The sequence below is a fragment of the Pseudomonas sp. JAI120 genome (assembly GCF_014207255.1).
Classification (GTDB): Bacteria; Pseudomonadota; Gammaproteobacteria; order Pseudomonadales; family Pseudomonadaceae; genus Aquipseudomonas.
This window is the reverse complement of the sequence record NZ_JACHCZ010000006.1, coordinates 229,944-345,286: the sequence shown is the minus strand read 5'-3', so window position 1 is coordinate 345,286 and position 115,343 is coordinate 229,944. Positions and strand designations below refer to the sequence as shown.

At 54.7% G+C, this 115,343-nt stretch carries 99 protein-coding genes and 8 pseudogenes (2 of these 107 cut by a window edge); 54 read left to right on the top strand and 53 right to left on the bottom strand.

Annotated elements, in window-relative coordinates:
* Both HDC32_RS27380 and HDC32_RS27375 read left to right on the top strand, forming a co-directional pair.
* Window positions 1-859, top strand: partial view of an acyl-CoA dehydrogenase family protein gene (locus HDC32_RS27380; RefSeq protein WP_184746240.1) — the 3' portion only. Its footprint begins 329 nt before the window's first position; only the last 859 of its 1,188 coding nucleotides appear in the window; the start codon falls outside the window, past its left edge; it ends in the stop codon at window positions 857-859.
* 13 nt (window positions 860-872) lie between these two features.
* On the top strand, window positions 873-1,976 hold the full coding sequence (locus HDC32_RS27375; RefSeq protein ID WP_184746239.1) for a sigma-54-dependent Fis family transcriptional regulator: 1,104 nt from the start codon (window positions 873-875) through the stop codon (window positions 1,974-1,976).
* On the opposite strand, the gene HDC32_RS27370 is transcribed toward HDC32_RS27375, so the two are convergent.
* Complete coding sequence (locus HDC32_RS27370; RefSeq protein WP_184746238.1) at window positions 1,965-2,330, bottom strand: antibiotic biosynthesis monooxygenase; 366 nt, start codon at window positions 2,328-2,330, stop codon at window positions 1,965-1,967. The genes HDC32_RS27375 and HDC32_RS27370 overlap by 12 nt on opposite strands.
* A gap of 99 nt (window positions 2,331-2,429) precedes the next feature.
* On the opposite strand from HDC32_RS27370, the gene soxR reads away from it, so the two are divergent.
* The 10 genes from soxR (at window position 2,430) to HDC32_RS27320 (ending at window position 9,758) form a co-directional block, all read left to right on the top strand.
* The gene (gene soxR, locus HDC32_RS27365; protein ID WP_131699201.1) at window positions 2,430-2,870 is read left to right on the top strand and encodes a redox-sensitive transcriptional activator SoxR; all 441 of its coding nucleotides are present in this window, start codon (window positions 2,430-2,432) and stop codon (window positions 2,868-2,870) included.
* 91 nt (window positions 2,871-2,961) lie between these two features.
* Window positions 2,962-3,420 (top strand): VOC family protein, encoded by a 459-nt coding sequence (locus HDC32_RS27360; protein ID WP_184746237.1) that lies wholly within the window; start codon window positions 2,962-2,964, stop codon window positions 3,418-3,420.
* Window positions 3,421-3,640: 220 nt separating this feature from the next.
* Entirely contained in the window at window positions 3,641-4,843 is a 1,203-nt protein-coding gene (locus HDC32_RS27355; RefSeq protein WP_167656916.1) for a PepSY domain-containing protein, read from the top strand.
* Window positions 4,840-5,379, top strand: a complete 540-nt coding sequence (locus HDC32_RS27350; protein WP_184746236.1) for a thiamine pyrophosphate-binding protein — start codon at window positions 4,840-4,842, stop codon at window positions 5,377-5,379. The genes HDC32_RS27355 and HDC32_RS27350 overlap by 4 nt, the downstream gene beginning before the upstream one ends.
* Window positions 5,376-5,699 (top strand): hypothetical protein, encoded by a 324-nt coding sequence (locus HDC32_RS27345; protein ID WP_131699197.1) that lies wholly within the window; start codon window positions 5,376-5,378, stop codon window positions 5,697-5,699. The genes HDC32_RS27350 and HDC32_RS27345 overlap by 4 nt, the downstream gene beginning before the upstream one ends.
* Window positions 5,696-6,256 (top strand): DUF6162 family protein, encoded by a 561-nt coding sequence (locus tag HDC32_RS27340; protein ID WP_184746235.1) that lies wholly within the window; start codon window positions 5,696-5,698, stop codon window positions 6,254-6,256. Before HDC32_RS27345 ends, HDC32_RS27340 begins: the two co-directional genes overlap by 4 nt.
* Window positions 6,257-6,275: 19 nt before the next feature.
* Entirely contained in the window at window positions 6,276-7,196 is a 921-nt protein-coding gene (locus tag HDC32_RS27335) for a metal ABC transporter substrate-binding protein (protein ID WP_065924535.1), read from the top strand.
* Entirely contained in the window at window positions 7,193-7,939 is a 747-nt protein-coding gene (locus HDC32_RS27330; protein WP_184746234.1) for a metal ABC transporter ATP-binding protein, read from the top strand. Before HDC32_RS27335 ends, HDC32_RS27330 begins: the two co-directional genes overlap by 4 nt.
* Entirely contained in the window at window positions 7,936-8,835 is a 900-nt protein-coding gene (locus tag HDC32_RS27325; RefSeq protein ID WP_131699194.1) for a metal ABC transporter permease, read from the top strand. Before HDC32_RS27330 ends, HDC32_RS27325 begins: the two co-directional genes overlap by 4 nt.
* Complete coding sequence (locus HDC32_RS27320) at window positions 8,835-9,758, top strand: metal ABC transporter solute-binding protein, Zn/Mn family (RefSeq protein WP_184746233.1); 924 nt, start codon at window positions 8,835-8,837, stop codon at window positions 9,756-9,758. Before HDC32_RS27325 ends, HDC32_RS27320 begins: the two co-directional genes overlap by 1 nt.
* A 15-nt stretch (window positions 9,759-9,773) precedes the next feature.
* On the opposite strand, the gene HDC32_RS27315 is transcribed toward HDC32_RS27320, so the two are convergent.
* Window positions 9,774-10,487: a UTRA domain-containing protein gene (locus tag HDC32_RS27315; protein WP_145338800.1), complete on the bottom strand. Its 714-nt coding sequence runs from the start codon at window positions 10,485-10,487 to the stop codon at window positions 9,774-9,776.
* 347 nt (window positions 10,488-10,834) lie between these two features.
* Between HDC32_RS27315 and HDC32_RS27310 the strand changes: the two genes are divergently transcribed.
* The 6 genes from HDC32_RS27310 (at window position 10,835) to HDC32_RS27285 (ending at window position 16,144) form a co-directional block, all read left to right on the top strand.
* Entirely contained in the window at window positions 10,835-11,911 is a 1,077-nt protein-coding gene (locus tag HDC32_RS27310) for an ABC transporter substrate-binding protein (protein WP_131699191.1), read from the top strand.
* Window positions 11,912-12,038: 127 nt separating this feature from the next.
* Window positions 12,039-12,845 carry an alkaline phosphatase family protein gene (locus HDC32_RS27305; RefSeq protein WP_184746231.1) on the top strand — a complete coding sequence of 269 codons (807 nt, stop codon included), beginning with the start codon at window positions 12,039-12,041 and terminating at the stop codon, window positions 12,843-12,845.
* The gene (locus tag HDC32_RS27300; RefSeq protein WP_145338799.1) at window positions 12,842-13,687 is read left to right on the top strand and encodes an ABC transporter permease subunit; all 846 of its coding nucleotides are present in this window, start codon (window positions 12,842-12,844) and stop codon (window positions 13,685-13,687) included. Before HDC32_RS27305 ends, HDC32_RS27300 begins: the two co-directional genes overlap by 4 nt.
* Window positions 13,674-14,474 carry an ABC transporter permease gene (locus HDC32_RS27295; RefSeq protein WP_131699188.1) on the top strand — a complete coding sequence of 267 codons (801 nt, stop codon included), beginning with the start codon at window positions 13,674-13,676 and terminating at the stop codon, window positions 14,472-14,474. Before HDC32_RS27300 ends, HDC32_RS27295 begins: the two co-directional genes overlap by 14 nt.
* Window positions 14,471-15,460 (top strand): ABC transporter ATP-binding protein, encoded by a 990-nt coding sequence (locus tag HDC32_RS27290; RefSeq protein WP_131699187.1) that lies wholly within the window; start codon window positions 14,471-14,473, stop codon window positions 15,458-15,460. Before HDC32_RS27295 ends, HDC32_RS27290 begins: the two co-directional genes overlap by 4 nt.
* A 30-nt stretch (window positions 15,461-15,490) precedes the next feature.
* Window positions 15,491-16,144 (top strand): HAD family phosphatase, encoded by a 654-nt coding sequence (locus tag HDC32_RS27285; RefSeq protein ID WP_145338798.1) that lies wholly within the window; start codon window positions 15,491-15,493, stop codon window positions 16,142-16,144.
* 81 nt (window positions 16,145-16,225) lie between these two features.
* Here HDC32_RS27285 and HDC32_RS27280 read toward each other — a convergent pair whose 3' ends face one another.
* Complete coding sequence (locus HDC32_RS27280; RefSeq protein ID WP_184746229.1) at window positions 16,226-17,188, bottom strand: zinc-binding dehydrogenase; 963 nt, start codon at window positions 17,186-17,188, stop codon at window positions 16,226-16,228.
* A gap of 138 nt (window positions 17,189-17,326) precedes the next feature.
* Here HDC32_RS27280 and HDC32_RS27275 point away from each other — a divergent pair, with 138 nt between their 5' ends.
* Together HDC32_RS27275 and HDC32_RS27270 are read left to right on the top strand one after the other, a co-directional pair.
* Window positions 17,327-19,408, top strand: coding sequence for a carboxy terminal-processing peptidase (locus HDC32_RS27275; RefSeq protein ID WP_184746227.1), 2,082 nt, complete (start codon window positions 17,327-17,329; stop codon window positions 19,406-19,408).
* A gap of 118 nt (window positions 19,409-19,526) precedes the next feature.
* Window positions 19,527-21,296, top strand: a complete 1,770-nt coding sequence (locus tag HDC32_RS27270; RefSeq protein WP_145338796.1) for a bifunctional diguanylate cyclase/phosphodiesterase — start codon at window positions 19,527-19,529, stop codon at window positions 21,294-21,296.
* Here HDC32_RS27270 and HDC32_RS27265 read toward each other — a convergent pair.
* From HDC32_RS27265 to HDC32_RS27250, 4 genes are all read right to left on the bottom strand, one after another.
* Entirely contained in the window at window positions 21,293-21,664 is a 372-nt protein-coding gene (locus HDC32_RS27265; RefSeq protein WP_005786715.1) for a hypothetical protein, read from the bottom strand. The two genes, HDC32_RS27270 and HDC32_RS27265, sit on opposite strands and share 4 nt — an antisense overlap.
* The gene (locus HDC32_RS27260; protein ID WP_131699182.1) at window positions 21,661-21,999 is read right to left on the bottom strand and encodes a helix-turn-helix transcriptional regulator; all 339 of its coding nucleotides are present in this window, start codon (window positions 21,997-21,999) and stop codon (window positions 21,661-21,663) included. The genes HDC32_RS27265 and HDC32_RS27260 overlap by 4 nt, the downstream gene beginning before the upstream one ends.
* 93 nt (window positions 22,000-22,092) lie before the next feature.
* The gene (locus tag HDC32_RS27255) at window positions 22,093-22,551 is read right to left on the bottom strand and encodes a YkvA family protein (protein WP_184746225.1); all 459 of its coding nucleotides are present in this window, start codon (window positions 22,549-22,551) and stop codon (window positions 22,093-22,095) included.
* A 312-nt stretch (window positions 22,552-22,863) separates the two neighbouring features.
* Window positions 22,864-23,595 (bottom strand): FKBP-type peptidyl-prolyl cis-trans isomerase, encoded by a 732-nt coding sequence (locus HDC32_RS27250; protein ID WP_131699180.1) that lies wholly within the window; start codon window positions 23,593-23,595, stop codon window positions 22,864-22,866.
* Between the two features lie 258 nt (window positions 23,596-23,853).
* On the opposite strand from HDC32_RS27250, the gene HDC32_RS27245 reads away from it, so the two are divergent.
* Window positions 23,854-25,662: a di-heme-cytochrome C peroxidase gene (locus HDC32_RS27245; protein ID WP_184746223.1), complete on the top strand. Its 1,809-nt coding sequence runs from the start codon at window positions 23,854-23,856 to the stop codon at window positions 25,660-25,662.
* On the top strand, window positions 25,659-26,825 hold the full coding sequence (locus HDC32_RS27240) for a catalase family protein (protein ID WP_184746221.1): 1,167 nt from the start codon (window positions 25,659-25,661) through the stop codon (window positions 26,823-26,825). The genes HDC32_RS27245 and HDC32_RS27240 overlap by 4 nt, the downstream gene beginning before the upstream one ends.
* A 266-nt stretch (window positions 26,826-27,091) precedes the next feature.
* Here HDC32_RS27240 and HDC32_RS27235 read toward each other — a convergent pair whose 3' ends face one another.
* The 3 genes from HDC32_RS27235 to HDC32_RS27225 all read right to left on the bottom strand — a co-directional run bounded on the left by HDC32_RS27235 (window position 27,092) and on the right by HDC32_RS27225 (window position 30,889).
* Entirely contained in the window at window positions 27,092-28,459 is a 1,368-nt protein-coding gene (locus tag HDC32_RS27235; protein ID WP_184746219.1) for a glutamine synthetase family protein, read from the bottom strand.
* Between the two features lie 69 nt (window positions 28,460-28,528).
* On the bottom strand, window positions 28,529-29,929 hold the full coding sequence (locus HDC32_RS27230; protein WP_131699177.1) for an aspartate aminotransferase family protein: 1,401 nt from the start codon (window positions 29,927-29,929) through the stop codon (window positions 28,529-28,531).
* Between the two features lie 168 nt (window positions 29,930-30,097).
* Complete coding sequence (locus HDC32_RS27225) at window positions 30,098-30,889, bottom strand: SDR family NAD(P)-dependent oxidoreductase (protein WP_184746217.1); 792 nt, start codon at window positions 30,887-30,889, stop codon at window positions 30,098-30,100.
* 97 nt (window positions 30,890-30,986) lie between these two features.
* Between HDC32_RS27225 and HDC32_RS27220 the strand changes: the two genes are divergently transcribed.
* On the top strand, window positions 30,987-31,892 hold the full coding sequence (locus HDC32_RS27220) for a LysR family transcriptional regulator (protein ID WP_131699175.1): 906 nt from the start codon (window positions 30,987-30,989) through the stop codon (window positions 31,890-31,892).
* A gap of 20 nt (window positions 31,893-31,912) precedes the next feature.
* Here the strand turns inward: HDC32_RS27220 and HDC32_RS27215 are convergent, their stop codons facing one another.
* Window positions 31,913-32,803: a LysR family transcriptional regulator gene (locus HDC32_RS27215; protein WP_131699174.1), complete on the bottom strand. Its 891-nt coding sequence runs from the start codon at window positions 32,801-32,803 to the stop codon at window positions 31,913-31,915.
* A 165-nt stretch (window positions 32,804-32,968) separates the two neighbouring features.
* Between HDC32_RS27215 and HDC32_RS27210 the strand changes: the two genes are divergently transcribed.
* The 8 genes and pseudogenes from HDC32_RS27210 to HDC32_RS32590 all read left to right on the top strand — a co-directional run bounded on the left by HDC32_RS27210 (window position 32,969) and on the right by HDC32_RS32590 (window position 42,996).
* Window positions 32,969-34,051, top strand: a complete 1,083-nt coding sequence (locus HDC32_RS27210; RefSeq protein WP_131699173.1) for a 4-oxalomesaconate tautomerase — start codon at window positions 32,969-32,971, stop codon at window positions 34,049-34,051.
* 44 nt (window positions 34,052-34,095) lie between these two features.
* Window positions 34,096-35,409 carry a dicarboxylate/amino acid:cation symporter gene (locus HDC32_RS27205; RefSeq protein ID WP_131699172.1) on the top strand — a complete coding sequence of 438 codons (1,314 nt, stop codon included), beginning with the start codon at window positions 34,096-34,098 and terminating at the stop codon, window positions 35,407-35,409.
* A gap of 128 nt (window positions 35,410-35,537) precedes the next feature.
* Complete coding sequence (locus tag HDC32_RS27200) at window positions 35,538-36,842, top strand: CitMHS family transporter (protein ID WP_131699171.1); 1,305 nt, start codon at window positions 35,538-35,540, stop codon at window positions 36,840-36,842.
* A gap of 91 nt (window positions 36,843-36,933) precedes the next feature.
* A complete protein-coding gene (locus HDC32_RS27195; protein WP_131699170.1) occupies window positions 36,934-38,187 on the top strand; it encodes an OprD family porin in 1,254 nt (417 codons plus the stop codon).
* A gap of 59 nt (window positions 38,188-38,246) precedes the next feature.
* Window positions 38,247-39,059, top strand: a pseudogene (locus HDC32_RS32605) (cache domain-containing protein); the annotation flags it as partial.
* Between the two features lie 36 nt (window positions 39,060-39,095).
* Entirely contained in the window at window positions 39,096-39,917 is an 822-nt protein-coding gene (locus HDC32_RS32600; RefSeq protein WP_405046407.1) for a methyl-accepting chemotaxis protein, read from the top strand.
* 901 nt (window positions 39,918-40,818) lie between these two features.
* A pseudogene (locus HDC32_RS32595) lies at window positions 40,819-42,138 on the top strand (HAMP domain-containing protein); the annotation flags it as partial.
* Window positions 42,139-42,240: 102 nt separating this feature from the next.
* The gene (locus HDC32_RS32590; protein ID WP_409438557.1) at window positions 42,241-42,996 is read left to right on the top strand and encodes a methyl-accepting chemotaxis protein; all 756 of its coding nucleotides are present in this window, start codon (window positions 42,241-42,243) and stop codon (window positions 42,994-42,996) included.
* Between the two features lie 75 nt (window positions 42,997-43,071).
* Here HDC32_RS32590 and HDC32_RS27180 read toward each other — a convergent pair whose 3' ends face one another.
* From HDC32_RS27180 to paaF, 16 genes are all read right to left on the bottom strand, one after another.
* Window positions 43,072-43,212, bottom strand: coding sequence for a transposase (locus tag HDC32_RS27180; protein ID WP_184746209.1), 141 nt, complete (start codon window positions 43,210-43,212; stop codon window positions 43,072-43,074).
* A gap of 847 nt (window positions 43,213-44,059) precedes the next feature.
* The gene (locus HDC32_RS27175) at window positions 44,060-45,484 is read right to left on the bottom strand and encodes an NAD(P)/FAD-dependent oxidoreductase (RefSeq protein WP_184746207.1); all 1,425 of its coding nucleotides are present in this window, start codon (window positions 45,482-45,484) and stop codon (window positions 44,060-44,062) included.
* 32 nt (window positions 45,485-45,516) lie between these two features.
* Complete coding sequence (locus tag HDC32_RS27170) at window positions 45,517-45,972, bottom strand: nuclear transport factor 2 family protein (RefSeq protein ID WP_184746205.1); 456 nt, start codon at window positions 45,970-45,972, stop codon at window positions 45,517-45,519.
* A gap of 143 nt (window positions 45,973-46,115) precedes the next feature.
* Complete coding sequence (locus HDC32_RS27165) at window positions 46,116-47,444, bottom strand: hypothetical protein (protein WP_184746203.1); 1,329 nt, start codon at window positions 47,442-47,444, stop codon at window positions 46,116-46,118.
* 182 nt (window positions 47,445-47,626) lie between these two features.
* The gene (gene paaZ / locus HDC32_RS27160; protein ID WP_184746202.1) at window positions 47,627-49,681 is read right to left on the bottom strand and encodes a phenylacetic acid degradation bifunctional protein PaaZ; all 2,055 of its coding nucleotides are present in this window, start codon (window positions 49,679-49,681) and stop codon (window positions 47,627-47,629) included.
* Window positions 49,682-49,720: 39 nt separating this feature from the next.
* Window positions 49,721-50,800: a 1,2-phenylacetyl-CoA epoxidase subunit PaaE gene (gene paaE, locus HDC32_RS27155; protein ID WP_184746200.1), complete on the bottom strand. Its 1,080-nt coding sequence runs from the start codon at window positions 50,798-50,800 to the stop codon at window positions 49,721-49,723.
* A 24-nt stretch (window positions 50,801-50,824) separates the two neighbouring features.
* Window positions 50,825-51,358: a 1,2-phenylacetyl-CoA epoxidase subunit PaaD gene (gene paaD / locus HDC32_RS27150; RefSeq protein WP_184746198.1), complete on the bottom strand. Its 534-nt coding sequence runs from the start codon at window positions 51,356-51,358 to the stop codon at window positions 50,825-50,827.
* Window positions 51,345-52,106 (bottom strand): 1,2-phenylacetyl-CoA epoxidase subunit PaaC, encoded by a 762-nt coding sequence (gene paaC, locus HDC32_RS27145; RefSeq protein ID WP_184746196.1) that lies wholly within the window; start codon window positions 52,104-52,106, stop codon window positions 51,345-51,347. The genes paaD and paaC overlap by 14 nt, the downstream gene beginning before the upstream one ends.
* A gap of 9 nt (window positions 52,107-52,115) precedes the next feature.
* Entirely contained in the window at window positions 52,116-52,397 is a 282-nt protein-coding gene (gene paaB, locus HDC32_RS27140) for a 1,2-phenylacetyl-CoA epoxidase subunit PaaB (RefSeq protein ID WP_184746194.1), read from the bottom strand.
* Between the two features lie 20 nt (window positions 52,398-52,417).
* A complete protein-coding gene (gene paaA, locus HDC32_RS27135) occupies window positions 52,418-53,410 on the bottom strand; it encodes a 1,2-phenylacetyl-CoA epoxidase subunit PaaA (protein WP_184746192.1) in 993 nt (330 codons plus the stop codon).
* 128 nt (window positions 53,411-53,538) lie between these two features.
* Window positions 53,539-54,855 carry a phenylacetate--CoA ligase PaaK gene (gene paaK / locus HDC32_RS27130; protein WP_184746190.1) on the bottom strand — a complete coding sequence of 439 codons (1,317 nt, stop codon included), beginning with the start codon at window positions 54,853-54,855 and terminating at the stop codon, window positions 53,539-53,541.
* A 51-nt stretch (window positions 54,856-54,906) separates the two neighbouring features.
* Window positions 54,907-56,127: a 3-oxoadipyl-CoA thiolase gene (pcaF, locus tag HDC32_RS27125; protein ID WP_184746188.1), complete on the bottom strand. Its 1,221-nt coding sequence runs from the start codon at window positions 56,125-56,127 to the stop codon at window positions 54,907-54,909.
* Window positions 56,120-56,569 (bottom strand): hydroxyphenylacetyl-CoA thioesterase PaaI, encoded by a 450-nt coding sequence (gene paaI / locus HDC32_RS27120; protein ID WP_184746186.1) that lies wholly within the window; start codon window positions 56,567-56,569, stop codon window positions 56,120-56,122. The genes pcaF and paaI overlap by 8 nt, the downstream gene beginning before the upstream one ends.
* On the bottom strand, window positions 56,559-58,082 hold the full coding sequence (gene paaH, locus HDC32_RS27115; protein ID WP_184746184.1) for a 3-hydroxyacyl-CoA dehydrogenase PaaH: 1,524 nt from the start codon (window positions 58,080-58,082) through the stop codon (window positions 56,559-56,561). The genes paaI and paaH overlap by 11 nt, the downstream gene beginning before the upstream one ends.
* A 1-nt stretch (window position 58,083) precedes the next feature.
* Entirely contained in the window at window positions 58,084-58,875 is a 792-nt protein-coding gene (paaG, locus tag HDC32_RS27110) for a 2-(1,2-epoxy-1,2-dihydrophenyl)acetyl-CoA isomerase PaaG (RefSeq protein WP_184746182.1), read from the bottom strand.
* A gap of 21 nt (window positions 58,876-58,896) precedes the next feature.
* Window positions 58,897-59,670 carry a 2,3-dehydroadipyl-CoA hydratase PaaF gene (paaF, locus tag HDC32_RS27105; RefSeq protein WP_184746180.1) on the bottom strand — a complete coding sequence of 258 codons (774 nt, stop codon included), beginning with the start codon at window positions 59,668-59,670 and terminating at the stop codon, window positions 58,897-58,899.
* 371 nt (window positions 59,671-60,041) lie between these two features.
* Here paaF and paaY point away from each other — a divergent pair, with 371 nt between their 5' ends.
* From paaY to feaR, 3 genes are read left to right on the top strand one after another with little or no spacing between them, the layout of a single operon-like run.
* A complete protein-coding gene (gene paaY / locus HDC32_RS27100; protein ID WP_184746178.1) occupies window positions 60,042-60,641 on the top strand; it encodes a phenylacetic acid degradation protein PaaY in 600 nt (199 codons plus the stop codon).
* 56 nt (window positions 60,642-60,697) lie between these two features.
* A complete protein-coding gene (gene paaX, locus HDC32_RS27095) occupies window positions 60,698-61,627 on the top strand; it encodes a phenylacetic acid degradation operon negative regulatory protein PaaX (RefSeq protein ID WP_184746176.1) in 930 nt (309 codons plus the stop codon).
* Between the two features lie 50 nt (window positions 61,628-61,677).
* On the top strand, window positions 61,678-62,595 hold the full coding sequence (gene feaR / locus HDC32_RS27090) for a transcriptional regulator FeaR (RefSeq protein ID WP_184746175.1): 918 nt from the start codon (window positions 61,678-61,680) through the stop codon (window positions 62,593-62,595).
* Between the two features lie 77 nt (window positions 62,596-62,672).
* Here the strand turns inward: feaR and HDC32_RS27085 are convergent, their stop codons facing one another.
* Window positions 62,673-64,172: an aldehyde dehydrogenase family protein gene (locus tag HDC32_RS27085; protein ID WP_184746174.1), complete on the bottom strand. Its 1,500-nt coding sequence runs from the start codon at window positions 64,170-64,172 to the stop codon at window positions 62,673-62,675.
* Between the two features lie 179 nt (window positions 64,173-64,351).
* Between HDC32_RS27085 and HDC32_RS32585 the strand changes: the two are divergent.
* Window positions 64,352-65,761, top strand: a pseudogene (locus tag HDC32_RS32585) (HAMP domain-containing protein); the annotation flags it as partial.
* A 102-nt stretch (window positions 65,762-65,863) separates the two neighbouring features.
* On the top strand, window positions 65,864-66,619 hold the full coding sequence (locus HDC32_RS32580) for a methyl-accepting chemotaxis protein (protein ID WP_409438496.1): 756 nt from the start codon (window positions 65,864-65,866) through the stop codon (window positions 66,617-66,619).
* A 557-nt stretch (window positions 66,620-67,176) separates the two neighbouring features.
* Here the strand turns inward: HDC32_RS32580 and HDC32_RS27075 are convergent.
* A protein-coding gene (locus HDC32_RS27075) for an IS5 family transposase (RefSeq protein ID WP_085986890.1) occupies window positions 67,177-68,030 on the bottom strand; the annotation gives its coding sequence in 2 pieces (ribosomal slippage) (window positions 67,177-67,682 and window positions 67,682-68,030; 855 coding nt in all).
* 126 nt (window positions 68,031-68,156) lie between these two features.
* Here HDC32_RS27075 and HDC32_RS27070 point away from each other — a divergent pair.
* From HDC32_RS27070 to HDC32_RS27060, 3 genes are read left to right on the top strand one after another with little or no spacing between them, the layout of a single operon-like run.
* Window positions 68,157-68,834 carry a response regulator gene (locus HDC32_RS27070; protein WP_184746173.1) on the top strand — a complete coding sequence of 226 codons (678 nt, stop codon included), beginning with the start codon at window positions 68,157-68,159 and terminating at the stop codon, window positions 68,832-68,834.
* Window positions 68,834-70,222 (top strand): HAMP domain-containing sensor histidine kinase, encoded by a 1,389-nt coding sequence (locus HDC32_RS27065; RefSeq protein ID WP_184746172.1) that lies wholly within the window; start codon window positions 68,834-68,836, stop codon window positions 70,220-70,222. Before HDC32_RS27070 ends, HDC32_RS27065 begins: the two co-directional genes overlap by 1 nt.
* Window positions 70,223-70,281: 59 nt before the next feature.
* Complete coding sequence (locus tag HDC32_RS27060; protein WP_206665934.1) at window positions 70,282-70,719, top strand: hypothetical protein; 438 nt, start codon at window positions 70,282-70,284, stop codon at window positions 70,717-70,719.
* 442 nt (window positions 70,720-71,161) lie between these two features.
* Here the strand turns inward: HDC32_RS27060 and HDC32_RS27055 are convergent.
* The 6 genes and pseudogenes from HDC32_RS27055 to HDC32_RS27030 form a co-directional block, all read right to left on the bottom strand.
* Window positions 71,162-71,355: pseudogene (locus HDC32_RS27055) on the bottom strand (transposase); the annotation flags it as partial.
* Between the two features lie 32 nt (window positions 71,356-71,387).
* Window positions 71,388-71,735 carry a hypothetical protein gene (locus tag HDC32_RS27050; protein ID WP_184746171.1) on the bottom strand — a complete coding sequence of 116 codons (348 nt, stop codon included), beginning with the start codon at window positions 71,733-71,735 and terminating at the stop codon, window positions 71,388-71,390.
* Window positions 71,736-73,110: 1,375 nt separating this feature from the next.
* Window positions 73,111-74,403 (bottom strand): aspartate aminotransferase family protein, encoded by a 1,293-nt coding sequence (locus tag HDC32_RS27045; protein WP_184746170.1) that lies wholly within the window; start codon window positions 74,401-74,403, stop codon window positions 73,111-73,113.
* 149 nt (window positions 74,404-74,552) lie between these two features.
* Complete coding sequence (locus HDC32_RS27040) at window positions 74,553-74,936, bottom strand: VOC family protein (protein ID WP_184746169.1); 384 nt, start codon at window positions 74,934-74,936, stop codon at window positions 74,553-74,555.
* Between the two features lie 30 nt (window positions 74,937-74,966).
* Window positions 74,967-76,076: an S-(hydroxymethyl)glutathione dehydrogenase/class III alcohol dehydrogenase gene (locus tag HDC32_RS27035; protein ID WP_184746252.1), complete on the bottom strand. Its 1,110-nt coding sequence runs from the start codon at window positions 76,074-76,076 to the stop codon at window positions 74,967-74,969.
* A gap of 112 nt (window positions 76,077-76,188) precedes the next feature.
* Window positions 76,189-77,631 (bottom strand): APC family permease, encoded by a 1,443-nt coding sequence (locus HDC32_RS27030; RefSeq protein ID WP_184746168.1) that lies wholly within the window; start codon window positions 77,629-77,631, stop codon window positions 76,189-76,191.
* A gap of 851 nt (window positions 77,632-78,482) precedes the next feature.
* Between HDC32_RS27030 and HDC32_RS27025 the strand changes: the two genes are divergently transcribed.
* Window positions 78,483-79,175 carry a response regulator transcription factor gene (locus tag HDC32_RS27025; RefSeq protein ID WP_184746167.1) on the top strand — a complete coding sequence of 231 codons (693 nt, stop codon included), beginning with the start codon at window positions 78,483-78,485 and terminating at the stop codon, window positions 79,173-79,175.
* On the opposite strand, the gene HDC32_RS27020 is transcribed toward HDC32_RS27025, so the two are convergent.
* From HDC32_RS27020 to HDC32_RS26955, 13 genes and pseudogenes are all read right to left on the bottom strand, one after another.
* Window positions 79,169-79,870 (bottom strand): histidine phosphatase family protein, encoded by a 702-nt coding sequence (locus HDC32_RS27020; protein WP_184746166.1) that lies wholly within the window; start codon window positions 79,868-79,870, stop codon window positions 79,169-79,171. The two genes, HDC32_RS27025 and HDC32_RS27020, sit on opposite strands and share 7 nt — an antisense overlap.
* 67 nt (window positions 79,871-79,937) lie before the next feature.
* Window positions 79,938-80,882 carry a phosphotransferase family protein gene (locus HDC32_RS27015; RefSeq protein WP_184746164.1) on the bottom strand — a complete coding sequence of 315 codons (945 nt, stop codon included), beginning with the start codon at window positions 80,880-80,882 and terminating at the stop codon, window positions 79,938-79,940.
* Between the two features lie 2 nt (window positions 80,883-80,884).
* A complete protein-coding gene (solA, locus tag HDC32_RS27010) occupies window positions 80,885-82,018 on the bottom strand; it encodes an N-methyl-L-tryptophan oxidase (protein WP_184746163.1) in 1,134 nt (377 codons plus the stop codon).
* Window positions 82,019-82,728: 710 nt separating this feature from the next.
* Window positions 82,729-83,361, bottom strand: a pseudogene (locus HDC32_RS27000) (DDE-type integrase/transposase/recombinase); the annotation flags it as partial.
* A 167-nt stretch (window positions 83,362-83,528) separates the two neighbouring features.
* Complete coding sequence (locus HDC32_RS26995; protein ID WP_184746161.1) at window positions 83,529-85,370, bottom strand: DUF1302 domain-containing protein; 1,842 nt, start codon at window positions 85,368-85,370, stop codon at window positions 83,529-83,531.
* A 232-nt stretch (window positions 85,371-85,602) separates the two neighbouring features.
* Entirely contained in the window at window positions 85,603-86,769 is a 1,167-nt protein-coding gene (locus tag HDC32_RS26990) for a CaiB/BaiF CoA-transferase family protein (RefSeq protein ID WP_184746159.1), read from the bottom strand.
* 375 nt (window positions 86,770-87,144) lie between these two features.
* Window positions 87,145-87,648, bottom strand: a complete 504-nt coding sequence (locus tag HDC32_RS26985) for a MaoC/PaaZ C-terminal domain-containing protein (RefSeq protein WP_256663588.1) — start codon at window positions 87,646-87,648, stop codon at window positions 87,145-87,147.
* The gene (locus HDC32_RS26980) at window positions 87,648-88,223 is read right to left on the bottom strand and encodes a MaoC family dehydratase N-terminal domain-containing protein (RefSeq protein ID WP_184746157.1); all 576 of its coding nucleotides are present in this window, start codon (window positions 88,221-88,223) and stop codon (window positions 87,648-87,650) included. Before HDC32_RS26980 ends, HDC32_RS26985 begins: the two co-directional genes overlap by 1 nt.
* A gap of 125 nt (window positions 88,224-88,348) precedes the next feature.
* Complete coding sequence (locus HDC32_RS26975) at window positions 88,349-89,296, bottom strand: PDR/VanB family oxidoreductase (RefSeq protein ID WP_184746250.1); 948 nt, start codon at window positions 89,294-89,296, stop codon at window positions 88,349-88,351.
* Between the two features lie 70 nt (window positions 89,297-89,366).
* A complete protein-coding gene (locus HDC32_RS26970) occupies window positions 89,367-90,662 on the bottom strand; it encodes a cytochrome P450 (protein ID WP_184746156.1) in 1,296 nt (431 codons plus the stop codon).
* A 111-nt stretch (window positions 90,663-90,773) separates the two neighbouring features.
* Complete coding sequence (locus HDC32_RS26965) at window positions 90,774-92,171, bottom strand: aldehyde dehydrogenase family protein (protein ID WP_218571049.1); 1,398 nt, start codon at window positions 92,169-92,171, stop codon at window positions 90,774-90,776.
* 88 nt (window positions 92,172-92,259) lie between these two features.
* Window positions 92,260-93,414, bottom strand: coding sequence for an NAD(P)-dependent alcohol dehydrogenase (locus HDC32_RS26960; RefSeq protein WP_260403752.1), 1,155 nt, complete (start codon window positions 93,412-93,414; stop codon window positions 92,260-92,262).
* A gap of 359 nt (window positions 93,415-93,773) precedes the next feature.
* Window positions 93,774-96,455 carry a LuxR C-terminal-related transcriptional regulator gene (locus tag HDC32_RS26955; protein WP_184746154.1) on the bottom strand — a complete coding sequence of 894 codons (2,682 nt, stop codon included), beginning with the start codon at window positions 96,453-96,455 and terminating at the stop codon, window positions 93,774-93,776.
* A gap of 195 nt (window positions 96,456-96,650) precedes the next feature.
* Here HDC32_RS26955 and HDC32_RS26950 point away from each other — a divergent pair, with 195 nt between their 5' ends.
* From HDC32_RS26950 to HDC32_RS26910, 9 genes are all read left to right on the top strand, one after another.
* The gene (locus HDC32_RS26950) at window positions 96,651-97,844 is read left to right on the top strand and encodes an acyl-CoA dehydrogenase family protein (RefSeq protein WP_184746152.1); all 1,194 of its coding nucleotides are present in this window, start codon (window positions 96,651-96,653) and stop codon (window positions 97,842-97,844) included.
* Window positions 97,844-98,626, top strand: a complete 783-nt coding sequence (locus HDC32_RS26945) for an SDR family NAD(P)-dependent oxidoreductase (RefSeq protein ID WP_145338205.1) — start codon at window positions 97,844-97,846, stop codon at window positions 98,624-98,626. Before HDC32_RS26950 ends, HDC32_RS26945 begins: the two co-directional genes overlap by 1 nt.
* 8 nt (window positions 98,627-98,634) lie before the next feature.
* Entirely contained in the window at window positions 98,635-99,651 is a 1,017-nt protein-coding gene (locus HDC32_RS26940; RefSeq protein WP_184746150.1) for a phosphotransferase family protein, read from the top strand.
* Window positions 99,651-100,025, top strand: a complete 375-nt coding sequence (locus HDC32_RS26935; protein WP_184746148.1) for a DUF6285 domain-containing protein — start codon at window positions 99,651-99,653, stop codon at window positions 100,023-100,025. Before HDC32_RS26940 ends, HDC32_RS26935 begins: the two co-directional genes overlap by 1 nt.
* Window positions 100,026-100,245: 220 nt before the next feature.
* Window positions 100,246-101,754, top strand: coding sequence for an acetyl-CoA acetyltransferase (locus HDC32_RS26930; protein ID WP_145338202.1), 1,509 nt, complete (start codon window positions 100,246-100,248; stop codon window positions 101,752-101,754).
* Entirely contained in the window at window positions 101,751-102,551 is an 801-nt protein-coding gene (locus tag HDC32_RS26925) for an enoyl-CoA hydratase-related protein (RefSeq protein WP_145338201.1), read from the top strand. Before HDC32_RS26930 ends, HDC32_RS26925 begins: the two co-directional genes overlap by 4 nt.
* Before the next feature lie 71 nt (window positions 102,552-102,622).
* Entirely contained in the window at window positions 102,623-103,828 is a 1,206-nt protein-coding gene (locus tag HDC32_RS26920; protein ID WP_184746146.1) for an acetyl-CoA C-acetyltransferase, read from the top strand.
* Between the two features lie 9 nt (window positions 103,829-103,837).
* Window positions 103,838-106,021 carry a 3-hydroxyacyl-CoA dehydrogenase NAD-binding domain-containing protein gene (locus HDC32_RS26915; RefSeq protein ID WP_145338199.1) on the top strand — a complete coding sequence of 728 codons (2,184 nt, stop codon included), beginning with the start codon at window positions 103,838-103,840 and terminating at the stop codon, window positions 106,019-106,021.
* Between the two features lie 45 nt (window positions 106,022-106,066).
* Window positions 106,067-107,710 (top strand): fatty acid--CoA ligase, encoded by a 1,644-nt coding sequence (locus HDC32_RS26910; RefSeq protein WP_184746144.1) that lies wholly within the window; start codon window positions 106,067-106,069, stop codon window positions 107,708-107,710.
* Here HDC32_RS26910 and HDC32_RS26905 read toward each other — a convergent pair.
* From HDC32_RS26905 to HDC32_RS26895, 3 genes and pseudogenes are all read right to left on the bottom strand, one after another.
* Window positions 107,707-108,542: pseudogene (locus tag HDC32_RS26905) on the bottom strand (IS5 family transposase). The gene HDC32_RS26910 and the pseudogene HDC32_RS26905 sit on opposite strands and share 4 nt — an antisense overlap.
* A gap of 62 nt (window positions 108,543-108,604) precedes the next feature.
* Window positions 108,605-108,994 (bottom strand): annotated as a pseudogene (locus HDC32_RS26900) (oxygenase MpaB family protein); the annotation flags it as partial.
* A gap of 73 nt (window positions 108,995-109,067) precedes the next feature.
* Window positions 109,068-109,490, bottom strand: coding sequence for an ester cyclase (locus tag HDC32_RS26895; RefSeq protein WP_184746142.1), 423 nt, complete (start codon window positions 109,488-109,490; stop codon window positions 109,068-109,070).
* Window positions 109,491-109,622: 132 nt separating this feature from the next.
* On the opposite strand from HDC32_RS26895, the gene HDC32_RS26890 reads away from it, so the two are divergent.
* Together HDC32_RS26890 and HDC32_RS26885 are read left to right on the top strand one after the other, a co-directional pair.
* Window positions 109,623-110,516 carry a LysR family transcriptional regulator gene (locus HDC32_RS26890; RefSeq protein ID WP_184746140.1) on the top strand — a complete coding sequence of 298 codons (894 nt, stop codon included), beginning with the start codon at window positions 109,623-109,625 and terminating at the stop codon, window positions 110,514-110,516.
* 303 nt (window positions 110,517-110,819) lie between these two features.
* Window positions 110,820-111,008, top strand: a pseudogene (locus HDC32_RS26885) (IS5/IS1182 family transposase); the annotation flags it as partial.
* Window positions 111,009-111,455: 447 nt separating this feature from the next.
* Here the strand turns inward: HDC32_RS26885 and HDC32_RS26880 are convergent.
* Window positions 111,456-112,352, bottom strand: a complete 897-nt coding sequence (locus HDC32_RS26880) for a LysR family transcriptional regulator (protein WP_184746138.1) — start codon at window positions 112,350-112,352, stop codon at window positions 111,456-111,458.
* Between the two features lie 105 nt (window positions 112,353-112,457).
* Between HDC32_RS26880 and HDC32_RS26875 the strand changes: the two genes are divergently transcribed.
* Window positions 112,458-113,234 (top strand): class I SAM-dependent methyltransferase, encoded by a 777-nt coding sequence (locus tag HDC32_RS26875; protein WP_184746136.1) that lies wholly within the window; start codon window positions 112,458-112,460, stop codon window positions 113,232-113,234.
* Between the two features lie 222 nt (window positions 113,235-113,456).
* Here the strand turns inward: HDC32_RS26875 and HDC32_RS26870 are convergent, their stop codons facing one another.
* Window positions 113,457-114,176 (bottom strand): SDR family oxidoreductase, encoded by a 720-nt coding sequence (locus HDC32_RS26870; protein WP_184746134.1) that lies wholly within the window; start codon window positions 114,174-114,176, stop codon window positions 113,457-113,459.
* A 486-nt stretch (window positions 114,177-114,662) separates the two neighbouring features.
* Here HDC32_RS26870 and HDC32_RS26865 point away from each other — a divergent pair, with 486 nt between their 5' ends.
* The gene (locus HDC32_RS26865) at window positions 114,663-114,878 is read left to right on the top strand and encodes a hypothetical protein (RefSeq protein WP_058426048.1); all 216 of its coding nucleotides are present in this window, start codon (window positions 114,663-114,665) and stop codon (window positions 114,876-114,878) included.
* 201 nt (window positions 114,879-115,079) lie between these two features.
* Window positions 115,080-115,343, top strand: partial view of a type II toxin-antitoxin system ParD family antitoxin gene (locus HDC32_RS26860; RefSeq protein ID WP_145338191.1) — the 5' portion only. 27 nt of this gene lie beyond the right edge of the window; 264 of the gene's 291 nt are visible here — the first part of the coding sequence; its start codon is at window positions 115,080-115,082; its stop codon lies off the right edge, out of view.

Here is a 115,343-nt window from a genome sequence, read left to right as displayed (position 1 = left end):
ACAGACCGCGCGCAAAAACTGGTTCTGGGGCAACGCCCTCAACCCATTGGACACACGCACGGTGGTCAAGGACTTCGGCGGCTGGCGTGAGTTCTCCGGCAAAAAGAGCTTCTGCTCCGGCGCCAGCGACTCGGAAATGCTGATTGCCTCGGCGGTGGATGAAAGCGCCGGCGGCAAGCTGCTGATCGCCGCCATCCCCAGCGGACGCAGTGGCATCACCCTGCACAACGACTGGAACAACATCGGCCAACGCCAGACCGACAGCGGTAGCGCCAGCTTCGAACGGGTGCGCGTCGAGGAGTCGGAATTGCTGCTCGACCCGGGCCCGCTGAGCACGCCTTTTGCCTGCCTGCGCCCGCTGATCGCCCAGTTGACCTTCACCCATATGTTCCTCGGCATCGCCGAAGGTGCATTTGAAGAAGCACGCAACTACACGCTCACCGAGACCCGTTCCTGGCACAAGTCCTCGACCGAAGACGTGCGCCAGGACCCTTACGTGTTGCATCACTACGGCGAATTCTGGGTGGCGCTGGAAGGCGTGCGTCTATTGGTGGAGCGTGCCGCCGAATTGCTCGACCACGCCTGGGCCAAAGGCCCCCACCTCAGCGAACACGAACGCGGCCAACTGGCGATTGCCATTGCGACCGCCAAGGTCGCCGCCACCCGCCAAGGCCTGGACCTGTGCAGCCGCCTGTTTGAAGTCACCGGCGCACGCTCCACCCACGCTTCACTGCGTCTGGACCGCCATTGGCGCAACCTGCGCACACAAACCCTGCACGACCCGGTCGACTACAAACTCCACGAACTGGGGGACTGGGCGTTGAACCAATCCCTGCCGATTCCGACGTTCTACTCATAAAAAAGAGGTGCCCATGCAGCTTCTAACCTTACCGCCCTCGCCCGCCCTCGCGACGTCGATCCGCGCCACGGCCCAGGTCTTCGAAGACCCGAAATCCAAGGCGCTGCTCGACCACATCCAGCAAGTGGCGCCCAGCGAAGCCAGCGTGCTGATCATCGGCGAGACCGGAACCGGTAAAGAGCTGGTGGCGCGCCATATCCACAACCTCAGCGCGCGGCGCAACCGGCCGTTCGTAGCGGTGAACTGCGGCGCGTTCTCTGAATCCCTGGTGGAAGCCGAGCTGTTCGGCCATGAAAAAGGCGCGTTTACCGGCGCCCTGAGTGCCAAGGCCGGCTGGTTCGAAGAGGCAGATGGTGGCACCTTGTTCCTCGATGAAATCGGCGATTTGCCGATGCCCATCCAGGTCAAGTTGCTGCGGGTGCTGCAGGAGCGTGAAGTGGTGCGCCTGGGTTCGCGTAAGAGCATTGCGATCGATGTGCGCGTACTGGCCGCCACCAACGTACAACTGGAAAAGGCCATCAACGCCGGACATTTTCGCGAAGACCTCTACTACCGCCTCGACGTCGTCAGCCTCGAGCTCAGCCCGCTGCGCGAGCGCCCCGGCGATATCCTGCCGCTGACCCGGCATTTTATCGAAGCCTACAGCCAGCGCCTGGGCTACGGCCCGATCACCATCAGCCGCGAAGCCGAACACAAGCTAAAGAGCTACAGCTGGCCGGGCAATATCCGCGAGCTGGAAAACGTGATTCACCACACCCTGCTGATCTGCCGTAACGGCGTGATCGAACGCGACGACCTGCGCCTGTCGAACATGCGCATCGAGCGCCAGGACGACAGCCAGCACGGCCCCGACAACAGCGCTGAGGCCTTGCTGGAGCGCGCGTTTCAAAAGCTCTTCGAAGAACAGGCCGGCGCCCTGCACGAAAAGGTCGAAGATGCGCTATTGCGCGCCGCCTACCGCTTCAGCCATTACAACCAGGTGCACACCGCCAACCTGCTGGGGCTGAGCCGCAACGTCACCCGCACGCGCCTGATCAAGATCGGCGAGTTGGCGGTAAACAAGCGCCGCCCCGGGGAAAATGTGCAAGGCGAACGGATGCTGCATCTATCCATTTAGCCGGCAGTGCAACGCGTTGTCATGGCTGCGCTCGAAACTGCGCAGCACCTGGAACGAACCGAAGGTCACGGCCGTGGCCTGGTGCGCGCGAATCAGCGTCCAGAAATCTTCCTCGCCATGCTCAAAGCACTGGAACGCCGCTTCACCGTCCTCGCGGGAACGCCACTGCAGGTAATTGAGCACCCGCCGCCCGTCTTCGCTGACCTGCACACTCGCATTGATAAAACCGCCATGGCCCTGGGCCAGGCGCTCGCTTTGGGTGGACAAGGCGGCTACCAGCGCCACTTGTTGCTGGGGTTCGATGTGAAATTCGATCAACTGAGTGAAGCTGCGATTCTTCTCAGATACCCGCATGAAAACTCCCCTTTCTCTGTAGGCAGAATCTTGCGATTCAATGTCACGCAGGGTAAAACCTCTAGTTAAGTCAAGGTCAAGCGCTTAATCGGAGTTTTCATGATTACCAAGGAACTCACCGTGGGCCAACTGGCAGCCCGCAGCGGCGTGGCCGTCACGGCCCTGCACTTCTATGAAAACAAGGGGCTGATCAAGAGTCATCGCACTGCCGGCAATCAACGGCGCTATCCCCGGGATGTACTGCGCCGGGTGGTGGTGATCAAGATCGCCCAGCGCCTGGGAATTCCGTTGGCGACGATTGGCGAGGCCTTGCAGACGCTGCCGAATGGACGCACGCCCAACGCTCAAGACTGGGAGCGATTGTCCGCGCGGTGGCGGGAAGACCTGGATGAGCGCATCAATAAGCTGATGCTGCTGCGCGACAAGCTCAATGGCTGCATTGGTTGCGGGTGCCTGTCGATGGACGCGTGCCCGCTGCGTAACCAGGACGACCAGCTCGCTGAGCGCGGGCCGGGGGCTCAGTTGCTGGAACCCAGTTGAGCATCCCCTGGTCGGGACCGACAGAGCCCTTGATTGGCGTGGCCTATAGTGAAAAGGCCGGTTCACCACCACCCCAGTCAAGGAGAACGATATGAGCGTTAAACCTATTCCGGAGGGTTATCACAGCGTCACGCCCTATATGGGCATCGACAAAGCCTCAGAGGCTATCGAGTTTTACAAAAAAGCCTTCGGCGCCACCCAGATCATGCGCCTGGACATGCCCGATGGCAGGGTTGGCCATGCCGAGCTGCGCATTGGTGATTCGGCGATCATGCTGGGCACGCCCTGCGATCAGATGTCCCTGGACAATCCGACTGAAAGCACGAGTGTGGCCTTGCATCTGTATGTGAACGACGTGGACGCGCAGTTCAAACAAGCCGTCGCAGCCGGCGCCAGCGTGGTGTCCGAACCAGAGGACCGCTTCTATGGCGATCGCTCGGGCAGCGTGAAGGATCCCTACGGTCACCTCTGGTACCTCGCCACCCGCAAGGAAGACCTCAGCGAAGAACAGATCCGTCAACGCGCCATGGAGATGTTCCAGCAAGACTGAGCATCGGGGCCGGTTCGCCGGCTCCTCCCCACCTCATGATCAACCCCTGCACGCCTTAAACCCACTGAATGTGAACCTGAAACATTTTCTTTCATATCGGCCTTGGGGATTTCTCATTCTCATCCGTCTTAATTTAGATACAGCCCGTCGCGTCAGCAAAAGCTACGACTGGCCTTTTTCGGGCCTCTTTCGCCCCCCTCTGATCAAGACCCTCATTCACATGTCCAAGAAGTCACGCTCAAAACTCTGGTTTCTCGTACATAGCTGGCTGGCCTTGCCCATCTGGTTCTTTGTACTGATCGTCTGCGTCACCGGCACCCTGGCGGTGGTCAGCCAGGAAATCGTGTGGCTGGCCAACCCGGACATCCGTGCGAGCAAGCCGTCGGATGATGCCGAGCCGCTGAGCTACGACCAGGTGATCAGCGCCATCAAGCGGGCCGAACCCCAGGTAATCGTGCAGTCTCTCAGTCGTCCGGACGAATCGCACTTTGCCCTGAGTGTCGACCTCAGCTACCCCGACGGTCGCTCGGTAGAGGTCTACGTCAACCCGTACACCGGGGCGATCCAGGGCATCAGCCCATCGTTCGACTTCCGTCAGTTCACCCGCGCCCTGCATGGTTGGTGGCTGGTGCCGTTTACCAATGGCTTCAGCTGGGGCTGGTACCTGGTGTCGCTGCTCGGTTTGCCGTTACTGGCCTCACTGGTCACCGGGCTGGTGGTGTACAAGCGCTTCTGGAAAGGCTTTTTCAAGCCGACCCTGCGTATCCGCCACGGCGCGCGAATTTTCTGGGGCGACTTCCACCGTCTGAGCGGTATCTGGTCGATCTGGTTTATTGCGGTGATTTCCATCACCGGCACCTGGTTCCTGATCCAGGCAATCCTGGGTGACAACCAGATCTCTATCTCCAGCGAGCCCATCGTCCCGGTGATCGCCCGTGAAAAAGTCCCAACCTCAGCCCCAGGCGTGCCGGCACCGATGATTCCCGTGGATGAGGCGATCGCGATCGCCACCCAACGTATCCCGGGGCTGGAGGCGAGTTTCGTGAGCCTGCCGCTCAATGCCTACAGCCACCTGCAAATCGGCGGGCGAGGCTGGTACCCGCTGATGTTCCAGACCGCGCAGATCAACCCGTATGACGGTGAAATCGCCTCGTCGCACCTGCTGTCCGACCGCACCAAGCTGGAGTTCGTCACCGAATCCATGCGGCCCCTGCACACCGGCGACTTCGGTGGCCTCTGGATCAAGCTGATCTGGGCGTTCTTCGGCCTCGTGCTGAGCATGATGGTCCTGAGCGGCTTGCTGATCTGGACCAAACGCACTGCCCTGGCCACCCTCAACGCTCTCAAGCGCGAAGCCAAGACGCAACGTGCGCCGGCGTCCATCCCGGCCATGCAGGCTGAAACCTCGGAGGCCAACTCATGAGCAAGTCCGCTAACGCTACCCCGCCTTCACCGTTGCGGTCCTTTTGGCTGAAATGGCGTTTCCACATCAATGTCCTGTTGTTGCTGGTACCGCTGGGCTTCATGCCCAAATACTTCGCCGATGCCGCGCTGTTTCGCGGTGATACCGGCATCGGCGAGCGTGTGGCCGGCGATGTGCAGGTCGGACCCTGGAGCCTCACGCTGGCCGAATTCCGCAATGAAGGCCCGCGCCCCGACCCGGCCGGCCCGATGAAGTTCTTCAATGCCGCCCTGTGTGACACCTGCGCCGACCAGGTCAAGGCCACGTACCTGCGCATCGGCAAACCGCGCAGCCTGCGTGCCGCCGGGGTGATTTTCTTCGGCACCCCGTACCGCATGGGTGCCGGCCTGCCCGTGCCGGAACGCACCCCCGTCGACGCCGAACTGTGGGTCACCATGGAAGGCTGGGACGGCACCATGCACCAGGGTTCCATCCCGTTGAGCCAGGCCTCGCCTGCCACCATTGCCTGGCTGAACAAGCAAGGAGTTAAACCATGACGTTCAAGCGCCTGTCCCGCGCCGCGCTGTTGCTGTGCGCCGGTTTCAGTACCACAGCCTTTGCCCACAACCCGATGTGCGAATGCAAGGAAATCCCCGGCGAGCAGATCCAGTGCAAAGGCGGTTTCTCCGACGGCAGCGGCGCCCCCGGCGTGACCCTGGATGTGATCGGCTACGACGAAACCATCCTGGTGCCCGGCAAGCTCGGCCAGGACTCCACACTGACCTTCAAAAAGCCCGCGTCCGAGTTCTACGTGCTGTTTGATGCCGGCCCCGGTCACGTGGTGGAAATCGACCAAGCGGATATCCAGGCTCAATGAGTACCACACAGGTTGTACGCCCCGCCGGTGCCGGCCACGAGACCCTCTACGTGCTGCTGCTGTGCCTGATCATCCTGGCGGTGGCGGGAACGGTGGTGGCGCTGCAAGGTGAAACCCAGGAGGTCGCGGCGGTGCCCAGTCATCAACTGGACGCCCGCCGCGACCTGAGCGCCGCCGAACAAGGCATCTACGCCGACCTGCGGGTAACGCTGGATGAAATCCACGTGCTGCAGCAAGAGCAAAGCGCCCTGCCCACCCCCGAGCAACTGGCCGCAGAAGGCTTTGCGCCGTTTGCCCACGACGCCAGTTCGGTCAGTCGTGGCGACCACCGCTGGCAGTTGCTGGCGAATTCGGCCTATCTGGGACTGAGCCAGGCACCGACCACCAGTGGCTCGCTGCTCATGCGCGTGCAAGGTGACGAGCCGGACATCTGGCTCAACCGCAGCAAAGACCTGGCCACCCCCGCCGACCTCACTGACCAGGCGCTGATCGCAGCCGGCTGGCAGCAGGTGATCGCGCAATTCGATGCCGGCGTCACCCGCCAGCACCGCCACTGAACGAGAAGACCGATTGCCCATGTCTATTTCATCTCCCCTGTTGCGCGTATTTCTGGTTGGCCTGTTCAGCCTGATACTCGCTCCCCTCGCGAATGCCGAGGCGGCCAAACGCCTGCGTATCGGTATCACCCTGCACCCGTATTACAGCTACGTGGCCAATATCGTCGGCGACAAGGCAGAAGTGGTGCCGCTGATCCCGGCCGGCTTCAACCCCCACGCCTACGAGCCACGCGCCGAAGACATCAAGCGCATCGGCACCCTGGATGTGATCGTGCTCAACGGCGTCGGCCATGACGACTTCGCCGACCGCATGATCGCCACCAGCGAGCGCCCGGACATCCCGGTGATCGAAGCCAACGCCAATGTGCCGCTGCTGGCGGCTACCGGCAACGCCGCGCGTGGTGCCGGCAAGGTGGTCAACCCGCACACGTTCCTGTCGATCAGTGCGTCGATTGCCCAGGTCAACAACATCGCCCGGGAACTGGGCAAGCTCGACCCGGACAACGCCAAGACCTACACCCAGAACGCCCGCGCCTATGGCAAACGCCTGCGGCAGATGCGTGCCGATGCCCTGGCCAAGTTGACCGGCGCGCCCAACCCGGACCTGCGCGTCGCCACCGTGCACGCGGCCTACGATTACCTGCTGCGCGAGTTCGGCCTGGAAGTCACGGCCGTGGTCGAGCCGGCCCACGGTATCGAGCCGAGCCCCAGCCAGTTGAAGAAAACCATCGATGAACTGCGCGCCCTGGACGTGAAGGTGATCTTCTCGGAGATGGATTTCCCGTCCACTTACGTCGACACCATCCAGCGCGAATCCGGGGTCAAGCTGTACCCGCTGTCACATATTTCCTACGGCGAATACAGCGCTGAAAAATACGAAGTGGAAATGACCGGCAACCTCAACACCGTGGTGCGGGCGATTCAGGAGTCGGGGGCATGACCGCAGCGGAACAACTTAACGTCGCCTGCGTCGGTCCGACCCTCGACTTCGACAAGGTGTCCCTGACCCTGGGCCGCACCGTGATCCTCGACGGCGTGAGCTTCCAGGTGCAGCCGGGCAGTATTCATGCGCTGGTGGGCCCCAACGGCGGCGGTAAGAGCTCGCTGATAAAGACCCTGCTGGGACAAACGCCGCACCAGGGTCGGTTAAGCCTGCAGTGGCCGTCCACGCCCGGCACCATCGGTTATGTGCCCCAGGCGCTGGAGTTCGACCGTGGTTTGCCGATGACCGTCGACGATTTCATGGCCGCCATGTGCCAGCGCCGTCCGGCGTTTCTGGGGTTGTCCAAACAGTACGCCGCCGCGATTGGCGAGGCGCTGGAACGGGTCGGCATGCAGGACAAGCGCAAGCGCCGCATGGGCGCACTGTCTGGCGGCGAGCGCCAGCGCGTGTTGTTGGCCCAGGGGTTGATTCCCGCGCCGCAACTGCTGGTCCTCGATGAACCGATGTCGGCCCTCGATGAGGCCGGCATCCAGGTGTTCGAACGCTTGCTCAGTAACTGGCGCCTGGCCGGGATCACTGTGCTATGGATCGAGCACGACCTGGAAGCCGTGGGCCGCCTGGCCGACCGCGTCACCGGCCTGAACCGCCGCCTGCTGTTCGACGCCACGCCGAAAGAGGCGCTGACGCCGGACCGCTTGCTGACACTGTTCTCTACCCATCCTCGGAGCACGGCGCAATGAGTTATGAAGCGTTTCGCCTGATGGTCCAGGGCTGGGCATCGTCCGGTTACCTGCCGGAAGCGTTGGCCTATGGTTTTGTCGTCAACGCCCTGCTCGCCGGCCTGCTGATCGGCCCGGTGCTGGGCGGCCTGGGCACGCTGGTGGTGGTCAAGCGCTTTGCGTTTTTCTCCGAAGCGGTCGGTCATGCCGCGCTGACCGGCGTGGCCGTGGGCATTCTGCTGGGCGAGCCCTACACCGGCCCCTATGGCAGCCTGTTCGGTTACTGCCTTTTGTTCGGCATCCTGCTCAACTACCTGCGCAACCGCACCGGCCTGGCGCCAGACACCTTGATCGGCGTGTTCCTGTCGGTGTCCCTGGCACTGGGCGCCAGCCTGCTGCTGATCCTGGCGGGCAAGATCAACGTGCACATCCTCGAAAACGTGCTGTTCGGTTCGGTGCTGACGGTCAACGGCAACGACTTGCTGGTACTGGCGATTGTCGGCGCCCTGGTGATGGCGCTGGCGCTGCCGCTGTACAACCGCATCATGCTCGCCAGCTTCAACCCGCAATTGGCGGCGGTGCGTGGCGTGGCGGTGAAGACCCTGGACTACCTGTTCGTGATCCTGGTGACGCTGATCACCGTGGCGGCAGTCAAGGTCATTGGCGCCATCCTGGTGGGCGCGCTGCTGGTGATTCCGGCCGCGGCGGCACGCTTGCTGAGCCAGTCGCTCAAAGGCTTCTTCTGGATCTCGGTGGTGATCGCCACCGTCAGCACCCTGTGCGGGATCCTGTTGCCGATCATCTTCGACCTGCCCATCCCCTCCGGTGCCGCGATCATCCTGATGGCCGGTATCGCCTTTGCCTTTGCCGCCATCGCGCGCGGCACCGTGCCCAGCCTTAAAGGGAACCTTGGATAATGCGCTCCGTTCTTCAGCCTCTGGCCCTGGCCATCGCTTGCTTGATCACCACGCCACTGATGGCGGCCGACGTGGGCAAACCTGCTGCTCACGCGGCCAAACCGGTCAAAGTCCTGGCCTCGCTGCCGATCACCTACGGCTTGGCCGAGGTGTTGCTCAAGGGCTCCGACGTGCAGCTTGAGCGCGCGGCCCCCGCCAACCTGCCGGGCTCGCGACAGGTGTCGTACTTCACCGGCCGTGGCGCGCCGGCACTGAACACACTGGCCCAGGACGCCGACGCCGCCATCGGCCTGCGCTCGCTGTGGGCCGATGACCCGCTCTACCCCGTGGCACGGCGCAGCAATATCGGCATTGTCGAAATCGATGCCGCACGCCCCGTGGATGGCGGCTTGCCGGGGATCGCCGTGCAACCTGGCGTCACCGACGGCTTGAACAGCCAGCCGTGGCAATCGAGCAACAACCTGGGGCGCATGGCCGATGTCCTGGCCGCCGACCTGAGCCGCCTGGCCCCCGGCGCCAAGGCGAAGATCGACGCCAACCTGGCCGCCCTCAAGCAACGCCTGCTCAAGCTCAGCGCCGACAGCGAGGCGCGACTGGCCAAGGCGGACAACCTGAGTGTGGTCAGTTTGAGCGATCACTTTGCGTATCTAATCAGCAGTTTGAATCTGGAACTGCTCAGCACCGATGCCCGGCCCGACGCCGATTGGACGCCTGGGGCATTACAGAAACTCAGTGCAGCGCTGAAGGACAACGACGTGGCCGTAGTGCTGCATCATCGCCAGCCGAGTGACGCAGTGAAAGCCGCTATCACGGCAGGCGGCTCAACGCTGCTGGTGTTGAACGTAGACGGCGCGGACCCGGTATCGGAGCTGGAGGGCAATGTGGATCAGGTGATCAAGGAACTCACGGTGCACTCACTGTAGGAGCGAGCACCCCGATCACACCACATCGACGCCAACATGAATCGCATCATGCCGCCAGAATTCCAGGTCGCAGTCGATCAACCGCTGGTGCTGGTCGTAATTGACCCGGGCGATCCGCAAGCCCGGGCTGCCCACCGACATGCGCAATGCGGCCGCAGCCTCCACCGGCAATGAGGTCGGCACGATCTCGAAGCGCACCCGCCCGTAGTGCAAGTCGTACTTGCGCGCATACAACTCGGTCATCGACTGATTCAGGTCGCACTCAAGAATCCCCGGGAAATACTGCGGGTTCAGGTAGTGCTCCACGTATAACACCAGCCGCCCGTCAATCCGCCGCCCCCGGCAGATCTGGATCACGCGGGACAACGCTGGCAACTGCAGCCACGCACACACCGCCGCCGAGGCCGGTTGCAGCCGCGCACTGATGACTTCGGTGGACGCCACCCGCCCCTGGTCGTTGACCATGGCGTGAAAGTGACTGCGCTGCATCAGGTTGTAGGCCAGCCGAGGCGGCGAGACAAACCAGCCACGACGCTCCTCGCGATAAATCTGCCCTTGAGCCTCCAGTTGTAACAAGGCTTCCCGCACCGTAATTCGAGTGGTACCAAACAACTCGCTGAGCTTGCGCTCGGCGGGCAGCTTGCTTGCGGGCGGCAACAGGCCGTGGTCGATCTGCTCTTGCAGCGCCAGGCCAATGGATGTCACCGCCTTGATTGCCTCATCACGCATCAACGTTACCTATCTGGACTAGACCAGCACTGTTCAGGTGCACAAACCGCTGCATAAATGGGCTTGCACGACTGCCTGCCAGCCTAGGCACTCCTGATGACCGACAGATGACAGTCCCTGTCCCGTCCCTGCACCACACCCTGCAATACGCCGGCCAAGTCCAGTCCCTGCGGGCATTTGAGCATGGTCTACGCTAAGTCTGCGCCGAACGACATCAAGGCTTTAAAAACGACATCGACATGAAACTGTCATCCATCGCGTCTAGATTGGCTCAGGTATTGCTCTGACCTAGACCAACAACACCGTAGAAAACACCGCCGCGTTGAAAACGCCCAAAGGAGCTTCGGATGAAACAGCTTTTCCTGGCATCACTGTTAGGCTCGACCATTGCCATGTGCACCGCCGCCATGGCCGCTGATACCGATTTAAAAACTCTGGAAGCCGCCGCGAAAGCGGAAGGTGCCGTCAACAGCGTCGGCATGCCCGATGACTGGGCCAACTGGAAAGGCACGTGGGAAGACCTGGCCAAGACCTACGGCCTCAAGCACATCGACACCGACATGAGCTCGGCCCAGGAAATCGCCAAGTTCAAAGCCGAAAAAGACAACGCCAGCGCTGACATCGGCGACGTAGGCGCCGCCTTCGGCCCGATCGCGGTGAAGCAGGAAGTCACCCAGCCGTATAAACCTTCTACCTGGGCTTCGGTGCCGGATTGGGCGAAAGACAAGGACGGTCACTGGGCCCTGGCCTACACCGGCACCATCGCGTTCATCGTCAACAAGAAGCTGCTGCACGGCTCCGAAGTCCCTACCAGCTGGGCTGACCTGCAAACCGGCAAATACAAAGTCTCGGTGGGTGACGTGAGCACTGCGGCCCAGGCCTCCAACGCCGTACTCGCCGCCGCCATCGCCAATAAAGGCGATGAAAAGAACATCGCCCCCGGCCTGCAATTCTTCACCAAGATCGCCCAGCAAGGTCGCCTCGGCCTGTCCAACCCGACCATCGCCACCATGGAAAAAGGCGAAGTCGAAGTGGGGATCGTCTGGGACTTCAACGGCCTGAGCTACAAAGCCAAGATGGCCAACCCGGATGACTACGTGGTGTTGATCCCATCGGACGGCTCGGTGAAATCCGGCTACACCACCATCATCAACAAATACGCCAAGCACCCGAACGCCGCCAAGCTGACCCGCGAATACATCTTCAGCGACGCCGGCCAACTCAACCTGGCGCGTGGCAACGCACGTCCGATCCGTGCTGAAACCGACCTGAAACTGCCGGCCGACATTGCCAAGAACCTGATCCCGGGCGAGCAATACACCAAGGCCAACCCGCAGCCGATCAAGGATGCCGATGCCTGGGAAGCGACGTCCAAAAAGCTGCCTCAGCTGTGGAACGAGCAGGTCATCGTAGAGATGAAGTAAGGGTTTATCCCACATTGGAGCTCCAGTGGAGATCCAATGTGGGAGGGGGCTTGCCCCCTCCCACATTTTTGACCCCGTTCCTCCAGAGGAATTGAGCCAAGTCAATCATTGCGGAGCGTCGCCCCCCATGAAGCACCCAGTCATCCTTGTCGTGCTCGACGGCCTGAACTTCGAGGTTGCCCGGCACACAATGGGGCACTTGCAGGCCTATGTCGGCGCAGGACGCGCAGCCCTCTACACGCTGGAATGTGAACTGCCCGCCCTGTCCCGCCCGCTGTATGAATGCATCCTCACCGGTGTGCCACCGATCCACAGCGGTATCGTGCACAACCAGGTCTCGCGCCTGTCCAACCAGCGCAGCATTTTCCATTACGCCACCGACGCGGGTCTTACCACTGCCGCGGCGGCTTACCATTGGGTCAGCGAGTTGTATAACCGCACGCCCTTTCTCGCCGCAAGGGATCGTCATACCGACGACAAGGCGCTGGCGATCCAGCACGGGCATTTCTACTGGAATGACCACTACCCGGATTCCCACCTGTTCGCCGACGCCGAAAGCCTGCGGCTCAAGCACGCGCCGGACTTTATGGTGGTGCACCCGATGAACATCGACGACGCCGGCCACAAGCACGGCCTCGACACACCGCAGTACCGCAACAGTGCACGCTCGGCCGACATCATCCTGGCCGACTACCTGCAAACCTGGCTCGATGCCGGTTACCAGGTGCTGGTGACCGCCGACCACGGCATGAACAACGACCGCTCCCACAACGGCCTGCTGCCGGAAGAACGGGAAGTGCCGCTGTTCGTCCTCGGCGATGCCTTCAGCCTGGACGCCGGGGCCACACCGAAACAGACCGACCTGTGCGGCACCGTCTGCGAACTGCTGGGCGTACCCCACGACAAACCTGTGTGCCGGGAGTTACTGAAGTGAGTTCAATATCCCGCGGCAAATGGCTGGCCCTGCTGTGCCTGGTGCCTTTCGCGCTGTTTTTTATCGTGTTCGAGATTGCCCCGCTGGTATGGGTGCTGATCAATAGTCTGCAAACCGAAGAAACCGGGTGGGGCGTGGACAACTTCACGCGCATCTTCAGTTCGAAGTTCTACCTGCAGGCCATCCAGTTCAGCCTGGAGATCAGCTTCTACTCGAGCATCTTCGGCATCATCATCGCCACGCTGGGCAGTTACTCCCTCCGCCGGGTGGATTCGCCGCTGCGCAACTTCGTCACCGCCTTCGCCAACATGACCAGCAACTTTGCCGGCGTGCCCCTGGCCTTCGCGTTCATCATTTTGCTGGGGTTCAACGGCAGCATCACCATCATGCTCAAGCAAGCCGGGATCATTCAGGACTTCAACCTGTACTCCAAGACCGGCTTGATCATCCTCTATACCTACTTCCAGATTCCGCTCGGCGTGCTGCTGCTCTATCCGGCCTTTGACGCACTGCGCGAAGACTGGCGTGAGTCGGCGGCCCTGCTCGGCGCCAATGGCTGGCAGTTCTGGCGACATATCGGCTTGCCGGTGCTCACCCCGGCGCTACTGGGCACGTTCGTGATCCTGCTGGCCAATGCCCTGGGTGCCTACGCGACGGTCTACGCCTTGACCACCGGTAACTTCAACGTGCTGCCGATTCGTATCGCCGGCCTGGTGTCGGGGGATGTATCCCTCGATCCGAACATGGCCAGCGCCCTGGCCGTGGTGCTGGTGGCGCTGATGACCGTGGTCACCGTGGTCCATCAACTGCTGCTCAAGAGGAGCTACCATGTCTCGCGCTGAAGCCGGCCCGGCCTCCCTTTACCACCGCGTGGTGGTGTACCTGTTGTTCGCGATCCTGGTGCTGCCGCTGATCGGCACCTTTGTCTACTCCATTGCCAGCAGTTGGTCGGCGACCATTCTGCCGGCTGGCTTCACGGTGAAATGGTATGTGCAACTGTGGAGCGACCCACGCTTCCTGATGGCCTTCGGGCAATCCTTGCTGGTGTGCGTGGGTGCGCTGATCCTGTCGGTGGTGTTGATCCTGCCGCTGCTGTTCGTGGTGCATTACCACTTTCCCAAGCTCGACGCCTTGATGAACATCCTGATCCTGCTGCCGTTTGCGGTGCCGCCGGTGGTGTCGTCGGTGGGCCTCCTGCAGCTGTACGGTTCCGGGCCGTTGGCGATGGTGGGCACGCCGTGGATCCTGATCGGCTGCTACTTCACCGTGGCGCTGCCGTTCATGTACCGGGCGATCACCAACAACCTGCAAGCCATCAACCTGCGCGACCTGATGGACGCCTCGCAACTGCTTGGCGCCAGCACCTGGCAAGCCGCGATCTTCGTGGTGCTGCCCAACCTGCGCAAAGGCCTGATGGTGGCGCTGCTGCTGTCGTTCTCGTTCCTGTTCGGTGAGTTCGTGTTCGCCAATATCCTCGTGGGCACTCGCTACGAAACCCTGCAGGTGTACCTGAACAACATGCGCAACAGCAGCGGCCACTTCACCAGCGCCGTCGTGATTTCCTATTTCTTCTTTGTGCTGGTGCTGACCTGGGCCGCCAATATCTTGAACAAGGACAAAAGCCAATGAGCTTCGTCAGCGTCCAACACCTGCAAAAAAGCTACGCCGGCACCCCGGTGTTCAGTGACATCAACTGCGAAGTCGCCAAGGGCGAGTTCGTCACCCTGCTCGGCCCATCCGGTTGTGGCAAGTCCACCCTGCTGCGCTGCATCGCCGGCCTGACGTCAGTGGACAGTGGGAAAATCCTGCTGGACGGCCAGGACATCGTTCCGCTGAGTCCGCAAAAACGCAACATCGGCATGGTGTTCCAGAGCTACGCGCTGTTCCCCAACATGACTGTGGAACAGAACGTCGCCTTCGGCCTGCGCATGCAAAAGGTCAACGCCGATGACAGCCACAAGCGCGTGCAGGAAGTGCTGCAACTGGTGGAACTCAAGGACCTGGCCGGCCGCTACCCGCACCAGATGTCCGGTGGCCAGTGCCAACGTGTGGCCCTGGCCCGCTCACTGGTCACTCGCCCGCGCCTGTTGCTGCTGGATGAACCGTTGTCGGCGCTGGATGCACGGATTCGCAAGCACCTGCGCGAACAGATCCGCCAGATCCAGCGCGAACTGGGGTTGACCACGATCTTCGTAACCCATGACCAGGAAGAAGCCCTGACCATGTCGGACCGGATCTTCCTGATGAACCAGGGCAAGATCGTGCAAAGCGGCGATGCAGAGACCCTCTACACCGCACCGGTGGATGTATTCGCTGCCGGTTTTATCGGCAACTACAACCTGCTGGACGCCGACAAGGCCAGCCAACTGCTGCAACGCCCGATCAGCGGGCGCATCGCGATTCGCCCGGAGGCCATCGAACTGAGCCACAACGGCGAACTCGACGCGCTGGTGCGCAGCCACAGCCTGCTGGGCAACGTGATTCGCTACCGCATCGAAGCCCGTGGCGTGGAATTGGTGGTGGACGTGCTCAACCGCTCGGCGGACGATCTGCACCCGGACGGCCAGCGCCTGGCACTTTCCATCGACCCCAGTGCGCTGTGTGAAGTAGCCTGAGCAGCAGTGAATTTTGAGAGAGCGTAACGGATGGCATTGGTAATTTTTGATTTGGACGACACCCTGATCCATGGCGACTGCGCCACCCTCTGGAGCGAACAGATGGGTCGCCTGGGCTGGGTCGACCCGGAGTCGTTCATGCGTAGGAACAACGAGCTGATGGACGCCTACAGCCGGGGCGAACTGGCCATGGAAGACTTCATGGACTTCAGCCTGGAGCCGATGATCGGCCGCACCCCGGAGGAAATCGACCACTTGGTGGAGCCCTGGGTCGAGGATGTGATTGAGCCGCTGATCTACAGCGACGCCACCAGGACCATCGCCCGCCACCGCGCGAACGGCGACCGGATCCTGGTGATCTCCGCATCGGGGACTCACCTGGTGAAACCGATCGCCGCGCGCATCGGTATCGATGAAGTGCTGGGAATTGAGCTGGAGATCAGTCATGGCGTGTACAGCGGCCGTACCGTGGGTGTACTCACCTACCGCGAAGGCAAGATCACACGCTTGCTGGAATGGTTGGAGCAGGAAGGCGAGACGCTGGACGGCGCGTACTTCTATTCGGATTCGCGCAATGACTTGCCGTTGCTGTTGAAGGTGGATCACCCGCAGGTGGTGAACCCGGATCCGGTGCTTCGCGAGCATGCCGAGAAGGCCGGCTGGCCAATCCACCACTGGGTCTGACACCGCCTATCCAGACTTGAAATCCAATCAAATGTGGGTGGGGGTTGCCCCCTCCCACATCGACCCTATTCCAATCCGGGATCAGGTGAGGCTTTCGTCAATTACCAACACCAGCTTCCCGGCAATCTGATTGGTCGCCAACTCGGCAAACGCCGCCTCGGCATCATTGATCGGGAACGTCTTGGCCAATTGCGGGCTCAGACGCCCTTCGGCAAACAACGGCCATACATGCTGGCTCAGGTCGCTGAACAGGTCGGCCTTGAACTGATCGTCACGGCTGCGCAGGGTCGAGCCCAACAACTGAATACGCTTGCCCAGCACCTGGGCCAGGTCCAACTGCGCCTCGCGGCCGCCCATCAAGCCAATCAATACCCAGCGACCGTCCAGCGCCAGCAGCTTGAGGTCCAGCGCGGCGTAGTCGCCGCCGACCGGATCGAGGATCACATCGAATGGCCCGAAATCCCGCAGCCCTTCGATACCGTCAGTACGTACTACGCCGCCCTGGGCGCCCAAGTCTTCACAGTAGGCCAGGCGCTGCGCCGAGCCGACACTGACCCAGCACGGGCTGCCAAATGTTTTACACAACTGGATCGCCGCCGAGCCCACGCCACTGGCACCGGCATGCAGCAACACCTTCTCACCGGGCTTGAGGCCCGCCAACTGGAACAGATTGAGCCACGCCGTGCTGTACACCTCAGGCAACGCCGCCGCTTCGACCAGCGACACACCTTCCGGTACCGGCAACACGTGCCGTGCATCCACCACCACTTCTTCGGCCATGCCGCCACCGGCCAGCAGCGCACAGACGCGATCGCCCACTTGCCAGGACGCGCCTGCGCCCACTTCACTGATTACCCCGGAGCACTCAAGGCCGAGCACAGGGCTGGCGCCAGGCGGTGGCGGATAGAGCCCGGCACGCTGCAATAAATCGGCACGATTAAGGCCAGCAGCTGCCACGCGAATGCGCACCTGGCCTACATCACATGTAGGACTTGGTTCGTCCAACCACTCCACATGACCTTCAACGCCTTGCAATGCTTTCACAGTGCCTCCATAGTGAGTCTGGACTGAGCCCGTAGCAGTAGCGTCGGGCTTTTTGCATTATGCGACCGGCCCCTATGGAACCGGCAACTTCAAAGACGGCCTAATATGCGTTATCAATTGCCCCCGCGTCGAATCAGCATGAAGCATCTGTTCCCCAGCACCGCCCTCGCTCTTTTCATTGGTATCGGCTTCGCGTCGATGTCGACCAATACGTTCGCAGCCAACAGCTGGGACAACCTTCAGCCGGACCGCGATGAGGTGATTGCCAGCCTTAACGTCGTCGAGTTGCTCAAGCGTCATCACTACAGCAAGCCGCCGTTGGACGACGCGCGCTCGGTGATCATCTACGACAGCTACCTCAAGCTGCTGGATCCGTCGCGCAGCTACTTCCTGGCCAGCGATATCGCTGAGTTCGACAAGTGGAAGACCCAGTTCGACGACTTCCTCAAGAGCGGCGACCTGCAGCCCGGCTTCACCATCTACAAGCGCTACCTGGATCGCGTCAAAGCGCGTCTGGACTTCGCCTTGGCTGAGCTGAACAAGGGCGTCGACAAACTCGATTTCACCCAGAAGGAAACCCTTCTGGTGGATCGCAAAGACGCGCCTTGGCTGACCAGCACCGCCGCCCTCGACGACCTGTGGCGCAAACGCGTCAAGGACGAAGTGCTGCGCCTGAAGATCGCCGGCAAAGAGCCCAAGGCCATCCAGGAGTTGTTGACCAAGCGCTACAAGAATCAGCTGGCGCGTCTGGACCAGACCCGTGCCGAAGATATCTTCCAGGCCTACATCAACACCTTCGCGATGTCCTACGATCCGCACACCAATTATCTGTCGCCAGATAACGCGGAAAACTTCGATATCAACATGAGTCTGTCGCTGGAAGGCATCGGTGCCGTCCTGCAAAGCGATAACGACCAAGTGAAGATCGTGCGTCTGGTGCCGGCCGGTCCGGCAGACAAGACCAAGCAGGTTGCGCCTGCCGACAAGATCATCGGTGTGGCCCAGGCCGACAAAGAGATGGTCGATGTGGTCGGCTGGCGCCTGGACGAAGTGGTCAAGCTGATCCGTGGGCCGAAAGGCAGCGTGGTGCGCCTGGAAGTGATTCCGCACACCAATGCCCCGAACGACCAGACCAGCAAGATCGTGTCCATCACCCGTGAAGCGGTGAAGCTCGAAGACCAGGCGGTGCAAAAGAAAGTCCTCAACCTCAAGCAGGATGGTAAGGACTACAAGCTGGGCGTGATTGAAATCCCGGCCTTCTACCTGGACTTCAAGGCCTTCCGTGCCGGCGACCCGGACTACAAGTCCACCACCCGCGACGTGAAGAAAATCCTTACCGAGTTGCAGAAGGAAAAAGTCGACGGCGTGGTCATCGACCTGCGCAACAACGGCGGCGGTTCCCTGCAGGAAGCCACCGAGCTGACCAGCCTGTTTATCGACAAGGGTCCGACCGTGTTGGTACGCAATGCTGACGGCCGTGTCGACGTGCTCGAAGACGAGAACCCGGGCGCCTTCTACAAAGGCCCGATGGCGTTGCTGGTCAACCGCCTGTCAGCCTCGGCTTCGGAGATTTTCGCTGGCGCCATGCAGGACTATCACCGCGCGTTGATCATCGGCGGCCAGACCTTCGGCAAAGGCACCGTGCAGACCATCCAGCCGCTGAACCATGGCGAGCTCAAGCTGACGCTGGCCAAGTTCTACCGGGTTTCCGGGCAGAGCACCCAGCATCAGGGCGTCCTGCCGGACATCGATTTTCCGTCGATCATCGACACCAAGGAAATCGGCGAAAGCGCTCTGCCGGAAGCCATGCCGTGGGACACCATCCGCCCTGCGATCAAGCCGGCCTCGGACCCGTTCAAGCCGTTCCTGGCGCAATTGAAGGCTGATCACGATACCCGCTCCGCCAAGGATGCCGAGTTTGTGTTCATCCGCGACAAGCTGGCCCTGGCCAAGAAGCTGATGGAAGAAAAAACCGTCAGCCTCAATGAAGTGGACCGTCGTGCACAGCACTCCGACATCGAAAACAAGCAACTCGTATTGGAAAACATCCGCCGCAAGGCTAAGGGTGAAGAACCACTCAAGGAGCTGAAGAAAGAAGACGAAGATGCGCTGCCGACCGAGGCGGATAAAACCAAGCCGGAAGACGACGCTTACCTGGCCGAGAGCGGCCGGATCCTGCTGGACTACCTGAAAATCTCCAAACAGGTGGCCAAGCAGTAAATGGTGGCGATTTAACGTGATCGCTCCTCGGAGTGTCATCATATAGACATCATTCTGTCGTGAAATGAAGGACCGCAGGCGTAACGCCTGCGGTCCTTTTTTTTCGATCGAGATCGCCATGACTATGACCGAACAGCTGAGTGCATTGGGCTCTATCCTGGCTCAAGGCAGTTTGCACAGCCTGTTCCAACCGATCATCTGCCTGTCAGAACGGCGCATCCTTGGCTACGAAGCCCTCAGCCGCGGCCCGTCGAACAGCCCGCTGCACTCGCCCATCGCCCTGTTCTCGGTGGCGCGCCACGCCGGGCGCCTCAGCGAACTGGAAATGACCTGCCGCGAAAGCGCATGCCGACGCTTCAGCGAGCAAAAGCTGCCGGGCAAGCTGTTCCTGAATGTATCGCCGGAATCCTTGATGGACACGGCTCACCAGCCGGGGCGCACGCTGCAATTGCTACGCGACTTCGGGATTCCACCCAGCCAAGTGGTGATCGAGCTCACCGAGCAAACACCCACCGACGATTTCGACCTGCTGCAAACCGCCCTGCACCATTACCGTGATATGGGCTTCGCCATCGCGCTTGATGACCTGGGCGCCGGCTATTCCAGCCTGCGACTGTGGTCGGAACTGCGCCCGGATTACGTGAAGATCGACCGGCACTTTATCGACGGCATCCATCAGGATGCGCTCAAGCGTGAGTTTGTCGGCTCCATCCTGCAAATCGCCAGGGCCTCACGGGCCCAGGTGATTGCCGAGGGCATCGAATTGCCGGAAGAGCTGGCGGTATTGACCGAAATGGGCGTCGACCTGGTCCAGGGTTACCTGCTCTGCCGTCCACAGGAGCAACCGCCACAGGAAGCGCGCCAGATGCTGCCCAAGCCCGATCAGGCCAACGTGGCGCTCAACGAAGAAGCCGGCGACCTCAGCGCCCTGATCAACGAGCAACCGGCGGTCGATCAGGACACCGCGACCGCTCAGGTGTTGGAGGCGTTCCGCCGCCAGGCCAACCTTAACTCCCTGGCGGTTCTGGATGGACGCGGCCACCCGGTGGGTATCGTGCACCGGCATTCGCTGTCGGATGCGCTGCTCAAGCCGTTTGCCACCGACCTGTTTGCGCGCAAGCCCATCAGCCGGCTGATGAGTACGGATTTTCTGGCGGTGGAGTTGAGCCAGTCGCTGCAACAGGTCAGCCGCCTGCTGACCAGCCGCGCACGGCAACGCATCGAAGAAGACTTCATCATCACACTCAATGGCGACTACCTGGGCCTGGGCCGGGTGATCGATGTACTCAAACTGATCACCGAACTGAAAATCCAGCAGGCGCGCTATGCCAATCCCCTGACCCTGCTGCCTGGCAACGTGCCGATCCAGCAGTGCCTGACGCGACTGTTACAACAACAGCGGGAATCGGTGATCTGCTACGTGGATATCGACAGCTTCAAGCCATTCAACGACATCTACGGCTACGGACGTGGGGATGAGGTGTTGCTGTGCCTGGCGCAGTGCCTTAACGACCGGGTCGACCCCAGCCGCGACTTTGTCGGGCATATCGGTGGCGATGACTTTTTGCTGGTATTGGGGCCACAGGATTGGCGCAAGCGGCTCAACCAACTGCTGGACGATTTCCACACCCAGTGCCGGCGCTTCTACCGCGCCGAACACCTCGACGCCGGCCGCTTCGTGGCACTGAACCGCCAGGGCGTACGCCAGGAGTTTGCGTTGCTGTCACTGTCGATTGGGGTGGTGCATTTGTATCCACAGGCCTGTGGACAACTCGATGCCAGCCAGTTGGCGGAACTGGCCTCGCAGGCCAAGCACCACGCCAAGGATATGGCCGGCTACAGCATCCATGTGATCGACAGCATGGACATGTTGCCCCAGGCACTTTAAGCCTCGGCAGACTCCGGATACTCGTATTCGAACACCCGCACCACTTCCGAGGCATGCCAGGAGGCGGCGGCGACACCATCGGACGGTCCGCTGAAACGCCCCAGGCGCTCCACGCACTCAAAGAACCCGGTACGCGGCAGGCGGCTGGCGCCCTGGCTGATCACCAGGGAGCTGCGCAACGGTTGCTCGGCCTTGGCATCCAGCGCCGCCAGGTGCTCCAGGGCAGCTGCCAGGGTTTGCATCGCCGGCGTCGGAAATTGCAGACGCTCCAACAGTGCTCGGTAGGTCAGCAGATGGCGCTGGCGGCGCGCCTGGTCCAGTTCGTTAAGTAACCCATCCCAATGTTGACGACTGATACGTAGGCTCAAGACTCATCCCTCCAACCTGCAACGCCTAATTCCCAGGCCAGGCTGCGGCGGATTGCGGCATCCGGCTGACGTTCACCACTTTCGATCAATCCTAGATACGAGGGGCTGATGCCCACGGTGCGGGCCAGGGTCTCAATCGCCAGGCCCTTGGCTTCACGCAAGCCGCGCAGGTCTGCGAGCGGGCGCAAATCTTGGTCAGGCGCGGCTTGGACAGTAGGAGAAGGTGCCAGTGAAGGCTGTTGATGACCGGCAGCTTTTAGCAGCGCCTGGTACTGATCCCATGGCAAAACCGCGTACTCGGGTTCGCCATTGCGTGAAATTATCTGAATATCCATGACCGCCCCGTAGGATAACTGCACTTACTGAGTAAGCTCTTTCCTTAGGAGTGTAATCCTAACAGCCACAAAGGTCGCAGGGGGATAGCCACGTCATCCGTTTTTTTGCGGGTTTTCCTTGGCCAGCAAGGCAGGCGTGGCAGGCAGGCGCTCGACCACCGCGAGTTTTTCCGGACGCTGCGCGTCACGCCAGGTGCGGAAAGCGCTCAGCTCACCGTTCAGGGTCTTCATGACCCACGCCAGTACAGCGATGTCGTCGAGCATGCCGAACATCGGGATAAAGTCCGGGATTGCATCAATCGGGCTAAGAAAGTACATCAGCCCCGCCACCACAGAGATCAGCGCCTTGGGACTGATGGACCGATACTCGCCCCGCCAGTAAGCCAGGCACAGGGATTGAAGCAACTTGAGATCATCCTTGAGGGTGCCCAGGCGGTTGCCTTGGCTCGAGCCCTTGGCGGCGACGGCGAACAGCAAGGTCGGCAACCGCCCACGGCCCAGCAAGCGTGTAGCCATGGGCAGGAAACGGGTGAAATTGAAGGGTGGTTTCATCTGTCACTCCAGTTCCATCAAACAGAAAGGTTATCCACACAAATTGTGGATAACCTTGTGAACAGAGCCTGTTTTACCGGCTGAAAGCCACGGTCTACAAGGCTTTCAGTCAGATCGGGCGTTTTTTGCGCACATCAAAAAAACCCAAGAATTCATTGACTTGGCGCAGATGTGCCGGTACCCGTACTCGAGTCTTATATCAGACTGTTACAGCGTTCGAGCGTTCGATCGGATGTACACAGGTGCTGATTTTGAAAGCCGTGGAAACAACAACGCCCCGTCGAGACGGGGCGTTGTGTGTTCAGGCGCCGATTACTTTTTGGCGGCCGGTGCAGCAGGGGCTTCAGCCTTGGCTGGGTCCTTGATGCCCAGCAGTTCCAGATCGAATACCAGCACGGAGTTGGCTGGAATCGCCGGGCTCGGGCTCTGGGCGCCGTAAGCCAGGTCGGACGGGATGTACAACTCGACCTTCTCGCCTACGTGCATCAGTTGCAGGCCTTCGACCCAACCAGGAATCACGCCGCTGACCGGCAGGTCAATCGGGCTACCGCGATCCACGGAGCTGTCAAAGGTGGTGCCGTTGGTGAGCTTACCGGTGTAGTGAACAGTCACCACGTCAGTCGGCTTAGGCTGTGGGCCGTCGGCTTTCTTGGTGATCTTGTACTGCAGGCCGGAAGCGGTGGTGACTACACCGTCTTTCTTGGCGTTGTCTTCGAGGAATTTCTTGCCGGCGGCTGCCGACTCTTCGCTCATTTTGGTCATGCGTTCTTCAGCACGCTTCTGCAGTGCGGCAAACGCTTCAACCAGTTCGTCGTCTTTGAGCTTCTGCTCTTTCTTGCCGACGGCATCTTCGATGCCCTGGGCTACCGCTTTGGAGTCCAGGTCATCCATGCCTTCCTGAGCAAGGCTTTTGCCCATGTTCAGGCCGATGCCGTAGGAAGCTTTCTGCGCCGGGGTTTTCAGCTCTACGCTGGTCTGCGAATCACAACCCGCAAGTACCAGGCTAACCAGGGCCACCGCCGCCGCCAACCGATGCTGTTTCATGCTATTTCCTTGTTCATGCGCCAAAAGGGCATTCGAATAAAGTCGCGAGCTTATCAGGCGGCCACGACCAATGGCTACCGGCATCTGAGCAGGAAACTTCTGATAAGTTCACGTGTTTAAAAGCATTTTCATTCATGATGGGCCGCCGCGAAGGATCGTGGGACCACCTGTTACCAGGCTCATGGCCACTTGCCCCACCTGTGGCGTAGTGGCATAACAACGCGACCCCTCGACAAGGCCGAGACAAGGATAGCCATCTTGCGCATTTTTTCCCGTGTTTTACTGCTGATACTCACCGTGCTGGGCCTGATCCTGGCCGTGGTGCTGTACTACACCGTCAACCCCAAGCTGCCCGACTACGTGCCGGTGGAGCAGGTGCGCTACCAGGACCAATGGAGTGCCGCCGACCGCCAGACCTATTACTTCACGCCCCAGGGCACCCAAGTAAAAGGCCTGCACTACAACTGGTTCACCGCCCTGGAGCTGCCATTCTCCCAGCGACGTTTTGCCACGCCGGAGTACCTGGCGCGCTTTGGTTTCCTGGTCGACCCCAAACAGGTACCCACCGCACAAAACCCCGGCAACCTGCCCGTGGGGTTCGCCCGGCATAAAAACGCCGGTAGCAACGTCGAGTACCTGGATATCACCTGCGCCGCCTGCCATACCGGTGAATTGCACTTCAAGGGCCAGGCCCTGCGCATCGACGGCGGCTCGGCCCAGCACGTACTGCCTTCCAGCGTGCCAACCTTGCGTGGTGGCAGCTTCGGCCAGGCGCTGGTCGCCAGCCTTGCCGCGACCTATTACAACCCGTGGAAATTCGAGCGGTTCGCTCGCCAGGTACTGGGTGACCGCTACGACGCCGAGCACAGCCAGTTGCGCGAGGACTTCAAACAGTCGCTGAACAAGTTCCTCAAGGTCGCCTGGAACGACACCCACCGCGGCCTCTACCCCACCGAAGAAGGCCCGGGCCGCACCGACGCCTTTGGCCGAATCGCCAATGCCAGCTTTGGCGATGCCATTTCGCCGGACAACTACCACGTCGCCAATGCACCTGTGGACTACCCGCAGCTGTGGGACATCTGGACCTTCGACTGGGTGCAATGGAACGGCTCGGCCCAGCAACCCATGGCGCGTAATATCGGTGAAGCCCTCGGTGTAGGCGCGACGCTGACCTTTTTCGACGCCGCTGGCCAACCGCTTCAGGGCGATGCGCGCTACCCGTCGAGCGTGCGGGTGCGTGACCTCAACCTGATCGAAGAAACCCTGCAACGCCTCAAACCACCAACCTGGCCCGAGGATTTGTTCGGCACCATCGACAAGCCCCTCGCCGCCCAGGGCCGTGCGCTGTTCGCCGAGAACTGCGCCGGCTGCCATGTGCCGACCGTCACCGAGGAAAATGGCCGCCCTGTGCAGCAGCTGAAAATGCTGCCGGTGGCGTACATCGGCACCGACCCCGGCACCGCCAGCAACATTGCCGACCAGCGTTATGACCTCAGCGCCCTGCAGTGGGACCCGGCGGAGCTGGCCAAGCTCAATGTCGAGTTGCACCCCACTCCCTCCGAGCCGCTGGACCTGAAAAAAATGTCCGTGGCCAAGGGCCTGGCCTACGTCACCGCCTTCGTCGAAGACCATGCCTACCGCGCCGCCGGCGTCACCCCGGCCGAGCGCCCGCGCCTGGATGGCTACGGCCTGCCCATTGGTGTGCGCGAGTTGCGCGCCTACAAGGCCCGCCCGCTGGCCGGTGTGTGGGCTACCCCGCCGTTCCTGCACAACGGCTCGGTGTCGACGATCTACCAGTTGCTGTCGCCCCAGGACGAGCGCAGCACCACCTTCTATAAAGGCACCTTCAACTACGACCCGCGTCACCTCGGCTTTGAGACCGAGGCGTTCAAAAATGCCTTCCTGTTCGATACCAAACTCACCGGCAACCACAACAGCGGCCACGAATTCCGTGCTGGCCAACGTGGCAATGGCGTCATCGGCCGTGGCTTGCTGCCGCAGGAACGCTGGGCGCTGCTGGAATACCTCAAAGTGCTGGGCGGCCCCCTGGAGCAACAACTGCCATGATGATCCGATCTCGATACGACCAACCTTCCCTGCTCGCCCGCCTGTGGCTTCGCATCGGCGCGTTTCTCGGCAAGACCCTGCTGTGGATGGTGGGCCTGGGCCTGCTTGGCTGGCTGGCGAGCACGGCGTGGTTTGCCTGGCAGCACAGCGGGCCGGTGTCGCCGGACGAGCAGATCCCTGCGGGTGAAGCGGCCATGACCCAGGGCATCATCCAGACCGCAGTGCGCATCGTTGATCAGCATCGCGAAGGCACGCGCTACCTGCGTGATGCCCATGCCAAGGCCCATGGTTGTGTGAAAGCCGAGGTCAGTGTGCTGCCCGATCTCGACCCGGCGTTGCGCCAGGGTGTGTTCGCCGAACCGGGTAAAACCTGGCAGGCGATGATGCGGCTGTCCAACGGCAACGCCTACCCACAGTTCGACAGCATCCGCGATGCCCGGGGCATGGCGCTCAAGCTGTTGGACGTGCCGGGCAAACAACTGCTGGCCGACCAGCAGACACGCACGGAACAGGACTTCGTGATGTTCAGCCACCCGAATTTCTTTGTCAGCGATGTGGCGGAGTACGCGCAGAACATCGGCGCCCAGGCGGATGGCAAGAAAGTGTTGGCGTTCTTTCCCAAGGCCGACCCGCGCAGCTGGCAGGTGCGCCATCTATTTATCGCCCTGGCAACCCTGGCACCCGCACCGGCGAGCCCGACGCAGACCACCTATTTTTCGGTATCGCCCTACAAGTTCGGCGCGGCCAATGCCAAGTTCCGCGTGGCGCCAGACCCGCAGAGCTGCCCGGAATACGTCCTGCCCAAACAGAACCAGGACCTGCCGAACTTCTTGCGCAGCGCCTTGAGCCAGCAGTTGTCCACCGACCGCGTGCCGGCGTGTTTCGTGTTGCAGATCCAGCGGCAGAACCCGCAGAAATTCATGCCGATCGAAGACACCAGCATCGAATGGAAGGAAAGCGATGCGCCCTACGAGAGCGTGGCCAAGGTGCGGATCCCGGCTCAAGACTTCGATACGCCGGAACAAAACCTGGCGTGCGACAACCAGTCGTTCAACCCGTGGTTCGGCGTAGCCGAGCATCGCCCCATCGGCGGTATCAATCGCTTGCGCAAGGCGGTGTACGAGGCCGTCAGCGATTACCGCCACAGCCGCAACTCCCCGTAAAGACTGCGTAACAATGGACCCGGCGTCGTAAGGATTGCGTCGGGTCTATTGAGGCGCTTACGCCGTAACTCTACCGTGGACGCCTACTCCATCACGTAGGAAGCCCATCGTGGAAAGCTCAACCCTAGGCATGATCGTCCTGACCATAATCGCCGTGTTCGGCACCGCTTCTTTTTGCTTCGAGCACTTGGCCACGCGCCAGCCACGCAAGAAAAAGGTCAGGTAGCCTCAGCGGTCCGTTTCAAGGAGTCCTGACGGGTCGACACTCATGCGTGAGTGAGGTACCAGCGCCAGTCCTGCTCTCCGACTTCAGCATTGAATTGACGGAACTCGCGCCACTTGATCGCCAGGAACACCTTCAGGAATTCAGCGCCCAGCGCCTCACGTGCCCAGGTTGAGCGTTGCAGTGCCTGCAACGCTGTCAGCCAGTCGGTGGGTAGAAAATCGGTCGCCTGTTCATAGCCATTCCCCACAATCGCCGCGCCGGGATCGCTTTGATGAGTGATGCCGTGGTGAATGCCCGCCAGTAACGCGGCAGCGGCGAGATAGGGGTTGGCATCGGCACCGCAAATGCGGTGTTCGATGTGCCGACTGATGGCGGGGCCGCCGGGCACGCGGAACGACACCGTACGGTTGTTGACGCCCCAACTTTTAGCCAGCGGCGCGTAACTACCGGTCTGGAAGCGTCGATATGAATTGGCATGGGGGCAAAATATCGCCAGCGAGTCAAACAAGGTCTCCATCATCCCGCCGATGGAGTGCCGCAACAATGGCGTACCCTGTGGGTCTTCGCTCGCATACAGGTTATTCCCGTGCTCGTCGGCCAGGCTGACGTGCAGGTGCATACCGCTGCCGGCCTGATCGCTGAATGGCTTGGCCATGAAGCACGCTTGCAGCCCATGTTTGTTGGCCACCCCCTTGACCAGGCGTTTGTAACGTACGCCTTCATCAATGGCCTGGAGTGCGTCGAAACGATGCTCCAGCGTCAACTCGAGCTGGCCTGGCGCGTACTCGGATATCGCCGTACGTACCGGCAACCCCTGCAGCGCGCACGCCGCGTAGAGGTCATCAAGAAACGGTTGAAGCTGCTCCAGCTCGTATACGCCATAGACCTGTGGAGCAACAGGGCGTACGCCATTGGTCTGCAACGCCGGCTGCGGCCGACCGTTGACGTCGCGTTGTCGGTCCAGCAGGTAGAACTCCAACTCAACGGCCATGACCGGGTGGAATCCATCGGCTTTCAGCCGCTCGATGGTGTTCACCAGTACGTGGCGCGGGTCCGCCGGTGCGGCGGGAATTCCTTGGGTCGGGTGCATGCTCACCTGCACTTGACCGGTGGGGTTGGTGCGCCAGGGTTGCAAGGTCAGGCTTCCCGCCAAGGGGTATGTCCAACAATCGGCGTCAGCAACATCCCAGACCAAGCCTGTGTCTTCTACGTCTTCACCCTGCACGGTCAAGGCGAGAATGGAACTTGGCAGTGGCCGACCATTTTCGTAGATCGCCAGCAGTTCGTCGCGATGTAACAGTTTGCCCCGTGGAACGCCATTCGCGTCGATAAGGAACAACTCGATGCTCAGCACTTCAGGGTGGGCGGCCAGATAATCTACGGCCTCTTTTTTATCCGCAAATTGCATGTCAAACCTCTTAGCGCTTATTCAAGCGACTGGCAGTATTTAAGAACAATGGCGTTTTCAGACGTGCAGTTATGAAGCGATAACCCGCGCGCCAGGTTGGGCAAGCAGGGTGGTCAGCGCGTTATCCAACTCAGCGATCAGCCTATCGATATCCGCATCACTTGTTTGCGGACAGCACAGGGTCATGTTGTGAAAAGGCGTGATCAGGATTCCGCGGTTGATGAGATAAAGATGCAGCGCCATTTGAAGGCTGTCATGAAAAGCCGCCTCGGCTTGCGCGCCTGTTCTTGGCGAGGTAGCACAGAATTGAAACTCACAACGCGCGCCCAACTCTGTGACAGACCAGTTCAGTTGGTGCCGCTTGAACAACCCTCGAAATCCCTGGGCCAGCCTTGAGGCCAGGGGCAACATGTGCTCGTATGCAGACTCTGTCATGACCTCTTCGAGACTGACGCGCATGCAACGCATCGCCAGGGCATTGGCGGACAGCGTCGTTCCCATGCCACTGTGGCCATGCCCGCCGCTCTCCTCGCTGATGGTCTTCTGGACGTCGCGCATGGCCGAGGCGACTGGCTCGCTAACGCCAAACACCGCGCAAGGCACGCCACCTGCAATGGGTTTACCCACCACGAAAAAGTCGGGTTTCAAATCCCACTGGCGAGTGCATCCACCGAGGCCGGTGGAAATAGTGTGGGTCTCATCAATGACCAACAGGCTGCCATATTTAAGGGTCAGCTCTCGGCACTTTTGCATGAACCCCGGATCCGGCAGGACCATGCCAATGTTCGTCATCGCCGGTTCGCACATCAGCGCGCACACATCGCCCTGGGCTAATGCCGCCTCCAGTGCGGCGACATCGTTGAAGGGGATGGATCGACTGTATTGGCTCAAGTCGTAGGCTTGGCCCACAAGACCTGAACGGTGCACTGTTTTGCCGTCGCGGTAGCGCACCATCACGTCATCCACAGTGCCGTGGTAGCAGCCATCGAACACCAGCAAGACGTTGCGCTGGGTGATAGCGCGCGCCCAGCGCAGCACATACCGGTTTGCGTCAGTCGCATTGGCGGTCACTTGCCAGTAAGGCAGCTCGAATCGCCGAGCCAGCAACTCGCCGCAGACCACCGCGTCTTCGCCCGGCAGCATCGTGGTCAAGCCATTATTCGCCTGCTCGGTTATGGCGCGGACAATAGGATCAGGTGAATGGCCAAACATCGTGCCGGTGTCGCCAAGGCAAAAGTCTATGTATTCATGCCCGTCAACGTCGGTGAAGCGCGCCCCTTTTGCACGCTGGACGAAGAGCGGCGAAGGCATCGACCAATCGCTCATCCAGTGCATGGGCACACCGTTGAACAGATTCGCCTTGGCGCGCTCGGCCAGCGCCAGTGAAGTTGGGTTGTTTTCTATAAACCGGGCACGCTCGGAGGCGGTAAAAGCAGCAATCGCTGATTCACTAATTCCACTTTTCGACATGATCAATACCCTATGTTAATTATCAAATTAATTAAAAGTCCGTTGCTGAATGACAGCCGGATACAGCTCAAAGAACTCAACTGTTCTTTGATACATCGCGCTTTTATAAATCTCGGTTATAGCCCCCGCCCAATATCGTGGATTGAGCGCGCTGGAGCGTATTCAAACTTAATAATCGCCGTGAGGGGCTTTGTTCTCGACCAGACAGTTCCCGCCATCCACCACGAGGACTTCCCCAGTGATGTAACTGGCGTCAGGCGATGCCAGAAATGCAACCGCCGCCGCCACTTCGCGGGGGCTGCCGGCGCGCCCAATGGGGGTGAAGCGCCCCGCCTCGGCTTCAAAGGGCGTGGTTGAGCCCGTGGTGATCCAGCCGGGGGCCACGCTGTTGACGGTAATCCCCTGCTTGGCGACTTCAAGCGCAAGCCCCATGTTCATGCCCACCATCGCTGCCTTTGCGGCGCTATAAGCGGCTTCCCCCGGATTGCTCCCGCGGGTGCCCGTGGTAGAACTGATATTGACAATGCGTCCGTAACCTCGCGCCCTCATACCGGGTAAAACAGCCCGCGTCAGAAGAAAAGCGGTGGTTAAGTTTCTGGCCAGTGAAAGATTCCACTCATGCAGTTCCATACTCGCCAATTCCGAGAAAACCTCAGGGCTTCCTTGCATGGCCATACCGGCATTATTCACCAGAATATCGACCCGCCCCCAGACTGACTCTGCCCATAGGCCGAACTCGCGCACCTGACTTTCATTGGTGAGGTCAGTTGCCCGGCCTTCAACTTCAAACCCTTCTGCGAGTAGCTCTTTAACTCGATCCTCGATGCGCTTGCTGCTAGCGGTGATGATCAATCTCGCGCCCGCTGCACCCAGCCTGCGTGCGATCGCCATACCAATACCCGCTTCACTTCCGGCACCACTGATAAGTGCCACTTGCCCCCTCAAATTAGTATTTAACATGGTGTTCCCCACGTACTTAATTTGTAATAGAAGTGGAAATTAGGCTAATAAATCTGATAAATAAAGACAATCATCATCAGGAAATCTGACAACCGTTATGGCGTTCACCAGTGAGTCACTCAAAATTTTCCTTGCGGTTGTCGACAGCGGCTCCTTTTCTGCCGCCGCACGCAAATTGGGCCGGGTACCCTCCGCCATCAACATGGCGGTGTCGCAGCTGGAAGCGGAGCTGGATTTATTGCTTTTTGACCGATCAACCCGCAAAGCCATTCCTACGGCCGCCGCCAAAGCACTTGAGCCTCAGGCACGACAGGTCGCCAGCCAGTTAAACCTGCTGGACGCCCATGCGCTCCAGCTTCATCAAGGGTTGGAGGAGCGCCTGGTCCTTGCGATGGCGCCGGAGTTGCAAACAGGCGTATGGAATCGTCCGCTGGCCATTATCGCCAGGGAGTTTCCCACGCTTGAAATCGAGATTCGCTCCGCGTCCCATCCGGAGGCGATGCGCATGCTCCATGAAGGGCGTGTGCAATTGGCACTTGGATTTGAACGACCAGGGCTTGACGAGCGGGAAACGTTTCTTGAAGCAGGGAGCCAATTGTTAGTCGCCGTTGCCTCTCCTGATCATCCTGCGGCCGCCGGCAAGAAAAGCCCCTTAAGTGAAGAGCAACTGGTCAACGTTCGGCAGATCATCGTGGCTACTGGAGGACCTACAGACTCTGATCCACGTGTTGTGCTGTCACGGCGGATTTGGCACAGCGACAATTATCTGGCAACGCTGGATCTGGTGCAGCAAGGATTGGGCTGGGCTTATCTTCCGCAACCGCTGGTACAACCTCTCATCACTTCGGGCGCATTGACGGAGGTGGTGTTTGACAACATGCCGAGTCAGATGCGGCTATGGGTCGATATCATCTGGGTAAAGAACCGCCCCCTGGGGCTGGCAGCGAGTCGCTACCTGAGCCTGATGCGCAAGATTGTCGAGGGCGAGCCGCGTCGTGTTTGAGAAAAAACCAGCCGTATGGCTCATTGCGGCCACTGCTCAAGCAGTATCGAAACAAATTTTTCCGCCGCTGGCGAAAGCGATGATCCCCGACGGTAGACCAAGCCCAAGGAGCGGTTCACTACCGGTTCGATCAACGGAACGCTGACCAAGGTTGGATGATCTTGAGCCGGCATGGCCAGGCTCGGCATCGCCGAAACCCCCAGGCCGGCCTCCACCAGGCCCAGCGAAGTAGAGAGGTGCTGGACTTCGTAGAACCATTGAGGCCGCCAACTCAAGCCCGACAACGCGTGATCGAGCAGCATGCGGTTCCCGCTCAGGCGCCCTACCCCGATAAGGCGGTAATCGCTCAATTCAGACCAGGTGACCGAACTGCGCCCAGCCAGTTCATGATCTCGCCGACACGCTAATACAAAAGGTTCGCTGACCAAGGGCACGAACTCAATGTCCGGATGCTGCCCACTCATCATGTTGATACCGAAGTCGGCTTCCCCCCGCAGCACCGCCTCAAGCCCCTCATTGGCACTCAAATCCAGCAGGCGGATCCGAATTTTCGGGTAGCGCTCGTTATACAGGCGAATGACTGAAGGCAAGAAATAGAAAGCCGCAGTCGGGATACACGCCAGGGTCACCCGGCCAATCTGGCGTTCGGCCAGTTCACGGATATTGAGAATCGACTCATCGAAGTCGTCCAGCAACCGACGCGCCTTTGGAAGAAAGTCCCGACCCACGCTCGTGAGGCTGACCTTCCGCGTGGTGCGATCAAGCAAAGAGGTGCCCAACCCCTCTTCCAGTTTTTTTATTCGGCGACTGAGGGCAGGCTGAGACAGGTGCAACGCATCGGCTGCTTCATGGAAGCTGCCAAGTTCGGCAATTTTCACGAAGGATCGAATGTCGTTCAGCTCATATTCCATGTCTTATCTCATCAGAAGAAGGCGTCGAAAGGAAATTCAGCGTAAATTTATCATTCGTAAAACGCAACAATCTCTTCAATTTTTGCATTTGAAACATTTTTTAAAGCTTGAGACTCTTGCCCCCAGAACATCAATTACATCGATTGATCAACAAGAGTCAGTGTCATGCAAAGAATTCCCTGTGTGCTGATGCGCGGTGGTACCTCCAAGGGTCCGGTATTTCTGGATTGGGACTTGCCGGCCGCCATCGAGGAACGTGACGAGCTGCTGCTCAACGTAATGGGCTCCGGCCATGAACTGGAGATCGATGGTATCGGCGGTGGCAGCCCGCAAACCAGCAAGGTCGCGATTGTCAGCCCTTCCCTGCACCCTGACGCGGACGTCGATTACCTGTTCGTCCAGGTGATGGTCTCGCAGCGTCGGGTGGACAGTGCCCCCAACTGCGGCAACATGCTGTGTGCCGTCGGCCCGTTCGCCATTGAGCAGGGCCTGGTCAAAGGCTCCCCGGGACACACCCGCGTCCGCATTCGCAACGTAAACACCGGCACCTTCATCCATTCCGACGTCTACACACCCGATGGCAAAGTCAGTTATGAGGGCGATACCGCCATCGATGGCGTGCCCGGTACCGCGGCGCCCGTGCAACTGACCTTCCTCGATGCAGCCGGCAGCAAGACTGGCAAACTCTTCCCCACCGGCAATACACACGACGTGATCGACGGCATTGCCGTGACCTGCATCGACATGGCGATGCCCATGGTGCTCGTCGAAGCCAGTCAACTGGGCAAGCGTGGCGATGAAAGCCCGGCGGAATTGGACGCCGATAAAGACTTCCTGCGGCGCCTTGAGTCATTGCGGCTTCAGGCAGGCCTGGCCATGGGCCTGGGCGATGTCAGCGACAAAGTGATTCCCAAGCCGGTGCTGGTCTCCCCCGCGAAAGCTGGCGGCACGATCCAGGTTCGCTATTTCATGCCGCAAAACTGCCACCGCGCGCTGGCCATCACTGGCTCGATTGGGTTGGCCACCGCGTGCGTCATCGACGGCAGTATCGTTGCGCAGATGCTCGGCGGGGTTAGTACACCGCGCCTTGAAGCGGTGCGTATCGAACACCCGAGCGGCGGGATTGATGTCGTATTGTCCTACACCGGCGGCAACAGTGAGACAATTCAGGCGTCTGTCGTACGCACCGCACGCAGGCTTTTTTCAGGTTACGTCTACGCCTCGGACTCTCAGCGCCTCGCCGGATAATCACGGCGGTCGTTGGCATTTTTTGCATCCACACAATTCTAAAAATGGGTGATGCCATGAAAGTTGTTAAATCGCTCTACTTCCAGATCCTCTGCGCCGTGGTGCTCGGTGTCGTGGTCGGGCATTTCTGGGCCCAGCAGGCCATTGCACTCAAGCCGCTGGGCGATGCGTTCATCAAGCTGATCAAGATGATGATTGCCCCCGTGGTGTTCTGCACCATCGTCACCGGCATTGCCGGGATGAGTGACAAACGCTCGCTTGGGCGCCTGCTCAGCAAGACCATGCTGCTGTTCTTCGGCCTGACGGTGATCAGCCTGGTGATTGGCCTGGTGGCGGTGTATGTATTCCAGCCGGGCGCCGGCATGAACATCGATCCCAGCCAATTGAGCACCAAAGGCTTGAGCCAGTACACAGAGTCGGCCGCAAAGCTTGGGGTTGTGGAGTTTTTCATGCACATCATTCCCGAGACCTTTATCGGTGCCTTCAGTAAAGGCGAAGTGCTGCCGGTCCTGTTTATTGCCGTGCTGTCCGGCTTTGCCTTGTCGTCACTGGGCGAACGTGGCAAGCCGGTACTCGATGTACTCGAGTCCGCCTCGCAAATGGTCTTCAAGATCTTCGCTTACCTGATGCGTTTTGCGCCGATCGGTGCATTCGGGGCCCTGGCGTTCACCGTCGGTCAGTACGGCATCACGTCGCTGGGCTCGCTGGCCAAGCTGATCATGACCTTGTATATCGCCTGCGGCTTTTTCGTGTTCGTGGTACTGGGCAGCATTTGCCGCGCCAATGGCTTCAGCCTGTGGAAGCTGCTGCGCTACTTGCGCGAAGAATTCCTGGTGGTACTCGGTACCTCCTCCACGGAACCGGTGATGCCGCGCATGTTGGAGAAACTCGAAGCGCTGGGTTGCAAAAAAGGCATCGTCGGCCTGGTACTGCCTACCGGCTACTCGTTCAACTTGGACGGTACGGCGATCTACCTGTCTTTGGCAGCGATTTTCATTGCCCAGGCCTGCAACATTGACCTGAGCCTGACGCAAATCATCACCATGCTGGCGATCATGCTGCTGTCCTCCAAGGGCGCCGCCGGTGTGACCGGCAGCGGTTTCGTGGCACTGGCCTCGACCCTGACGGTCATTCACGACATCCCATTGGCCGGCCTGGCACTGCTGATCGGCGTTGACCGCTTCATGTCTGAAGCGCGCGCGCTGACCAGCCTGGCCAGCAACGCGGTCGCGACGGTGGTTATTTCGATGTCTGAAAACGCCTGCCACCGCGAAACGCTGAACCGGGTGCTCGATGGCAAATCTTGCGCGGCACCGGAGAAAGCCTGGCAAGACCTGACGGTCACCAAACACGTCTAGCAACAACCGGATAACGCTTACCCCTGACTGAACCCCCTCCCCGCTCGGCGCCGCTTGCCGCCCGGCGGGTCAGGGCTCGTGCGCCTCGGCGCCAGCCATTATTACGATAACAACAAGAGAATCGTCCTATGCTCGCTTTCCTTGGCTTGGCCATGGTGGTCGTATTCACCTTCCTCATCATGACGAAGCGCTTATCGCCGATCGTCGCGCTCACCGTAGTCCCCATCGTCTTCGCGGTGATTGGCGGCTTTGGCGGCACCACCGGCAAGATGATGCTCGACGGCCTGAAAATGGTCGCTCCGTCTGCCGCGCTGCTGCTGTTTGCGATCCTGTTCTTTGGCCTGATGATCGACGCGGGCCTGTTCGACCCACTGATCCGCAAAATTCTCAAGCGGGTCAATGGCGACCCGATGAAGATCGCGGTGGGCACCGCCCTGCTGTCGCTGCTGGTCGCACTCGACGGCGACGGGACAACGACCTACATGATTACCTGCGCAGCGATGCTGCCGCTGTATAAACGTATCGGCATGAACCCGATGATCCTGGCGACCATCTCCATGCTGTCCTTGAGCATCATGAGCGGCATGACGCCCTGGGGCGGCCCCGCGACGCGCGCTATTGCCGCGCTGGGCCTGGATGCCGGCGAATACTTCGTGCCGCTGCTGCCGACCATGATCGGCGGAGCCGCGTGGGTGGTCTTCACCGCCTTCATCCTGGGGCGCGCAGAGCGCAAACGTATCGGTAACGTGCAACTGCAGAGCGGCGGCGGCGATTGCTACATCAACGCGATTCTCGAGGACACACCCCACAAACGTCCGAAGCTGGCCTACGTCAATCTGGTGCTGGTGATTGCGGTGATGGCGGCCCTGGTGATGGGGCTGATGCATTCCGCGATCCTGTTCCTGATCGGTTTTGTACTCGCGCTGATGATCAACTACCCCCAATTGGACATTCAGAAAGAACGCATCCTGGCGCACTCGGGCAATGCCATGACCGTGGTATTGCTGGTATTCGCCGCCGGGATCTTTGCCGGGATTTTTTCCGGCACCAAGATGGTCGACGCCCTGGCGCAGACCCTGGTCGACTGGATCCCGCCGTCCTGGGGTCATCTGTTCCCACTGGTGGTTGCGATCACCAGCATGCCGCTGACCTTCGTGCTGTCCAACGACGCCTACTACTTCGGTGTGGTGCCGATCCTTGCCAATGCCGCCGCCGCTTATGGCATCGACCCGGTGGAAATCGCGCGCGCCTCGATCCTGGGGCAGCCCGTGCACCTCATGAGTCCGCTGGTGGCCTCAACCCTGTTGCTGGTGGGCATGGTCGATCGCGATATCGGCGACTTCCAGAAAGCCACCGTCAAATGGGCCGTACTGACCTCTCTGGTCGTCACCGCGCTGGCCTTGTTGACCGGGGCCATCAGCCTGTTCACCTGATTCACCCATAACCTCTGCTGCCTTCCAACGCGCCTCACTCACGAGGCGCGTATCGCCCTGTACCCCAAATAACAACAACGAGTCATTTGCCATGAACCATGTGTATACCCGTCGGGCTTTGTTTTGCGCGTTAGGCCTGGTACCCGTCGCAGGGGCCAACGCCGAAGGTTTTATTGATGACAGCAAACTCAAGCTGCAACTGCGTAACGTGTATTTCAACGAGAACTTTCGCGACGAGCACGGCTTGAGCGCACGGGCTGCGCGCACCGCAAAAAGTGAACGCACCGAATGGGCCCAGGGATTTCTGCTGGACTATCAGTCCGGATTTACCGCCGGCACCCTCGGCTTCGGCGTGGATGCCCTGGGGCTGTATGGCGTAAAGCTCGACTCCGGCCGTGGTCGCAGCGGCACCGGGCTCATGCCGCTGCATGATGACGGGAGAGCGGCCGACGAGTTTGCCAGCGCCGGCGCTACCGCAAAAGCCAGGTTCGCCAAAACCACCGTCAAGTACGGCACCTTGCTGCCCAAGACGCCGGTGCTGATTTACAACGATGCACGCTTATTGCCCCAGACCTACCAGGGCACCCAGGTCAGCAGCAGCGACATTGAGAACCTGACCGTCACCGGCGGGCATCTGGACCGTTTCAAACTGCGCGACTCCACCGACAGCGTGCCGATCGTGCCTGACGGCTACAGCGGGGAAAAGTCGGGCGATTTCAATTACGCCGGGGCCGAGTACAAATGGGGCAAGAATGTTCGCCTGAGCTATTTCTACGGGGAGCTGGAGAACTTTTACCGACAGAACTTCGCCGGTATCCAGCACGACCTGCCGTTGGCCGGTGGCGTGCTGACCAGCGACCTGCGCTACTTCAACAGCGTTGACAGCGGCTCGGCCTACGCCGGCAAAATCGACAATGACATGCTCAGCGGCCAACTGTCCTACGCCATCGCCGGGCATACCGTCGGCGGGGGCTATCAGACCCTGCGCGGTGACGCCGGCCTGCCCTACATCAGCGGCGCAACCGTGTACTCGTTCAGCAACGCCGGCATCGGCAAGTTCATCGAAGAAGACGAAAAGACCTGGATGCTCAACTACGGTTACAACTTCGCCGCCGTCGGCGTGCCCGGCCTCACCTTCAGTGCGCGCTACCTGAGCGGCAATGACGGCAAGTCCACGACCACGGTCAAGGAATGGGAGCGTGATGCCGAGCTGGCCTACGTTGTGCAGGCCGGCACGTTCAAGGGGCTGGGTGTGCGCATGCGCAACTATGTCTACCGCTCTGAATTTTCCCGAGGCCGCGACAGCAACCGCCTCTACCTCACCTATGACATCGCCCTTTGGTAAGTCGACGATCGCGGCCCTAGCGGCCGCGTTCATACAGATTCAGGTGAGGAACCCCAAGCATGCTGTTTAAAAATAGAGTACTGATGCTGGTGCTGGCCCCGGTGGTGCTGTTATCCACGGTGCTGGCGCTGACAACGAGCACCACCTTGCTGTCGAGCGCCGAGCAGGAAGTCACGGTGACTCGGGAACGCCTGCTTGATGAAAGCCGGGAGCGCTTGAAAGACTACGCCAACCTTGCCCGAACCTCAGTAGCGGACCTGTATGTGCAGGCAGAGACGGGGGACAAAGCAACGCGTGCGCTGGCGATCGCGCGACTGTCGCAAATGAAGTATGGGGACGACGGCTATTTTATCGGTTACGACAGTCAGGTCGTGCGCCTGTTTCGGGGCGACAGCCGCGAAGGCGTCGGCACTGACATGAGCGACCGCAAAGACAAGAACGGAATTTACCTGAACCGGGAAATGGTTGCCGCAGCGAAGAACGACACCCACTTCGTCAACTATTCGGGAGCCCTGATCAATACGGATAAAGTCGTTCCCAAGCTGGCCTACAGCTTTTACCTGCCCGCCTGGGACATGGTGGTGGTCACCGCGATTAACCTCGACAGTATCGAAAGCCAGGTTGCCCAGGTGCGTGGAGAAATCCATCAGCGTGTGCGCAGCCTCGTCTATGGGATAACCGTCATTGCCCTGATTGCGCTCGGGATCACCGGCGTGCTCGCATTGTTATTGGTTAAAAGCAGCCTGCGTCCGCTGTCGCGGATTCGCGAGCACCTTGATGAAATCGCAGCGGGCGAAGGCGATCTGACGCGGCGCTTACCCATCAGCCGCGACGAGTTCGGCCAGGTGGCCGTGTCGTTCAATGCCTTCGTCGATAAGATTCACGGGCTGGTCAGCCAGATCGTCGGCATGGCCCGAGAGCTGAATACATCGGTCACCCAGGTGGCCGAACAGAGCAAATGCATCGATCAGGTCATGGAACAGCAACGCCAGGAAACCGATCAGGTCGCCGCAGCAATTAATCAGATGTCATCCGCGGCGCAAGAGGTAGCCATCAGCGCCCAAAGCGCTTCGGATGCAGCTGGCGAAACCGACTTGCAGGCCCAGCACGCCAGGCAGGTCGTCAATGAAAGCATCGGCCGGTTGGGCACCCTGACCGAGGACCTGTCCGCGGGAGGTGTCTCGTTGAAAAGCCTGCAAGGCGATGTAGAAGGCATTGTCACAGTGCTGGATGTCATCCGCTCGATCGCCGAGCAAACCAACCTCCTGGCACTCAATGCCGCGATCGAAGCGGCACGAGCCGGGGACGCGGGTCGCGGATTTGCCGTGGTTGCCGACGAAGTACGTGCGCTGGCAAGCCGGACGCAACTCAGCACCCAGGAAATTCAAGCGATGATCGAGCGCCTTAACCAGGCCACCACGAAGGTCGTCACAGCGATGAGTCATTCCGGCGCAGCAGGTCATGGTGCCAGCCAGCACGCGGAACAAGCCGGGCAATCGCTGGGCAAAGCGGTCGAGTTGATCGTCACCATCAATACGATGAACGCGCACATCGCCAGCGCCGCGCAAGAGCAGACGTCGGTCGCCGAAGAAATCAATCGCAGCGTCCATCAGATAGCCCGCGCGATTGAAAACGTCGCAGACCAGACGCAAAGCGGCGTACACACGGTCGATGAGCTGTACGCCATCGGTCATCGCCTGGAAGGCCTGTTGAGGCAATTCAAGATTTAACCGAGACGCCGGCTTGCGTTCAGATTGCAACGCCTGCATGCGGTGGGGCCAGATGAGCCTTCACCAAGACACTGCTGCTGTGCTTATCCACAATTGCTGGGACAACAATCAGCAATCCGCCTTGGGTCAATTTTCAAGTGGCTGGAGGTGGATTCCAGTGGAATCCAGAAACGAAAAATAGCGGCACAAGGCCGCTATTTCCGTGGCTTCCAGGCGCTCAATGGGCCTTGGCGGAAGCAAATATGGCGCAGCGGACGGGATCATAACTCACCTTCCAAGTCTTTGAAATCTTACTACATTCATGACGTTGCGTTTCATCTATGGCCTCAATTATGTACTCAATAGTAATTGCTGTAAACAGCTCTATCAGGCTACATGACAGGTATCCGTGAGAGGCTCAAGTTCAGACAGAACGTCGCTTCGTTCACCCCAGTGACCATGATGCCGATAAGACCGTAAGGTTATCTGGCAGGTAAGCGTCCGGACAATTCACCTACCGCATCAGTGGATGCCTGCCAATCGCTACAAGGTGTATTCGCTGGCATAACATAAATAGAACGATCCTTCTCATGGCGCTTGGCTCTATCTGACTCAGTGAGGTGGTGAGGCTTAGACGCTTAAATGCATAAAGAAACATTTCAGTCGGCGCGTCACGATGAGAATGATAAACCTTTTTATTTGTGTATGGGTTTGGAACACGAAGCACCAGATAATGCCAAAGAGACATTCTGGCGGAAAGAGCGATCATGAAGCGCAGCACTGCTGCCTGATCGAGGTTAATTGACCGGGCAGTCGATGTTGGTACGCATACAAAAACTCGTTACATATCTGGCTTATTAAAATTGCATCTCTGCCGATGAAGGTACATACACAATAAGAAGTCAGTGGATCAGGCCAGCTGATGGTCAACCCCCACATTGCTCCCAAGCGAGATAACCCAATGCTCGACACTCTCTCCATCCGCTTAAAGATCACCCTTCTCTCCGGATTGTGCCTCTTGGGCGTGATTGGCCTGATCGTCAGCCTGAATCTCTACCAAAGCAGTCAGAACAACCTGTTGATCAGTACGTCGAGCAGCAAGATGCTGACGGAAAGCGGGGACGACCTGCTGCAGGCCAAGGCCGCAGAGCAGGCGAGTAAGCTGCAAAGGGCCTTCGGCGATAGTCTGCTGATGCTCACCGTTCTTTCCGACCAAGCCTCCAACTTGCGCACTATAGCAGCCCGGCAAGGCTTGGCTGCCGCCACGCTGCGTGAAGAGCTGACCCAGAGCCTCAAGACCACCTTTGATCACAATCCGCAGATATTGGGGCTTTGGGTGCTTTACGAGCCCAATGCGCTGGAAGGTAAAGACAGTGAGTTCATCAACGACGCCGCGCGTGCCTCCAATGAAAAAGGGCGTTTTACCAGCGGCTGGAATCGGGGCGCCGGTCAGTCGGTCAATATCGTGATTCCCGAAGACGATTTGCAAAAGACCGAGCTGAGTATCAGCGGCGTCCCCTATAACAGTTGGTACACCTGTCCGCGAGACACTCGACACACCTGCCTGATGGCACCCTTTATCGATACCCAGGCGGGAATGGCACAACTGATGACCACCCTCTCCATGCCCTTGATTGCCGATGGCAAGGTCATCGGCGTCATTGGCGTGGACCTCGCACTCGGGGCTTTGCAAGCGGCAGCCAGTGATGCCCAGCAGACGCTGTTCAACGGCTCGGGCCGTATGCTGATTGTTTCGGACAGCGGTGTCCTCGCCGCCTACAGCAAGGATGCCGGTCAGATCGGCAAACACATCAGCGTCCCTTTGGGAGATGAAAGCAAGGCAGTGCTCAGTGCATTGCAACTCAAAAAGCCGGTGGTGCTGAGTCAGGACGAATTGATCCGCGCGGTCTACCCAGTTGCGCCCATCCCTGGCGCCGCGGCGTGGGGGGTGGTGATTGACCTGCCCAGGGACGTACTGCTGGCCGACTCATTGGAACTTCAAACATTGCTTGACCAGGCGCAAACCCGCGACACCCTGAAGTCGCTGCTGGTCGCAACAGGCGCTGGACTGCTGGGCCTGCTGCTCATCTGGTTCACCGCCTCTGGCGTAACGCGCCCCATCAACAGGGTCGCTCAGATGCTCAAGGCAATTGCCAGCGGCGACGGCGACCTGACACAGCGACTGAACTACAGCAAGAAAGACGAACTGGGCGAGTTGGCGAACTGGTTCAACCGTTTCCTCGACAAACTGCAACCTACCATCGCACAGATCAAGCAGAGCATTACTGACGCTCGCGGCACTGCCGACCAGTCCTCGGAAATCTCGAGGCAGACCAGTGAAGGGATGCAGGTGCAATTTCGCGAAATCGATCAGCTGGCAACAGCCTCTAACGAAATGAGCGCGACGGCACATGAAGTCGCACACAGCGCTTCGAGCGCCGCCAAGGCTGCGCGAGGTGCCGACGAAGCGTCAAGAGAAGGCATTACCATCATCGAAAGAAGCACTCGCGACATCAACGCCTTGGCTAGCGAGGTCAGCAAGGCCGTCGCGGAAGTCGAAGCTTTGGCGGTCAACAGCGAGCAAATCGGCTCGGTACTCGAAGTCATCCGCAGCATTGCCGAACAAACCAACCTGTTGGCCCTCAACGCTGCGATTGAGGCGGCAAGGGCCGGGGAAAGCGGTCGTGGTTTTGCGGTAGTCGCCGATGAAGTGCGCAATCTTGCCAAAAGAACCCAGGACTCCGTCGAACAAATCCGACTGGTCATCGAGCGTATCCAGACTGGCACGCGTGGCGTGGTGGCAACCATGCATTCAAGCCAGACGCTGGCCCAGGAGAACGCCGAGCAGATCCAACAAGCAGTGCAGGCATTAGGCAAAATCAGCGATGCGGTGACAGTGATCAGCGATATGAACCTGCAGATTGCAAGTGCGGCGGAGGAACAAAGCTCTGTGGCCGAAGAGGTCAATCGCAATGTCTCAACCATCCGCGGCGTGACCGAAGCGCTGACTGAACAAGCGGCTGAGTCGGCGCAGGTCAGTAGTCAGCTCAATGCACGAGCCAATCAACAAATGAAGCTGATGGATCAGTTCCGCGTATGACGCAAACAGGTTTCGATTCCGCGATACGGCCGCAAAAAGGATTTTTCGCAAGGCGTGCTCTGCGCACCGATTTGTTCAGAGCGGCATCCATTTACGTATGAAGGCGGCGTTAATGCCATGGCTCATGGCGACACTGGACACGATTGCGCCAGGTTGCAGGCATTCCTGAACGACCTGGGCCTTGAACGGTTCGGGATAAGAGCTTAGTTGGCGCATTGAAATCCTGGCGATAAGTGTGATCGCGTCTGCTTAAAAATGTCCACTATCGCCCTAAGCGAGAGGGCAAGGAAGATTTATTGGCCGGACGCTTACTTTGGCAGATCACTGAACGCCTGAGTACCTACATGAAGCTTGAAGCGATTTAGCGAACTCCAAATCGCCGGGTTCAAACGCTCATGATGCAAATGTCTCAGATTGAAAAGCTCGCCTTGATTTTTGAACCAATGGAGTTCGAATGGGCCGGGACGGCCAAGCCTGCAGGAGAAACCGGATCGGCAACCTGCTTTCCGACGTGCCACGGCCAAGCATTCCGGCGATTCAGTAAGCTATTACTAGCTAGGGGGTTCCAAACTGGATAACGTTCGCCTAGCGACAACGCCACCCCCTGCCATCGACAATGTTACTTGGTACGTCTTCGATCCAAGCGTGACATTATGCACCGTAGAACAATCCCCTAATAAAAACGCCCTCGAAAAGGAATGAACGTATCTAAGTTGGGTCAATACCTGACTGGGATGCTAAATGGTTTTTTATCCAGTCACAGCTCCACTCGTACTCCAAACCACTAAAGGCAGGTCGCCCATGATGAACGCGTAGCCCGCTTCTTCAATTGACGGCGTTGCGCTAATTCACAGACTCTGCGCGAGCTTCGTTCACAGATGGGTTCGAGTTGTCATGCAGAAATCCATGCCGCTACAGGCTGCTTTCTCTCTGCCATTGCGTCTATGTATATTTATAACGGCCTATGAAATACAACACCATAAAAAAGCCCGAATAATGAAATCCGGGCAAAGGAGCAATAAAATATTCATCAAGGATCGGGAGTAATAGGGCGTGTTGTATATTAACTATTCTCTACAACATATTTCGCCTTGATTTCTTGACTTGCACGCAACCCAGACTCGATTGCGCCGTCGATGAATCCGCGCCAACCATTCGCACTATCAGCTGAAGCAAAATGCAAGCGACCTTCGGCACCTTGTAATGCAGCCAGAGAGTCAGTGAACTGATTTGAATTATACCAGCACCATGTCCCTTTAGCGTATGGGTCAGTTGCCCAATCGTGCCCGGTAACATCCAGTACTTCCGCCCCAGGCAATATCTCCCTGAGCGCAGATTGAACATCATTACGATCCGTGATATCCACCAGACCTTGCGGCCCGAAGCATACGATGGTTGTACCTTGTTCATTTTCATAGTCACTCCAAGCCGCAACAATACGACGTGGATAGGGCGCAGAGGCAGACCAGCGACCGACTTTTTGCTTAATTAGCACAAAAAATTTAGTCCCTTTACCCGTGTGCCCAAGTGTTGAAGATGCCAATTTTGGTGGTGCCAAGGCAGGAAAGAAGCTGACGTCCTTGATAATATTTAATGGCAAGGTAACGACGACGGTATTGGCCTTATATGTTGAACCCAAAGCAGTAGTGACTTGAACCCCATTGATATCTTGACGCACCTCCGAAACAGGCGTGGACAATTTAAGATCAGCGCTACCGTCTTCCAAGATAGCTTGAATGAGCGACTCGGTACCAGTCTTGATCTTGTAGCGGGCGCACATGTCCCACATAACACCTACATCGTAATAGGCATTAGCGTTCCATTTGAGCATGTCAAGGAATCCCGCCTTATCAGGATCACCATGGCAACACATGGCGGTAAGCGAGCTCAGTACATCTCGCTCTTCATCGCTAAGATCAATCTCCTTCATTCTCTCTGTCAGGGAGAGCGAATCAAATTTTTTATAGTTATTGTTCAGCAGTGGACTAAACGGCTGAGGGAAAATTGTACGTCCCATTTGACCGTCTACATCGACAAATTTTTTATATGCGTTGCCTAAAATTTCGAAGTTTCTCTCAGAGGTTCCTTCAATGAGCTTATCATTAACAACCCAGTTGGTTTTTTCTGGCGTCGCCCCAATCGACTCTTTGACATCTAAACCATAACGTCGCATTTCTGCCCAGATATGCGGTTGCCCCCAATGAATCCAAGTCCCGCCCATTTCGAGGCGTGCACCATTGAAGTCAGCATTGAAAGTACGACCGCCGGGTCGTTCTCGCGCTTCGAGAATTAAGGTTCTCATACCGGCTTTGGACAATTCACGGGCGGCTATAGCACCAGCAAAACCTGCGCCAATTATCACAACATCGTAATTATCGTCAGCACGTTTACTGCTAACTTTACTCGACCCTTGAACAGTCACACCCTCAACTGCTTTCTTAAAAGCGCCGGAAGCTTGTGGCAATTGTTTCTTATTTTTGTTGGCCATTTGGACAAAGCTCCAACTACATCTGAAGTATCTCAGTTATTTTTCGGCAATTTGCCGCTAGTGTACATATCAGCAACAATACGCCACTGACCATGGCTACGTTTCCAAACGAACAGACTCTTCATATCGAACGCAGGTGTAGACCCGTTGGTAGGTGTTACATGCCATTGCACCCATGAAAGCGCAGCGTCATTCGCGAGAGTTTGAACATCAATCAACTGAAGTTTCACCATCTTGTTGTCTTTTACTAACTCACTCACCAAATTTGAAACGCGCCCCCCTTCATATAGGTCATCACTACCCTCCCCGGCTATTTGGGTTTGCGGCAAATAAATCTCTTTGACAAGCTTATCTGCCTGACCTTTATTCCAAGCATTCTCGATAAAACTTAAACGCTCTTTCAAGGCGATGGATAGTGTATCCGCATGAACAGAGATACTAGTCAAGCCCAACACAAACAATGCAATTAGTGTATTTATTATTTTCATATTCGCCTCGTTTTTTTATTTACAAAAAATTAAAACACATTCAATAAACCACAGCCCAGACAACACAAATATTGAGTACATTTGGCCGAGAAATTCTTACAGACACCGAGAGCACTCAACATGTCATGCTGCCGGGGTACTAATTAATAAGTGAAGGCGAAAATCAATTGACTGTAGAGATTACTATCATTACTACCCAATTGAGTCCCCCCATCCTGGGCACTCTTATCCGGAGTGTATAACCCCACAAGGGGCATTACACTCAGATTAGGTGTAACCGTCCAGTTGAGGTACAAGTCAAGCTCGCGGGCGTTTAGATCACCACGGCTCTTATCCAGAGTTTGGAAGTCGAACCACTGCAGACCAACCTCTAAGCTTTTCGATGGAGTGATCTTAGCCCCAATATTGTGTATTCGCGTATTGGTACTGAACGGACCGGCGTAGTTTGATGCTACCTCGCCCTGAAACCATGTACCGTAGCCGCGGGTGTTGCCATAAAAAAGAGGGTCATACCCTTCCGAGAAACGACTGAATCGGTAGCTTACATATGGTTGAAAAGGCACTTCTGAAAATTTCCAACCAGCCTCGGCATACCAAGCATTCTCGTCGCGGCTACTACGTTTTTCCTGCCAAGCATATTCAGCGGAAAGGAACAGGTTTTCAACACCCGCGTTGCCCTGCCCCCTGACACTCCAGACTTTCATGTCCTTACGATCAAGCTGTGCCGAGCTCGCATACGCCTCGTCGATATCGGTAACATCCAGGTACGTCAAACCGAAAGTTGCAGGTGCTGTAACGTGCTCAAGAGTAGCAGCGTAAAACTCTGGCATCCCCTGAGAGCGATTGTCGGACTTGATTTTCATCAAGTCTCCACGCCACCCTTCCTTTCCGCCTATTCGTAAAACTAATGTCTCGTCAAAATTGCGGCGAGGAGTTAGGTAGTAAGCCCCGCCTCGATTGTATAGTCCATCTGAAATACTTTTACCTAAATTCAAAGCGTCCCCAGCAACCAAAAAACCATCGCCAATGACAATATTTTGTCTCCCTGTTGAAATATCGATACCATCCTCACCCAATACGGGAAATAGACTTCCGGATCGCCACCCCAACTTGGCATCCTCAATTTTGGTTGTGCGCTCGGTGCCGTTAGTCCATCCAGCGGCGTCACCATCACTACCCCATGTCGCAGAACTTGCTAGCGAGAATGCACCATAAACCGAACCGTTTTCGCCCAACTTATGATCGCCGCTGAATCCATACTTCAGCACACCCTCAGTCCATTTAGATGTTCCCCTGTCCTTAACGCCAGCTACATTGTAGTTCTCTTGACTGTGGAACAAGCCATACATAGCGGACAGATCGAAGTTAAGGTGAGTATCTGTCGTCTCATAGAGGGCATAGGCTTGAGCCTGTCCAGTACCGCCGACGATTGCTGCAAGGAGAAGTGGTTTTAAGGATTTATTGCGCGTCATGACAGGCCTCAAGCATAGTTATTGTTAAAGTCTTTGAAGCGTCTTGATCGTAGTGGCAAAGTAATCCATGAGCATTGTGGATACCTGCCAATTCATTGCCTTACCATGCCATTCTTTAGGCGGGCGAAAAAAAGCCGGCTGGAAAGCCGGCTGAGGTAAATATTAATACCGAAAATAGGATCTTAACAGGCGCGTTTTTTCACAAGTGTCAAAATATCGTAGCTGGCTACCAGCTCACCATGCTGGTTTGTAACTTCTACGTCCCAAGCAACCACACCCTGAGGCTCACCTTGAGGACTAGCCTTCCCTTGGTCAATTTTACGCTTGCATGTCAGGCGGGCTTGCAGCGTATCGCCTACTGGAACAGGCTTGACGAAACGTAATGTGTCAAGTCCGTAATTCGCTAAAACTGGACCTGGTCCTGGCGAAACGAATAGGCCAGCTGCAGCGGATAGAACAAAGTAACCGTGAGCGATACGTTGACCAAACTGTGAGTCGCGAGCAGCAATCTCATCGAAATGCATATAGAAATGGTCTCCCGACAGACAACCAAAGTTGACAATGTCGGCCTCAGTGACAGTTCGTCGATGAGTTAAAAGAGACTCGCCAATTCTCAGATCGTCAAAGTGACGACGGAACGGGTGTACCTCCGTTTCATAGACTGTAGCGCCACGTACATATTCGCCTGTGACGGCCGCCAACATAGTCGGTGTGCCTTGGACAGCCGTGCGCTGCAGATAGTGCTTAACAGCACGCAGCCCGCCCAACTCCTCACCGCCACCTGCGCGACCTGGGCCGCCATGCTTAAGGACCGGCAATGGCGAGCCATGCCCCGTAGACTCTTTTGCAGCCTCGCTGTTTAAAATATGTAGGCGCCCGTGCAATCGAGCAGCTAAAGGCACTACTTTTGCAGCGATCACCGGATCTTCAGTGACCAGTGTTGCTACGAGACTGCCTTTGCCTCTGGCAGCCAAAACAACAGCTTCATCGATATCGTCATAGCTCATGAGCGTACTGACAGGGCCGAAAGCCTCAATGTCATGTGCGCCACCCTCAGCATGCGGATCACGACTGATCAATAACGTTGGTTCGAAGAAAGCACCTTCCGCAACTCCGTTACCCAACGCATGCGTGGTGCCTTTACCTCCAAAGACCCGTTCACTAGTTTCAAGCAGCTGCGCTACTCGACCGGCTACGTCTTCCACCTGAGCGTGCGATGCAAGCGGTCCCATTTTTACGCCCTCAACAGCAGGGTCACCAAAAGTTACTTTGGACAATCGCGCGATTAGCTTCTCTGCGACCGCGTCCAAATAACGCCGAGGGACAATAGCACGGCGAATGGCAGTGCATTTCTGTCCGGCTTTGACCGTCATTTCCCTCGCAACTTCTTTGACAAACAAATCGAATGCTTCGTCGTCGGGCGTCACATCCGGAGCCAAAATTGCGCAATTTAGGGAATCCGCTTCAGCGTTGAAAGGAACAGAGTTCCGGACCAAATTGGGGTTTACTCGCAACTTTGCTGCGGTCTCCGCAGACCCCGTAAAAGTGACCAGGTCCTGGCCGTCCAAACGATCCAGAAGATCCCCAGTAGAGCCAATGACTAACTGAAGTGCACCCTCAGGCAGGGCACCACTCGCTTGCATCAACCGTACTGCTGCTTCAGTAACGTAACTGGTGGCGGTCGCAGGCTTTACGATACATGGCATGCCGGCGAGGAACGTTGGGGCAAATTTTTCGAGCATTCCCCAAATCGGGAAGTTGAACGCATTTATGTGTACCGCAACTCCGCCACGCGGAACCAGAATATGGGTACCGGCGAAACGATTCTGCTTACCCAACGGAACCGCAGGTCCTTCGTGAAACACATTCCCAGAAGGCAATTCACGAGCGCCAATGCCAGCATAACTGAACAGCGTGGCGGTGCCCCCTTCAATGTCAATCCAACTGTCGGCACGGGTGGCGCCACTGTGGCTAGAGATTGCGTAAAGCTCTTCTTTGTGCTCATTCATATACAACGCGATAGCCTTAAGGCGAGCGGCGCGTTGTTGAAAGTCCAGGTCCAGCAACCGATCATTGCCCGTGCTGCGCGCAAATTTAAGAGCGTGTTCGAAGTCCAGGCTATCTGCGTGTGCGTGCGCTACAGGACTACCGTTAATTGCGCTGCGCAGCAGTTGAGCTGGCTGACTACCGATCCATTGGCCGGCGATAAAGCTCTGCAAAATGTTTGGACTAACCATGTGTCCCACTCCAATTGATAGTGTGTATCTGGCATGAATTCAGAGCTGGTCGAAATCCAGCACGACTTTGTCGGTCAGGGGATAGGACTGACACGAAAGTACGTAACCAGCAGCCACCTCGTAATCTTCAAGTGCATGGTTACTGTCCATTTCCACCTCACCCTCAAGTACCTTGCACTTACAGGTGGAACACACACCTGCCCTGCATGAATAAGGCAGCTCTGCACCCTGTTCATTGCCTGCATCAAGAATACTGACTGTATTGCGGGGAAGGCCAAATGCCAGTTGCCGACCATCACTGATCACCGTGATTTGACTAACGGCTTGATCAACACCTGCGTCCGCACTCGCCTCCCTGTGGCGCCGTTCGGCGCCGCCAGCGACCGCGAACAATTCGAAGTGAATTCGTTCGCTGGGCATGCCATTGGCCTTAAGCTGCTCTTGCACGGTTTCCGTCATCAACTGCGGACCACAAATGAAAGCAGCATCTAGCGTCTTGACGTCAATCCAACGCTGAAAGAGTTGCCCACATTTGTCGGCATCAATACGACCGTTATAAAGATCGACATCTTGCTGTTCGCGACTAAACACGAAAATGAGATTCAAACGCCCCAAATATTGGTTTTTGAGCGCCTCCAAAGCATCACGGAACATGGCCGAACCACTGGAGCGATTACCATAAACGACTGTGACGGAGCTATGAGCTTCAGCTTGCAGCAGCGACTTTACAATCGACAGAATGGGCGTGATGCCACTACCCGCTGCCACTGCCAAGTATTTCCCATGTCTCGCTGGGTTCAGCTCTATACCAAAACGGCCGGAAGGTGGCATGACCTCAAGGCTTTGCCCCGCCTTCAACACGTCATTTGCATACGCGGAAAAAACGCCTCCACCAACGCGCTTGACCGCAACACGCAGCTCTCCATCATTGACGGCGCTGCAGATCGAATACGACCGGCGGACTTCCTCACCATCAATCTGGGCGCGAACGACTAAATGCTGGCCCTGGTTAAAGCGGAATTGCTCTGTGAGCTCCGCAGGAATATCGAATGCGATGGAAACGGCTTCACGCGTCTCCGGACGGACTTCACGAATCCGTAGGCTATGGAATTTGCTCATCGGCGTTCTCCGGCGGTATGTTGCCTAGATGCATTTGAAATAATCGAATGGCTCTCGGCATTCGATACAGCGGTACAAGGACTTACAGGCAGTGGAGCCGAATTGACTGAGTCGTTCGGTGTGTTCGCTACCGCAAATAGGGCATGTGATCTGCAACGGCTCTCCAAGCAGACTGCGCTTGCTGGAACTACCGCTAGGCGGCGCGATCCCGTATTGCCGCAAAGCCTCCCGCCCAGCGTCAGTGATCCAGTCAGTTGTCCAGGCCGGTGTCAATCGTTGAGATAATCGAGGGGCCCGGTAACCCGCCCCCTCCAATGCGCAGCGAATGTCATGCTCGATGACCTCTGTCGCAGGACACCCTGAATAAGTTGGTGTAATTTCAACCTGCAGGTGGCCATCTTCCCAGCTAACAGTCCTGACAATCCCCAGGTCCACTACGCTAATGACCGGCACCTCAGGATCCATCACCTCCGAAAGCACTTTCCAAGCCTTAGGAATATCCTCAACAGTAGGCTTCCGCGCGCCGTTGTCGCTGGCAATCAGCTCACCATGTGGCATCGGGGTATGCCCGTTGTAAATGCTGCATCTCAGCCAGCAAGAGACCTAGATGCTCAGTATGCAGTCCTTGCGTGCCGCTCAAGTAGAACGCTGCGGCAGGTTCCGGAACACTTAGAGTTGCGGCCTCAAAGACGTCATTGACGGCATCCCACCACTCTTTGGCTCGGAATTCCGGGTCGGGGCCGATTCCTGCCTCAAACAACCGCTTATCGATGCTGCTACATTCAGTAAGCTCTACGGTAAAACGCCACAAGGAATCGACCGCAGCCACCATGCGATCGTGACTCACTTGCGTTCCATCCCCCAGCCGCTGCATCCATTCACTAGACCGAGTGAAGTGGTAAGTGACTTCCTTAAGTCCCTTTGCGGCAATACCACGCACACGCTCGTCGAGGCTGGTGCTCAATGCTTTTAACGTAGCTCGATGCCAAGCGTCGAAAAGAAATTGGCGAGTAATGGTGATAGCAAAATCACCATTGGGCTGTTCAAGGAGCAGCAGATTACGGTACTCACGCTCATTGCGACGGAATGCCAAATCATCAGCCGAGCGTCCGTCGTTCAGCAACTCAGCAGCATATTCGTACCAATTACGAGCCTGACCGATCAGGTCCAAACCCACGTTCATCAGCGCGAGTTCTTCTTCCAGTTCAGGTGCCTTCCCACACCATTCGCACATACGTTGGCCGTTGATCATGCCGTTGTCTGCCAGACGCAGAAGTAGTTGAATCAAATCATCATGGTTCGCCATGATCTTTCCTCACATGTGCCCGACTTCTGGTGGCAGCTCATAAAAGCTGGCATGGCGATAGACCTTGTCATCCGAAGGATCAAACAACGGATCTCTTTCATCTGGGGAAGAGGCAATGATTTGGTTCGACTGCACAACCCAAAGGCTCACGCCCTCACTACGGCGGGTATAAAGCTCACGAGCATTTTCCAACGCCATGCGTGAGTCGGCAGCGTGCACGCTGCCTACGTGCTTATGATTAAGTCCATGCTTACTACGCACGAAAACTTCGAATAAGGTCCACTCGGCCATGTTGATTACTCCTCAAACGCTCAGGCAGCGCTACGTTTAGCTTGTTGTTTTTTTGCATAGGCAACCGCCGCTTCACGAACCCAAGCGCCTTCTTTGGTTGCCTTGCAGCGAGCTTCGAGGCGCTCACGGTTGCAAGGGCCATTGCCCTTCAGCACTTGATAAAATTCTTCCCACTGGATTTCACCAAAGTCGTAATGACCAGTTTCCTCGTTCCATTTCAGGTCTGGATCGGGAACAGTGCATCCGAGCAGCTCCAATTGTGGAATGGTCTGGTCAATGAAGCGCTGACGAAGCTCGTCATTACCCTGACGTTTTATCTTCCACGCCATAGACTGCGCGCTGTTGGGAGAGTCTGCGTCGCTTGGACCGAACATCATCAATGATGGCCACCAAAAGCGGTTGATTGCGTCCTGCACCATCTCTTTTTGCGCTGGAGTCCCATAGCGCATCATTGTCAGAAGCATCTCGTACCCCTGCCGCTGATGAAAACTCTCCTCCTTGCAAATACGGACCATCGCGCGCGAATAAGGACCATAAGAGGTCCGCTGCAGCACCACTTGGTTAACGATAGCTGCGCCATCAACTAGCCAGCCAACCGCTCCCATATCAGCCCAGGTCAATGTGGGATAGTTGAAAATGCTCGAATATTTCGCTTTGCCAGCAAGCATTTTTCCGATCTCGACGTCACGATCAGCCCCCAGCGTTTCCATAGCGCTGTACAAGTACAAACCATGCCCTGCCTCATCCTGGACTTTGGCCATCAGTTGCAACTTGCGCTTGAGCGTCGGCGCGCGAGTCACCCAATTCCCCTCGGGCAGCATTCCGACGATTTCCGAGTGAGCGTGTTGGGAGATTTGCCGAACCAGCGTTTGCCGATAGGCTTCGGGCATCCAATTTTTCGCTTCGATTTTGATCTCAGCATCGATTTTTTCTTGAAAAGCCCGCTCTTCGGGCGCCATCTCGTCCAGCGTTTTCAAGCGTTTGACGCCGGTTTCCACCAATTGGGCATACATGGGGAGACTCCTCCTGGCATTCGTTAGGGGCAAACCGGTACGGTCACCAGCCTTATCTACGTTTTAAGCGATACAGAAATTTTCTTCAACACAAAAATAGTGTTTTATTTGTATTTTTTGTATCGCTTTCAGCCCGGTCGCTTATCAAACACGTGACAGGCTTTGCCTTCCGAACGCTTGAGGCTATAGATTGGCCGAACCAAAACCTTAGCGCTGATGCCGACGTAGGTCTTAATTTGCTGGGCGAGATGTTGCCCCGCCTGTTGCTGGCTCTCACTATCGAGGTGCTGATGATCTGGACGAATTTCAACATGGACCTCAACACTGTCCAGGTTTCCATTGCGATACAAATGCATCTCATAATGCTCTGATAGTTGTTTTGTTTTTAGAACCAGCTCCTCAATCTGAGTGGGAAACACATTGACCCCTCGAATGATCAGCATGTCGTCGCTGCGGCCAGTAATTTTGTCGATGCGTCGCATAGGGCGGGCAGTACCTGGCAGTAACCGGGTCAGGTCGCGCGTTCGATATCGAATCATCGGGAGGGCTTCTTTACTCAACGAAGTGAATACCAACTCGCCGTATTCACCATCCGGTAGAACCTTTCCAGATACAGGATCGATAATTTCAGGATAAAAATGATCCTCCCAAACGGTCGGTCCATCTTTGGTTTCCATACATTCCATTGCTACGCCCGGCCCCATGATCTCCGACAAACCATAGATATCCAGCGCGGTAATGCCCAAGCGCTCTTCCACTTTGCGGCGCAACTCTGCGGTCCAAGGCTCCGCCCCAAAAATGCCCAGTCGCAACTTCAACTTATGAGGGTCAATACCCTGCCGCTCGATTTCATCAGCCAGGTTGAGCATATAAGACGGGGTAACCATGATAATGTCGGGCTGTAAATCACGAATCAGTTGAACTTGTTTTTCTGTCTGCCCCCCTGACATCGGAATAACAGTGCAACCCAAGCGTTCTGCACCATAGTGGGCGCCAAGCCCACCAGTGAATAGACCATAACCATAGGCGATATGGACCTTGTCGCCTTTTCGCCCCCCGGCTGCACGAATTGAACGAGCAACGACGTTCGCCCATGTATCGATATCATTCTGGGTGTAGCCAACGACTGTAGGTTTGCCGGTGGTACCGCTGGAGGCATGTAGACGCACGACTTGGTCATGCGGAACTGCGAACATCCCATAGGGATAGTTATCCCGCAGGTCACTTTTACCTGTGAACGGAAAGTTGGCCAGATCTTCCAGCGCCTTCAAATCAGTTGGATGAATGCCAGCAGCATCAAATCGCTGGCGATAGAGCGGGACATTTTCGTAAGCATGGCTCAGCGACCAACGCAGACGATCAAATTGATGCTGGCGCAATTCATCTACACTGGCGGTCTCCAGTGGGTCAAGCAAAGCACGGTCGGCATTCTGGTACATATTCATGGTCCACCCGATTGTTCTTGTTAATGCAGGTACGCCCAATATTTCTAAGGCTTAAATTCGTTCAATAATTAGTGCGATTCCTTGACCTACTCCTATGCACATGGTGCATAGCGCATAACGCCCTCGACGCTCTTCCAATTCGTGCAGAGCCGTCATGACCAGACGAGCACCGCTCATACCGAGCGGGTGACCTAATGCAATCCCGCCACCATTGGGGTTGACCCGCGGATCGTCATCACTCAGTTCCAACTGGCGCAACACCGCCAAGCCTTGAGCAGCGAAAGCTTCGTTGAGCTCAATCACATCCATATCCGACAGAGTCAAACCGGTCATCTTCAGGACTTTGCGAGTTGCCGGTACAGGACCAACTCCCATGATGTCGGGGCTCACGCCAGCCGTAGCCATACCCACCACTCTCGCCCGGGGCTTAAGGCCGTATTCCAAAACGGCTTCCGAGCTCGCCAACAAGAGCGCACAAGCACCATCGTTTACACCCGATGCATTGCCAGCGGTGACACTGCCGCCCTTTCGGAATGGGGTAGGCAACTTAGCCAATTGATCCAAGGTCGTATCAGCACGAGGGTGCTCGTCATGTTCAACAACCTTTGGTGGCCCCTTGCGCTGCGGGATCTGGACTGGAACGATTTCGCGCTCGAATCGCCCTCGCTCTTGAGCAGCACCCGCCTTTCGCTGACTGCGAAAAGCAAAGTTATCTTGGTCCTCACGACTAATCTCAAATTGAGCAGCGACGTTCTCCGCTGTCTCTGGCATGGAGTCGATCCCGTATTGCTCCTTCATTAACGGGTTAACGAAGCGCCAACCAATGGTGGTGTCAAAAATCTCGGCCTGCCGCGAAAAAGCCTGCTCCGCCTTCGGCATAACGAGTGGAGCCCTCGACATTGACTCAACACCACCAGCGATAATTAGATGCGCTTCACGACTGCGTAGTGCTCGAGCGGCGTAACCAATTGCATCCATACCCGAGCCACACAATCGGTTAATAGTCGTACCCGAGACCTCGATTGGAAGGCCTGCGAGCAGCACAGCCATACGCGCCACATTGCGATTGTCTTCACCCGCCTGGTTCGCACATCCGAGCAACACATCGTCAAGTTTCGACCAGTCAACATTCGGATTACGCTGCTTAAGAGCCTCGATGGGAATCGCAGCAAGATCATCAGCTCGTACCGAGGACAGTGCACCGCCATAGCGTCCTACCGGCGTTCGAATTGCGTCAATAATAAAGGCGTCGCTAAGAGTGGCATCAGCCATGAGGATTCTCCTGTTGAATAACGGCGCCACGCAGCTCATACGAGCGCCCATGAAACAGAGCGACCAAACGACCGTTATCGGTTTCGATACGCACGTGATAGTTACCTGTTCGTCCACCACGGCTAACCTCATTAGCCGTAGCAACGAGACGATCTCCCAAACCAGCAGGGGAGACGTAGTCAATGCTGCAGCCTTGAGCTACCGTCGCTCTGTCGTGGCTATTGCAAGCAAAGGCAAATGCGGAGTCGGCCAGGGTGAATAAATAACCGCCATGGCAGGTGCCATGCCCCTGGATCATGTGCTCTTTCACCGTCATGGCTAAGCAAGCCGCACCTGGCTTGACCCACTGCAAATCAACGCCCAATGAGCGTGTGGCGATATCTCGTTCGAACATCGCCTCTGCGCACTTAATGGCCAAGGTTTGCGCATTCTCAGTCGGCATGGAATAGCGCTCCTTCAGTTGCAATACGGCTCAGCAACATTGAGGGGCGATATCGATCTTCGCCGTAGACGGATTGCAAGCATTTCAAAACATTGACCACCCAATCCGCGCCTAGACGGTCAGCCCAAGCTAGCGGGCCACTCGGGTAATTCACACCTGCGCACATGGCTAAATCAATATCTCGAGCATTAGCGACTTGTTGCAGCAACGTATCAGCGGCCTCATTGGCCAGCATGACGACAGTCCGCAAGACCACCAAACCCGGCACATCAGCCAATGGCCGGACTTTGATCCCAGCACCTACCAATAAATCAACTACCGCTTGCTTAGCTTCATTTGGAGTTGACGCACTAAAAGCGACCCCCAGAGAAGTCACTGTTGAGTAGTCATGAGCCAGATCAAAAAGTGCAAGACTGGAAAAATGATGATCTCGCGCACGCTGTGATGCGAGACGGCCATCGCTTAGTGCCAATACAGCGCTCCCGACCCGTAGTACACCTTCCCCAGGCCGCTCCACGATGCTGATTCCTGCCTGACGGAAACGAATTAGCAAAGACTTAGCAGGCCCAAGGTCGCCCTCTACGATGCAAGTTAACGGGCTGCCTACAGCTACAAGCTGACGAGGCTGGGGCTTTTCTACAGTTGAGCTGTAATCGTAGAACCCGCGACCGCTTTTTCGACCGAAGAACCCTGCTTCCACCAACTCATGCTGGATGAGAGAAGGCTGAAACCGGAAGTCGCCATAGAACGCATCGAATACCGAACGAGTTACTGCGTAATTCACGTCGTGACCAATCAAATCCGTTAGCTCAAATGCCCCCATCCGGAAGCTACCAGCTTCACGCAGGAGCGCATCCAATGTCGCACAGTCCGACGCTCCCTCCTGCAACAAACGCATGCTTTCAGCATAAAATGGACGGGCCACCCGGTTAACAATAAAGCCGGGGGTCGATCGACAAACTACTGGTGTTTTCCCCCACGCCGTTACGGTTGCCACCATGCAGTCGATGAGCTTGGTATCGGTAGCTAATCCCGATACGACCTCCACCAAAGCCATAAGCGGGGCTGGATTGAAAAAATGCAGACCTATGACGCGAGCCGGGTATTTCATACCCGCCGCCAGCGCTGTAATTGATATAGATGAGGTATTGCTCGCCAGTACCGTGGTAGCTGGGCATAACGCCTCTAATTCGGAGAAAAGTGCTTGTTTTGCTTGGCGCTGCTCAACAATTGCCTCAATTATCAAAGAAGAATCAGCAAGCGCCTGAAGGGTTTCGGCTGCGCCTATACGACCTAAAATTGCAGAGTGCTCTTCTGAAGTCAGCTTGCCTTTCTGCACGCGAGACTGAAGCTGTGCACTGATACCTTCTATGGCTTTTACAGCCGCGCCTTCGCGCATATCGTAAATCCGGACCGGATGACCCGCCTGAGCTGCTACTTGCGCAATTCCGGCTCCCATGGCTCCGGCCCCTACCACTGAAACAATACTGCCCAAGGGCAAAGACTCTTTCATCTCAGCGCCCCTTGAAGTCAGCGGGCCTTTTTTCCATAAACGCGCTAACACCCTCACGATAGTCGTCGGTATGGCCGGCCAGTCTCTGCAAATCGCGCTCAAGGGTGAGCTGTTGCTCAAACGTATTGTCGAAGCTGGCGTTCAACGCTCGCTTGGTTAATGCCAACCCAGCAGTCGGCTGTGTCGCTAGCATTCGAGCAAGCTTCAAAGCCTCATATCGCAGATCCGCATCATCAACAACCTGGTGAATTAAACCCCACTGCTGTGCCTGTTCAGCGCTGAGTTTATTACCCAACATGGCCAGGGCCTTAGCACGAGCCATGCCGACAAGGCGGGGAAGAGACCAAGTCCCACCGGAATCAGGTATAAGTCCGATTTTGCAGAATGCTTGAATAAAACTGGCCGATCTGGCCGCTAGGACAATATCGCAGACCAAAGGGATATTGGCCCCCGCGCCAGCGGCTACTCCATTAACTGCACAGATCACAGGCAGTGGCAGATCACGTAACGCACACAAAAGCGGGTTGTAGAAGCGCTCAATTGAAACGCCCAGGTCGGGACGTTCTACACCGGGTGCTACGTTGCGGTCACTTAGGTCTTGGCCTGCACAGAAACCGCGCCCCTCACCAGTTAGCAGCAAAACACGCACATGCTTATCGGACCTGACTGCTTTCAACGCCTCCCTAACCTCTTCATGCATCTTGGTATTGAAAGCGTTTAACTGGTCAGGACGGTTCAACGAAAGCAATGCAACGCCTGCGTCGACATTAAAAATGATGTGTTCGTAGCTCATGACAGCAACCTTTATAGTGGCTCAGCGACCGATATATTTAGGGGAACGTTTTTCCTGAAAGGCCTTAATGCCTTCATTGCGATCAACTGTTCCGGCAAGGACGGTAAAAGCATGACGCTCGAAGCGAAGACCGGTAGCGAGGTCGGTATCCTGAGCCTTTAACAGAGCTTCCTTACCCAACCGAACGGCAAGTGGCGCTTTACTCGCGATCGTAGAAGCAATCTGTAAGGCACGCTCAACAGTCAATTCAGGCAAAGTGACCTCGCTAATGAGGCCCACACGAAGCGCGTGGCGAGCGTCGATACTTTCTCCGGTGAGCACCATTTGCATGGCCATGGACTTACCGACTGCGCGAAGTAAACGCTGAGTACCGCCGGCACCCGGAATGATGCCAAGGTTAATTTCAGGCTGGCCGAAACGGGCATCCTCACCAGCGATCAGAATGTCGGCGTGCATCGCCAGCTCGCACCCGGCACCCAGCGCGAATCCATTCACAGCAGCGATGATGGGTTTGGGGAATGAGGCAATCCGCTGCCAGTGCTTGACGCGCGGATCATCGAGAATGCCAACTAAATCTCGCTCAGCCATCTCGTTGATATCAGCGCCAGCAGCAAAGGCTCGGCGACTACCAGTTACCACAACTGCACGAATACCCGGGTCATGAGCAACCCGTTCGAGACATGTGGCCAGTTCGTCCAATAACGCCGTATTCAGCGCGTTCAGCGCCTCAGGACGCTTCAGAGTGAGCAAGCACACTCCCTCCCCGTGAACGGTGTAGCTAACGTACTCGGGCACGTCGACCTCCAGGCAATCGTTCTTATCGTTATTAGAGGCGCTAACTGGGCGCCTTCGATGCCCTGACTATAGGTAATAAGATACACAATCTCAATATCGTTATTTTGTTTGTGTGTCTAATTTGTCGATTTTTCTGCCAGACCGAGCAAAGACCTAAACATGACACACGCTCAAGCAGCGCTCTTCCTGCAGGCCAATCACACTCAAAAGCTGCCACATACTGGGGCGTCAGAATATTTAGCGCACTGGAACGTGCCATCCACTGCATCGCCGAGAAAAAATTCCTTATGCGATACATCCTATGCTAATTTTATTCATAATCGTATCGTACCAGACGGGTAGGAAAGTACCCCTTAACGATTGGAGGCTTCATGCCCTGCTACCGCTTCAACGGTCTCACACCTGTTGTACATCCCAGCGCATACGTCCACCCAACTGCGGTGTTGATTGGGGATGTCATCATCGGTGCCGGATGCTATGTGGGTCCGCTTGCATCATTGCGAGGCGACTTTGGCCGAATAGTCATGAAGGCTGGAAGCAACGTGCAGGACACCTGTGTCATTCATGGCTTTCCAGCCAGTGAAACAGTCGTCGAGGAGAATGGCCATATTGGCCATGGCGCCGTCCTACACGGCTGCCTTATTGGCGCAGACTCTTTGATAGGCATGAACGCGGTGGTAATGGACAACGCCGTGATCGCTCCGCGCTGTATTGTCGCAGCCTCGGCATTCGTAAAGTCCGGATTCAAGTGCGAAGCCCAAAGCATGGTGATGGGTGCTCCAGCAAGCGTGAAACGGACGGTGACTGATCAAGAACTGGAGTGGAAAAAAAAAGGGACGGAGCAATATCAAATGCTGGCTCAAAAATGCCTTGAAAGCATGGTGGAGTGTTTACCGTTATGCGCAGAGGAACCCGAGCGAGAGCGTCTAAGTGACTCTGGATTTAGACCTAAAGGGGAACGGCAACAATGACCAGCGCCGCGCCAACCCCTGCTATAGTTCGCGCTTTTACCGAGCAAAAGCGCCCCATGAGCAGCCTTGCCCCCTTGTCTACACTGATCCAGCGTTTCCAAGAACAAACTCCCATTCGCACAACTTCCCTCATCACCACTCTTTACGGTGACGCCATAGAACCACATGGTGGGACCGCGTGGCTGGGCAGTATTGTCTCTTTACTAGAACCTATAGGCATCAACGAGCGCCTGGTGCGCACCTCTGTATTTCGGCTAAATAAAGAAGATTGGCTATCTGCTGACAAAGTGGGACGTCGCAGCTACTACAGCCTCACCGGAGCAGGTCGCCGCCGCTTCGAAACAGCATTTCGGCGGGTCTATCAACAGCCCACTCAAGCCTGGGACGGTACTTGGAGTCTCGTCATGTTGCCTCAAGCAACATCAGAGAAAAGAAAACAGGTACGTGAGGAGCTCGAGTGGCAAGGATTTGGCTCATTAGCGACAGGACTAATGGCCTGCCCACGAGCAGAACGCGTCGACGTTCTGGCGACGCTTCGAGACCTAGGCGTCGAGGATTCGACGATCGTCTTTCAAACTCAACCTAGTGAGTTACTTGCTAATAAAGCACTGCGTGCCCAGGTGAGAGAAAGCTGGAACCTTGAGGAGTTGGGCCGCCAATACAATGAGATGCTGCAGAGGTTTCGCCCATTATGGACGGCGGTGCAGAAGGCCAATGTCATAGAACCTCAAGATGGTTTCCTCGCACGCCTGCTGCTCATTCACGATTACCGCAAACTTACATTGCGTGATCCGCAGTTGCCAGACGAATTGTTGCCAGGTGGGTGGGAGGGTCGTGCAGCTCGTCAACTATGCACCAACCTCTACCGTGAACTGACCCCTCCAGCCGAGCAATGGCTGAATAGCATCCTCGAAACGGCGGATGGCCCAGTTCCCAGTTTATCAGAAGGATTTTATCGTCGATTCGGTGGGCTAGATCCGCTATAACACAACTCACTACGCAGAAAATAACAAGAGAAGCGATAGGAGGCACAGCCATGAACTATACTTCAGAAGGCAATACTCTATTCGAAGCTTGGCTTGAACAGTTAAACCAAACATGCGGCAGATTTGACGCTTGCGCTCTCGGCGACGGGTTTCGTGGGAAGCTCACTCCGTTTGAACAGGGCGCAATACGCATGAGCGTTGTTGATCTTGCCGCAGTCCGCCTTGTCAGAGGCCATCGCGAGGTGAGCAATGACGATAAAAGTCATTTCTACACCGTATTTCAGCTCGAGGGTTTCTCGAATATTGCCCAAGGTGAAGCCAAAATCACCTTAAAAAAAGGGGATATCACGTTAATCGATGCGAGCACTCCATGCTCCCTTGACTACTCTGCTGAGTCACGACAGTTATCACTCATTCTGCCGCGCCATTATCTTGAACAAGGAGGAACGTCTGGCATTCGCTGCACCCCTCTTCCCTTCATTCCCGCAGGACAGCCACTCACCGAGCTTGCCTTTAGTCTTGTAGGACAGGCTATGAATCAGCAAGGTTGGGATCAATTAGCTAGCGAAGCAGCACTTGATGCCGTAGCGGCCCTTTTACGCCCCCCCCTAAATGCAGGTGATGCTATACCTGATGCCAGTAAGCGCCTGTTCGCAAAAGCGTCCGCGTTTATAGAGGAAAATTTGAGCAACGCAGCCCTTTGCCCCGAACTCATAGCAAAAGAAATCGGCGTTTCAGTCCGAGGACTGTACCGGGTTTTTGCACGTAATGGTTTAGTGGTAGCTCAGTTCATTCGCAATCGACGACTGCATCATTGTGCCCGCCTGCTACGTGAGGGCGGTCCTGAGCAAAAGCTCTCTGCCCTGGGGTATGACTATGGCTTCAGCGACTCAAGCTATTTCTCTACTGTTTTCAAAACACGATTTGGCATGACACCTGGTGAATACCGTCGGCTTCATACGCATTAATATGAAGGCAATCGCCTTCACATTAATGCGTAACGATCTTGATACCGAGCGCTGACTCGACACCATGCAACAGCTAGTTAATAACGGATACATACCGATTTAGTTTCGAGATATGCGTCGAGCCAATCGACGCCAAAATCACGACCGATGCCGGACTGCTTGTATCCACCAAACGGCATATTGGCGTCTATCAAGGTATGACTATTGACCCACACAGTGCCTGCTTCGATTTGGGGTATCAGGTTCATGGCTGCACTGAGGCTTTGCGTCCATAAGCTGGCCGTGAGTCCATAAGGCGAATTGTTGGCCAGCGACAGAGCCTCTTCTGCACTTTTGACGCGAGTCAGACTCAGGACTGGCCCAAAAACTTCTTCATGCGTCAGTTGCAACTTAGCGTCCGGGTTCAGTACCAACGTTGGAGATATATAATATCCGTGAGGATCTGGTGCCCGTTGCCCAGTGATCAGCTCTGCACCTTGACTACGAGCATCCGCCAAAAACCCCTGAATTTTTTGCTGATGAGCTAACGAAGATACTGGATTAATCTGAGCGGACGTATCTAGGCCCGGCCCCATCGACATACTTTTAACCGCACCCTCGAATTGCGAAACCAACTGATCATATAGGCCGCTCTCGACATAGATGCGAGAACTTGCCGCACACACCTGCCCCTGATTGAGAAAGCTGCCTAACATCAGTCCTTCAACAACCTGAGCAGGGTCAGCGTCATTCAATACGATCGCCGGATTTTTGCCCCCCAACTCCAGACTGGTCCTCAACAACCGATCTGCTGCCTGACGTGCAATTGCCTTTCCCGTCGAAGTGGAGCCTGTAAAACTGACCTTACTGATCAACGAATGTGAAGTCAGCGCCTGCCCGCATGTGGCACCGCTACCTGTAACGACGTTGAATACGCCAGCAGGAACACCCGCTTCCGTGGCAAGCTCAGCCATACGCAGCAGAGTAAGCGGGGTGTTTTCAGAGGGTTTTATAACAATGGTGCAACCTGCCGCCAGCGCCGGCATGACCTTCCACATGCCGATCATAAGTGGAAAATTCCACGGTACGATCCCGGCAACTACTCCGACAGGCTCTTTACGTGTATACGCATTGTAGCGAGCACCAGGTGGCAGAGGGATTGATACGTCTAAAGTCCGCCCCGTAATTTTCGTTGAGAGCCCAGCGGCATACCGCATCCAGTTAACCGTGCATACCACTTCGAAAGCGCGAGAAATGTTAATCGACTTTCCCTGCTCCAGCGTTTCGAGTTGCGCCAACTCCTCGGCATTTGATTCGAGCAAATCAGCAAAACGCAGCAAAATTTGTTCTCGTTGTACCGACGCAAGGCCAGACCATATACCGTTACGCAGTGCCTTATGCGCCGAGCGCACAGCTAAATCAACGTCCTGGACAGAAGCGTCAGATGTAGAGGCAATCGGTTTACCGGACGAGGGGTCGTACACCGTCAGACGCAAATCAGAGGAAGACTCACGCCACTCACCGTCAATGTACAGGCCATGCTGACGCTGAAGAAAACTCTGTACGCTTGGAAGAAGAGAAGTTTTATTATTATCCATGACGAATGACCTCGCTAGACTGAATGCTGTCAAGGTAGCGAAGGTTGCCCAATCAGATTTTAGCCCTCCTGCCAAATACCTGAAGATCCGTGCCAATCAACGATCGAGCACGCATATCGAAATCGCGAAACTCAATAAGCACGCCGTCATCGATTCAGGTGGCAAGCAAACTCTAAAAGATGGCAGGCGCCATCAATAAAATCCCCATGCAATCATATAAAGTCGATGCTAGAGAGCGCGTCAGTCAAGCTGACATGAAGATGCCGCTGCCAAACTATAATTATAATCCTGGAGTGGTCGAGATGCTCAATCGCAACCTAAGCATCCAAAACAAAATTACCTTGCTGGCGAGTTTGTGCCTGGTTCTGGTAGTAGGGCTACTGGTGGGTCTATCCGTGTATCAAACCCGTTCGAATACAGAGCGAGTCAAGAGTGCCAATGCTGAGATGCTGGCAGAAGCAGCACGAGCGAATTTGCTGACCCAGGGGAAGCTGCAAGCGTTGCGCATTCAGCAAGAGTTCGCTCGTACGCATGAGTACGGTCTCGGCCTCGCCCGTCACTTCCTGTACCTTCGTGATCACGCAACGAAAACTGAAGCGGGCTCGAAGCAATTGCGCGAAGAGATTACTGCAAGTTTGCGGCAAGCTACAAAAGAGCGGCCCGAATTGCTAGGACTGTACCTCATCTTCGAACCCAACGCGTTGGATGGACAAGACGAGCGTTATCTTAATCGAGCAGATCTCGGTAGTAACGATACCGGTCGTTACTCCACTTATTGGATCCAGGCCAAGCCTGGAGAACTTCAAGCCGTCATAGGGGATGAGAAGCTTTTAACCGATATTTCCCCAGGCCCAAGCGGTGCCCCACTCAACTCGTTTTTTTCTTGCCCACGCGAAAGTGGCCAGCTGTGTGTGCTGGAGCCTTTCTTCGACGAGTCATCTGGCACTGGTCGGCTCGTAACAAGCGTTACATTTCCATTACTCGAAAACGGCAAGGTGCTGGCAGTCATCGGAATGGATATCAGCCTTGATAGTTTGCAGCAGGATGCGGTGAATACTAGCCGAGAGCTGTACGAGGGGAATGGCGCCGTAACTGTTATGAGCGCTTCCGGAATAGTGGCCGGGCACAGCCCAGATGCGAGTAAATTGGGCAAGCCCATGAGAGATGCCCTCCCTCTCCAAGCAGATGAAGTCCTTGGACTGCTCGCCGCTAATCAAGCGCGCACTTTTTCTTCGCAGGGCAGCATTAGTGTAATCCAGCCTCTAATACCCGTTGCCGGTGCGAAGACCTGGGGCGTTTTACTAGCAGTTCCGGATAAAGTACTACTGGCCCCAGCCGAAGCTATGAAATCGCAGATGAACGACGAACAAGCAAAAATTTCCGTAATGGAACTGATGCTAGGCCTTATAGCAGCTCTGGTCGGAGTTGTACTTATCTGGCTTGCGGCCCGGGGCGTGACACGCCCGTTACTGGGACTCGCAGCAATGTTAGAAGATATCGCCCAAGGAGAGGGGGACCTGACTCGACGTCTGCCCTATGAGCGCCGTGATGAACTAGGACGACTGGCACTGGCATTCAATCGTTTTCTGGACAAGCTCCAGCCTGTCATTGGCAAGGTGCAGGAGTCTGCCCAAGGGGCTCGCGATACGGCTGACAGGTCCGCGTCAATTGCGCAGCAGACAAGCGAGGGTATGCAGCAGCAATTTCGAGAAATAGATCAAGTCGCGACAGCCTTGCACGAAATGACTGCTACTGCCAATACGTCAGCCGAAAGCGCAGGCCACGCGGCGGAAGCCGCTCGCAATGCGGAAGCAGCCAGCCGCGATGGACTGACGGTAATCGAGTTGACAACCCAGGCTATCCAAGCCCAAGCGGCAGACATGAGCCAAGCCGTGTGTCAATTGCAGACATTGGCGGCGAGCAGTGAGCAAATTGGTTCGGTGCTTGAGGTCATTTTATCTATCGCCGGACAGACGAATCTCCTGGCTTTGAACGCGGCTATTGAGGCAGCCAGAGCTGGCGAAGCCGGTCGAGGATTTGCAGTAGTTGCCGACGAAGTCAGGAGCCTGGCTCGCCACACACAAGATTCGGTTGAAGAAATCCGGCTCGTGATCACTACCTTGCAAGAAGGTACTCGCAACATTGGCGAAGCTATAAACGGCAGCCACGAACAAGCTCAGAAAAATGTGACACTTGTTGGCCAGGCGGTCGCCGCACTGGAGCGCATAAATGTAGCGGTAAATCTCATTACTGATATGAATTTACAAATTGCCAGCGCAGCCGAAGAGCAAAGCGGGGTTTCAGAAGAGATAAACCGTAATGTCATGGCAATCCGCGATGTCACCGAATCAATATCTGGACAGGCTGAAGAGTCGGCGCAAGTCAGCCGACGACTTAACGAGCTTGCTAGTTACCAGCAGAAAATAATGAGTCAGTTTAGGACCTAGCGATCAAGCCCCTAACTCGCTAGCTTCCCTTGGTCAGTAAAGACTTAAAGGCACCTTCGGGTGTCTTTTAAGCCACCCTTCCATTATTACTTCACTTACTAGAATATAGATCGACGCTCAAAATATGAGCAACCCTTCATGATAAGGAGTTAATTTAGAGCCAAATGCAAAGCTTCCTTGCTCGCATTCATAGACTAAATGAAATCTCGCGCCAGATGCTGGCGCTCTTATTTCGCGACTGTATCCGCCCGAGTCGTCCAGCTTCATTTTTACATAATAATCCGAATCTTGATACAAATAATGATTGACAGGATACGCTTGAGGCTCGGCAGTACCATTGGCCATATAAAACTTTGAAAACTCCGCCCCCCCCCCCTACCAAAAGCTCTAACGCCAAATCTTTCCCCTCATTAAATCCAGTATTTTCCCAATGAGCCTCATCACGGATGAGCACAATGGATGAGTGAATGACGCTTAGCCTTTGCGTGCGAACGACGGCAGGCTGACAAATAATAATGCCGTCAAAACCAGCATCAAGACACAGCGCAAGCATTTTCCTAGGGTTTGTCTGAAAAGTCAGCCCGCAAGCATTTCTCGATACAGGCCAGTGTAACCATGGCTTTGAAGCTGCTCGCCAGTTTTTCGTATCGCGTACAGAGCCGACGTTTTTCTTTGAGCCAACTGAACAGCCGTTCGATCACGTTGCGCTTTTTATATTGTGGCCTGTCGAACAGTCGAGGCAGGCCTGGTCGAGGCTTGCGATGCATCTTGCGCAAGGGAATGATCGGCTGCATGCCGTAGCGGTCACAGTACTGACGCAGTATCTGGCTGTCATAGCCCTTGTCCGCCAGTACACATCGGCAACGCTTACGCGGACGACCCTTGCTGCCTGGCAGGCTGATCTGTTCCAGTAGCGGCATGAAATAGCGCGAGTCGGCTTCTTGACCGGGCGACAACATGACAGCCAGCGGGAAGCCATGGCTGTCGCAGGCGAGATGTATTTTGGTGGTCAATCCGCCTCGGCTACGGCCTAGGCAGTGGTGTTGCGGTTCTTGCGGGCCCCTTTTTTTCCAGCACCGCTGGCCGCTCGGGTAGCTCGAATCGATGTCGAATCGACCATCCAGGTATTCAGATCGATAAAGCCATCTTCGCACAAACGAAGGTGTAAATGGCGCAGAACCTGCTCAAAAGTGCCGTTGTCACGCCATTGTCGGAAACGCTGGTAAACGGTCTTCCAAGGCCCAAAGCGCTCTGGAAGATCTCGCCATTTGGCACCAGAGCACAAAATCCAGAAGATTCCGTTAAGCATCTGGCGGTCATCGCGCCTTGGCCGCCCCATGTGTTGAGGAGGAGAAACGATGGCTTCGATCATCGCCCAACGCTCAGATGAAATTTCATAGCGGCCTGTCATAACGGCCCTCTTGGCAATCAGAGGGCATCATTTTAGCCAAAGAGACTTTTCAGACAAATCCTAATAGATTTCCTAATATATTTTTTCTTCAGACGTTCTTCATTCACTTTTGATAACGTAACTATTATGAAAATTCTCCTAATCGAAGACGACCTGGATCTCGGCAATGGCGTTCGTATCGCACTTGCAGATCAAGGGTTAGATGTCATATGGGTTCGCCGAAAAGTAGATGCGTTGCATCAGCTCGATGTCTGCGTGCCAGAACTTGTGCTACTCGACCTCGGACTGCCCGACGGTGACGGCATGAGCCTGGTAGTATGCTTACGTCAGCAGTTCAGGGGGATCCCCGTCATCATCCTGACTGCAAGAGGCACTCTGCAAGATCGCCTGTGTGGGCTCGATGCGGGTGCAGACGACTATCTGGTAAAACCATTTGTTCTCGCCGAGTTGTTGGCTAGGGTGAGAGCACTGGCCCGACGCAGTTACGGTTTTCAAAATGAGGTGATAGAAATTCGAGGATTATTTCTTCATATGCCGACTCGTCGCGTGACAGTTAGTGGACGTAATGTTGATTTAACGGCAAGTGAATACGTCCTGCTTGAAATTTTAATGATGCGCGCTGACCGCGTGCTTACACGACGTTTTCTGGAGGAAAGGCTATTCGGCGCGAAAGAAAATATGAGTAATCCGTTGGATGTGCATATGGGAAATTTGCGTCGCAAAATCGGCGAAGGCTATGTGCGAACGGTGCGGGGTGTGGGGTATGTCATTGATACCGCTACAATTCAGAAAGGGATTGGTTGATGCGAAATTTTTGGCTCAACTTGAAAACTCCAACGCTTGTAAGACGAATTATACTCGCCCAGATGCTACTACTTACACTGCTTTGGTGTCTTTTTCTGACCTACATTTTGTGGGAGAACTTGCGAAGCCCCTCTATGCTCACGGGTAGCAATACTTACGAAACCATTCTTACATTAGTTAAGCGCATGGATGATCGCCCGCAGGACCTCACTACTGTGCTGGAAAAGTTCAGCGAAGCATTGCAGGAAGGTTATGGCGGAGGTGAAGATCCCAAACTGTCAATCAGCCTCATTGTTCGTAAGAATAGAAAGATAATTTATTCATCTGATGGTGCTCCGACAGGAGTAACAAATAGCAGGTATGGAGAAATTCAGAGCATTCAGAGTGAGGGGCGCAGCTGGAATAGCCGTACTCTCAAATCAGGGAACTCCGACGCGGAGGTAACACTTATTACCCCTGCCGGAGGCTGGAATTTCTTCATATACCTGAACTCTCGTGGATACTACATATTGCCGCTGCTGGTGTGCATTCCTTTTCTTTTTTTTCCCGCATGGCTATCAGTCCGTATTGCAATGCGCCCTTGGAGCAAGGTGATAAATGGTATTTCTTTGCGAACTTTAGAAGATCTCTCCCCCTTAAAAGAAGGACCAAAGCAGATAGAGCTTCGCCAAATGGTGGACGCGACCAATCTATTTCTTGCCAGAGTGCGAGCAAGTTCTGAGAGGGAACGGGTTTTCATTGCAGATGCCGCTCATGAGCTGCGTACTCCCCTGGCTGCAATGCGAATCAATGTTGAGGCTTTGCAGTCCTATGTAAGCAGCACTAATCAACAGGAGCTGCTTGCAGGGATTATTCGCAGCAATAGCCGTGCTGCGCGTCTCGTCAATCAGTTATTGCTGCTGATGCATAGCGAAGCAAGCATCGACACTGTTATGGAGGCTGTGCCGCTGACGACCCTCATACAAGAGCAAATGGCTGCGCTGGCCCCCCTAGCGGCTGAGCGTAGGATTGAACTTGAATTCTACTCTGATGGTGAAAGCTGGATCAATGGCATCAGGGAACGCCTTATGTCGCTGATTGATAACTTAATTGAAAATGCCGTGAAGTACAGCCCTGAGGGCGGACGCGTTGAGGTAGATGTGCGATCACTTGATAAATCTACTCAGCTACGTGTCTCAGATGCAGGCGCTGGCATTCCATTTGAATTAAGGGCGCGAGTCTTCGATAGGTTTTTTCGCGAGCCCAATCAAATGCAAAGCGGCAGCGGACTGGGGCTCGCAATAGTCAAAGCGGTTGCACTGCAGCACAACAGCAACGTATGGCTAAGTACATCTGCAGAGGGTGGACTCCTGGCGACTGTTGATTTTCCAAAACACAATTCCGACTGAAAAAGCATGATTTGATGCCTGCCCGGCGGAGGGCCCATACCAGAACAATGGAGTTGAAATTGAAATATTTATCCTTGCCTATACTATTCTTTTCTATCTCAATCAGCGGGTGCGCTATAACCGTCAGCGAATTAAAAAGTAGTCATTCATCTTATGACGGCAGCTTCACTAGCGAGAAGACGCCCTCCGATACTTATCGAAACTTAAGACTAATGGCAAGACAATGCCTGGAACATGAGACATATACAGGAAAGCCGGTCATCGTATTAAGCGAGTTTAGCGATGAGCGCAGTGAAGGTGAGATCAATCAAAAGCTCCTTTCGGAAGGACTGTTGATCAACAACGCCCTAATTGAAATAGAAAGACATGATGCGAACAAAGCACAGGTCAGGTTGTACACAACAAAGAACATCTTGAGTGTCGGTGCTAGATCGCCGAAGATAAGTGATATCAAGCGCTGGGCTGACGGCGATATAAATTGCGCTAACGAACTCTAGTTCATGCCGTGAGTACTCCAAGCCTATTGGAAAAATCCCGCATAATCGTTCAATCTGCTTTTATAGGTCAACGGCGATATATGCAATGAGCCGTTTGCCAGTCGCCTGCATAGAGTCGATGCAGCGAGGAGCCGACTTGTCGCTTAGGAGTAGTGGGCCTAAATGTAGGTAGCATTCTATGGTTGGGTGTTTGAATGCTTCAGGGTATCGGACGGGGCCGTAAAGCTTGATCGCAATATGCTCTGAATAATGGTGACCGATTGGCCAAGTGTCGGTAGGCGTGGCCATGCTGAAAGACCATTGTTGGCGCTGGAGCGAGATTGATCCAGTTGCTGATATTTAGCTGACCCGGGCTGTTGTGACGTAAACGATCATTGGCTCTGGGTAATTCGCGAGCTGACCGGGTAAGCGTCCCGTCCGCAACAGGGGCAATCCGTCATCAGCGGTCACAAACAGTCTTCCAAGGCCCAAAGCGCTCTGGAAGATCCCGCCATTTGGCGCCCGAGCACAATATCCAGAAGATACCGTTAAGCATCTGACGGTCATCGCGCCTTGGGCGTCCCATGCGTTGAGGAGGGGAACGATGGATTCGATCATCGCCCAACGTGCAGATGAGATTTCATATCGGCCTGCCATAACGGCCCTCCCAGCAACCAGAGCACGTCATCTTAGCCAAAGCGACTTTTCAGACAAACCCTAGCAGCCACACACAACGCATCGGCATTAATAGAGGCGTGCACACGCATCCAGACCCACCGGAAATAGCTCGTAGATCGCGGCATGTGCTTTTTGAGATTTTTGGCAGCTTTCATCAACTTATCTTCTTGATTAAGCATCTCGTTTCGATGATAAGGCGAAACCACAACCAACTCACTTGAGTAAGTTGAACTTGCACTGCACTCATCACTGATATCACAAAACACCACCGCAACAGCGTTACCCAGCTGATAGGTTCCAAACTCAAGCAATTCATTACCAACAAAACTTATTAATGCATCAAATAACCCCTCGTCCAAATAAACATTCGCCCCCCCCTCAGGCCGCCGTGCACCCTAATTTCTTTGACCTTTGCTACAAACACACTCTTTAGTTTTTTGCAATGGCGCTGAAAATTCGCTTCATGCATCGTGATGTCATGACTCTTGATAGATACCACATGATTAACGCCATCGCTATACTTAACCTCTGTATCGTAGCCTGCTCTATTTCCAGGGGCAGGAACTACATTACCACCGGGAGCCCTAATTGACGCACAAACCAAAATCTCCGAGATAAATCCATGAGCATTTATAGGCTGCTTTTTATTTTATTAGATGTCGTTCGCAACCAGTCCCCATGTAACTTATCGAGCACACTAATGGCTCTACCTAACGCAAAAAGCTCGCAAGTTGCCAAGTGGTCCTTTCGCTGCCATAGGTCTTGTAATCTATGAGCATCATTAGATTTTAGCCACACATCCCCAAACAAATTCTCAACATACTTAAGAAAGCTATCGCACGTCCCAGGCTGCCCTGCATCCAAAGCACTGGTTTCACGTCCATATCTACCTATAGCCATAGCTCACCTAATACTCGTTATAATTATGTTCATACTTTAAATTTATTTTGCGGGCTTCGAACTGAATCTTTGCTACGCTTGCTGATCCGATGAAGCCAACCGGCTATTCCACTCAGAATCGTTACCTACCGCATAGACCAACTCTGGCTAGAAAACCCTCCCCCCGAAGCTTCGCCTTGAATGGCTACCTTCACTCACATTCTTGGTGAAGCGGACTGGACCTAGCAGTATATTGGGCTGGATTTGAAAAATGGGTCCGCTCAAGAACGACGAAATCTTACGGTGGAGAGGCGCCTCCCCGTCAGCTGCGTAGGTGTTTGACACCGCCGAGAACAAAACCACGCCCCGACCAATACCGACAAGTATTAAGCTCTGATTTACCCATCAATGCATCAATTACCGCGCCCCCCGTCCATCGAACACCCCCACGTCACGGACGGGCATATGCCTATGCTGGACTGGCGTCCACTGAGAAGCCTCGGCAGTGTAACTGCCGATCGACAAATGGGTAATAATAGTTATTTGGGCGGTACTTTCAGGGATAGATATAGATTGTCAAGCTGATGCCTGGACGCATGGTCTGGCTCGCTACATTGGGGTCGTTATAAGGTGGAAAAGGTGGTAGGTTATCCGAACTATGCAAGGTCTTATGGAAGACGCAATAAAGAGCGACAGCCAAGACAGTGTAACTGCCTCGAAGCCGCTCAAGATGCAAAGTCCCTTCGTTCACGGAACGTGACTTATCACACCAAAACCATCAGCATAAGTTTGGTGCTGTCAGCCTGCTGATGGATTGTTCTAAGGCATGAAGAATGTCTATGGAGACAATCCCATTCAAATCTTCATGTTTGCTGCATAGGCAAGAGCACGGTCAAGGGTCTCACAAAGCTGATCGGCATGTTCAGACTGGAAGGTCATCGCAGGCCTGAGCTTCAAAATGCTATTATTTTTACCGATAGTGCTGATGAGGACACCATTATCACGCATATAGTTCACGACTCGCTTGGCAAGAACTGGAGCAGGAAGGTCGTCCCTCACCAACTCAACTCCAAAGAACATTCCTAGATCTCTCACCTCCCCTATCGCCTCGTGTGAAGGTTGCAGAGATTTCAAAGCGTCACTAACGTAACGGCCAGTCACAATCGCATTTTCAAGCAGGTGTTGGTCTTCGAGCACATCCATAACGGCCATGCCTACGGCACAGGAAACTGGACTGCCGCCAAATGTATTGAAGTACATTGATGATTCAGAGAAGTGTTCAAGCACTTCGGCACGTCCCACGAGTCCGGCGAGGGGGTGACCGTTACCCATAGGCTTACCCATGGTCACAATATCCGGCACCACGTCGTAGGATTGGTGAGCCCACCAATGTTTTCCAGTTCTTCCAAAGCCAGCCTGAACCTCATCGGCAATGTACAAACCACCATTCTTCCTGACTAATTGGACAGCACGTTCGATAAATCCTTGTGGAACGTTTAACAGTCCTTCATTGGCAAAGTCTGGACAAAATAAAATGCCAGCTAATTTTATGCCGTCAGCGGCAAACGCATCGATGGCTTGTTGAACTTGAGCAACATAAGCATCAGCAAGTTTATCTTTTGAGAACCCTGGGTACCCCCAGTAGGTGTCGGGTATTGGGAAAGACTTCACACGGCGAGTATTTTTGGCCTCTCGCATAAACCCAGTTCCAATCTCCGATACAGCTTCGCTGTTTCCGTGATAAGCGAAGTCTGTAACTATAATCCCCTGCCCACCTGTAAAATAGCGGGCCATTCTAAGGGCAAGATCGTTCGCTTCGCTACCTGTGCATGTAAACATTGCCATACTTAGCGAGGGGTCAAACGTCGACACAAGACGCTCGCCGTAATCAATGATATTACTATGCAAATAACGAGTATGCGTATTAAGGGTCCTAGCCTGCTCTGTAAGCGCAGCCACAACTCTTGGGTGACAGTGACCAACGTGCGGAACGTTGTTATAGACATCTAAATAACGCTTTCCGTCATTGTCGTAAACCCAAACATCTTCGCCCCTGACCAAATGAAGCGGCTCCTCATAGAAGAGAGGTGCATTTTTTCCAATCAACTTGAAGCGGCGCTCAAGCAACTTCTCATTATCTGGTGACATAGGCTTCACTATTTGCACCTCTGTTTTCTGGCATTTCTAATTGAGCAGAACCTTAAGTCGGCCTCGCTTTAACATTACTTTGCACCCTGTCACTTCTGGAACGAACTAGGAACGTCCAAGTTATAACAGGGCACAAATACAACAGCTAACTACTCTGCGGCAAAGCAATAAACTGCCAATTTATTCCCATCAAGATCGCGCACGTACGCGGCATAAGCATTCGGAGCCCAACCTCGGTCGCCAACCGCGCCCTCATCCTTAGCACCCAACTTCAAGGCCGCTTCATGAAAGCTCTTCACGGCAGCACGATTGGGAGCCTCGAAACTAATGGTTACACCATTACCAACAGTTGCGGGATTGCCGTCGGCCGGTTTAAGAACAAAAAAAGAAGGTTTGTCTTGCCCCCAAATTGAACCATTCTCGCCAAGATCAGCTAAACGCTTCAGCCCCACACTTGCCAATACTTGATCGTAGAACGCTCGTGACTTTACAAGGTCATTAGTGCCGACAGTAACATGTGTAAAAACAGACATTTATTATAACTCCAGGTTTAGGTTAACAAATTAGAAATGAATGACCGAGCGAATACTTTTCCCCTCTCGCATGAGGTCAAAAGCATCGTTTATTTCGTTCAAGCCCATTGTATGAGTAATGAACTTATCAAGCGGAATCTCACCGGACATCGCTTTTTCAACGTAACTGGGAAGCTCAGTACGACCTTTAACCCCCCCGAAAGCGCTGCCACGCCACACGCGCCCAGTAACCAGCTGAAATGGACGAGTAGAGATTTCCTTTCCCGCAGGTGCAACGCCAATGATTACCGACTCTCCCCATCCTTTATGGCAGCACTCTAGAGCTGCGCGCATCAATTCAACATTACCGATACATTCGAAAGAGTAATCCACTCCGCCATCCGTGAGATCCACGACTACCTCTTGAATTGGCTTGTCGTAGTCGCGGGGATTTATGCAATTAGTAGCACCAAATTCGACCGCCATTTCAAACTTTGACGGATTAATGTCGATCGCTATAATTTTTTTTGCGCCAGCCATCTTTGCACCAATGACGGCAGCAAGTCCAATTCCGCCAAGCCCGAAGACTGCGACTGTGCTTTCTGCCTTCACCTTTGCGGTGTTCAGCACTGCACCTATACCAGTAGTTACACCACACCCAAGTAGACACACCTTTTCAAGCGGCGCATCCTTAGGTACTTTGGCAAGCGAAATTTCCGGCACAACCGTATATTCGGAAAAAGTCGAGGTCCCCATGTAATGAAAAATCGGTTTCCCTTGATAGGAGAATCGACTAGTTCCATCTGGCATAAGCCCCTTACCCTGCGTCGCCCTAACAGCTTGGCAAAGATTAGTTTTCCCAGACAAACAAAACTTACATTCGCGACATTCGGCAGTATATAAAGGGATAACATGGTCACCTACTTCCAAGGAAGTGACCCCCTCCCCCAAGGCCTCTACTATTCCGCCACCTTCATGCCCTAATACTACCGGAAACACACCTTCTGAATCGTCACCAGACAGCGTGTACGCGTCCGTATGACATACACCACTGGCGATCATCCTTACTAAGACTTCACCGTGACGTGGAGGTGCGACATCAATCTCAACAATTCTTAGTGGTGAGTTAGCTTCAAAAGCCACTGCCGCCCGACATTTCATATATAAATCCTTTAACATCCAAACATTAACTGAAAGCTTAAGCATGTTGCCTTATGCGGACACTAGCCTGCATTGCAACATACTTAACCAGCTTAGAGCCAAGCTAAAAAACTTACGTCTCAGCAAGAAAATGACCCAGCCCTTGGTATTTTTCCGGCTGCCGCGACTTCAGCCAGTAGGCATATACGATGCCGCCAACTCCGACCATTGCAATACTCAACGGGAACATAACAATCCAATTAGATGTGCTCCCTGTTAGCAGTTCGAGATGCGCTACCTCCATCACCACAAACCCAGCCAAGCACAAACCGCTTATTGCAGGCGCATATAACCGAGTCCAGGCAGAGAGCCCCCTGTGGTCACGCCAGAAAAAACAGATAACGGCAAGTGAAGTCATTGCTTGAACAGTTAAAAGTCCAATTGTTGAGTGTGCGGCGGTATAAGGTAAAACAACTCCCATTGGGTCAGCATCAAAGTACACAAAGATACTCATTACCAACACTACCCCTATTGCCTGGGCGGTACATGCCGCGTAGGGCGTCATTTGCCTAGGATGAACTGCTGCCAGGAACGTGGGAAATACTGACTCTCGGGCAAGCGAAAAAATGTAGCGCGAGGTTGTATTATGAAAACTCAATAATGCAGCAAATAAACTTGTAAGCATCAAAACTGACATTGCTTGAGAAACTAGTTTACCAGATAGTCTTTCTGCCATGCCATACCACAACTCGGCGGGGCTTTGAGTCGCTTGTGCAACGACATCATTCGCGCCCCAAACAATAATCAAAGCCCAAACCGATACTGCGTAAATCACCATGATAGTCGTAATTGCGATATAGGTTGCCAGAGGGATATTTCTTTTAGGGTCCTTCGCCTCCTCTGCATAGATCGCCGTGGTTTCAAACCCCATATACGAACCAACGACGAACACGATTGCTACGCCAAATCCGGCAGTGAATGTCGCCCCAGGAGTGAATGGCTGAAGCGTATAACCAGTAGGTCCACCGTGAGCGAACGCTGCAACATCAAAAATTACAATAATCGACAACTCAAGAAGGAGAAGGAACAGCAACAACTTTCCGCTAATCTTGATATTTGAGATGCTCGCGATCAATATTACTCCTAACGCAACGAAACAGCATACCCACCAACTGACGTCAATACCTAGCCACGATTTCAGGGCATCAGAAAGGAAATAGCCCAGCATGGCGTAAATTGCCAACTGCATCGCGTTGTACGCGATAATCGCTAAAAATGCGGCACTCACAGCCCAAGGTCGACCGAGTCCCTTTGCAATATATGAATAAAATGCACCTGCGTTTTTTGTATACCTGCTCATGGCCACAAAGCCTACGCTGAAAATAAGGTATACAAATCCAACAATTAGATAAACCGACGGAAGCCCAATACCATTACCGATTGCAAGCGTAGCGGGGACGGCTCCCACAAGAGCCGTTAACGGTCCGTTTGTCGCTATCACTGCTGCGACTATTGAAAACAACCCAAGCGCGTTTTTTTGCAATTGAGGTTGAGACTGCTGACTTAGCGTTGTCATGGTAGGTGTCTCCCTAGAGGAAGCAGCCGAAATTAAGGTTTTTTATTCTTTTCTTTTCTTTTTTTTCTGATACAGATCGCAACACATTTCGCCAGTCCAATGTCTACGTTCACCGACTTATCGTCAATCAACCAAAGGTTGTACCATTTGCCCTACGTTCGATTTCGAACTCAAAAATCAACCTTTTGGATGAGCTGTCCGAGAGCCATCTGAGCCTTACCTGGCATCTCAATTGTGATACGACACAGAAATCATGAAATACAGGAAAAACTGCTATCAATCCAAGCTACTGAGCATCAGACACAAGCTCTTGCTGTCACTTAGATACCGTGATTCTGGATATCTCTTCTGACCACCTTCAGAACAGCCGAGCGAGTCGAGTGGGTGCATCAGAATGTGTTTTTCGGCGAGGTTATGCGGTAAGCAGAGCAAAAATTTGAATTCACGACGTCAGACAATCGTGAAGCCATTCGATAGCCTCCAGACCCATATAAGCTTGAGCCGACGCTCACTGATCCTCGCGATCCATGATGCGACAAACACCACCAGGATCTGAGCAGGAAACAGCAAGCTCAGCACAGCGCACCAAAAATGAACACCCTATGGTTAGGGTGCCACAAAGCGACACATAAATTATTAAATTATGTGTATCTCGGTAACACGACTTAAAAAATCCCTTCAAGCTACACAGCATTCATCGGGGGTACCCCCCCCCTTTATGCGCTGAGGAGTCTTGTCTAGACGCGTCGTCTCACGAGAGAGCATGGACTCGCGACTCACCCCGCCCCCAGTTCGTGCTGGCATGTTAAATGCTTTATAGAGATCAGAGCCCGAGCGGATCCGGAGTTACCATGACCTCTAACACTCGTACCATGAATCAGTTTGCCAACCATACCTTGTCGTTTTTGTCTCAGTTGGTTGGTATCGATACTATGGCTTTTTACACCGTGGAGCCCGGGACGGATTCGGCAGAGTTTGAACTTTTCAACGTCCCGTCGCGCTTTTTCAAAGACTATAATTCGTACGGCAAGGACATTGACCCCTTTGCAACACCTAGAGCAGCTAATTATCCAGGCGCAATGGCGTTGGTAAGCAACCATTTGGGACAAACTGAACGTGATAAAGAATTTGCTGCATTTCTAACCGCCCATGGTTTCGTTGATACGCTTGAGGTGTTCTTCAAACCTGAGGGTACGTTGGTTGCGGGAATCAGCATTTTGATTACGGACCATTGGAATGACCCGATCAAACGCACCGAACTATTTCAACGCTGTAAAATTGCTCAACCATATTTAGAATTCAGTGTCGGCACTCTTCAGGGACGACCAGCGGCGGTGCGTGTAAGTGACTGGCTCACTTATGACATCGGCTTATCCAACCGAGAAATCGAAGTCACGCGCCTGGTCGCCGAAGGCAAGTGCAACAAACGAATTGCGTCGGATCTTTCCATTACGGTTGCAACTGTTAAAACTCACTTAGTGAGGGTTTTCGATAAAGCCGGGGTAAACAGTCGCGCCGAACTTATAGCCAAAATAAATTACTGATTTTTTATATGTTTAGTCTCATATCCTTGAAGAAAACGCTCCATGGTGGTCTGTCCGGGACTTTTGGACAAAGACCGCTCATGGGTGTAATTAACTAACCGCACCACCCACCCCTTGCCGCCACTTCCAACCTCTAAAATATTCAAACAAGCGTAATCCTGCTCAATAGTAGCAATATATGAACTATCAGCACCTGACAAAGCACGCGACAAGAGAGCTGTATTAACGCCTCCATGAGCTACAATTAAAAGATTATTCCATGACTGATCTGCTAATAAATTATCCATAGCGTTGTTCACGCGGACGGTGAAATCCTCTATCCGCTCACCGTTCATAAACTTACTTGACAGAGGCACCTGATGCATTCCCACAAAACATGACGCCCTCAAGGCCGCTGCCGAGAGCGCCGTAACATCCCCAGCACTAATCTCTCGGAACGATGACTCAATCACTGGAGACAGGGTCTGTTTTAGCTCTCCAACAATAATTTCGGCCGTCTTTTTCGCGCGCACATAGCTGGACGTTACGACTCGATCAATCTTCACTTCCTGAGCCGCTATAAATCGTGCCGTAGATAATGATTGCTGGATGCCTTTAGGCGTTAATACTGGATCTACAGGCAACGAACTGGCCGCAAAGTAATCGACCTCACCATGCCTTACAATGTAAATCCTTCTTCGCGCACAAGTTTCCATTCTGACTCCCGACCATCGCAGATTCTTCAAAAACTAAAGCCCCGGCATTTGCCGGGGCTGTATTACATTACCGTTTTGCAGCCTTAATTAGCGCCCCAAACAAAGGATCGTCTATTCTGCTTAACACTTTTTTAAGGCTTCGTTCAAACTCGCCCGCATAATCATAATCGCTGTTTTTATTTTCTGCGCCCTTTGCAACTGTCCATAGAGCCAAACTGTTATAGTCAGCAGCCAATGCCATTAATTGTACGCGAGCCGACATCCTAGCATCTCTTTCACCGAAATAATCTTCGCAAAGCTGCTGTGTTTGATCGTAATTCAAATCACTATAAGTTGTTATGAAGCCCAGTTCATAACACACATCCCCGTTACCCGCTAAGTCGTAGTCAACCAACCGAACTTGGCCTTCACTTGACTCCAATACGTTCGCACCATATAGGTCATTGTGGCATGGTAAGAACTCATTCCGACGCAGATCCATCACATTTTCGACCATTGCCATGACCGGGCAAATTTCATCAAGGACAGCGGGGGCGTCTAGAGAACGCTGCCTAGCGCAGGCGAACATTGCTCGGGCATCAGCGAATGGGTTCAAGTCACGAGCGAAGACGATTTCACTCTGGTGCAGTCGACGTGCAGCGTCAAGAAGCCGCTTCATGCCAGACCTCTCGCTTACATCAAGCAGACGACCAGGAATAAATTCAATGACCATCGCAAGTGGATTAGTAGATATTCCAAGCACTGAAGCGCCAAATCCTGCGCAGCCGGCCAAACGAGTATTTTCCATGACCACACCGGACGGCGGCATGACCGACATGCCCTGCCAGTCAGTGTTCCATAACTTAATCATGCACTGTTTATCATCTGCAGTGCCTTTAAGATTTTTATGCGCGCCTCCACCCGGCATCCATTCAAGTTGAATGTGATCGTGCTCCCAACCAGCAATGCTCCCTATTACTTTTCGCGCGCGTTCAATCAATACTTCATCCAGCACTACGGTATCTTGGCTCATGGTTACTTCTCCGAGGCATGGAATGGAATACGTCCAATAGCAAAGGTGTCCAAATCATCCCGCGGGATGCCCTCAACGAAGTCAGCCAGTGCCTTACCAATAACGGGCGCATAGCGAAAACCGCGGCCCGTGCAACCAGCGCCGATAACGACATTTGGCTCTTTTGGATGATTTCCCAGTATCCAATGGCCATCCTTGCTTTCGCTCCACATACAGACTGCGTAGCTGGCTGGCTCACCGTCGAGTTGAGGGAGGCGCTCGCTCAAGATATCCCTTACCCTAGCGAAATCGCCTTCACTAACTTTTTGAGAGATAGTGTCAGGATCAATGATGTCGGCTCTTGTCGCGAAGCTGAATTTATAGGTGCCATCAGGCTCCGGGCACCCATAAGCGGGAAGCGCAGAGTCGCCTGCGGGCGCTGCAAAGAAAAGGGCAGGCAATGCGGCGTGCCCTTTAGGCACTTTAAAATTGACTAGGACTTGGCGTTCCACATCGACTGGAAGCTCAGTACCCAGCACCTTGCTAGAGCGCGCGCCTGCGGTGATGACCAGTTTCTTGGCTCGGTAGACACCTGCAGTGGTAGTTACTACGACGCCGTTCTCAGTCGACTTCCACTCAATGACTTTTTCATTGAAATTAAATTTAGCGCCTTTTTCCGAAGCCAGCTTTTGCAAAGAACGGATCGCTGGCTCTACTAAGATAATTGCACCGTTGGGCTCCCAAACGGTCAATTCGTTAGGGCGCGTTTTGACCCAAGGGAAGCGGCTCTTAGACTCGCTCTGATCCAACACTTCGTATTCGAAAGTACTCAATTTCAAGTTAGAGAGCGTCTTATCAAACCATTCGGAACCAGGCTCCCCGATGAACGCAGAACCTGTTGTAACTAGGATATCTTCGGCTGCCGCCTTCGAAATTTCAGCCCATAGGGACCAAGCAGATTCAGTTAACTTGATGTAGGCGGGCCCTGAGCTATTTGACTGGCGAGCCAAACGAGTCGCTCCGCCGTGTGACCCCATCATGTGAGGCGGATGAAACTCGTCCAATGCCAGAACCTTATGACCACGTGAGGCCAACTGCCAGCTCGCTGCGCTTCCCCAAGTCCCTGCACCCAAGACAATTACGTCAAAATCAGTCATGACCTATCCTCAGCAGCTTTAAATTATTTTTAGCGCACAGCGTCGGCGGGCGCGCTGGCGTTTTTTTACAGCCCGGAACCGGCGATAGAGCCAGTGCTTCAATTGATCATCAGCGATGCTAGCGCTCCTGTCGTCCACCAAAGGTTTGATATCGCTTCACTTATTTGGCTGGTTATAATTGGCAAAATCCAGACGATTACGAGCGTGATGCGCGTACGAAAATGCTGGCGACCAAGGAGGATATATTTGCTCATCGACCGTTCCGGTCATGGAAGGCAGCTTACGAAGCTGGTACCAGAACGCGCTGCCGTCAGCAGAATCTTGGATTAGCTAGCAAGCCTACAAAAATAACTTGCTTGACCGGAAATGGAATGACCTCGCCGAATTGGTCTGCCGAGGAAACGGCTAGCGTGATTGGCTAGTTATTTATTAATAGTCGGTGAGAGACCTATCCATTAGGAATGGAGGTCCGCTGCAGATGAGCGTCTATGTTTTCAATGCGAATACGAAAACCTTCTATCGTCCTATAGATGCAGCATTGCGCTGGTGCAATCTCACTCGTTACGAAGCCCAAATTATCCAGGCGGATTGGTCTCGTCCTGAAAACCTTGCAACCCTCTTTCCCCAATGGCCCAATCTTCACATCGCTGTCGAAAGGATTTTAGACGCCATACGCAATGGTGAGCTGCCGTATGGCTGCCTCGGTGATGCATGCGATATCGCCAAAGGCGCTGGCGAAAACTCCGGCTTCCATATTGCGAGCCCTGGTCGGAGTGGAACAGCAAACCTTGAGGCTTCCCTCGCTGCTCGTAAGCCATGTCCAAGGCCTTGATGACCAAGTCGGCATCCGGCTTTCCCGACAACGCCCAACCCACAACACGGCGGGCAAAAAGATCTAGCACAACCGCCAGATACTGCCATTTCCCTTGAGCCCAGATATAAGTGATACCGCCACACCAGACGTGGTCAGGAGCGGGTCACTTCAAACACCTTGCACAGCCAATCAACCGGCTCGTGGATGCTCAACTGGTCAATCAGCGCGAACGCTCGAGATCTTCCGACATCAAGAGCGCGGTAGCCTTTTTTAAGATTGATTTTTCCCGCTCAAGGCGAGCAATTCGGGCTTCCAGCTCTTGGATTTTCTGCTGCTCCGGGGTCAGCGCTTTGCTCTGCGGGGTGACGCCCGTGCGTTCTTGCTGCACTTGGTCGACCCATCGGCGCAAAGCCGACTCGCCGATACCAAGCGAGCGGCTGGCCTCAATGAAGCTGTAATCCTGCTTGAGAACGAGGTCGGCAGCCTCGCGCTTGAATTCAGGGGAAAAGGTAAGGCGTTGTTTGGTCATCTTACACCTCGTTCTGGCGAGCATTCTCGCCTAAATGGGTGTCCGGTTTCATTAGACCACTACAGTCCCAAACCAAGCGATTGAGCTTCTTTCGTATCCAGCCGGACAAGCGTTCTGAATCGCCCCATCTCATAACCCTATGCTAAAAGGTTAATTTTCCGAACCACTTAAAATTTATAGGTCAGTGCTGCATTTGCGTAATCATGATCCCTAAAGGTGTCGTACTTAGCACTATCAGAAAAATTCACATAACTCACATCCATCGTTAGCGACTGATAAGCAAACTTAACACCAAGACCAAGCTGTTTACGCCCCTCAACCATCTGACCATCACTTGAAAAACCACTAACGTCATGGGCGAAATATACATTTGGGGAAACCCAAAGTCCTGCAATATAACTTACAGAGTAATCAAGCTGCCCTTTCAACCGATACCCCCATGAGTATTTCGTCACATACCCATCGTCTCGGCACCCATCGGGCTGTGTATTACCAGTCAAGCAGTGGCCTCCACCTAAGCTCTCATGTGCACCACTGCCATAAATAAATCCACGCCCATAGCGAATGCCTGTAAAGCTGTCACCCACATCAACATATTGAACGGCGACCTCGCTGGCGAACGTTCCTTTTTGCGCATATAACATGGCCGGAAGTGCAGTCGCGGCATTGACTGTAAACTGAGCTTTTTTCAATCTGTCGTAACCGCCAACATCCACGCCAACACCCGAATCTCGAGCAATTATTGATTGTTGCCCAAGGGGGCCAGTCCCTTGAAAAAGCGCCATTACAATATCATTTGCATTCCTCTGGACGGGCTGATTAGGGGTGTAGCTTAACTCGCTTCCCAGCGCCCAACCGCGAACCTTTGATTTTGTAGTGATACCAAAGATGCGGATATTATCCGGATACTCCCAAAAGCCCTCTGCCGGTCGCAAGCCAATATTTTCTACCGATTTAGGACCATTCAACAGCGCACCAGGGGGATCATCGCCGGTGCGCGCACTGATAATGGGCATCCGAGAGTTCAGTTGCATGGCGTAAAGACCAATCTCTGTATTAATCAACTCAAGCGGATAATGATAGGCAATGCCGAACTGACCACTGTCACTGCCCTCTCGACCGTCTCCAAGCGGTAAGTAGTTTCCATCTCTGTATTGAGCTTCCGAGGTATTGCCCGGCAGAAGTGCAGCGCCTTGGCAAGTACCGCCGGCCTTGGTAGAAAGTCCCATTTCAAAGGATACCCAGTAAGGTCCACAGGTATCAAAAACACTGGGCTGCCATTTCAGTTGATAAAATGCATCAACAGCCCCCCCTCCTGCAAAGGTAAATTTCGTATAGAGAGACCATATAGGAATATACATTTCCTTCTGCAAGTCCGCGCCCGGTTTGCGCAAGGCAGAGAAATTGACTGGATTAACCTGGTTTATTCCTTGAAAGAACAGGCTCCCGCCCCAAGGTATCGACTGCCGGCCTGCGCGTACTTCAGTTTCTCCCCCTCCGGTGGCAAATTTTCCCCACACATAAGAGTCGAGCGCTTCAATACCTTTATAGCGGGCAAGTCTCGCTGCGCCACTATCATCCAAATTCCCCCCTTTTTTGTAACCATTCGCCTGGCTACCCGAATGGACACCACTATTTTCTAATGCGTCGTCATACCACGCTTTTATACGAAGCAGTCCGCCATATTGTCCATTGGTGATCTGAATATCCGACAATAATTTATAGGGAGTGGAAAAACGATCACCGCGAGAATAGTTCAAGTCACCACCGTCCACATTGACGGTCGCCAACCCACCTGACCTCCCGACGCGTTCCCCATTGAGTCGTGTATACAAGAGTTTACTCGGCGACTGGGTACGCCAGGCCGATCCTACGCTAACGCTACTGTCTATCTGAGCACGCCACGTCTCGCTCAAATCAAACTGCACGGCCATGCAATTTTGGCTGAATGCCAAATATACGAAGACCGCACCAAAACTACTATTAATTTTTGAATGATTCACCATCATGAACGTCTCTCCTCTTATACTTATTTTCTTGAGAAACCCTATGCTCTGCCCTCCGGTATTCACCGGTGACAACCAAGTGCTTAGCGACACCAGTTTTTTTTATTGCAATCAATGGCGACTAAAAGTGCAGACACTCACCTTGGCGAAGCCTTAACTTCGCAAGATTAACCATCCCGCAGCGATCGACTTCAGAGACCATTTTTAACGTCAAACGGATTAACCAATAACCAAATCATTGCCAATCAAGGCCCAGTTCCCGACTTATTTCCTCAGTGTGTTGTCCGATTGTTGGGGCATCCCTTAGCGCAACTCTTTCAACCGCGGAAAAACGCACTGGCTGACCTACTTCTGTATAACGCCCCTCGGTCGGATGTTCGCGAAGCGTAAAAAGGCCGGACGCCTTAAGCTGCGGATCGTCGAGTAAATCATCGATCGTGTTGACGTTACTTGCAGGGATCTGGTGTTCCGATAGCAAGGCCAACCAGTCGGCGGTGGTCTTCTCTGGAAGAACCTGTGCCATGTAGCGATACAGTCGATCAGCGTTGGTACGACGCTCCATGAGCGTCGTCAAGCCTGGCTCTTCAAGGACATGGGACAAACCACTGAGCTCGAGGAATTTGAGCCAACGTCCATCCTGGTAAGGCGCAATAACGATGTACCCATCCTTCGTCCGCATTGGCTGACGAGAAGGATCAAGCTGGCGGGCGTAACCCGTACTGCCAATGGCTGGATCGAAGGTACGCTCATAGAGATGCTCCAGCAGATTGAAGCTGGCAATCGACTCGAGCATGGGGACTTCCACGTACTGCCCTTCTCCGGTCCTGATACGGTGAATGACGGCCGCCATTACTGCATAAACGGCGTGCAGCCCTGACACTTTGTCTGCGAACGCCATCGGTATGAAGCGCGGAGCGGGATTACCGTCAACGCGCGGCAGTAACGATGCGGCACCGGACGCCGCTTGAATAATATCGTCATAAGCCGGCCTCCCGCTGTACGGGCCTACTGTGTCGAACCCTGTGCAGTGCACGTAGATAATATCAGGACGTAATTTACGCACCGTTTCGTAGTCTAGATTGGCGCGCCCGACAGCATCCGGCCTAATGTTGTGAATAAAGATATCGCTCTTGGCAAGCAAGCGTTCAAACGCTTCGCGGCCGCGTGAACTCTTCAAATCCCAGACTACCGAACGTTTCCCCCGGTTAAGTCGCAGATGAAGGGGCCCCATGTAAGCGGTTTTAGCGGACTTACCTATGTTGCGCGAAGCATCACCTATTTTATCTGGCTCTACTTTGACGACGTCAGCACCCAAGTCAGCCAGAATCTGCGTGCAATACGGACCGAAAATAACGGTCGTCATATCAACTACCCGCAGATCGTTCAAAAGGGAAGGTTTCATAAAGTTTCTCCAAAAAACCGGTCAGGAGCACGATAGAGCAGCACTCCGATGCACTAAGAGAATGAACGCGAAATCACTCCCTGAAGGTTCCCCTGACATCATTGCCATCGCAATCGGCGCCACACCGTTCGTTGATACCTATGACTCATCGGTGGCCAGCATGGCGCCTGATGCTTCACGTCGAATCGTCGCTTCCGACGAGCTCAGAACAAACTCTGCGTCGACAATCTGCGGTTTGGCTTTCAACCGTTCGCCGGCATCAGGCACAGGATCAACATAGGTAACAGCGCTTATACGCCTGTCGCTTGCGTGGCGAAAAAAAACGCCCCATTGAGGCGTTCTGCGACCCTGCGGCCGACGTAAATAGGTAAATACCTAATCAGGTACTGGATGCGGTGACGTTTCAGAAAAGCTTGGCCGGCGACCCGCCAGCGAGTCAGCTCTATGCTGTCGCTCTGTGGGCAGCATGGCGATTATTCGCCCTGGCCCGACAGAGACGCCGCCAGTATTTTCCGACCAGATCTCAAGTTCTACTAACCCGACACCCTCCAACCACTTGCGTACAACGCGGCCCTTGACGACAACAGTGTCGCCTACCGTATTGAAATTGCGCATACGGAACCCACGTAGCTGCCGGATTACCCCCCCATTGCCAATGTATTGCCGCACCGCTCGCTCCCACATACCTTGTAGCAAGTAGTTGTTCGCATACATCTCTGGCGCCCCGGTGGATTTCGCAAATTCGCTGTTGTGGTGGATAGAATTAAAATCCCGGCTAGCACCGGCAGCCATCACCAATCGATAGACAGTGAGTGGAAACGACAGGCTGGCGAGTTCTTCTCCTTCAATGACTTCTTCCCAATATCGTTGTTCCATCATCATGATCTCGGATGTGGGTTATAACGAAAATAAGTAGTGCGACTGCGAGCAACCACTTCGAGATGGTCATTGAACAGTTCTGATTGCCAGGTGATAAAGGCGCCTCGTCCTACCTTGGTTTCCTTTGGAATACAAGCGATCAGCCTGGCCCCTCGCTTGAGCAGACGGTCGCCCACCGTCACTGGCAGCAAGTAATCAATTTCAAGATCCGTGACAAAAAGAGCAGTGGTTATTGGCTCAAGGTCACACATGACTCCCGACAAAGGCGTTTTCGATGGTTGGGCATCGCGCGCATCATCCGTGAAGAGAACCTCTCCCGGCCGCCACATAGGGGCCAGGGCAAAGGTCGAAAGAGCAGCGTTAGGTACCAGGAGATCTTTATAGCCATGCATCCGGGCCACATCGGTGTCGAAGTGAAGTGCGCAGTCAAACTCCAGCGGCTCAAGCCATCGGCGTACGGCACTACGCTCAATTCGATCTGCCACAAAAACGACCGGGAGATCATCGAAATCTCGCCCGATGGCAGTGATCATTGGCTGCCAGTCAGCCTCCCACGCATCAGCACGCATCGTCATATATTCCCACTCCTCTCTGCGTGATGCCTGAAAAGGTATGGCGCTGTCCTGCCGTTCACGGACCACACGCCATCCGACGGACCTGCGTAAAGATTCACAACACTCCACGGGCGATGCGCCTACCGTTAAAGATCCAGTATCAACATTTCTGATTTAGAGCGAGAGCAGCACGGGGTTAACACATCTCCCGCGGAATGCTCATCATCGGTCAAAAATACATCACGGTGGTCCGGCACACCTTTGATGATGCGCGTCACACAGGTACCGCAAGTTCCTTCCTCACAAGACGTATAGATATCGACCCCCGCCTCAGATAGCACGGAGGTTATCGAGCGGTCGGCTGGAATATCGAACACTTCCCCTGTGCTGGCGACTTGTACTTGGAATGGTTGATCATGTGATGTATCAACGGACTTTGCATTGAAGTATTCAAACCGGATGCGATGTTTCGCAATTCCGGCTTTTTCGGCTGAAGCGCAAACCCAATCAATAAACCCGCTCGGACCACAGACATAGAAATCGTCATCCTCGCGAGCCTGCGCAATCAACTCGTCGAGATCGAGTTTTTGTAGCGGTGCTTCATCATCGAAGTGGACCGCGATACGGGATGCAAATGACGAATGCTGTATGCGCTCAAGAAACGCGGCCTGTTGTTTACTTCTAGCGCAATAATGCATCACAAAGTTGCGCCCCTGAGCGTGAAGCGCCTCTGCCATGCAGAGGATGGGGGTGACGCCAATGCCGCCGGCAATGAGAATACTGCTGCGGCCTGGAAGTAACGCAAAATGATTGCGCGGCATGCCAATCTCCACCCGGTAACCTTCGGTAAACCCTTCATGAATGGCGATGGATCCCCCTCGTGATGCTGGGTCGCGCAACACGCCAATCACATAACGGTGCTGCTCCGAGGGAGCATTGCAGAGTGAGTATTGCCGAACAACGCCCGCTGAAACGTGAACATCAATGTGCGCCCCTGCTTCGAAGGCTGGCAGCGTTCCTCCATCCTCAGCACACAACTCGATGCTAATGATATCCGGAGTCTCTTGGACCCGACGAGCAACCTTCACAAACATAGTGCTATCTGTATTCACGACAGCATTCCTCTTTTTTATTGGTCTTTTCGGCTATTACGGGTTATGAGCGTTATCGCATCAGACAACGCACTGGAAGATGCTTGGGGCCGCCAACGAAGTTGGACGCTACAAAGTCCATTTCTCCAGCTGGTTCGACCTGCCGGAGCTTGGGGATAAGTTCCTCGAATAAAATGCGCATTTCCATCTTCGCCAGATGCTGGCCGAGACACACGTGGTTACCGATTCCGAACGCCAGGTGTCGGTTCGGTTTACGATCCATGTTGAATTTAAAAGGCTCCGGAAAGACTTCTTCATCACGGTTTGCAGAGCCATAGCAGAGCATGAGCCAATCATCCTTGCGGATGACACGTCCTCGAATCTCGGTATCAGCAGTGGCCGTCCGCATAAAATGCCGCACAGGGGATGCGAAGCGCAGCGCCTCGTCGATGAATTGCGGAATGAGCGATAGATCAGCCTGCAGGCGTGGCAACAACTCAGGGAACCGGCTCAATGCCCACATTGCCACAGAGGTCGAGGATGAAGTCGTATCATGGCCGGCCGTAGCGATAATGAAGTAGTAGCCGAGACGAGCAACCTCGTCGATCGGCTGACCATCCACCTGCGCATTCGCTAGCAACGTTGCGATATCGTTACGTGGATTCTTCCGGCGATCTTCGGTCAACTGTTCGAAATAAACCTTGAAGTCTTCGACAACAGCCATCATGGCTTTCCCCATCGCGGCGCCGCTCGAGTCACTCTCACCTGGGCTCTTGCGCTTGAGGTCGGAATCTTCGCTCCCGAAAAACTCCTGGGTCAGCATCAACATTCGAGGAGCGTCCTCTTGCGGAACGCCGAGAATGTCCATGATCACGTGCAATGGATAGTGCAGTGCATAATCAGTCGAAAAATCAATCCGCTGACCCTCCTGCTGCCGAATCTTCTCGACGATTTCGCTTGCCAGCTTCCGGATTCGCCCATCCAGCTTGAGGATACTGTTAGGCATGAACCATGATTGTGTCAGCGCGCGGAGATTCTTGTGCTCGTCGCCGTCCATGTGTGTCAACGCTCGCACAAAATGCGGAGTTCCTGTAGTCGCAATAACGTGTTCAAGGGCCGATTTCGGACGGCAAACAACAGAGTAATCACCGTTATGAAACAGCTTGCTATCTCGTGAGATGGCCGCGACATCAGCGTATTTGCTGATTACCCAGAACGGCTCATATCCTTCCACATTTGCACGTGCGACCGGGTATTCGGCGCGCGCCGTTGCATAAAGTGCATGTAGATGGTCCACGTTTGCATAGGTTCGTGCGTCAACCAACTGGCTGGCCAAGTCGGCAGGCAATTCATAATTCGTAGAATTCATGATGACTGTTTTCCCGTTAATGAAAGTTAACGTGTGAAACACCCAGCCTCCGCGCGGCGCACAACACTTCAATCGACGCTCTGCGTTGGTGGGAGTAGTGAGAGCAACTAACTAGCGACGCTTGAGTGTGATCACTTGAGGCTGCGTGCAGGCCAGCAGCCCCTCCACACCATGCTCTACTCCCACACCCGATTGGCGATGCCCTGAAAAGGGTGCATCAGGTGATAGATACATCGACTCGTTGATCCATACCGTTCCGCAATTGATACGCCCGGCAATGTGGAGTGCGAGTGCTTCGTCGCGTCCCCAGATCGAACTTGCAAGGCCGAACGGGCTATCGTTAACGCGGTCAATGACTTCATCGATGCTGTCGTAACGCAGCAGAGGGAGCACCGGTCCGAAGGCTTCTTCCGTCACCACTCGTGCGTCATCAGGGGGATTATCGATCAATGTAACCGGTACGAAGTATCCAGGGCCCGAGGGAATGGCGCCTTGAAAACAAATGTCAAGACCGGTGCGGCGAGCATCATCGATTAAGTCCAGGACCCGACGATACTGTCGCTCATTCTGAATGGGGCCTAGTTGGCTAAGGGGGTCCAACCCACTGCCGACTACAACGCTTTTCGCATAAGCCATGAGTCCATCACGGACGGCATCGTAGCAGCTGCGATGCACATACAAGCGTTTGGCCGCCACACACACCTGGCCGCTATTCGCGAATGCGCCCCAAAACAAGGAAGGGATCAGCTGTTCAATATCGGCATCAGGCAACACGATAGCGGCATCATTACCGCCCAACTCAAGCGTCAAGCGTTTTAATGTGGGGGCCGCGCCTGCCATTAAACGCCTACCGGTTTCGGTGGACCCGGTAAAGCTGACTTTGTCGATCCCCACATGCGTACTTAGCCATGGTCCCAGGTCATCACCACCACTCACAACATTGAGCACACCGGGGGGAAGGACGTCAGCCAACAATTCAGCGATGCGCAAAGCAGTGAGAGGCGTCAGCGGCGATGGTTTCAACACCAGGGTGTTTCCTGCCAGAAGCGCCGGAATTACCTTCCACCAGGCCAGCAATACTGGAAAGTTCCATGGCGCTAATGCTGCTACAACGCCAATTGGAACACGTCGGGTAATGCTACGACGCTCTGGCCCATCCTCGTTAACAACGTCCTTCATCAAGGTGAGCTTGCACTGACCACGCATGAATCGAACAAGACTCTCCAGCTCACGTTGTGCAGACAACAGGGGTTTACCTTGTTCTCGCGTCAACAACCTCGCCAGTTCATCTCGGGCCGCCTCAATCTTCGGTGCCATTTGTTCCAGCAGCGCCCGCCGCTGCTCGATATCAATGGCACGCCAGCCAGGAAAGGCACGCCGCGCACTTGCGACCGCATGATCCAGTTGGATACGACTGCAATCCGGCGCCTGAGCGAATACTTGTTCAATTGCAGGATCAACGATTCCAAACTGCGAATCCCCGTCTACCAGTGCGCCATCAATCAACATGTGAAACGCGTGCCGAGTGTCCATAAATGAAGCCCTTAGTAATATTGAAACAATCGCTGAACTGGCGCCTCGCCGTTAGGCGAGGCGTTCAGGGAAGCAAAACGACTTTCGTGCAAAGGCCGCGATGTTGATCGGCAATCGCTTCGTTGATGTGCGCAAGTGGATACGTTTTGATCATCCGGTCGAACGGAAAACGTCCCGCCAGATAGAGCTCCATCAGTTGCGGTAAAAATACGTCCGGTTCGCTGTCGCCTTCGATGATGCCTCGGTAGGTAAAACCTCCACGCATCAGTTGCAGCAGCGTACCGGGCAACGACAGCTCGCGTTCGTTTGCAGGGGGCACTCCGACAAACCCGAAAGTACCGCGTGCTGCGAGGATCCGCGGTACTGCCGACACGACGGAATGGCGCCCGCTCGTATCGAGTACATAATCAACGCCGTCAGGGCAAATCGAACGTGCCGCGCTGGATAGATCGTCACAGGCTGCCGGGTCAATGACATGGGTTGCACCGAGACTGAGCGCCAGCTCTCGGCGGCCCTGCAGCGGTTCGACGACAATGATCGTGCTGCAACCCTGGACTACCCCACCTAAAACGGCACTCAACCCTACGGCACCGCCTCCCAGCACCATCAACGAGCTGCGTGGCCGGCATACCATCGAACGCATCACCGCGCCGGCCCCGGTCTGGACTCCGCAGCCCAGGACACTCGCGAACTCAAGCTGTACCCCATCCAGCACCTTGACGACGTTACGTTCGCTGGCAATCGAATAAGACGCAAATGACGACTGTCCGAAAAAACTGCCAGAGATGGCACCGTCTTTTCCACGCAGGGTCTTCGAACCGTCCATGCGCGCACCGGAGTAATTGAGCGGCGTAAACAACTTGCAGTAAGGCGATGATTCGGCGAGACAGCACGAACACTGGCCGCAGGAATTGAAGGTCAACGCGACGCGATCTCCCGGCCGGACCTTGGTCACAGCTGATCCGACCTGCTCAACGATACCCGCCCCTTCGTGCCCGAAAACGGCCGGCATAGGCAATGGAAAATATCCCTCCTGGGCAACCAGATCGGTATGGCACACACCCGCACCGACAATGCGTACAAGGACTTCGTCGGCGCGAGGCGCATCCAACTCGATCGACTCCAGTTCGAAGCGTGCATTGGACGAGCGCATAACGGCGGCAACGATCTTCATGTTGGAGACACCTTTCCAATTGGCTTTAGACGTGAGATCGAGCATGCGGAAATCCCTCGGCGGTCGAATCGTCGAAAGCGACGAGTTACGAACTGAGTCCTTTGATTTCGTCGGATACACCGATGTGTCTACCCCTCTATGCCCGCCAGGCTGGCGCCCACGGTCACCCATCACCGGGCAATGAAGGCAACGCTGTAGTCAAAATAAGAAATTGGTCTTTCAAAGGTGCTGGCCGAACGGCTGGAGGTGCGTCGGAAGATGACTTGGCCAGACGATCCCCATCCACTCTGGCGCAGCAATACGATTATGGGCGGGGGCGTCCATCTCATTGCTTACATCACTCCTCCAGCCCGTCCATGACTAACGGGATCGCGCTCCGGGTCAGAACTGGACAGCAGGTGGTTTCAACGAATTAACGATAGGCGTCTAGCGGTCGCCACGGCCTCAGCTCGACTATGGGCATTAAGCTTGGAGCTGATATTGCGCAGATGGGTCCTGACGGTGCTATCGGAAAGATTCAACTTGTCGGCCATCGTTGCATTTGAGCACCCATCGGCGGTCAATTGCAGCACGTGAAGCTCCTTGCGAGTCAACGGCTCCATCAAGGCATCCAAAGAGGTAGGTTGCTCAGATGGAAGAGACGATGAGCCAAAGGCACTGATCAACACTTGTAAATAACTCAACAAGCGTTGATCACTGGATTTCATCGGCATTTCTTCGAGCACAACCTTGTACCGGTGTACGATCCGGTACATCTGTTCGCCCTCCTCTGCTATAACCTGAATAATCCCTTCAGCAGCAATAGTCCGAATCAGCTCCGCAATGGCCTTGACCGCTTCCGCCGCGTCGCCGGTACGTTGAAGAGCCAGGCTTTTAAGGACCCGCAGCTTAATGACGCGAAGGTGTCTGCCCTCCCTCGATGCTTCAATAAGTTCATGATCCAGACGTGACAGGGCAGCGAAAGCATCGCCAAAATGGATATCCCAGCGTATGCGTGCGAGCGAGAGAGCGTTAATTTCGTTCGCCAGCAACCTTTGGTGGCTCAAACATCCACCTACCGGCGAATCTATGGCCCGATCCAGTTCCTCTTTTGACGCTTGAGCGTTCCCTTGCAGGAGCAATAGCCGACCACGTTCGAGTTTGGCGCTTGAGACAATCCTTGGCAGGTGGCGATAATGGCCGAGATACTCCAATTCAGTCAGCGATCCAAACGCGGTACTCACATCCCCCCTGCTGAACGCGATGCGCGCTCGAATCATATGTCCAAGGTACATGTGATCGGGTAGTCCGACATCGCAGGCAGAAGGCAAGTAGACGTTCACCAACTGCTCTGCTCCGTCAAAATCGTTCGATTCGTAGAGCGCACAGGCGTACAACAGGCCTGCCCAGGCGTTCCCGCTTGTCAGGTTAGAGGTCATTGTGCCAGTGGCACTTAATGCCATCCGAAAGCATGCGGTTGCTTGCTGGAGCCTACCCGCCATCAAGTTGAGCAGGCCTTCCTGAGACTCAGCATACATACGCGTAAACATGCTCTCGCCATCTATGCGCCTGGCGCTGTCGATCAATCGGCGCGCCTCGGCACTGTCTCCACTGACGGTGAACACATTTGCCATCGCGTTGCGCAGTACGCTGTCGGCAAATCGACTGCAACTCGGTAGTCTTGCAAGGCTTTCTCGTCCGACGGCGAGCGCCTCGCCATACCGATCTTCCATTGCCAGAAACAACGGCAGTTGCGCATTGACATGCGCCAAGACCATCGGATCGTCGCTGCCACCACACCCGGAGTGTGTCAGCATGGCGTGCGCCGCAACTGGGCCACTGGTAAACAGCACGGCCCACACAGCCGTCGCCTGCAGCACCGGATACGTTGATAAGGCGTTTTCCGGTATGGCGTTGAACCATCGCGCGAGCAGGCGCATACGCCCTTCCTCGAGAAAATTCTGCGCGTACTCATTCAACAGGCGTAATGCGTACCCGGCGTCATTACCTTTGATTGCGTGATCGATGGCTGATGCGAAACGACTATTTTGCTCATACCAGTGGGCCGCCTTTAGATGCAGTTGCTGAACATCGCCAGCGTGCTCCGCCCGCAGGCGCGTGCGTAGAAAAGAGGAGAATAGGCTGTGATACCTATAGGAGTGCTCTTTGTTAGCGATAGAACTCAGAAAGATATTCTGGCTTTCCAGCGTCTTGAGCAGACTTTCCGAATTCGAGCCGGGGACCAAGATGTCGCATAGGGAAGGTTCGAGATACCGCAATATGCTGGTTCTGAGTAGAAACTCGCGAACGGCGCTCGGCTGGTGCGCCAGCACATCATCCGCCAGAAAATCCGCTATGGCCTGGTCCGTAATCGAGAATCGCTCGACAAAATCACTGTTCACCCCCGAGCGTTCCATAGAGAGCGAGGCCAGCCAGAGTGCTGCAATCCATCCCTCGGTCTTGCCGTGTAACCGTTTTAGCGATTCTTTTGGCAGCGCCGTTTGCTGACGCAACTGAAAATACTCACCCGTTTCATCCAAATTGAAACGCAGCGCATTCGGGCCCAACTCCAACAGGCGGCCGCGTGCACGTAATCGTGCGACGCCAATATCGGGTTGAATACGAGACCCCACGATGATCTGCCCTCCCAAGGGCAGCGCTTCAATGAGTGACCGTACAATGGCAAGAACGGCTGGCGCATGAATGATCTCGAAATCATCCAGAAACACCGCAAACGGTGCGGGTCGCGAGGACAGAAACTCCGAAATATCCATCGAAGACAGACTGTTCGCCGAACGCGTAAGCCAGCCCGAAACGGATGCTTCCAAGCAGGCAATAAACCTTGAAACGTCGTTGTCCGCACGGTCCAGCGTCAGCCACGCCGTGTCGATATTTTGCAGTTGAAGATGCCTGTTTAGCTGGAGCATCACGGTCGTCTTACCGAACCCTGCAGGCGCGTGAACAAGGACCAGGCTAGGGTTGCGCGTAACGGTATAGCGATCGTGAAGAGCGCTACGCTGGACTTCAATTGTCGGTCCGGTGGGCGGCACTATTTTTGCCGTTGGCACCATGGATTTATGTGAAGGTTTCGTAAGGGAACCGGACATTTTCTACTCTCAGAAACTCTTGTTATTTCCGATGATTCTGCGCCCCAGGCTTCGAACAGAGCAAGGTTGAAAATCATATGGCGCTCCTGGCCAATGCTGGCGCCACCCTCGGCGTGGCTGAAAATCGTCGGAAATGACGATTCGCCCAGACTGCAATGTGACTTGAATGTCCTGAACCGACTACGAGGCACAGCTATGGACTTTCGTCTTTCTCCCGATCTTCAGGCACTGCAGTTGCGCGTTCGGCACTTCATCAGAGAACAGGTTTTACCGTTCGAGAAGGACCTGCGGCAAACAGCGCATGGTCCCAGTGAAGACTTACGTACGGAACTGGTTGCAAAGGCAAAGGCCGCGGGCCTTTTGACCCCACATGCAGATAAGGAGATGGGCGGCCTGGGGCTATCACACGTAGAAAAAGCCATTGTCTTCGAGGAAGCAGGCTATTCGACCCTCGGGCCGACGGCCTTAAACATCCATGCCCCCGACGAAGGCAACATCCACTTGATGTCCATCGTCGCCTCAACGGCGCAAAAAGAACAATGGCTCAAGCCTCTTGTGGAGGGGCGAACCCGATCCTGCTTTGCGATGACCGAACCCGCGCCAGGTGCAGGGGCCGATCCATCCATGTTGATGACGACGGCGAATCGCGATGGCGACGACTACCTCATTAACGGTACCAAGTGGTTCATAACAGGTGCCGAGGGCGCGGCCTTCGTCATCATCATGGCAAAGATGGAAGACGGGACCGCCACCATGTTTTTATCAGACATGAATAGGGCCGAAATCGAGCATGTCCGTACGATGGATGCACTCGATACCTGTTTTACCGGAGGACATGGTGTTCTTCGCTTCAACAACTTGCGCATCTCCAAAAACGATGTGTTAGGAGAAGTCGGTAAAGGATTTCGTTACGCGCAAATTCGACTCGCGCCAGCGCGTCTTACACATTGCATGCGGTGGCTTGGTCAGGCGCAACGCGCCCACGACACGGCCCTTGAGCATGCTCGACGACGCCGATCCTTTGGGCGAACACTGGGTGAGCATGAAGGTGTGAGTTTTATGCTCGCTGACAATGAAATGGACCTATTGACGTCGCGGCTACATATCTGGCGCACAGCATGGATGCTAGACCAGGGCGAACGTTGCAACTTCGAATCAAGCATCTCCAAAGTCGTCTGCTCCGAAGCGCAATGGCGCGTGGTTGATCGCAGCGTTCAGATTCTCGGCGGTCAGGGAGTCACCCATGAAACCATCGTCCCTCGTATTATTGCCGACATGCGCGCCTTCCGTATTTATGACGGTCCCAGCGAGGTGCACCGCTTCAGCCTGGGTAAGAAAATCCTCGCCAGGTCGGACCAGCAAAATGATGGGAAGGATGGGGCTCGCTGATGAATAACAAATACCTGTACGAGCTATTCGATCTCAGCGGCAAGATTGCGCTCGTCACTGGCGCATCCAGTGGGTTGGGTCGGCATTTTGCTGCCGTACTGGCTCGCGCTGGAGCCGAAGTGATCATTACGGCGCGGCGAAGTGACAAGCTTCAGGAACTCATTGAGGAAATGGATCTATCCGATGATCAAATGCACGCAATCGGTGTTGACGTGACAAACGCCGCGTCCGTAGCAGCCTGCTTCGACCAGGCAACCCTCCTTGCGGGAGTGCCTGACATCATTATCAACAACGCCGGCCAGGCAATCACAAAGCCGCTATTGGAGCATTCGGAAGCTGACTGGGATACGGTGCTGGACACCAATTTAAAGGGTGCCTGGCTAGTCGCCTCCGAAGCCGCCAGACACATGGTGGCCGCAGGCAAACCAGGCAGCATCGTAAACATTGCCTCTATCCTCGGCGAGCGTGTTGCCGGCGGCGTAGCACCCTACGCCATTTCAAAAGCCGGCGTATTGCAGGCGACAAAAGCGATGGCGCTTGAATTGGCGCGACATAAAATCCGAGTTAATGCGCTGATGCCTGGTTATGTAGTTACCGATCTCAATCATGATTTCCTCACTAGTGAAGCTGGCGAGAAACTACGCAGGGGCATTCCTGGTCGTCGCTTTGGAAAACTATCCGATCTCGACGGACCTCTTCTTTTATTAGCGTCCGATGCGGGAGTCGCCATGTCCGGCAGTTGCCTGGCAGTGGATCATGCCCATCTTGTAAGCTCGTTGTGAGGCCTATCATGGATGTCACTCAACGCGAGGCGATAGAGCATTTTATATTGCGAGCTGCCGAGGCTTCTTACGTATCAATCCTCGACGCTAAGCCACTTTCCGGTGGCGCAATCCAGGAAAATTGGTTAGTCACCCTTTTGATTCATGACGGATTCTGGGATGGGCGGCTGGAATGTGTGTTGCGTTGCGACTCCCCGACGGCTGGAGTGGCGATCAGTCATGGACGCGCTCAAGAGTTTCAATTGTTAAAGACGGTCTTTGTCGCCGGCGTCAAAGTGCCGGAGCCTTTATGGTTGTGCGAGGACCGTTCTGTCATCGGCCGCCCCTTTTTCCTGATGCGACGAATCGGCGGCACTGCGGCCGGCCACATCTTGGTTAAAAATCCAGGTTTTGCCCCTGATCGTATCCAGTTAGCCGACCAACTTGGGCGTGAGTTGGCCAAGATCCATTCTGTGACGCCCCCCCATGCCGAGCTCGACTTCCTTATTTCTTATGATGAGGCCCCTGCCATCCACCGAATTGTTCAGCATCGAGCATTTCTCGACGCGCACTACTGCGCATATCCCGCTCTTGAGTGGGCGCTGCGATGGCTGGAGCGCCATGCTCCACCGCGCACTATCGTCACATTAACCCACGGCGACTATCGCACGGGAAATTACATGGTCGATGAGAGCGGACTGACAGGAATTCTCGATTGGGAGTTCGCGGGCTGGGGTGATCCGCTCGAGGATATTGGTTGGTTTTGTGCAAAATGCTGGCGCTTCGGCAAGGTAACCGCAGAGGCAGGTGGCATCGGAGCTCGAACCGACTTTTACCGCGGCTATGAGGCGGAATCGGGTCGTCGCCTTGACCATAAGGCGGTGCATTACTGGGAGGTAATGGCTCATGTGAACTGGGCGATTATCGCAATTCAGCAAGCGCAACGGCATTGCTCGGGCGAGGAACACTCACTGCTGCTTGCCCTGACAGGACATATAGTCCCGGAACTGGAGTGGGAGCTCCTCAACCTGACGGAGAATGACTGATGCGCCAGCAACCCGCCGGAGAAGATTTACTTATCTGCGCTCGCTACGTACTGCGCGATGAAATTCTGCCCGCACTGCCTGATGATCGCAAACATGCACTACGCATGGTACTGAACGCTATTTCGATCGCTCAGCGCCAACTGCACTACGGGAGCGCACCGGAACTCGAGGAGCTCTTACATATACGAACCTTACTGGACGACCAGGCATGCTCCCTGAACGATGGTCTTCGTCAAGTTGCTCGAATCATCAGAAGCGGCGGCGGCGATCCCGGCCAACGGAACAGAGCAGCGCTGATAAGCCTTTTGCGATCTACCTCTCAACGGCGATTGAACGAAAGCAATCCAAATGTATTAGCTGCGCGACCTTCATGAGCAAACTCATTCTTATGCCCAATGAACTGGTTTCGACCAGGCCACGCCGACTCAGCTGTCATTCCGGATCAGACGATTTTCGTTGATACCTGGCGCATGGCGTTCTCGTCGGGTGCCATTCGATAGAGTCGATAATTGCATCGTATTCCGTGGATTGTCTTTGCCTTGATCGTCGGAAGCGACGATCTGAATGTGGCGTTCGTCCCCTAGGATAACGGATATGAATACATACCTTGATAGAACTCCCGTCATCGTTGGCGTCGGCGAAATTACCCAGCGAACCAAGGATCCAGCGCAAGCGAAGGAGCCATTGAAGCTGATGGAAGCAGCCCTTCGCGCTGCGGATAAGGATGCCGGCGCAAACGTACTAGGACTGCTCGATTCACTGGAAGTCATTCAGGAGTTTTCCTGGCCATACGTCGATGCACCAGGTCAGTTAGCTGAACTGTTGAGAATAAATCCCACTCATCGCCACTATGGCCCAGTGGGGGGCGAGACGCCTGTGAAGTTCATTCATGAGGCGGCCCTTCGGATATTGCGCGGCGATTGTGAGGTCGCCGCAGTGGTGGGGGCCGAGGCTCAATATGCGGTGACCGCCGCCACAAAAAACGGCTTTGATTTACCTTGGTCCCCCATCGATCCAGATGCCAGGTTGATACGCGGAACTAACTACCTCAACCCGGTCGCAGTGACGTTGGGAGTCGCATCGCCTGCACACGTATATCCCTTTTACGAGAATGCGGCGCTAGCGGCATGGGGGCAAACGCCCGCCGCCGCGGCGCAGGAATCGAGCGAACTGTGGGCGCGCAATTCTGTGGTCGCGCGGGACAATCCTTACGCCTGGAACCAACAGTCGTTTTCAGCCGAAGAAATCGTGACGCCGGCGATGGATAATCGATTAGTCGCTTGGCCCTATACCAAACGGATGGTCGCCAACCCTCAAGTCAATCAGGGTGCGGCCATTCTGTTGACGAGTTTGGGACGTGCTCGACAGCTCGGCATACCGTCGGACCGTCTGGTCCATATCTGGTGTGGCGCCGCAGCTCAAGAGCCTGCTGACTATCTGGATCGTGACCAATATACGCGAGCAGCTGCCCAGGATGCAGTTCTCAACGGAATTCTTGGGCTGGTTGGAGATGCGGGACGCTTCGGTGTACTCGAACTATATAGCTGCTTCCCCATTGTGCCGAAAATGGCACGTCGTATCTTGGCCTTGGCACCTGACTCAACAGTGACGTGTACAGGAGGCCTCAGTTTCTTCGGCGCCCCTTTGAACAACTACATGACCCATGCGACTGCCACCATGGTACGGAAACTAAGAGGTCAGCCGAAATCGTTGGGGCTTCTGTACGGACAAGGCGGTTATCTCACAAAACATCACGCAATTGTTCTGGGGTCCCTTGCCCCTCAACGCTGTCGCTTGACCGACGATTACAGTGTTCAGTCGATGGCGGATGCATCCCGGGGCCCTACTCCCCCCCTTGCCCTGGCGTTCACCGGTCGGGCTGCTATTGAAACGTTTACGGTTCTCTATGCGAGGGACGGTAGCGTCGTGCGCGGTGTAGTTATCGCGCGTACGCCAGAAGGCGCGCGCTTATTGGCTGGCGTGGAAGCCCGAGACGAACGCAGCATTTCAGCTCTAACCAATGCGCAGCGATCACCTATTGGATGCTTCGGCGACGTCACCTTAAACACTGATGGGTTGCAAATTTGGAGCGTCAGTTCATGAGTATTTTCGCAGAAGCTGCTTTCGCATCGGACTTAGTCACTCTGGAAGTACTCGAGGACCATATTGCCTTGGTTACTCTAAATCGGCCTCTCGCGCGTAACGCCATCAATGAAGAAATGGCAGTTGCCCTGGAAGCGATAGTTTCTCGGACAGAGGCGGATCAAGACGTTTGGGTCATTGTGCTAACGGGAACCGGAAGCGATGTTTTTTGCGCGGGGGCAGACCTCAAGGAAGTCGCGGCAGGCAGAGCGGCCGGGCTTTTCACGAGAAATGGCTTTGCAGGGTTCGTCGATGCAGAAAGAAGAAAGCCCTGGATTGCGGCAGTCAATGGCAAAGCATTGGCCGGTGGGTGCGAGATTGCACTCGCGTGTGATCTGGTGATTGCCGCGCAAAATGCGTCATTTGCGCTCCCTGAAGTCTCGCGTGGTGTGCTTGCCGCAGCGGGCGGCTTGTTTCGTTTGCCTCGGGCGCTTCCGCGCAACATTGCAATAGAAATGGCGCTCACCGGCGACAGTATTGATGCGACCCGAGGCGTCGAACTGGGGCTGGTAAACAGAATGGTTCCACACCCCGTGCTGGTGGAAGAAGCACTTAAGCTCGCAGCGCGAATTACCCGTAATGCACCAATTGCCGTGCGCGAGAGCTTGCACGTCATGCGGCAGGTACCGGACCTCGATACAGACGCATTACGTGAACTGACTCGGCGATGCCGAGACCGTGTGGCTGACAGTGAAGACTACCAAGAAGGTCCCCGCGCCTTTGTCGAAAAGCGACCTCCCCGGTGGACGGGCTGTTAACGATTACGTGTAGACGCCACGCCTGGTTGAGTCGGCAGGTCATATTCAGCGACGATGATAAGAGAGAAAAAATGAACGATGTCTTCGTGTACGACCATGTTCGGACCCCCCGCGGCAAAGGACGAGTGGACGGCGCACTCCATATGGTAACTCCCGTAAAGCTGGCGGCAACGGTGTTAAAGGCCCTCAAGGAACGCAACGGTATCATTCCGGAAGATATCGAAGATGTCGGTTTCGGCGTGGTCATGCCGGTGGGTGAGCAAGGCGCGGATATCACTCGCTCGGCATTGTTATCCGCAGGCTATGGCGATTCGGTATCCGGCTATCAAATCAATCGTTTCTGCACCTCCGGCCTGGACACAGTGAAATTTGGGTTCGGACTCATCGCATCAGGCCAAGCCGATGCAGTGATAGGTGGGGGGGTGGAGTCAATGTCCCGAGTGCCAATGGCGTCCGACGGGGGGGCTTCCTACACGGACCCACAGCTTGGACTGCAATTTCCGTACATACCCAACGGGGTGTGCGCAGACTTGATGGCCACCCTTGATGGCCTTACCCGCACGGACCTTGACGCATATTCGGTAGAGAGCCAGCGCCGGGCGGCAATCGCACGGGATAGCGGCTACTTTGACCAATCAACTGTCGCGGTGGCCGATAAATTTGGTCATGTGCTTCTGGAACGTGACGAAGCCCTGCGCCCCGCGACCACGCTGGAAGACTTAGCCAAACTCAAGCCTGCATTTTCCGGGATTGGTGAGGCAGGCTTCGACGATATCGTACTACGTCGGTACCCCCACCTTGAGTCGGTCAAACATATGCATACGGGCGGTTCCTCCAGTGGCGTCGTGGATGGTGCCTGCGCTGTACTTTTGGGCAGCAAACAATATGGCGAGCGGTGTGGCTTGCGTCCCCGGGCACGGATTGTGGCGACAGCCACATGTGCCTCCGAGCCACTGTTGAGTCTGGCGGGGCCGGTCCCGGCCATCGACAAGGTCCTTGCACGTGCAGGTTTGACCATCCAAGACATCGATCTTTTCGAGGTTAACGAGGCCTTCGCCGTTGTCCCCCTGCGAATCATGCGCCACTTTGGAATTTCACACGCAAGCATGAATGTGAATGGCGGCGCGATTGCATTGGGGCATCCACTCGGCGCAACGGGCTCCATCCTGTTTGGGACGGTATTGGACGAACTGGAACGACGTGGCCTGGGGCGCGCACTTGTGACCTTGTGTGCGGCGGCCGGCCAGGCCACAGCTGTAATCATCGAGCGTGTGTGAGACGTACTTATGACTAAGAATATCAATCTGGAAGTCGACAATGATGGCGTGGCTCTGATTACGCTCAATGTGACTGATCGCAGCATGAACATTTTTACGCCTCAATTGGCAGAGGACCTGCAAGCGGTCGTGGCCGAACTCAAGAGTCGATTGGAAGTCGTCGGCGCAGTGATCACGTCGGGAAAGAAAAATGGCTTTATGGCAGGTGCGGATCTGCTGGATTTCGTCACCGCGTACGATCGCGGTCTGACAACTCAACAGGCAATCGCTCTGGTTGCACCTGTTGCAAAGGCCCTGCGCGAGATGGAACGCTGTGGCAAGCCTATTGCTGTAGCCATCAATGGCTTGGCGCTTGGGGGAGGTCTGGAGCTATGCCTTGCATGCCACTATCGCGTTTTAGCTGATGATCCCAACGCCGTTGTCGGCCTGCCTGAAGTAACGGTCGGCTTGCTCCCCGGCGGCGGAGGTACGCAAAGACTTCCCCGCCTGATCGGTATCTCCAATGCTTTACCTTTGCTTATTTCTGGACGTCACATCAGTGGAGCAGAAGCGCTGAAACTCGGAGTTGTTGATCGCCTTCTTCCTGCGACGCAGATTGTCGAAGCAGCAAAGCGCTGGGTACTTGCGAACCCCAGCTGGCAGGCCCCATGGGACCGTAAAGGATTTGTAGTTCCTGGAGGAGCGGGAGCGATGGCACCAAATGCCATGGAAAATTTCAGCCTGGGCCTTGCTAAAGTCCGACGTGATACTCAGGACAACTATCCAGCCCCGACCGCTATCATGTCAGCGGTATACGAAGGGACACAGGTACCGATCGATAAAGGGCTGAGCATAGAGCAAGGGTATTTTGGTCAGCTTTTGGCAGGCCCCGTGGCGCGGAACTTGATGCGCACAATGTTCATTAATCGTAATGCGGCCCGAAAGCTGGCGCGACGACCACCTGCGATTGAGAAAATGCCCGTGCGCCGCCTTGGCGTTATTGGAGCGGGCATGATGGGGGCCGGAATTGCTCAGGTAGCTGCCGCTGCCGGCATTGACGTAGTTCTGATTGACATGTCGCAGGATGCCGCTGAGGCAGGTAAGGCAAAGGTTGCCGCAGGCTATGCGCGAGATGTCAAAGTTGCGCGCTCTACGCAAGAAGAGGCTAATTCACAGCTGAAGCGTATTCGTCCTACGGCCGATTATGGCGACCTGATCGGTTGCGACTTTGTGATTGAAGCGGTGTTCGAGGATCGAGGTATCAAAGCTGAGGCTTTCCAGCGTACGCAGAAAGCAGTCAAATCATTTCCTGCGCAGTTCGTCATAGCGTCAAACACCTCGACGCTGCCTGTCACTGGTCTAGCTGATTTATGGTGCAAACCTGAAGACTTCATTGGCTTGCATTTCTTTTCGCCAGTTGAGCGTATGTCCCTTGTGGAAATCATCCTGGGCAAACACACGTCGCAGCAAACACTCGCTCGTGCCATGGATCTTGTCGCCCAGTTACGCAAAATTCCGATTGTTGTATGTGACAGCCCTGGTTTCTATACCAGCCGAATTTTTTGTGCCTACATCGACGAAGGCATGTCCATGCTGGCCGAAGGCGTAAGCCCTGCCTTGATTGAAAACGCTGCTCGCCAAGCCGGCTTCGCGACGAGTCCTTTGGCTGTCACCGACGAAGTCTCGCTGGATCTGCAGAATAAAGTTATCAAACAGGCGCGCGCGGACGAACTACCTGAGCGATTTTTGCGAATACATGCCCAGCCTGTGGTGGACGCAATGGTTTCCATTGGGAGGCTCGGTCGTAAAACCGGGGGCGGATTCTACGATTTCATTCCTGGACAACCGAAGCAATTGTGGGGCGGATTATCAGCGTTGTTTAACGTGCTGGCGGCGCAGCCTGACGTCACCGAGGTTAAACATCGCCTTCTGTATATCCAGGCACTTGAGTCGGCACGCTGCATCGAAGAACAGGTCGTGTTGGAGGCCGCAGACGCCGATCTGGGTGCTGTTCTGGCCTTGGGTTTTCCCAGCTGGACGGGCGGGACACTGTCGTTGATTGAAACCGTTGGTGCAACGCGGTTTGTTTTCGAATGCGATCGGTTGGCGGACAAGTATGGGGAGCGGTTTCGCCCTTCGCCATGGCTACGCGAGCGCTCCCTCGAAGCATCTCCTTTCTATCGAGTGGCTAACGTATCCGAAGAGCAGCAATAAATTGCCGACCTCAAGCAGACCGTTGAATCTGAGAAGATAAAAATAATGACTCCCTATTCGTATCCCCTAATTATCAAGCAGTTGCTTGTGTCGCCAATCGCGCAACGCTCCAATCAAGAAATTGTATATCGCGATCAGGTCCGGTTCAGTTACCCCCAACTGCTGGAGCGCATTGCGCGACTAGGCAGTGCGCTATCGACATTGGGTGTAAAAATTGGCAGTACCGTAGCTGTACTGGATTGGGACAGCCATCGGTACCTTGAGTGCTATTTTGCCGTTCCTATGCTTGGGGCGACACTGATGAAATCCAACGTTCGACTCCCCCATGACCAAATTGCTTATACGCTCAACCATTCAGGAGCCGACACTTTATTGGTCCATGTGGATTTTGTACCGCTCCTTCAAGAAATTCGAGCGAGTCTTGCCCATGTGAAGCACATTATTTGTTTAAAGGATGATGGGCAAACGACTGATGGTTTTGATTGGGACGGTGAGTATGAGTCCTTGTTGGGTAAGGGCAATGCTCAACATGAGTTTCCAGACTTTGACGAAAATACTCGTGCAACGCTTTATTACACCAGCGGCACAACTGGCGTCCCGAAGGGCGTGTATTTTAGTCACCGCCAACTCGTGCTGCACTGCCTCACAGTACTGGCCAGCGTCTCGCAAGCGGGCGAAAACGGAAGACACTCCCGTAATGATGTGTACATGCCTCTGACCCCCATGTTCCATGCACATGCCTGGGGCTATCCTTACATAGCAACGCTCTGTGGTTGGAAACAGGTCTATCCAGGAAAATTCGACGCAGGCAATGCTGTACGGCAGGCCATGACTGAAGGAGTGACCTTCTCTCACTGCGTCCCGACCGTTCTGGATATGGTGCTCAACTCCCGCGAAGCGCAGGGCGTTGATTTCAACCACTGGAAAATACTTATTGGCGGGAGCGGAATGCCACGTGTTCTTGCTCAAAAAGCGCTGGATCGGAATATCGATGTCTATTGCGGCTATGGGATGTCCGAAAGCTGCCCACTGCTCACATTGGCCCAGGTAAAGACCGACACATTGGCTCAGGCTGAAAATCCGCGTGAGAAGGAACTCGACCTGCGTTTGACCCAAGGTATGCCGATACTCATGGCCCAAGTTCGTATTGTCGATCAGGATATGAACACAGTACCCGCCGATGGGGTGGCCATCGGCGAAGTGGTGGTACGCACCCCGTACCTGACTGCGGGATATCATAACAATCCAGAGGCTTCTGCTGAGTTGTGGAGGGGGGGCTGGCTGCACACTGGAGATATCGGTCGATTCGACGCTCACGGCTATCTCCATCTCGTCGACCGTCAAAAGGATGTAATCAAGAGTGGAGGTGAATGGATTTCCTCAATCCAACTCGAAGACCTCATCAGCCAGCACCCAAGTGTGCGGGAAGTAGCGGTCATAGGAATAGAAGACCCGAAATGGGGCGAGCGCCCGGTCGCACTGATTGTACCGAACGAACTGGAAGGTATGACCATTGACAAATTGAAGGCTCACTTGCGTGTCTTCGTAGAACTAGGTGAACTTCCCTCATTTGCGGTGCCGGACTGTTACTTATTCGTTGATAACTTAGCAAAAACCAGCATTGGAAAGTTAGATAAAAAGCAATTGAGGGCTGATTTCAAAAATCAGGCGCAGTTACGTTCTACCTAGGGGTTGTCTGAAAAGTCAGCCCGCAAGCATTTCTCGATACAGACCAGTGTAACCATGGCTTTGAAGCTGCTCGCCAGTTTTTCGTATCGCGTACAGAGCCGACGTTTTTCTTTCAGCCAACTGAACAGCCGTTCGATCACGTTGCGCTTTTTATACTGTGGCCTGTCGAACAGTCGAGGCTTGCGATGCATCTTGCGCAAGGGAATGATCGGCTGCATGCCGTAGCGGTCACAGTACTGACGCAGTATCTGGCTGTCATAGCCCTTGTCCGCCAGTACACATCGGCAACGCTTACGCGGACGACCCTTGCTACCTGGCAGGCTGATCTGTTCCAGTAGCGGCATGAAATAGCGCGAGTCGGCTTCTTGACCGGGCGACAGCATAACAGCCAGCGGGAAGCCATGGCTGTCGCAAGCGAGATGTATTTTGGTGGTCAATCCGCCTCGGCTACGGCCTAGGCAGTGGTGTTGCGGTTCTTGCGGGCCCCTTTTTTTCCAGCACCGCTGGCCGCTCGGGTAGTTCGAATCGATGTCGAATCGACCATCCAGGTATCCAGATCGATAAAGCCGTCTTCGCGCAAACGAAGGTGTAAATGGCGCAGAACCTGCTCAAAAGTGCCGTTGTCACGCCATTGTCGGAAACGCTAATAAACGGTCTTCCAAGACCCAAAGCGCTCTGGAAGATCTCGCCATTTGGCACCAGAGCACAAAATCCAGAAGATTCCGTTAAGCATCTGGCGGTCATCGCACCTTGGCCGCCCCATGTGTTGAGGAGGAGAAACGATGGCTTCGATCGCCCAACGCTCAGATGAAATTTCATAGCGGCCTGTCATGACGGCCCTCTTGGCAATCAGAGGGCATCATTTTAGCCAAAGAGACTTTTCAGACAAATCCTAGCGGCGTAACGCCCCCCATCAACAGCAGTTCCAGTAATTTGCAAATGAATGCAACGCACTTTTTCGATCAGACACTCAGCATCCTGTCGTGAGCCAAAGGTGGTTCCAGAAACAAACAATCCGGTCCGCCGCAATCGGCCAATCATATCTTCACGAAAAGTTGAGTGATACCATATACCTGCCAATGCAAGCGGGTTAATGCTTGCAACATTAGGGAGCTAATGCGACCGATCAGCATGCTGCTGTAGTCCCCATGCACCTGCCAGCAGATCGAATTCAGTCCGAAAAGACCTGGATCACCCTTGGTGATTTTTCAGAGCGATTTTGCCAAGAGACAGACCGGTCAAACTCATAACCTGGGTTTCGATATAACAACGAATAGATTCCACGAAACCTAACTTGGAAAACACAAGCAATTAATGTACTGTCTGGCTTTTTAAAAAACCAGACAACACAATCTACTTAAGCGTACTCAATAATACCGAGCTGCTTCGCCATAAACAACTCATTTCGCTCAACAATCTCCTCGACAATCATTCCATTTGCATTGAATCGAAAATAGGTTAGTGCCGTCCATGAAAGGTCTTTTCCTGTGACATCAAATCCGTGCCAAGTATTAGAGCCCTTTGCCTGATGCATTAACGCCACCACTACTACATCGCCAGCCACAACTTCTTTTTGGAAAGTCGTACATATAGACTCATATCGATCAGTTACATTCAGCTTCAAAGCTTCTTTAAAAAGCTTCACCCCCACGATAGGGGTAACACAGTCAGGTCGGTGAACAATGACATCATTCGCAAAAAACTCGCTGACACGATCCACATCTTTCCCATCAACGCAGAATTTAAAATAGCTTTTTACTAATTCTAGATTATTACTCAATTTAAATTCCTATCGAATTTCCTCCAGCTCAGAAAATCTTTGCTGCAAGGGATAGAAATAGATTAACGGTAGCAATTAAACTGGAAAAGCCTATAACTGGAAATGACATTTTCGCTCAATGGAACAATGCTTATGGATCGCTGGACCGAATATGAACTGTTTGTAAAGGTCACAGAGCTGGGTAGCTTGAACAAGGCAGCTGAGGCGCTGGGCCTATCCAATGCTGCTGCAAGCCGCCACCTAGCGGCGCTCGAAAACCGTCTCGGCGCGAGATTGATAGAGCGCAGTACCCGTCGATTATTTGTGACTGAGATTGGAAAGGACTTCTATAACAATTCCAAAGCCGCTCTGCTGGCCATGCAAGGCGCCACCGACGCCGTCTCCGCGGCCAAAAGCCACCCAATGGGTGTATTGCGTGTTACCGCCTCTTTATCGCTGTGCTTACAGCATATATTGCCACTGCTGCCTAACTTCAATCAGCAGTACCCAGATGTTCGCTTGGACATTGTTGCTGAAAACCGTTATTACGACATCATTGACGATAACATTGATGTAGCGCTTCGGACACGTGAAAGTGAGCCTGACACCAGCCTGGTGATTCGGCGCTTGACTGAGACACGGCGCACGTTAGCCGCATCGCCTGATTATTTGCAACGTCGCGGCTGTCCCGAGCACCCGAAGGCATTAGTGAATCATCAACTTTTGCTTTACACCTACGCCACCGCCCCTTACGAAATGGTTTTCCGGCGCGAGGAGGAATCCATCACGATCACGACAAAAGCATCTCTTGAGTCCAACGATGGTCAGCTCTTGCGGGCAGCAGCACTGCAAGGGTTAGGGATACTTGCTCAGCCCACGTATGTTATACACAATGATATTGTTGCGGGTCGATTGGTTCCAGTATTAGCCGACTGGAGCCTACCCAGACTAGCCATCAATCTTGTTTATACATCGCGGCAGCATTTGCCTGCGAAAACGCGCGCATTCATCGATTTTATCGTCAAAGAATTTAAGCACTTAGACTAACGCAAGGACTGTATGGCATGCGGCACCGAATGAAGACGGCTCAAATATCTAATCTGCTTTTATACAGGTCGAGGTAGGAACAGCAGTTATCTGCCGCCCACGCACAGATCCGTACATGCGGAACTACCGCATACGGCTCCTGCCTCGGGTATGTGACGCAAAGCTGTTGGCGCTGATGCGGTTTTGACCCAGGTTACTGATTTATCTGCCCCATGTGCAGCCTCTGGAATCCCAAGCAAGGTCATGATTGCTGAGTATTCGAATGGGTTAATGACTTCCGGCGGCTTGGGTCAAAATCGCATCAGCGCCAACATCGAGAGCACCAAGACGATGATCGATTGGGTTGAAGCGCAGTTCGACATCAAGCCGCAACGCCTCATCGACGATACCGAGTACGGTACAGCGCCGATGTAGGCCTGGATGGTGGAGGAAAAGGACATCGAACCTCACGTGCCGATGCGGGACAAAACCGAGGCCAAACAATCCAACGTAATATGGAGATCCACTAATAGCCATCCGAATCCAACTGGATCTCTGTCAGAAAACCGCCAGTCGCGATCGCTCGCACACCCGGTTCAAGTGGGGGAAACATTGGGGGCATATTTGAAATTTTTCTGCCTGAAAATACCGTCCTAGAGGCTAGTCAAAATGTTTTTTGGAAGCTCTGTCAACATGGAGCAGCTATGACTGACAGCTCTCGGCCGATTCTGTTGAAAAAGTCGGTCTGCCCAAACTGCCTGATCATTTACCGGTGAAAATGCCTTTTTTGCACACTGCTACGTGAAATCCGAGTCCGGAAGCCTCTGCCAAAAGTAAAGATCTCAATCTCGGACGCGTACTTTTTTGATGCGCAAACCAGGGCCGACTTTTTCAACACAATCGGCCAGAAGCAGTCGTTCAATTCTCTACAAAATCAGGGGCGGTTCATTGAAAGCCAGATTACTGGTCGCCATCCTCGTGAGCCATCTGGACAAACCGATATAGCGGTGAGTCTTCTGGCGCATGTCGATATACCAGTGTGAGAGGAACCGTGTAGCTGGATTGAGTATCAATATCTCGATATTTCACACTTTCTCGATGCAACGATCTCAAGGTCTCAGGCACGATAGTGATCCCCTTGCCCGCTGCAACCAGCGTGACTGCGGAAAGCAATCTCGGTACATCGGCTACGATGCGCGGCGTGAACCCGGCCTCTAAAAAGGCAGCAAAAAGCACGTCTTGGATGCCTGGTCCACTAGCCCGCCGATAAAGAACAATGCCTTCTGCTCTCAAAGCTGACAAAGCAATGGGACCGGATTCCTGCGCCAGATGATGTCCGATCGGCAACGCGACAACCATGGGCTCTTGACACAGTACAACCGATTTCAGCATGGGATATCGCAGAGTTGTTGATCTTACAAACACAGCATCCAGCGACTCCTCCAACATCGCGTCAAGTAAATCCCGCGTTGTATCTTCGTGAGTATCAAGCGCGACTGTTGGATATCTCGTGTGAAATGCCCGTATCAGCTGAGGAACTTTTGGGTGCAAGGATGCGGAGCTCGTATATCCAACGGCGATCCGTCCATACTCACCGCGAGCAGCCTGCTGTGCCCGCATGACCGCCCGATCTACGTTGGTCAGCAGCTCTCGAGCTTCCTTTAAGAACACATGGCCCGCTGCATTGAGACGAATGCTGCGAGGAGTGCGGTCGAACAGTTGCACCTCCATTTCGCGCTCCAAATCCCGAATTTGTGAGCTGAGTGGCGGCTGCTGAATATTGAGTCGCTGCGCTGCACGAGTCATATGTTCTTCTTCGGCGACCACAACGAAGTAGCGCAAATGACGAAGCTCCATGACAACAATAACTTTTATATATGCTTATGATATTTTTGATATATTTTACATTGAACATGAGCCCCCATACCATCTTGTAGTCGCAATCATTTGCAGGGTCTGGTTATGAGTATCGACTTCCATTCCAGTAACAACAGGTATACCTACGCCGCCCGAGACGCCGACAGCGGATGGGCAACGGCTATTAATTCCATGCTCGCCCCATCAGGTAAACGCGTGGCGGATATCGGATGCGGAGGCGGGATCTACTCCATCGCATGGAGCAAGCTGGGAGCTAGCGAGGTTACTGGCGTCGATTTTTCCGCCGAGATGGTCGCCGCCGCTCGGGAAAAATCAGCAGGGCAGCCTGGAGTCTCCTTCCAAGTGGGCTCCGCTGAGAACACGCACTTGGCGAATGAAAGCATGGATATTGTTTTCGAGCGTGCACTTATTCACCACCTCAAAGACTACGACGCTTGTTTTTCCGAAGCTTTTCGCGTGCTTGCCGCTGGCGGGAAGCTGCTCATTCAGGATCGCACGCCTGATGACGCGCACGGTGCTGGGTCGCCAGTGCACATTCGCGGGTATTTTTTTGAATGCTTTCCTCGACTACAGGAAATTGAAGCCAGCCGAAGGCCTACTGATGATCGAGTTGTAAGCGCCTTATTGAAGGTCGGGTTTGAAAACCCACAGGCTATCCAGCTCTGGGAAATCAGAAAGATCTACGAGAATTTTGAAGACTTGGAATCTGACCTGCGCAATCGTACCGGCCGATCTATCTTGCACGAACTTGATGATGAAGAGTTGACCCACTTGATCTCATTCATTGGTGCCCGTGTCGATACTAATAAGCCGATCAAAGAAATGGACCGTTGGACATTATGGCTTGCTGATAAACCTTAGGCTGGCTTACGATTTAAATTAATGTGTGGCTGCTCTGGGTCGAAGGCTGCTGCCCACTAGTTACTGTTTGAACGCATCTAGATCATTGATGACGTCCAAACTTATCCAAACACCGCTCTGCCAATAGTTTGTTTAAAGTTTGGCGTGACAGTGTAAGCTTCAATAGAAACGTAAGCCGAGCTTAGTTTTTTTGCATCATATGGCTGAGGGACTGGCCGATCATCAGAAGCGCTCATTGAATATCGCGGGCAAGGTGAGCTCCTTGACGAAGCTTGCTGAAGATAGGCTTAAGGTCATGCGAACTACCTGTACGACGTCATGTACAGGAATCAAGTAGCCTTCACCACGTTGCTCGGCAACCCCCCTCGGAGTACTCATTAGGTCTTCGGTATTTAGATCGCCTAAGTTCAAACAGGTCACGCCCAGGCGTTGCTGTCTGTAACCTTCGCGCAATGCATCGGCGATACCACGCAATGCAAACTTCGAGGCTCCAAAAGTGACTTCTGGTCTACCACTTTGCGGCAAGCCAGAAGTTGAACCAGTCAATATGATCCTTGGGTTAGCGCTTCTGAGCAGAACTGGGAGCAGCCGCTTTATCAGCATAATGGTCGAAGTGATATTACAACTGACAATAGCTTCCACTTGGTCGTCGTTGTCGGCCAAGAAGTTGTATGCGGGATTGAAGGCAAACTCTTCCCATATTCCTAAGTTGTAGATCAGCGTATCAAGCCCATCATCCACCACGGCCTGCTCGATTATTTGAGCAGCCTTTACGGGTTCACCAAGGTCTGCTTCTACCCAACGCACGACGACACCGGCGTTATGTGCAAGGTTTGTGGGGCGGGTGCGAGAGACACCTATCAAGGTGTCCCCATGCTCGCCCAATCCGTCAATTAGAGCTCTGCCCAACCCCTTGCTTGCCCCGACTACCAAAGTTCTCATTATTGCCTCCTTGACCTACGCGGCCACCGCATGGCGTGTATGTAAGCACACGATTAATCGCCTAGAAACAAAGGTACTCTTTTCTGATACTCGTAGGAAAATGCTGGTGATCCTCTCGGTAGGGCGGAAGCGGACGCAGAGCGAGCGTCTGCTAATGGCCGATTGTGTTGAAAAAGTCGGTCTGCCCAAACTGCCTGATCATTTACCGGTGAAAATGCCTTTTTTGCACGCTGCTACGTGAAATCCAAGTCCGGAAGCCTCTGCCAAAAGTAAAGATCTCAATCTCGGACGCGTACTTTTTTGATGCGCAAAGAACCAGGGCCGACTTTTTCAACACAATCGGCCGTCTGCTGCCTGTCGAAACGGCAGTTTTTGGCGAATGCTGACCCTCACTCTAAACCGTTTCATGCACTTAAATCACGGGTGGCTAAGGACATCCGCCTCCCCCGCTGCTACGCTTTCGGCTCCTTCATTGGAGTCGAAACAATGCCCACTGAATATTCACTGCCTGATGTCCTTGAGCGTCTGTACCAAAACCAGCTCGCCTTAGAGGCGGCGGTGATGGAGTTGACGTTGTGGATTGAGCGCAAGGGGACGACGGACACAGGCGACAATATCCGCGGCGCGCTACAAACGATTGGAGAGAACGCCGGACACATCAAACAAGGCTTGGCAAAACTGAAGGCCCGAGGCCCACACTAATTAAGCTGTCCACGACGTCCCACATGCGACAGCCTTGCTTGGACTTTGTGCGCATACAGTCCGGGCCATCTGTTCGGCGCAAAGGATGACCCCACACCTTACAGTTCGTAAGATACAAATCCCAAACTCCCTGCTTTTATGTAAAATGGCATAATATGCCAACGATCGAAACAATATGTTTGCCCAGAGTTGGAGCTAATGATGGCGACGCGAAACGTTGTGCTCACCCCTCACCAAGAACAGGTCATCCAGGACCTGGTCCAGTCCGGCCGTTATCAAAATGCCAGCGAAGTGATGCGAGAAGGTTTGCGTTTACTGGAGCAGCGCGTCGCCGAAGACACTGCCAAAATTGAGGCGCTGCGTCTGGCGACCTCGATAGGCATCACGGATCTTGAACACGGGCGCTTTACTCAATTGAACGAAGGGCATCTGGAGCTTTACCTAGAGGGCTTGAGCCTGGAGGCC

Bases quoted from the DNA above. Each gene is read 5' to 3' on its own strand.
- HDC32_RS27375 (WP_184746239.1), top strand. From the start codon at position 873: ATGCAGCTTCTAACCTTACCGCCCTCGCCCGCCCTCGCGACGTCGATC.
- HDC32_RS27370 (WP_184746238.1), bottom strand. From the start codon at position 2,330: ATGCGGGTATCTGAGAAGAATCGCAGCTTCACTCAGTTGATCGAATTT.
- soxR (WP_131699201.1), top strand. From the start codon at position 2,430: ATGATTACCAAGGAACTCACCGTGGGCCAACTGGCAGCCCGCAGCGGC.
- HDC32_RS27360 (WP_184746237.1), top strand. From the start codon at position 2,962: ATGAGCGTTAAACCTATTCCGGAGGGTTATCACAGCGTCACGCCCTAT.
- HDC32_RS27355 (WP_167656916.1), top strand. From the start codon at position 3,641: ATGTCCAAGAAGTCACGCTCAAAACTCTGGTTTCTCGTACATAGCTGG.
- HDC32_RS27350 (WP_184746236.1), top strand. From the start codon at position 4,840: ATGAGCAAGTCCGCTAACGCTACCCCGCCTTCACCGTTGCGGTCCTTT.
- HDC32_RS27345 (WP_131699197.1), top strand. From the start codon at position 5,376: ATGACGTTCAAGCGCCTGTCCCGCGCCGCGCTGTTGCTGTGCGCCGGT.
- HDC32_RS27340 (WP_184746235.1), top strand. From the start codon at position 5,696: ATGAGTACCACACAGGTTGTACGCCCCGCCGGTGCCGGCCACGAGACC.
- HDC32_RS27335 (WP_065924535.1), top strand. From the start codon at position 6,276: ATGTCTATTTCATCTCCCCTGTTGCGCGTATTTCTGGTTGGCCTGTTC.
- HDC32_RS27330 (WP_184746234.1), top strand. From the start codon at position 7,193: ATGACCGCAGCGGAACAACTTAACGTCGCCTGCGTCGGTCCGACCCTC.
- HDC32_RS27325 (WP_131699194.1), top strand. From the start codon at position 7,936: ATGAGTTATGAAGCGTTTCGCCTGATGGTCCAGGGCTGGGCATCGTCC.
- HDC32_RS27320 (WP_184746233.1), top strand. From the start codon at position 8,835: ATGCGCTCCGTTCTTCAGCCTCTGGCCCTGGCCATCGCTTGCTTGATC.
- HDC32_RS27315 (WP_145338800.1), bottom strand. From the start codon at position 10,487: ATGCGTGATGAGGCAATCAAGGCGGTGACATCCATTGGCCTGGCGCTG.
- HDC32_RS27310 (WP_131699191.1), top strand. From the start codon at position 10,835: ATGAAACAGCTTTTCCTGGCATCACTGTTAGGCTCGACCATTGCCATG.
- HDC32_RS27305 (WP_184746231.1), top strand. From the start codon at position 12,039: ATGAAGCACCCAGTCATCCTTGTCGTGCTCGACGGCCTGAACTTCGAG.
- HDC32_RS27295 (WP_131699188.1), top strand. From the start codon at position 13,674: ATGTCTCGCGCTGAAGCCGGCCCGGCCTCCCTTTACCACCGCGTGGTG.
- HDC32_RS27290 (WP_131699187.1), top strand. From the start codon at position 14,471: ATGAGCTTCGTCAGCGTCCAACACCTGCAAAAAAGCTACGCCGGCACC.
- HDC32_RS27285 (WP_145338798.1), top strand. From the start codon at position 15,491: ATGGCATTGGTAATTTTTGATTTGGACGACACCCTGATCCATGGCGAC.
- HDC32_RS27275 (WP_184746227.1), top strand. From the start codon at position 17,327: ATGAAGCATCTGTTCCCCAGCACCGCCCTCGCTCTTTTCATTGGTATC.
- HDC32_RS27270 (WP_145338796.1), top strand. From the start codon at position 19,527: ATGACTATGACCGAACAGCTGAGTGCATTGGGCTCTATCCTGGCTCAA.
- HDC32_RS27260 (WP_131699182.1), bottom strand. From the start codon at position 21,999: ATGGATATTCAGATAATTTCACGCAATGGCGAACCCGAGTACGCGGTT.
- HDC32_RS27255 (WP_184746225.1), bottom strand. From the start codon at position 22,551: ATGAAACCACCCTTCAATTTCACCCGTTTCCTGCCCATGGCTACACGC.
- HDC32_RS27250 (WP_131699180.1), bottom strand. From the start codon at position 23,595: ATGAAACAGCATCGGTTGGCGGCGGCGGTGGCCCTGGTTAGCCTGGTA.
- HDC32_RS27240 (WP_184746221.1), top strand. From the start codon at position 25,659: ATGATGATCCGATCTCGATACGACCAACCTTCCCTGCTCGCCCGCCTG.
- HDC32_RS27235 (WP_184746219.1), bottom strand. From the start codon at position 28,459: ATGCAATTTGCGGATAAAAAAGAGGCCGTAGATTATCTGGCCGCCCAC.
- HDC32_RS27230 (WP_131699177.1), bottom strand. From the start codon at position 29,929: ATGTCGAAAAGTGGAATTAGTGAATCAGCGATTGCTGCTTTTACCGCC.
- HDC32_RS27225 (WP_184746217.1), bottom strand. From the start codon at position 30,889: ATGTTAAATACTAATTTGAGGGGGCAAGTGGCACTTATCAGTGGTGCC.
- HDC32_RS27220 (WP_131699175.1), top strand. From the start codon at position 30,987: ATGGCGTTCACCAGTGAGTCACTCAAAATTTTCCTTGCGGTTGTCGAC.
- HDC32_RS27215 (WP_131699174.1), bottom strand. From the start codon at position 32,803: ATGGAATATGAGCTGAACGACATTCGATCCTTCGTGAAAATTGCCGAA.
- HDC32_RS27210 (WP_131699173.1), top strand. From the start codon at position 32,969: ATGCAAAGAATTCCCTGTGTGCTGATGCGCGGTGGTACCTCCAAGGGT.
- HDC32_RS27205 (WP_131699172.1), top strand. From the start codon at position 34,096: ATGGGTGATGCCATGAAAGTTGTTAAATCGCTCTACTTCCAGATCCTC.
- HDC32_RS27200 (WP_131699171.1), top strand. From the start codon at position 35,538: ATGCTCGCTTTCCTTGGCTTGGCCATGGTGGTCGTATTCACCTTCCTC.
- HDC32_RS27195 (WP_131699170.1), top strand. From the start codon at position 36,934: ATGAACCATGTGTATACCCGTCGGGCTTTGTTTTGCGCGTTAGGCCTG.
- HDC32_RS32600 (WP_405046407.1), top strand. From the start codon at position 39,096: ATGGCCCGAGAGCTGAATACATCGGTCACCCAGGTGGCCGAACAGAGC.
- HDC32_RS32590 (WP_409438557.1), top strand. From the start codon at position 42,241: ATGCAGGTGCAATTTCGCGAAATCGATCAGCTGGCAACAGCCTCTAAC.
- HDC32_RS27180 (WP_184746209.1), bottom strand. From the start codon at position 43,212: ATGCGCCAACTAAGCTCTTATCCCGAACCGTTCAAGGCCCAGGTCGTT.
- HDC32_RS27175 (WP_184746207.1), bottom strand. From the start codon at position 45,484: ATGGCCAACAAAAATAAGAAACAATTGCCACAAGCTTCCGGCGCTTTT.
- HDC32_RS27170 (WP_184746205.1), bottom strand. From the start codon at position 45,972: ATGAAAATAATAAATACACTAATTGCATTGTTTGTGTTGGGCTTGACT.
- HDC32_RS27165 (WP_184746203.1), bottom strand. From the start codon at position 47,444: ATGACGCGCAATAAATCCTTAAAACCACTTCTCCTTGCAGCAATCGTC.
- paaZ (WP_184746202.1), bottom strand. From the start codon at position 49,681: ATGGTTAGTCCAAACATTTTGCAGAGCTTTATCGCCGGCCAATGGATC.
- paaE (WP_184746200.1), bottom strand. From the start codon at position 50,800: ATGAGCAAATTCCATAGCCTACGGATTCGTGAAGTCCGTCCGGAGACG.
- paaD (WP_184746198.1), bottom strand. From the start codon at position 51,358: ATGCCACATGGTGAGCTGATTGCCAGCGACAACGGCGCGCGGAAGCCT.
- paaC (WP_184746196.1), bottom strand. From the start codon at position 52,106: ATGGCGAACCATGATGATTTGATTCAACTACTTCTGCGTCTGGCAGAC.
- paaB (WP_184746194.1), bottom strand. From the start codon at position 52,397: ATGGCCGAGTGGACCTTATTCGAAGTTTTCGTGCGTAGTAAGCATGGA.
- paaA (WP_184746192.1), bottom strand. From the start codon at position 53,410: ATGTATGCCCAATTGGTGGAAACCGGCGTCAAACGCTTGAAAACGCTG.
- paaK (WP_184746190.1), bottom strand. From the start codon at position 54,855: ATGAATATGTACCAGAATGCCGACCGTGCTTTGCTTGACCCACTGGAG.
- pcaF (WP_184746188.1), bottom strand. From the start codon at position 56,127: ATGGCTGATGCCACTCTTAGCGACGCCTTTATTATTGACGCAATTCGA.
- paaI (WP_184746186.1), bottom strand. From the start codon at position 56,569: ATGCCGACTGAGAATGCGCAAACCTTGGCCATTAAGTGCGCAGAGGCG.
- paaH (WP_184746184.1), bottom strand. From the start codon at position 58,082: ATGAAAGAGTCTTTGCCCTTGGGCAGTATTGTTTCAGTGGTAGGGGCC.
- paaG (WP_184746182.1), bottom strand. From the start codon at position 58,875: ATGAGCTACGAACACATCATTTTTAATGTCGACGCAGGCGTTGCATTG.
- paaY (WP_184746178.1), top strand. From the start codon at position 60,042: ATGCCCTGCTACCGCTTCAACGGTCTCACACCTGTTGTACATCCCAGC.
- paaX (WP_184746176.1), top strand. From the start codon at position 60,698: ATGAGCAGCCTTGCCCCCTTGTCTACACTGATCCAGCGTTTCCAAGAA.
- feaR (WP_184746175.1), top strand. From the start codon at position 61,678: ATGAACTATACTTCAGAAGGCAATACTCTATTCGAAGCTTGGCTTGAA.
- HDC32_RS27085 (WP_184746174.1), bottom strand. From the start codon at position 64,172: ATGGATAATAATAAAACTTCTCTTCTTCCAAGCGTACAGAGTTTTCTT.
- HDC32_RS32580 (WP_409438496.1), top strand. From the start codon at position 65,864: ATGCAGCAGCAATTTCGAGAAATAGATCAAGTCGCGACAGCCTTGCAC.
- HDC32_RS27070 (WP_184746173.1), top strand. From the start codon at position 68,157: ATGAAAATTCTCCTAATCGAAGACGACCTGGATCTCGGCAATGGCGTT.
- HDC32_RS27065 (WP_184746172.1), top strand. From the start codon at position 68,834: ATGCGAAATTTTTGGCTCAACTTGAAAACTCCAACGCTTGTAAGACGA.
- HDC32_RS27045 (WP_184746170.1), bottom strand. From the start codon at position 74,403: ATGTCACCAGATAATGAGAAGTTGCTTGAGCGCCGCTTCAAGTTGATT.
- HDC32_RS27040 (WP_184746169.1), bottom strand. From the start codon at position 74,936: ATGTCTGTTTTTACACATGTTACTGTCGGCACTAATGACCTTGTAAAG.
- HDC32_RS27035 (WP_184746252.1), bottom strand. From the start codon at position 76,076: ATGAAATGTCGGGCGGCAGTGGCTTTTGAAGCTAACTCACCACTAAGA.
- HDC32_RS27030 (WP_184746168.1), bottom strand. From the start codon at position 77,631: ATGACAACGCTAAGTCAGCAGTCTCAACCTCAATTGCAAAAAAACGCG.
- HDC32_RS27025 (WP_184746167.1), top strand. From the start codon at position 78,483: ATGACCTCTAACACTCGTACCATGAATCAGTTTGCCAACCATACCTTG.
- HDC32_RS27020 (WP_184746166.1), bottom strand. From the start codon at position 79,870: ATGGAAACTTGTGCGCGAAGAAGGATTTACATTGTAAGGCATGGTGAG.
- HDC32_RS27015 (WP_184746164.1), bottom strand. From the start codon at position 80,882: ATGAGCCAAGATACCGTAGTGCTGGATGAAGTATTGATTGAACGCGCG.
- solA (WP_184746163.1), bottom strand. From the start codon at position 82,018: ATGACTGATTTTGACGTAATTGTCTTGGGTGCAGGGACTTGGGGAAGC.
- HDC32_RS26995 (WP_184746161.1), bottom strand. From the start codon at position 85,370: ATGATGGTGAATCATTCAAAAATTAATAGTAGTTTTGGTGCGGTCTTC.
- HDC32_RS26990 (WP_184746159.1), bottom strand. From the start codon at position 86,769: ATGAAACCTTCCCTTTTGAACGATCTGCGGGTAGTTGATATGACGACC.
- HDC32_RS26985 (WP_256663588.1), bottom strand. From the start codon at position 87,648: ATGATGGAACAACGATATTGGGAAGAAGTCATTGAAGGAGAAGAACTC.
- HDC32_RS26980 (WP_184746157.1), bottom strand. From the start codon at position 88,223: ATGACGATGCGTGCTGATGCGTGGGAGGCTGACTGGCAGCCAATGATC.
- HDC32_RS26975 (WP_184746250.1), bottom strand. From the start codon at position 89,296: ATGTTTGTGAAGGTTGCTCGTCGGGTCCAAGAGACTCCGGATATCATT.
- HDC32_RS26970 (WP_184746156.1), bottom strand. From the start codon at position 90,662: ATGAATTCTACGAATTATGAATTGCCTGCCGACTTGGCCAGCCAGTTG.
- HDC32_RS26965 (WP_218571049.1), bottom strand. From the start codon at position 92,171: ATGTTGATTGATGGCGCACTGGTAGACGGGGATTCGCAGTTTGGAATC.
- HDC32_RS26960 (WP_260403752.1), bottom strand. From the start codon at position 93,414: ATGCTCGATCTCACGTCTAAAGCCAATTGGAAAGGTGTCTCCAACATG.
- HDC32_RS26955 (WP_184746154.1), bottom strand. From the start codon at position 96,455: ATGTCCGGTTCCCTTACGAAACCTTCACATAAATCCATGGTGCCAACG.
- HDC32_RS26950 (WP_184746152.1), top strand. From the start codon at position 96,651: ATGGACTTTCGTCTTTCTCCCGATCTTCAGGCACTGCAGTTGCGCGTT.
- HDC32_RS26945 (WP_145338205.1), top strand. From the start codon at position 97,844: ATGAATAACAAATACCTGTACGAGCTATTCGATCTCAGCGGCAAGATT.
- HDC32_RS26940 (WP_184746150.1), top strand. From the start codon at position 98,635: ATGGATGTCACTCAACGCGAGGCGATAGAGCATTTTATATTGCGAGCT.
- HDC32_RS26935 (WP_184746148.1), top strand. From the start codon at position 99,651: ATGCGCCAGCAACCCGCCGGAGAAGATTTACTTATCTGCGCTCGCTAC.
- HDC32_RS26930 (WP_145338202.1), top strand. From the start codon at position 100,246: ATGAATACATACCTTGATAGAACTCCCGTCATCGTTGGCGTCGGCGAA.
- HDC32_RS26925 (WP_145338201.1), top strand. From the start codon at position 101,751: ATGAGTATTTTCGCAGAAGCTGCTTTCGCATCGGACTTAGTCACTCTG.
- HDC32_RS26920 (WP_184746146.1), top strand. From the start codon at position 102,623: ATGAACGATGTCTTCGTGTACGACCATGTTCGGACCCCCCGCGGCAAA.
- HDC32_RS26915 (WP_145338199.1), top strand. From the start codon at position 103,838: ATGACTAAGAATATCAATCTGGAAGTCGACAATGATGGCGTGGCTCTG.
- HDC32_RS26910 (WP_184746144.1), top strand. From the start codon at position 106,067: ATGACTCCCTATTCGTATCCCCTAATTATCAAGCAGTTGCTTGTGTCG.
- HDC32_RS26890 (WP_184746140.1), top strand. From the start codon at position 109,623: ATGGATCGCTGGACCGAATATGAACTGTTTGTAAAGGTCACAGAGCTG.
- HDC32_RS26880 (WP_184746138.1), bottom strand. From the start codon at position 112,352: ATGGAGCTTCGTCATTTGCGCTACTTCGTTGTGGTCGCCGAAGAAGAA.
- HDC32_RS26875 (WP_184746136.1), top strand. From the start codon at position 112,458: ATGAGTATCGACTTCCATTCCAGTAACAACAGGTATACCTACGCCGCC.
- HDC32_RS26870 (WP_184746134.1), bottom strand. From the start codon at position 114,176: ATGAGAACTTTGGTAGTCGGGGCAAGCAAGGGGTTGGGCAGAGCTCTA.
- HDC32_RS26865 (WP_058426048.1), top strand. From the start codon at position 114,663: ATGCCCACTGAATATTCACTGCCTGATGTCCTTGAGCGTCTGTACCAA.